A 110,683-nucleotide genomic window follows, 5' to 3' on the forward strand; every position below is an offset into this window, starting at 1 on the left:
CGCGCTGGCGCTGACCACCTTCGCCACCTGGCGGCCGGCGCGCATCCTGCTGGGGGCGTACCTGTTCGGCGGCGTGACGATGCTGCAGTTCCACCTGCAGGGCCAGGGCGTGCAGGTGCCCAGCCAGGTGCTGACGATGATGCCCTACCTGGCCACCATCGTGGTGCTGGCGCTGATCTCGCGCAACCCGACGTGGATCCGCGTCAACATGCCGGCCTCGCTGGGCAAGCCGTTCCACCCGGGGCGTGAGGCCGGCGCGGTGCCGGCACATTGCAGCTTTTCCTCTGATAGGTGAGTATATGCCTCTGGCGCTTTATTGATGGGCGCTGACGGGGTGGTATGCAGGGAGTATCTGCCCCAGCTGCGCCTCGGGGGCGCCCTCAGGCCACAGCCTTGCGGCTCACTGCTCCGGCACGCGGCATTCGGCGGCGGTGGCCAGCACGTACAGCATGGCTTCCACCGGGTGGATGGTCATGCCGCGCCGCTCGGCGCGCTGGCGCAGGTCGACGTGCGGCCGCTGCGGAATGATCTGCAGTTGCGTGCTCAGCACGCGGCTCTTCAGCACCATGCCGAACACCGAGGCCGGCGTGTTGCTGGCCACCCAGCCCTCGGCCGGGTGAAGGATGGCGCCGTTGAGCATGGTCACCATGACCTCGAACGGCTGCCCCGCGCGCAGGCGCTGCGCCACGTCGCGCAGGATGGGGTGGCTGGAGGGGTGCGGTGAGCTGACCAGCACGGCCTCGAACTCGTCCAGCGTCAGGGCGCCGTCGCTGATCTGCACGCTCTGGGCCGGCGGGGCGCTGGGCGCGGGTGCAGGCGGCGGCACGCTGACGCTCGGGGCGGCCACGGGTGCAGGTGCAGGTGCAGGTGCAGGTGCAGGTGCAGGTGCAGGTGGCGGTGGTGGTGGCGGTGGCGGTGGCAAGGGGCGGGTGCTTCGACCGGCGCGGGTTCCGCCCCGGCGACGCTGCCTGCAGCGTCGTCGGCAGCGCCTCGCGCACGTCGGCGGCATGAAACGGCCGCCGCACCACCGCCCAGCCCTGGCGCGCCCAATCGGCCGCCTGCTGTTCGGCCTGCTGCCGCAGATCATCGCGTTGCGACACGATGGGCGTCACGATGACGGCGGGCCGCCTGCCGACCAGGGCCGCCCAGTCGGCGCCCTGCTCGGCCTGCCAGCCCTCACTGTCCAGGATGACCAGCTAGGCCTCGGGCCAGGGCGCCTGGGCCGCCGGTGCGGCATCGCACGACCAGCCCGGATGGTCCTTGCGCACCATCAGGCTGATCGCGAACGCATCGCGGGACGGGAAGCCAACCAGTACCAGTTTCATACCGGAGGCAAAGTCTAAGCGACCAGGCCGCCGGCATCCCGTGCGGCAGCGCCGGCCGTGGCGGGTGCGCGACGTGGCCGAGCGCCGTTCAGTGCGGCAGCCGGCACTCGCCCATCTGGGCCAGCGCGAACAGCATGTCGTCGAGCGGGTGAACCGTCATGCCGCGTTGCTCGGCCCGCGCGCGGGCGTCGACGGTGGGTGCCAGGGCCGTGATCCGCACGTGCTCTCCCAGCGCCCGGCTGCGGCACACCATGCGCATGACGGACAGCGGCGTGTTGCTGGCCACCCAGGCCTGCGCGGGGTTGAAGATGATGCCGTTGATCAGCGTCACGCCCATCTCGAACGCCCCGGGCTGCGCCAGGCGGTCGCCCAGCTGGCGCAGGAAATGGCGGCAGGCCTCGTTCGGCGAGCTGTCCACGCAGGCGCGGAAGGCCTCGATCGACAGGGCCCCTCGCCCAGCGTGGGCGGCGGTGTGGCCTGCGCCACGCGCATCGGCTCGGCGGTCGAAAAGCCGAAGGCCGAGGTGCTGAAGAACACCTCGGCGGGCGCGGGCGCCACGTCAGCAGGCGCCGCCGTGGGCCGTGCGCGCGCGGTCCAGGCCTCTTCCAGCGCGCTGCGCATCGACTGCGCGCCATACGGCCGGGGCAGCACCACCCACGGTGCACCGTGCGCGGCCACCTGCGCCGGCACGTTGCCGACCAGCACGGCCGGCCGCTCGCCCACCAGCGCCGCCAGTTCGGCCCCGGCCTGCGCCCGCCCGTGGCGCGCCAGCCAGGCGTCCATGTCCACCACATACAGGTCGCCCGCCGGCACCGGGTGCGCCAGGTCTGCCGCGTCGCACTGCCAGCCCTCCAGCACCTTGCCGACGAACAGGGTCAGTGCGAAGGCATCACGCTCGGGAAGGGCGACGAGGACGGCTTTCATGATCGAGTCACAATTAAATAATTGGTTTGCATTATTCAAACTCTCCCTTTACAAAACCTGTCGCACGGGTCCGCGCGATTGATCTGGATCAAACAGTTTCCGGCTCACCCCACGAAGAGGGGCTGCCAGGCCGCCGCCGGCCCTCCCGCATAATCCGCGGTTTCAACTGCCGCCCTCGTAGCCGAAGGAACCACCATGACCGATCACCACAAGCGTTCGCTGTTGAAACTCGCCGCCCTGGCGGCCGCTGCCAGCGCCCTGGTGGCCTGCGGCAAGAAGGACGAGCCGGCACCCACCCCGGCCCCGGCGCCCGCCCCGGCGGCCGAGGCACCGGCGCCGGCCAAGGCCGACCCGCTGAAGATCGCCTTCGCCTACGTCGGCCCGGTGGGCGACGGCGGCTGGACCTTCGCGCACGACAACGCGCGCAAGGCGCTGGAGAAGGAGTTCGGCGATCGCATCGTCACCAGCTACGTCGAGAGCGTGCCCGAGAGCGCCGATGCCGAGCGCGTGATCCGCGACATGGCGGGCCAGGGCAACAAGCTGATCTTCGGCACCACCTTCGGCTACATGGAGCCGATGCTGAAAGTGGCCGCCGACCACCCTGACGTGAAGTTCGAGCACGCCACCGGCTACAAGACGGCCGAGAACATGCGCACCTACGACAGCCGCACCTACGAGGGCGCCTACATGGCGGGCGTGATCGCCGGCAAGATGACGCAGAGCAACACGCTGGGCGTGGTGGCGTCGATCCCGATCCCCGAGGTGGTGCGCAACATCAACAGCTTCACGCTGGGCGCGCAAAGCACCAACCCCAAGATCACCACCAAGGTGGTGTGGGTGAACGAGTGGTTCAACCCGCCCAAGGAGACCGAGGCCGCCACCGCGCTGATCAACGGCGGCGCCGACATCCTGTTCCAGAACACCGACTCGTCGGCCGTGCTGCAGACCGCCGAGAAGATGGGCAAGCGCGGCTTCGGCTGGGACAGCGACATGACCGCCTACGGCCCCAAGGCGCACCTGGGCTCGGCCATCATCGACTGGGCCCCGTACTACATCAAGGCCGTGGGCGAGGCGCTGGACGGCAAGTGGGCCACCGGCCAGACCTGGTGGGGCGTGAAGGAAGGCGCGATCGACCTCGTCTCGCTGGCCGCCGACGTGCCTGAAGATGCCAAGGCCAAGCTGGAGGAAGTGCGCAGCGGCCTGAAGGCCGGCACGTACAACATCTGGAAGGGCCCGATCAGCGACAACACCGGCAAGGAAGTGCTGGCCGAAGGCACCGTGGCCGACGACAAGTTTCTGGGTGGCATCAACTGGTACGTGAAGGGCGTGGAGGGCAAGGTGCCCGGAAAGAACTGAGGCGAATCCCCTGAGCGGCTGACGCCGCTTCCCCTCTCTCGCTGCGCTGCGCTTCGCGGGAAGGGGGACAACGCCAGCGGGCGGGCCACGCCCTTCCGCGGCGTTCGCCCGCATGGCCTGCTCCGCGGCCGCCTCAATGTGGGTAGCGGCGCCTTGGCAACGCTGAAGCGACAAGTGGGAGTATGTGGCGCCAGCGCCCGTCTGACGAGCGCTGTCGGCCGGCATATTGGGGAGTATATGGATCGACGCGCTGTCAACCTTCTTGCCTGCACCCTTTCACCATGATCGAACGCACCCTCTGGCATCCCGTCGCACTCGCCCACGCCGTGGGCGCGCAGCCCGTGGCCGCGGTGCTGCTCGGCGAAGAGCTGGTGCTGTGGCGCGACGGCGAAGGCGCCGCGCACGCCTGGGCCGACCAGTGCCCGCACCGGGGCGCGCGCTTCTCGCTGGGCCGCGTGACCGATGGGCAGCTGGAATGCCCCTACCACGGCTGGCGCTTTCAGGCCGGCGGGCAGTGCACGCACATCCCGGCCGTGCCCGGCTTCACGCCCGGCGCGCGCCACTGCGCCCGCACCTTCGACACGCGCGAGGCCCACGGCATGCTGTGGGTGCGCCTGGCCGCGCCCGAGGGCCGGCGCTGCCAATCCACGACCTGCCCGCCTTCGCCGCCGAGGCCGAGCCGCGCCTGCGCAAGACCACCAGCGGCCCCTACCTGGTGCAGGCCAGCGCGCCGCGCATCATCGAGAACTTCCTCGACATGGCGCACTTCGGCTACGTGCACGAAGGCTGGCTGGGCAGCCGCGAGCGGCCCGAAATCCCGCCGTATGAAGTCACCCCCACGCTGCACGGCGTGAAGGCCACCGGCTGCCGCGCCTGGCAGCCGCGCTCGTCGATCCATGCCGAAAGCGGCGCGCAGGTGGAATACACCTACGAAGTCACCGCGCCCTACGCGGCGGTGCTGACCAAGCAGCCCGAGCCGGGCAGCACGGCCATCGACGGGCTGTGGGAATCCATCGCCATGTTCGTCTGCCCCGTGACCGAGGAAACCAGCGTGGCCTGGACGCGCATGGCGATGAACGACTTCGATTCGCCCGACGCGCGGCTCATCGCGTTCCAGGACACCATCTTCGGGCAGGACCAGCCCATCCTCGAATCGCAACGCCCCAAGCGCCTGCCGCTGGCGCCCGACGCCGAGGCGCATTCCGCCGCCGACCGCCTGTCGGCCGCCTACCGGCGCTATCTGAAGCAGAGCGGCATCGGCTTCGGCGTGACCGCCTGACACGGGCGCCGGGCGCCTGGTAACACTACCAATGGGGGCGTTACCGATGGTATCGGTAACAGCTTGTCGCGCCCGTTGGCAACAGGTCTACTGCGGGCCAAGCCGCTGACGAACCCACGCACACGTCGGCGGCCCGTTGCCAACAAACTCCCGGAGGACCACCATCATGTTCAGCACTTCACCCGCCGGCTTCGTGGCCGTTGCCGCCATCGGCTTTGCCCCCATCGGCGCTGCCGGCCCCTGCGCGCCAAGCTGCCGCACACCAACCAGTTCCAGCTGGGCACGCTGGACAAGAAAGGCTGCTTCTGCCCCTGCAAACAGCCCGACGGCAAGAGCGACGCCAAGTGGACGGTGAACAACCCCGGCAACGGCAAGGCCGACATCGACCTGGGCAACTACAAGCTGCAGCTGGACGAGAAGAACTCGCAGATCAAGATCGTCAACAAGAACAACGGCGAAGTCACCAACATCTGGGGCGACCCGCACATCGACTGGAACAAGGACGGCAAGACCGACGCCAACTTCTGGGGCACCACCACCTTCCAGCTGGAAGACGGCACCAAGATCACCATCGACACCGAGCCGTTCAAGAACAACCCCAACGAATGCGTCTCCAGCGAAGTCACCGTGACCCGCGGCGACCACGCGCTGAAGATCACCGGCCTGAGCCAGAACAAGCTGGGCGACCTGCAGGTGGAATACGCCGACCGCGGCGGCCAGGCGCTGGACTGGGCCACGCAGGACGGCTTCGTGGTGCGCGAGAACCCCAACGGCGAAGGCTGGCTCAACGCCGACACCGGCAAGCTGGCCGGCCAGAAGGACTTCGACATCACCAAGCCGAACGCCGTGAAGCCCTACGAGTTCACGCAGCAGTTCGGCCAGGCGCTGGGCCTGTTCCTGATGACCGGCCTGATGGGCGGCATCTTCAGCCACATGGGCAGCCAGGCGTCCAGCTGGGAGCCGGGCCGCAGCAGCAGCGACACCCTCCGATGCGCAACAAGCCGCTGCTGGTGCCGCCGCGCGCCCGGGTCGAACAGCCCGACGCCCACACCGTCAACATCCACCACCGCAACGGCACCGTGGACACGCGCAGCGGCGGCTCGCTGGCCTGGCGCACCAACAACCCCGGCCTGCTGCCCTTCAACCCGGTCACGCGCCTGATGGGCGCCATCGGTGCGGTGGACGGCGTGGCGGTGTTCCGCAACGAAGACGCCGGCCGCAGCGCCCTGACCAGGCTGATGCTGGGCCAGCTGCGCTGAGCGCGACGCCATAAGAAAACGCAAGTCTCCCAAGCCTTTGAAACGGCCCGCCCTGCGGGTCGTTTTTTGGGCCGCACCGCACTGGCGTGCGCGTGCAGAATGCCCCGCATGACCGCGCCCGCCGACCTGATCGACCGAATCCCCGCCGACCACCTGCCCGCGCTGCTGGCCGCCATGCCGAAGGCGGAATTGCACATGCACATCGAAGGCTCGCTGGAGCCCGAGATGATCTTCGCGCTGGCGGCGCGCAACGGCGTGGCGCTGCCTTACGCCAGCGTGGATGCACTGCGCCGCGCCTACGCCTTCACCGACCTGCAGAGCTTTCTCGACATCTACTACCAAGGTGCCAGCGTGCTGCTGCACGAGCAGGATTTCTACGACACGGCGCAGGCGTATCTGGCGCGGGCAGCTACCGATAACGTCGTACACGCCGAGATCTTCTTCGACCCGCAGACGCACACGGCGCGCGGCGTGCCGATGGGCACGGTGATCCGCGGCCTGTCGCGCGCCTGCGCCGAGGCGCCGCAGAAGCACGGCCTTAGCGCCACGCTGATCCTGTGCTTTCTGCGCCACCTGAGCGAGCGCGAAGCCTTCGAGACGCTGGAGACGGCGCTACCTTTTCGAGAGCACTTCATCGGCGTCGGGCTCGATTCGAGCGAGGTGGGCCACCCGCCGGAGAAGTTCGCCCGCGTGTTCGCGCGCTGCCGCGAACTGGGCTTTCGCATCGTCGCGCACGCTGGTGAAGAAGGGCCGCCCGACTACATCTGGCAGGCGCTGGACGTGCTGAAGGCGGAGCGCATCGACCACGGCGTGCAGGCCGTGCACGACGCGGTTCTGATGCGCCGTCTGGGCGCCGGGCGCGTGCCGCTCACGGTGTGCCCGCTGTCGAACCAGAAGCTCCGCGTGTTCCCCGATCTGGCGGACCACAACCTGAAGGCGCTGCTCGACGCCGGCCTGTGCGCCACCGTCAACGCCGACGACCCGGCCTACTTCGGCGGCTACGTGAACGACAACCTGCGCGCCGTGGCCGCCGCCACCGGCCTGACGGCACGGCACGCGTACCAGCTGGCCGCCAACAGCTTCGAGGCCAGCTTTGCCGACGCGGCGGCCAAGGCGCGCTGGCGCGAGCAGCTGGACGCGTGCTTCGAGCGCTTCAACCGCTGATTCAGAGCGCCGCGCGCAGGCGCTGGGCATAGGCCTCCAGCGCGGCGGGGCCGGGCTCCTTGCGCGGCCAGGTGTAGTCGATGCCATCACCATCGTGCCGCGGCACCACGTGGATGTGAAAGTGCCCCACCGTCTGCCCCGCCACGGCGCCGTTGGCCTGCAGCAGCATCAGCCCGTCAGGATCGAACGCGGTGCGCGCGGCCAGCGCCACGCGCTGTGCCATGCGCATCACGGCGCCGGCTTCCTCGGGCGTCAGGTCGAACAGCGTGGCGGCGTGGCGCTTGCTGGCCACCAGCACATGGCCCGGGTTGACCTGGCCCAGGTCCATGAAGGCCAGCGCCAGATCGTCCTCGGCCACGCGGGCCGAAGGGATCTCGCCCGCCACCAGGCGGCAGAAGATGCACTGGCCGGGTGGCGAGGTGTCGATGAACATGGGCATGGCGAAGCTCCTTGACATGAAGGTGTACGGGAAAAGCCGCAGTGTAGGAAACGCGATCCTTCATCGCCCGCCTGTTGCAGGAGCGGCGGAAGCCGCGAACGGGTGTGGCGCGACAGAGGCGCTGCTTCGCGGCTTCCGCCGCTCCTACATCCATAGCTTCTGGCGCCTGTCACACCTTGATTTCATGTGTTTATCCTTTGAAATCATTGGATGACGGGCGCACCCCACTATCAAATTGATGGCGCCCCACGGCAGCCGCCAGCACGCGCGCACCCGCCGCCCTACAATCGCGCCCGCCATGCCGATGCCCCGGTGGCCTGGCGTTGTTTGTTTTCGGGGCCATGTAGAGGAACACCATGTACAAAAACCTCGCCGCCACACTCGTGGCCGCCTGTTGTTTGTCTCCCGCCTTCGCCCAGTCCAGTGCGCCGATCAGGGCGGCCTGGGTCTACGTCACCCCCTCACCGACGCCGGCTGGACGCAGCAGCACGACCAGGGCCGCCGCGCCGTCGAGAAGGCGCTGGGCGCGCAGGTGCAGACCACCTACGTCGAGAACGTGCCCGAGGGCGCCGACGCCGAGCGCGTGATCCGCGACCTGGCGGCGCAAGGGCACCAGATCATCTTCACGCCCAGCTTCGGCTACATGGAGCCGACGCTGAAGGTGGCGCGCGACTTCCCGGCCGTGAAGTTCGAATCCATCACCGGCTACAAGCAGGCGCCCAACGTGGCCACGGCCAACGCGCGCTATTACGAGGGACGCTACCTGGCCGGCATCGCCGCCGGGCGCCTGACGAAGTCGAACCAGGCGGGCTACGTGGCGGGCTTTCCGATCCCCGAGGTGCTGCAGGGCATCAACGCCTTCACGCTGGGCATGCGCAGCGTCAACCCGAAGGCCGAGGTGCGCGTGATCTGGCTGAACGAGTGGTTCAACCCGCCGCGCGAGCGCGACGCCGCCATGACGCTGATGAACCAGGGCGCCGACGTGCTGGCCTTCCACACCGGCTCCACAGCCGTCATGGCCGCCGCCGAGGAGCGCGGCGCACTGGCCGTGGCCTACCACTCCGACATGCGCAAGGTGGCGCCCACGGCGCAGATCGCCGCCGTGACGCACCAGTGGGGCGACTACTACACGCGCCGCGTGCAGGCCGTGCGCGATGACCGTTGGCAAAGCGGCAAGCTGTGGGGCGGCGTGAAGGAAGGCATGATCCGCGTCGAGGCCTTCGGCCCCAAGGTGCCGCAGGCGGTGCAGCGCGAAGTGCTGGCCCGGCAGCAGGACATCGCCGCCGGCCGCCTGCACCCGTTCAGCGGGCCGATCGCCGACAACGAAGGCCACGCGCGGGTTGGCAAGGGCCAGAAGCTCGATGATGCGCAGATCCTGCAGATGAACTGGCTGGTCGACGGCGTGCGCACGCCGCTGCCGCGCTGAGCACCGGCCCGGCTCGGCAGGTGTGCATGCATCCGCCGGGTTCGCGCGGAGCGCCAACACCGGCGCCCATCGAGGCGCCAGGCGCGGACGTCGCCCCCGCCGCTCAGGCCGCGAACTGCGCGGCCTGCTGCTGCAACTGCTCGGCCACGGTGTCGAACGGCGCCATGTCGCCGGCGGCGCGCGACAGCAGGATCGCGCCCTGCACCGCCGCCATCAGCAGCGTGGCAAAGCTGGCGGCCTGCGCCGGCGGCAGGCCGGCCGCCTTCAGCGCCGCTGCCAGCGTGCCCGTCCATTGCGCGAAGGCCTGGCGGCAGTCCTGCAGCAGGCGGCTGGAGTCGGCCGCCACGGTGACGGCCACCACGGGACAACCTGATTCGCAGTCGTCGCGCAGCAGCATGCCGCGCCACAGGGCCAGCGCCCCTTGCACCACCGCCTCGGCCGGCTGGCCATGCAGCGCCTGCAGCTGGTCGTCCAGCAAGGTGGTGAAATCCTCCAGCACGGCCTCGATCAGCTCGGCCTTGCCGCCCGGAAAGTGGTGGTAGATGGAGCCGCGCGACGTGCCCGTCAGCGCCAGCACTTCGGAAAACGCGGTCGCGTGCAAGCCCCGGCGCCGCAGCACCTGGGTTGCCCCTTCCACCATCTTCCGACGCACAGTTCCGCGCATGGTCGCCCGCCTCTCTTGACGATCCGGCCGCACCGCCCGGCCAGAGCATGGCAGCATAGCAACGAAGCCGCAGAATCACTATGTCATTCGACATGACGTGTGGCTGGCATTGCGCATCAAGCTATTATTTGGATAGCGATTTCCACATCGTGCGCGATGCCGGTGGCCCGGTCACGCCGGCCGGCGTGGGCACAATGGCCGCATGCAACAGGCTTGGCGTGCAGCCCTCCTCCGATTCGACGCCCACGGCCAGGCCGTGCACGACAGCGACGGCCTGCTGGTGACGCAGCGCGATGCCGCCGGCGTGCGGCGCGTGGTGGCCGCCGGCTCGCACGCGACGTTGGCACCGCAGTTCGCGCAGGTGCCCGTCACGCACCTGCCCGGCCGGCTGATCGCCCCCGGCTTCGTGGACATGCACGTCCACTACCCGCAACTCGACGTGATCGGCTCGCCCGCCGACGGCCTGCTGCCCTGGCTGGAGCACTACACCTTTCCGCACGAGGCGCGCTTTGCCGACCCGGCGCATGCGGCCGAGGTGGCCGCCTTCTTCTGCGGCGAGCTGGCGCGCCACGGCGTGACGACGGCGCTCACCTTCTGCACCTCGCACCCAGCGTCGGTCGATGCGCTGTTCACCGAAGCGCAGACACGCGGCCTGCGCCTGATCGCCGGCAAGTGCCTGCAGGATCGCCACAGCCCCGATGGCGTGCGCGACGAGACCGGGCAGAGCCTGATAGATACCGAAGCGCTGATCAAGAAGTGGCACGGCGTGGACCGCCTGGGCTACGCCATCACGCCGCGCTTTGCACCCACATCAACCGAGGCGCAACTGCGCGGCGCGGGTGCGCTGGCCGCGCAGTACCCCGCTGTGTGGATCCAGTCGCACGTGGCCGAGAACGTCGACGAGATCGCCTGGGCGCGCGCGCTGTTTCCCGATTCGCGCAGCTACCTCGCCATCTACGCCGACCACGGCCTGATGCGCCGCCGCGCCGTGTACGCGCACTGCATCCACTTCCACGACGACGACCGCGCGCTGATGCGCGATACCCACACCGCCGCCGCCGTGTGCCCCACCAGCAACCTCTTTTTGGGCAGCGGCTTCTTCGACTTCGCGGGGCCGAGCGCGTGCCCTTCGCCCACGGCCTGGCCAGCGACGTGGGCGGCGGCACCAGCTTCTCGCCCTTCGTGACGATGCGCGCGGCTTACTTCGCCGGCCGCGCGGCCAGCACGGGCGTGGAGCCCAAGCCGGGCATCAGCCTGTCGCCCGAGCGCTTGTGGTGGCTGCACACCGCCGGCGCGGCGCGCGCGCTGGATCTGCAAGGCGTGGTCGGCAACCTGCAGCCCGGCTGCGAGGCCGACTTCGTGGTGCTGAACCCCGGCGCCACGCCGCTGCTGGCGCGCCGCACCGCGCAGGCCGAGACGCTGGCCGAGCTGCTGTTCGCCCTCATCGTGCTGGGCGACGACCGCGTGGTCGAGCGCACCGTGATTTCTCAAGCAAAATAGCGGTCTGGCGCTTGAGGAGAAAGCGCGACCAGCTATCAAAAACAGAGTACCCTGACATGAGCATCAAGAGCGACAAGTGGATCCGCCGCATGGCCGAGCAGCACGGCATGATCGAGCCTTTCGAGCCGGGCCAGATCCGCGAGCGCGACGGCAAGAAGATCGTCAGCTACGGCACCAGCAGTTATGGCTACGACATCCGCTGCGCGCCCGAATTCAAGATCTTCACCAACATCCACAGCACGGTGGTTGATCCGAAGAATTTTGACGAGAAGAGCTTCGTCGACTTCCACGGCGATGTCTGCATCATCCCGCCCAACAGCTTTGCGCTGGCGCGCACGGTGGAGTACTTCCGCATCCCGCGCAACGTGCTGACCATTTGCCTGGGCAAGAGCACTTATGCGCGCTGCGGCATCATCGTCAACGTCACGCCCTTCGAGCCCGAGTGGGAAGGCTACGTGACGCTGGAGTTCAGCAACACCACGCCGCTGCCGGCCAAAATCTACGCGGGCGAAGGCTGCGCGCAGGTGCTGTTCTTCGAGAGCGACGAGGTGTGCGAAGTCAGCTACAAGGACCGTGGCGGCAAGTACCAGGGCCAGGTGGGCGTGACGCTGCCAAAGACCTGAGGCACGGCGCCGCATCGCCGTGCGGCGACGGCGCGCTTCGGTTTTTCCTACGCCAGCCACCGCCGCTGGCTGAATGGTCACGAGCGGCCACGTTCGTAGCATCCAACGCATGGCTACGAACACGCACACCCCCGACTTTCAGGACACGATTCCGGCTGCCTGCCGCGCAAACAAGGCGCGGCCGCCGCGCAGCCCGGCCGCCGATGCGGACGACCTGGTCACACTGCTTTCGCCCGAGCGCGTGGTGGTGGTGATCGGCCTGCTGACCATGGTCGTGCTGCTGCTGGCCTCGATCGCCGGTGTGGCGCAGGCACAGGTGCGCAAGGGCCACGACTTCCAGTTCGCGCAGTCACCGGCGCCGGCGCAGGCCGCCACGGTCTACAGCAGCCATGGCGGTGCCCGCGTGGACGACCTGGGGCCGGTGGCCGCGCTCTCGAATTAAGCGCTCAGCCCGTCGGCCGCGATTTCGCCGCCAGCCGCGCGGCGGCCAGGTCCCAGCCGGCCCAGCCGCAGCTCTTGAACAGCACCGGCCCGCGCGCGTCGCGGGCTTTTGGCTGGCCGGCCACGATGTCGGCCAGCGCCGGCATGGCGTCCACGTCGAGGCCCGCCTGCAGCAGGTCGCCCGCCTCATGGCCCGCGTCGCGCGAATCGACCACGATGCGGCCCTGCGCGGCGATGGCGCGGCACAGCTCGGGCGCCAGTTCCACCATCTGCGGCGTGAAGGCGCCGACGGCGGCGATGAAGGCATCGTCACGCGGCTGGCCGCGCAGCACCACGGCGCTGGCGGGCGTGCAGGTGGCGACCAGCGGGCAATCGGCCAGCGCGGCATCGGCGTCGTCGACCACTTCGGCCCGCAAACCCAGGCGGCGTGCGTGCGCGGCCAGCGCCTCGGCACTGGCGCGGCGGCGCGAGGCGATGCGGAACTGCTTCACGCCCAGTGCGGCGGCGAACACCTCGACGTGCGCCTGTCCCTGCACGCCGGCGCCGACGATCAGCATCGGCCCCGCCAGATTCGGCGCCAGCCAGCGCGCGCCGAGCGCCGACACGGCCGCCGTGCGCCGCCCCGTCACGGTGGGGCCATCCAGGATCAGCGTGCGCGCACCGCTGGCCACGTCGAACACCGCCACGTCGCCCTGGATGGTGGGCGTGGCCGTGCCCACGTTGGCGGGCGTGAAGGTGATGAGCTTGGTCATGGCCGTGCGCGCGTCGCAGCCGGGCATGGCGAACAGGAACGCGCCCGCCGCCATGGGCAGCACGGTGCGCGGCGGCACCTGCACCGTGGGGTCGGTCAGCAGGGCTTCGATTTCATCGACCAGCGGCGCCCAGGGCAGGCGCGCGGCGGTCTGGGCGGCGTCGAGCAGGATGTTCATGCGGGGATTCTGGCGCATGGGGGCGCGGGGGTTCGTCGCTTCCTGATTCGCAGCCAGTCTCAGACCGTGTTGTGGGAGCGGGCTTGCCCGCGATCAAGCGTTCATTGCGACGAGTCGCCTCATCGCGGGCAAGCCCGTTCCCACACAGCGGATGAGGGCCGCGCGTCATCCAAGACTTCTTGATAACCAAGCATCGCCTCACATACTCCCCATATGACACATCTATAGCGCCCGACCAATAAGCGCAAGAAACACATACTCCCCTGTTTTTCAGCGGGGCTGGTCGGCGCAACGCGCGGCCGCTGTACGGGGCGCTGCCGGCTTGGGCAGGCTTCAGTCCACCGCGCCAGCGCCCAGCCGCACATCGTGCTGCAGCGCCAGCGCGGTGCGGATGCCGATGCGCAGGCCTTCGACCATCCGGTCCAGCGGCAGGCTGGGTGCGCCCTGCTCGGGCAGCATGGGCACGTGGATGAAGCCGCCGCGCGTGCCCTTCAGCCCGCGCCCCGTGGCCAAGCGGTGCATCAGCCCGTAGAACACGTGGTTGCAGACGAAGGTGCCGGCGGTCTGCGAGACCTCGGCCGGGATGCCGGCCCAGTTCATCTCGGCCTGCATGGCCTTGATGGGCAGCGTGCTGAAGTAGGCGGCGGGCGCCCCGCGACCACGGGGGTGTCGATGGGTTGCGCACCGGCGTTGTCGGCGATGCGGGCGTCGTTCACGTTGATGGCGATGCGCTCCAGCGAGATCGCCGCGCGCGTGGCCGCCAGGCCCAGGCAGATCACCAGCGCCGGCCGGTGCGCGGCCAGCAGGGCGTTGAGGCGTTTCAGCGAATCACCGAACACCGTGGGCAGTTGCGCCGCCACCACGCGGTGGCCGCCGATCTGGCGCCGGTGCAGCGCCTGAGCGACCAGCCAGCTGGGGTTGAGCGCGTCGCCGCCGAAGGGGTCGAACCCCGTCACCAGAACGGGACGCGGCTTGTCGGGCTTGTCTGACGGGCGCGGGGTGCGGCGGGCGACTACCATTGCCACAATTTAGCGCAAGCAGTGCGCGAGGAGCATGCGATGAGATGGGAAGGCAACCGACAGTCAGACAACGTGGAAGACCGCCGCGCCGGTGGCGGGGGTGGCGGCTTCGGCTTTGGCGGCAAGAGCATCGGCATCGGCACCATCGTGATCGCGCTGCTGGCCTGGGGCGTGTTCGGCATCAACCCGCTGACGACCATCGGCGTGCTGGGTGGCGCGGGCAGCCAGGTGTCGCAGCCGGCGCCGGGCCAGGCACCACCGGCCAATGACCAGGCGGCGGCCTTCGTCTCCACCGTGCTGGCCTCGACCGAGGACGCGTGGACGCAGATCTTCCGCCAGGGCGGCGCGCAATACCGCGAGCCGCGCTTGGTGCTGTTCCGCGGTGCCACGCGCACGGCCTGCGGCATGGGGCAGTCGGCCATGGGGCCGTTCTACTGCCCGGCCGACCAGACGGTGTACCTGGACATGGAATTCTTCGAGACCCTGCAGCGCCAGCTGAACGCGCCGGGCGAGTTCGCCCGCGCCTACGTGATCGCGCACGAGGTGGGCCACCACGTGCAGACGCTGCTGGGCACCACCGGCAAGGTCGACAGCCTGCGCGGCCGCGTCAGCGAGCGCGAGAACAACGCGCTGTCGGTGCGCATGGAGTTGCAGGCCGACTGCTTTGCCGGCATCTGGGCAAACAAGTCGCAGCAGGCCAAGAACTGGCTGGAGCAGGGCGACCTTGAATCGGCCATGAACGCCGCCGCCCGGATCGGCGACGACCACCTGCAGCGCCAGCAGACCGGCATGGTGCGGCCCGACACCTTCACCCACGGCTCGAGCGCGCAGCGCCAGCGCTGGTTCGCGCAGGGCTTCAAGACGGGCAGCGTGCAGGCCTGCGATACCTTCAACGCCCAGTCGCTTTAAGCATCAAATCGGGCTTTTGCGCCGTGGATACGGCGCAAGCAGCTATTGATTGCATAGTGATCGCAACCCCTAATTCCGTCACGCACTTTTTTGCTGCGATGCGACAATTGGGGGTTAATGACACAACCCTATTCCTCTCTCCCGCTGGCCGAGCCGCTCCAGCGCGCCGTGGCCGAGATGGGCTACGAAAACATGACGCCCATCCAGGCGCAGGCCATTCCCGTGGTGCTGGCCGGCCAGGACGTCATGGGTGCCGCGCAGACCGGCACCGGCAAGACCGCCGCCTTCTCGCTGCCGCTGCTGCAGCGCCTGCTGAAGCACGAAACCGCATCCGTGTCGCCCGCGCGCCACCCGGTGCGCGCGCTGGTGCTGCTGCCCACGCGCGAGCTGGCCGACCAGGTGGCGGGCCAGGTGAAGCAGTACGCCAAATACACGCAGCTGCGCAGCGCCGTGGTGTTCGGCGGCATGGACATGAAGCCGCAGATCGAGGAGCTGCGCAAGGGCGTCGAGGTGCTGGTGGCCACGCCCGGCCGCCTGCTGGACCACATCGAGGCCAAGACCGCGGTGCTGAACCAGGTCGAATACGTGGTGCTCGACGAGGCCGACCGCATGCTGGACATCGGCTTCCTGCCCGATCTGCAGCGCATCCTGAACTACCTGCCCAGGCAGCGCACCACGCTGCTGTTCAGCGCCACCTTCTCGCCCGAGATCAAGCGCCTGGCCGCCAGCTACCTGCAGGACCCGGTGCTGATCGAGGTGGCGCGCCCCAACGCCACCGCCTCCACCGTCGAGCAGCACTTCTACCTGCTGGACGAGGACGACAAGCGCCGCGCCATCCGCCAAGTGCTGAAGGACAAGCAGCTCGGCCAGGCCTTCGTGTTCTGCAACAGCAAGCTGGGCACCGCCCGGCTGGCCCGCGCGCTGGAGCGCGACGGCCTGAAAACCACCGCCCTGCACGGTGACAAGAGCCAGGACGAGCGCCTGAAGTCGCTCGAAGCCTTCAAGCAGGGCGAGGTCGACCTGCTGGTGGCCACCGACGTGGCCGCGCGCGGGCTCGACATCAAGGACGTGCCGGCGGTCTTCAACTACGACGTGCCCTTCCACGCCGAGGACTACGTGCACCGTATCGGCCGCACGGGCCGGGCGGGCGCCTCGGGCGTGGCCGTCACCCTGGTCACCCGGCACGACCAGCGGCTGATGGGCGAGCTGGAGAAGCTGCTCAAGACCAAGATTGAGCTGGAGCACCTGCAGTTCGAGAACGAGCGCCCGCACGGCCGCCAGAACGATGGCCGCCGCCGCTGGCGTGACGACGAGACCGGCGATGCCCGCGACGAGGTGCGCCGCGAACGTGGCGAGCGCCGCCACCCCGAGCGCCGCACCCCGCCGCCGCGCCGGCCGATCCGTTCTTCAACCAACCCTACGAAGCGCCCGCCGAGCAGGACGAGGCGCCCGCGTGGGAGCAGAAAACCCGCCCTGCGCGCGCCGGCCTGTCGGCCAACATCAAGTCCAAGCGCAAGGTGGCGGCGCTGTTCAAGGCGCCGGAGAGCACGCCGGCCACTACGGATTGAGGAGCTGCTGGCGCCCGCTACATAAGGATTTCAGCATCATTTCGATCTGAAACCCTTTAACAGAAGGCGGAAGCAGCTATCTTTCTTGTAGTATCAGCCTTGGCCGCGATGAAGTGACAGCGCCGGGCGAACCGCCGCATCGCGGGCAAGCCCGCTCCCACAAGACCTCCCGCACGACTTACCGCCACGCATGCGTGGCCGTGTGAATCAGCAGCCCGACCAGCCCGCCCACCAGCGTGCCGTTGATGCGGATGAACTGCAGGTCGCGCCCGATGTGGCGCTCCAGCTCGTCGGTCATCTCGCGCGCGTCCCAGGCCTGCACACGCGCCACGATGTAGTGGCGGATGTCGTCGCGGTAGCGCTCGATCAGGCGCGGCGCGGCGGCCTGCAGTTCGCCATTGATCCAGCCGCGGATCTCGGCGTCGCCCGCCAGCCGCTCGCCCAGCGTCTGCGCGGCCTGGGTGATGGTGCGGCGGATGGATGAATCGCCCTGCCCCATGTCGGCCTGCAGCCAGGCCAGCAGTTCGCCCCACAGCTGGTTCACGTAGCTGCCCAGCGCGGGGTTGTCGATCAGCTCCTGCTTCAGCCGCTCGCCGCGCTGCTGCAGCGCCGCGTCGTCCTTCAGGCGGGTGACGAAGCCGTCCACCATGTCGTCAAAGCGCAGGCGCAGGCGGTGCGCCGGGTCGTCGGCCATGTCGATGATGGTCTTGGCGACGATCACCACCACCTTGCGCGTGGCCAGGCGTGCGGCCACCTGGTCGAGCCCCACGTATTTCAGCGCCTTCACCTCGCGCGCGATGGCTTCGGTGATGGTGTCCTGCACGCTGTCCTCGCCCAGCAGCCTGGCCAGTTGCACCAGCACGCCGTCCAGCAGCTCCTGGTGGCGGCGCTCGTGCGTCATGGCCTCCAGCACCTGGCCCGACAGGCGCGTGACTTCCATCTGCCGCAGCCCGCGCCGCGCCAAGTCGGCCACGAAGGCGCGCACGCGCTCGTCGTCCAGCGCGCCCACGGCCCAGCGGCCCACGTCCACCAGCCGCTCGCCCACGCGCGCGGCGTTTTGCGGCTGCGACAGCCAGGCGGCCACGCGGCCCGCGGCATCGAACTCGCGTACCTTGGCCAGCACCTGCTCGGTGGCCAGAAAATGCGTGGCGATGAACTGGCCCAGGTTGACGCCGATGCGGTCCTTGTTGGCCGGGATGATGGCGGTGTGCGGAATCGGCAGCCCCAGCGGATGGCGGAACAGCGCCACCACGGCAAACCAGTCGGCAATGGCGCCCACCATGCCGGCCTCGGCGAACGCGGCCACGTAGCCCCAGGCGGCGTGGCGCGCCTCCAATGTGGTGGCGATGGCGTAGACCACGGCCATGGTCAGCAGCAAGCCCAGCGCCAGGCGCTTCATGCCGGCGGCATCGCGCGCACGCGGGAGCAATGGGCTGGCGCTGTTCATGCGCCGCCGCCCGGCTTGCGCGCCTGCGGGCAGCGCACCTGGATCAGCTCGCGATCCCGCGCATCGGCGCCGATGCGCGCGGCACTCAGGCACCCGCCCCAGACGCAACCAGTGTCGAGCGAGATCAAATCCGGTCGCTCCAGCCAGCCCAGCGTGGACCAATGGCCGAAGGCGATCACGTCATCCGCCGTCTGCCGGCCCGGCACGTCGAACCAGGGCATGAAGCCGGGCGGCGCGCCGTCGGCGCCGCTGCTGTCCTTGGTGTCGAACTCCATGCGCCCATCGGCGGTGCACAGGCGCAGCCGCGTCAGCGCGTTGACGATCACGCGCAGCCGCGCCGTGCCCTGCAGGCCGTCGTGCCATTCGTCGGGCTGGTTGCCGTACATCTGGTGCATGAACACGTGCCAGTCGGCGCCGCGCAGCACGGTCTCCACCTCGGCGGCCAGTTGCATCGTGCGGGCCGCGCTCCACTGCGGCAGCACGCCCGCATGCACCATCAGCACGCCGCGCTCGTGCAGCGCCATGGGGCGGTGGCGCAGCCAGTCGAGCAGCGCATCGCGGTCGGGCGCGGCGAGGATGTCGCCCAGCGTGTCCGTGCGGTGCGGCCGGCGCACGCCCTGCGACACCACCAGCAGGTGCAGGTCGTGGTTGCCCAGCAGGCAGGCCGCCGCATCGCCCAGCGCCGCCATGCGCCGCAGCACGGCCAGCGATTCGGGACCGCGGTTGACCAGATCGCCCAGCAGCACCAGACGGTCACGACTGGGAGAGAAAGCGATTTCGTCGAGCAGCCGGCCCAGTGCGGTGTCGCAGCCCTGCACGTCGCCGATCAGATAAAGTGCCATGTCTTCATTTTCCACCGGCCTCGCGGCCGGCCTGCATGGACTTCCTGCTGATCGCTTTCCTGACCCTGCTCAACGGCGTGTTCGCCATGTCGGAACTGGCCATCGCCTCATCGCGCAAGGCACGGCTGGCAGCCATGGAGGAAAGCGGCGACAGCGGCGCCGGCGCGGCGATCCGGCTGATGGACCGGCCGACGCAGTTCCTCTCCACCGTGCAGGTGGGCATCACCTCCATCGGCATGCTCAACGGCATCGTCGGCGAGGCGGCCTTCAGCGGGCCGGTGGCCGAGTGGCTGGAAGGCTTCGGCATGAGCACGGGCGCGGCGTCGATCGCGGCCACCGCGCTGGTGGTGACGGTGATCACCTTCACCACCATCATCTTCGGCGAGTTGGTGCCCAAGCGCATCGGCCAGATGTTCCCCGAAACCGTGGCGCGCTGGATCGCCCAGCCCATGACCTGGCTGGCCACCGCGGCCAAGCCTTTCGTCGCCCTGCTGTCACTGTGTACGCAGGCGGTGCTGAAACTGCTGCGCATCGACGAATCGCACGGGCGTGCCGTGACCGAGGAGGAAATATCCGCCAGCCTGGAGGAAGGCGTGGATGCCGGCCTGATCGAGGAACACGAGCACCAGATGGTGCGCAACGTGTTTCACCTGGACGACCGCTCGCTGTCGTCGCTGATGGTGCCGCGCAGCGATATTGAATGGCTGGACGCGCGCGCCACCGTGGCCGAGGCGCTGGATTATGTGGCGACGCAGGGTGAGAAAGACGCGCATTCGTGGTATCCGGTATGTCGCGACGGCCTGGACGATGTGATCGGCATTATCTCGGTGGCCAAGCTGCTGGAATCGGGGCGCGAGGGCGACTCGTTGATCGGCGCCCATGTTTCGCAGGCGGCTTTCGTGCCCGAAACCCTCAGCGGCATGGAATTGCTGGAGCAATTGCGCGCCAAATCCGGCCACATGGTGTTCGTGGTGGACGAATATGGCGTGGTGCAGGGCCTGATGACGCCGCGCGATCTGCTGGAGGCGATTACCGGCGAATTGAAACCCGGCGCCCACATCGACGCCTGGGCCACGCCGCATGCCAACGGCAGCTGGCTGCTGGACGGCTTGATGCCGATCAATGAAATGAAAGCCCGGCTGGATATTGAAGACGACCTGCCACACGAGGACAAGGGCCGCTACAACACGGTGGCCGGCCTGCTGCTGGCCGAAATGGGCCGCTTGCCGGACGTGGGAGACGCGATCGAATGCGTGGGTTGGTCGTTCGTGGTGCAGGAACTGGATGGTCGACGGATCGACCTGGTGCTGGCACGCCCCCTGCTGGAAGAATCCGCGCCAACCAACTAATCACCTGCTGGATTATGTTTTTCACGCTTGAATAATGCTATATTCAGCGCACTTTCACTCGATCAATCGAACAAATCATGGCAACGTACAAGGAACTGCTCCAGCAGCAACAGGCACTGACACTGCAAATCGAAGAGGCACGCCAGCGTGAAATTGCCGATGCGGTGGCGCAGGTGCGCGGTCTGGTCAGCGAATATGGCTTGACGGCACAGGATGTATTTCCTTCCGGCCGCAGCAAATCCAGCGCAACGCGTGCGGGCGGCAAGGTGACGCCCAAATACCGCGATCCGGCCACCGGCCAGACCTGGACCGGCCGCGGCAAGGCGCCCAAGTGGATCGACGGCCAGGATCGGACCAAGTTTCTGATTGCCTGATTAACCGCCGCCGCCACATAAAGAAAAGACGCCGCAGGGCGTCTTTTTCGTTTCCAGCGTGGAACCCGGCGGCGGATCACCGATTCAGAGCGCCCATGGTGCGTCTTTGGCGTTACGTCTGGCCGCTGCCGTGGACCGTGGCAGGCCTGTTGGCCGCGTTGCTGGCCGGCCTTCTGGGCGCCCACTGGCAGCACCGGCTGGGCGCGCTGGAAGTGCACGGCGGTCTGCTGGCCGCCGTTTGCCGCCGGCTGCCGGCCTCGCTGCGCTTCGAGGCCATCACCCTGGGCCATGTGGTGCTGGGGCTGGACACGGCCTGCCTGGACGGTGCGCGGGCGCACGAGCAGGTGCATGTTCGCCAGTACGAACGCTGGGGCCCGCTGTTCGTGCCGCTTTACCTGGCCTCCAGCGGCTGGCAATGGCTGCGGGGCGGCTGCCCCTACCGCGACAACCATTTCGAGCGCGAGGCCTATGCGCTGGCGCCGGTCTGCCATCTCCTGCGGCGGCCAATGACAGGGCGATGGTGGAATAATCCGCGCATTGCAAATCAAGGAACAAGTCATGGATCAGAACACGCAACAACGCATTGACGATCTGGTGAAACAGAACGACGTCGTGCTGTTCATGAAGGGCAATGCGAGCTTTCCGATGTGCGGTTTTTCCGGCCGCGCCATCCAGATCCTGAAGGCGTGCGGCGTGGAGCCGAGGGCGCTGACGACGGTGAACGTGCTGGAAGACGAAGCCGTGCGCCAGGGCATCAAGGAATACAGCAACTGGCCCACCATTCCGCAGCTTTACGTGAAGGGCGAGTTCATCGGCGGCTCGGACATCATGATGGAGATGTACGAATCGGGCGAACTGCAGCAACTGGTGGCTGGCCAAGGCTGAAGCAGCCTATCGCCACAAAAAACGGACGCCGCGGCGTCCGTTTTTCATTGTCGACCGGGGCCGCGAGGCCCAGCGGTCTGCGGGACAGCTTACTTGCGCAGCACCACTTCGACGCGGCGCGACGCGGCATTGGTCGCCGCCGTGCCCGAGGTTTCAGCAGGCTTCTCGAGCACCGTGCGGTCTGCCGGAATGCCGGCTGCCACCAGGGCGGCCTGCACCGCCTGCGCGCGGTTCTTCGACAGTTCGGCATTGGCGGCAGCATTGCCGGTCGGATCGTTGAAGCCAGAGATGACGGCCTTGGTATCGGCGTTGGCTTTCATGTAGTTCACCAGATCGGCGGACTTGGCGGCGAAGTCGCTGTGCACGTCGGTCTTGCCGGAGTCGAAGTAGACCTTCAGCGCAGGCACGCTGCTGGCGTCCATCAGGCTGACGACGGCTGAGCCAGTGGGCTCGTCGGCGGCAGCGGCTGCACTGGCGGCAGAGGCCGCGCCAGCGGCAGGTTCGGACGCGGCTGGCGTGATCGGCGCAGTCGCAGGGGTGGTCGTCGGAGCACTGCCGCCGAACGCGGCCACCGGGGCATCACTTGCAGCTGGTGCCGGCACCGCTGCAGGTGCCGACGCCGGGGCTGCCGGCGTCACGGGCGCATCCGTCGGCGTGCGGCTCTTGCCGCAATACGACAGCCCGAACAGCACCGCGGCGGCCGCCACCACCCACGGTAGCCACTTCATCACCCCACCGCCCGCGGCCGGCGCCGCCACGGTGGCAGCGGCCGGTGCGGCCAGCAGGCTTTGCCCCGCCGCGGCGAAGCTTGCCACCTCGGGCGGCAGGTTCGCAGGCAGGCTGCCACCGGGCGTCAGCTTGCCGACGATGGCAGGCAGCAGGTAACCGATGGCGGACGTCACGTTGTCACGGTTCACGCCCAGGCGCGCCGTGATCATCGACAGCAGGCCGCCGCTGGCGCCCAGCACGGTTTCGACCTGGCTGTTGCTCACCGGTTGTGCGCTCGGGCCACCGCCCAGCCACGACTGGATGATGGGCCCCAGGCCCGCCGCCTTGAACTTTTCCAGGAAGCCGGCCAGGCCGCCCGTGTCCCTGTTGGTCATGTAGGCCAGCAGCATCTGCGCCACCGGCAAGGCCTTGTCGCCCAGGCCGAAGCGCGCACCGGCTTCGCGGATCAAAACGTCGAACATGATTTACCTTTCTGATTGTGATGAGGGGCGCGTGTCGCGGCAGGATTTGGGGATGCACGATAAGTGAGCGCCTGCCAACGCACTTAATTCGCACGCCCGAAAATTATAGGAAGCGATGTGGCCAAACGATGTCGGCACGCTCCTACACGCCGCTTTCCGCGTAAGCGCCTGTAAACTGCCCGGCAGCCCGACCCCGCGTCGCCGTGTCTTCATGGATTTCACACAAAGCCTGCTTCTCATCGCGCTGCTGATTGCAGCCAGCGCCTTTTTCTCCGTGGCCGAGATTTCGCTCGCCGCGTCGCGCCGACTGCGCCTGCGCCAGCTGGCGGACGAAGGCAATCCGCGCGCGCTGCAGGTGCTGCACGTGCAGGAACAGCCGGGCTACTACTTCACCACGGTGCAGATCGGCATGAACGCCATCGCCATTCTGGGCGGCATCGTGGGCGAGGGGCTGCTCAGCCCCTACCTCGAGGCGCTGCTCGGCCAGTGGCTGTCGCCGCGCACGGCCACCAGCCTGGCGTTTGCCGGCTCGGTGGCGGTGGTGACGTCGATGTTCGTCGTCTTTGCCGACCTGGTACCCAAGCGCCTGAGCATGGCCCAGCCCGAACGCGTGGCGATGTGGGTGGTTGGCCCCATGGGCAAGGTGTTGGTGGCCTTCAAGCCGCTGGTGTGGCTGTACACGCGCTGCACCGACGTCATCATGCGGCTGCTGGGCCTGCCCACGCAGCGCGACGAGCGCATCACGCCCGACGACATCCTGGCGCTGGCCGAGGCCGGCACGAAGGCCGGCGTCCTCGACCGGCCTGGGCAGTTGGTGATCGAAAACGTGTTCGAGCTGGACACCCGCACCGTGACCAGCGCCATGACGCCGCGCGACCAGATCGCCTGGCTGCGCCACGACGCCAGCGACGACGACATCCGTGCGCTGATCGCGGCCGAGCCGTTCTCGACCTACCCGGTGTGCGACGGCGAGCTGGACCAGGTGCTGGGCTATGTCGACGCCAAGGACCTGTTCCAGCGCGTGCTCAGCGGCCGCCCCATCGTGCTGACCGAGGGCGGCCTGCTGCACAAGCTGGTGGTGGTGCCGGATGCGCTGAGCTTGTCCGAGGTGCTGCACCAGTTCCGCCAGCAGCACGAGGACTTCGCGCTCATCGTCAACGAATACAGCACGGTGGTGGGCGTGGTGACGCTGAACGACGTGATGAGCACGGTGATGGGCGAGCTGGTGACGCCCGAGGACGAGGATCTGATCGTGCGGCGCGACGACGGCTCGTGGCTGATCGACGGCCACACGCCGATGCAGGACGTGCAGCGCGCGCTGGCGCTGGACGATCTGCCGAGCGCCGGCGATTACGACACGCTGGCGGGCTTTCTGATGGTGATGCTGCGCCGCGTGCCGCGCCGCACCGACCATGTGGTGTGGAGCGGCCACCGATTCGAGGTGATGGACGTGGACAACTACCGCATCGACCAGGTGCTGGTGACGCGCGAGGCGGCGGGTTGATCAAACTGCGTCGTCAAAAAACAATAGCTGCTTGCGCTTGTCACAAGCCAATTTCAGGTAGATTAATATCTGAAACGCTTATATATCAAGCGCAAGCAGCTACTTATTAGATAGCATTCAACGTGACGTCCAACGCCCTCAACCCGCGAACGTCCAGCGCTTCTGTGCCCCGAACACCGCGTTGGGATACGGCGACTTGCCGCGCGAGCCGTTGTAGCGGCCCAGCGCCATGAACAGGTCGCCGCGCTCGCGGTCCAGGTAGTGGCGCAGGATCACGCAGCCGAAGCGCAGGTTGGTCTGCATGTGAAACAGCTTGCCCGGGTCGCCGTCGCCGATCACGCGCGTCCAGAACGGCATCACCTGCATGTAGCCGCGCGCGCCCACGCTGGACACAGCGAACTTGCGGAACGCGCTTTCCACCTGGATCAGGCCCAGCACCAGCGAGGTGTCCAGCCCCGCGCGGCGCGTTTCGTACCACACCGTCTGCAAAAACTCGATGCGCGTGTTGAAGTCGCGCTTGCGGCTGTACAGCCGGTCGCTCATGGCCGACAGCCAGCGCAGGTACGACAGCCGCGCCTCGGTGGTCGCGAAGGTGGGCACTGGCGGTGCGCTGTTGGCGATGGCCGAGCTGAGCGCGCCACGCACCGAATCGGCCAGCGGCTCCTCCAACTGGCCGCCGGCCTGCGCGCGCTCTTGAAACGCAAGCGCCCCGGGCAGCACCAGCAAGCCCTGCAGGCACTTTCTTCGATCAACGCAGGCATCGCGCGCAGGCCGCGCCGCGGGCGCGGTCATGCCGCCAGCTTGCCCTTCACGAAGGCGGCGATCTCGCCCGCCGGCACCTTGGTGGCGGCTTCGTCGCGGCGGTGCTGGTATTCGATCTGGCCTTCCTTCAGCTCTTGTCGCCAATCGTCACGCGGTGCGGCACGCCGATCAGCTCCCAGTCGGCGAACATCGCGCCGGGGCGCTCGCCGCGGTCATCCAGCATCACGTCGACGCCGGCGGCCAGCAGGTCGGCGTACAGGCTTTCGGCAGCCTGCTTCACCGCCTCGCTGCGGTCCATGCCCACGGGGCAGATCACCACCGTGAACGGCGCGATCGCATCGGGCCAGATGATGCCCTTGGCATCGTGGTTCTGTTCGATCGCCGCCGCCGGCAGGCGCGTGATGCCGATGCCGTAGCAGCCCATCTCGAAGGGCTTGGGCTTGCCGTCCTCGTCGAGAAAGGTGGCGTTCATCGCCGCGCTGTACTTCGTGCCCAGGTAGAACACGTGGCCGATCTCGATGCCGCGCTCGATCGCCAGCTGGCCCTTGCCGTCGGGCGACGCATCGCCCGCCACCACGTTGCGCAGGTCGGCCACCTGGTCGGGCTCGGGCAGGTCGCGCCCCAGTTGACGCCGGTGATGTGGAAGTCCTCCTCGTTGGCACCGCAGACCCAGTCGGCCATCACGGCCACCTCGCGGTCGGCCACGATCTTCACGGGTTTCTTCAGGCCGATGGGGCCCAGGTAACCGGGCTTGGTGCCGAAGTGCTCCATGATTTCGGGCACGGTGGCGAACCGGAAGCCCTGGTCGAGCCCCGGCACCTTACCCACCTTGACCTCGTTCATGTCGTGGTCGCCGCGCAGCAGCAGCAGCCAGACCTGGGTCTTGGCCGCTTCGCCCGCTTCGTTCAGCTCGTCGGTGGCCAGCACCAGCGACTTGACGGTGGTGTTCAGCGGCAGCTTCAGCAACTCGGCCACGTCGGCGCATGTCGCCTTGCCGGGCGTCGGCGTCCTGGTCATGGGCTGCACGGCGGCGGGGCGCGGGCCGGCAGGCGCCAGCGCTTCGGCTTTCTCCATGTTGGCGGCGTAGTCGCTGCAGGTGGCGTAGACGATGGCGTCCTCGCCGGTCGCGGCAATGACCTGGAACTCCTCGCTCAGGTCGCCGCCGATGGCGCCCGAGTCGGCGGCCACGGCGCGATAGGTCAGGCCGAAGCGGTCGAAGATGGCGCGGTAGGCCTGCGCCATCACCTGGTAGCTCTTCTGGCACCGGCTTCGTCGCGGTCGAAGCTGTAGGCGTCCTTCATGATGAACTCGCGCCCGCGCATCAGGCCGAAGCGCGGCCGACGCTCGTCGCGGAACTTGGTCTGGATCTGGTACAGGTTCTTCGGCAACTGCTTGTAGCTGCGGAAGTCCTGGCGCGCGATGTCGGTCACCGCCTCCTCACTGGTTGGCTGGATGACGAAATCGCGCTCGTGCCGGTCTTTCACGCGCAGCAGTTCGGGCCCCATGGACTGGAAGCGGCCCGTCTCGCTCCACAGCTCGGCCGGCTGCACCACCGGCATGGTGCATTCGATGGCGCCGGCGCGGTTCATTTCCTCGCGCACGATGGCCTCGACCTTGCGGATCACGCGCAGACCCATGGGCATGTAGGTGTAGATGCCGGCGGACAGGCGCTTGATCATGCCGGCGCGCATCATCAACTGGTGGCTGACCACTTCAGCGTCGGCCGGCGCTTCTTTCAGCGTGGAGATAAGGAACTGGGAGGCTTTCATCGGGACAGCGGCGTGAAGGCCACGCCAAGCTTGGGGGTTTGTGCCCACTTGCCGCGCAGGGGGCGCCGTGCATAATGGACCCAACTTATCAAAATTTGGGGTTAGATTATGCTCGACCGGGAAGGCTTTCGCCCGAACGTCGGCATCATCCTGCTCAACCAGAAAAATCAGGTATTTTGGGGCAGGCGCATTCGCACCCATTCCTGGCAGTTCCCGCAAGGCGGCATCGATCGTGGCGAATCGCCCGAACAGGCCATGTACCGCGAACTGCACGAGGAAGTCGGCCTTCAGCCGGAGCACGTGCGCATCGTGGCCCGAACCCGCGACTGGTTGCGCTACGAGGTGCCAGACCGGTTCATCCGCCGTGACGCGCGCGGACACTACAAAGGCCAGAAACAGATCTGGTATCTGCTGCAACTGATGGCGCACGACTGGCAGCTCAACCTGCGCGCCACCAGCCACCCCGAGTTCGACGCCTGGCGCTGGAACGATTACTGGGTGCCGCTGGATGTCGTCGTCGAATTCAAACGTGGCGTGTACGAGATGGCGCTGACCGAACTGGCGCGTTTTCTGCCGCGCCAGGAGCACCGCAATCGCTACCTGCGCGGCGGCATGCGCCCACGCGATGGCGGCGACATGCCACCCATCCACACGCAGGAGCGCCACCACGAGCGACGCGGCCCGCCGCCCGTGGCATTGCCGCCGGGTGCGACGCTGGAAGCCGTGCCGCGAGCGCCCTTCGGCCCGCGCGAAGAATCATGAGTCGCCTGGCCAAACGTTGGCACGGGTGTGCATCCCCGCTCCTGGCGGCAATCGCCCTGCTCGTCAGCGCCGCCGCCCACGCCCAATATGCCGATCTGGATCGTGCGGACTGGAAGGAAGATGCCGCTCCGCCGCCACCCGTCTACAGCACGAGCCGGCTGATCGACATCGAGATGCCGCGCAGTGCCACGGTGCGCATGGGGATCGACCCGGAAACCATCACCATCAACCACGACACCGGCATCGTCCGCTACGTGGCGGTGGCACGCGGGCCGTCGGCCGTCAACGCCACGTACGAAGGTATTCGCTGTGCCACGGGCGAATACCGCGTCTACGCCCGCCAGGTGCAAGGCAACCCTGGACGCCCAGCGGCGAGAACGACTGGAAAAGCATGCGCGGCCAAACCAGCGTGATGGTGCAGCACCCCTACCGGCTGGCGCGCGACGGCATGTGCATCGGCACCGGCGTGCGCCAGACGGTGGCCGACATGGTGCGCGAGCTGAAATCGGGCAACCGCTCGCTGTACTACTGAGTCGGGGCGGCGGCGCGCTGACGCCGCATCAGCGCGACAGCACCATGTTGTCGCGGTGCACCATCTCCGGCTCGGCCATGTAACCCAGCAACGTGGGAATCTCTGCCGATGGCTTGCGGCACAGCAGGCGTGCTTCGGCGCTCGAATAATTGGCCAGCCCGCGCGCCACCTCTGCACCGGCCGCATCGCGGATCGCCACCACGTCACCGCGCGCGAACACGCCCTCCACCTGCGTCATGCCGATGGGCAGCAGGCTGGTGCCGGCGCTGCGCAGTTTGGCCACCGCACCATCGTCAACCACCAGCGCGCCGCGTAATTGCAGGTGATCGGCGATCCATTGCTTGCGTGCCTGCATCTTCTGCGTCGGTGCCACCAGCAGCGTGCCGATGCGCTCGCCCGCCGCCAGGCGCAGCAGGACGTCCGGCTCGCGCCCCCAGGCGATGACCGTGGAGGCGCCCGATCCCGCCGCCCGCTTGGCGGCCAGGATCTTGGTCAGCATGCCGCCCTTGCCGATGCTGGAGCCTGCGCCGCCGGCCATGCGCTCCAGCGCCAGATCGCCGGCACGCGCCTCGTGCACGAACTCGGCCCCGGGGTTGGCCCGCGGATCGGCCGTGTACAGCCCCTTCTGGTCGGTCAGGATGACCAGCAGATCAGCCTCGATCAGGTTGGCCACCAGCGCGCCCAGCGTGTCGTTGTCGCCCACCTTGATCTCGTCGGTGACGACGGTGTCGTTCTCGTTGATGACCGGCAGCACCTGGTATTCGAGCAGCGTGAGCAAGGTGGTGCGCGCGTTCAGGTAGCGCTCGCGATCAGCCAGGTCGGCGTGGGTGAGCAGCACCTGAGCGCTGCGCAGGCCCTGCTCGCGCAGTTTCGTCTCGTACATCTGCGCCAGGCCCATCTGGCCCACGGCGGCGGCGGCCTGCAGTTCGTTCACCTCTTTCGGGCGTTGCGCCCAGCCCAGGCGCTTCATGCCCTCAGCGATGGCGCCGCTGGACACCATCACGACCTCGCGGTGCGTGCCGGGCTCCCGCGCCAGCAGCGCCATCTGGCGACACCATTCGCCAATGGCCGCCTCGTCCAGACCGCGTCCCTCGTTGGTGACCAGGCTGGAGCCCACCTTGATGACGACACGGCGCGCCTCGCGCAACACGTCGGAAATGGATTTATTGGTCATTTCGGGCCTCAGCGCCTATGTAGAAAGCGCAGGCAGCTATTATTATTGAAGCAATCAATCATCGAAACGGGGATCGCGCGGCCCATCCGGCGCGCTGGCCACCTGCTCGCTTTGCACGTGGCGATAGATCGCCTGGACCAACGACTCGCACCCCTCGCGCGTCAGCGCCGATATCTCGAACACCGGGCCCTTCCAGCGCAGGCGCTTGATGAAGTCTTTCACGCGCGCGGCACGTTCGTACTCGGGCACCATGTCGAGCTTGTTCAGCACCAGCCAGCGTGGCTTGTCGTACAGTGCCTTGTCGTACTTCTTCAGTTCCGCGACGATGGCCTTGGCTTGCGCGACGGGGTCGACCCCTCGTCGAACGGTGCGATGTCGACGATGTGCAGCAGCAGCCGCGTGCGCTGCAGGTGGCGCAGGAACAGATGCCCCAGGCCGGCGCCTTCGGAGGCCCCTCGATCAGGCCGGGGATGTCGGCCACCACAAAGCTCTGTTCAGGCCCCACACGCACCACGCCCAGGTTGGGGTGCAGCGTCGTGAACGGATAGTCCGCAATCTTGGGCCGCGCATTGCTGACCGCTGCGATGAAAGTGGACTTGCCCGCATTGGGCATGCCCAGCAGGCCGACGTCGGCCAGCACCTTCAGCTCGAGCTTCAGGCTCTTCTTTTCGCCCGGCCAGCCGGGGTCTTCTGGCGCGGCGCGCGGTTGATCGAGCTCTTGAAACGCAGGTTGCCGAAACCGCCATCGCCGCCCTTGGCGATCATGATCTTCTCTCCCGGGTGCAGCAGTTCGTACAGCACCTCGCCCGTTTCGGCATCGGTGATGATGGTGCCGACCGGCATCTTCAGCGTGATGTCGTCGCCCGCGGCGCCGAACATGTCGGAACCCATGCCGTGCTGGCCGCGCTTGGCCTCGTGCCGGCGCGCGTAGCGAAAATCGACCAGGGTGTTGAGGTTCGGATCGGCCAGCGCGAACACGTGGCCGCCCCGACCACCATCGCCGCCGTTGGGACCGCCGAATTCCTTGTACTTCTCGTGGCGGAACGACACGCAGCCATTGCCGCCATCGCCAGCGGCGATGTCGATGAAGGCTTCGTCGACGAATTTCATGGTGCGTTCAGTGTAGTGGTCGACTCAGAAACAACGAAGCCCCGCGCGGGCGGGGCTTCTCGGGTCAAGCCGCCGGGCCCTTTCAGGCCGCAGCTGGGGTGACCTGCACCACGTGCTTGTTCAGCGCGCCCTTGGTGGCAAACGACACCTGGCCGTCGACCAGTGCGAACAGGGTGTGGTCCTTGCCCACGCCCACGTTGCTGCCGGCGTGGAACTTGGTGCCGCGCTGGCGCACGATGATGGATCCGGCGCTGACGGTCTGGCCGCCGAACACCTTCACGCCCAGCATCTTGGGCTTGGAATCGCGACCGTTTCGCGTGGAGCCGCCGCCTTTTTCTGTGCCATGGTGTGTTACTCCTTGGACTTGCCGGCGCCGTTGATGGTGCCGATCTCGAGTTCGGTATAGCCTTGGCGATGCCCTTGGCGCTTCTGGTAGTGCTTGCGGCGGCGCATCTTGAAGATGCGCACCTTGTCGTGCTTGCCGTGGCTGACCACCTTGGCAACGACGGAGGCACCGGACACCAGGGGCGCACCGATCGACAGGTCGCTGCCATTGCCGACAGCCAGAACCTCGTCGAAGGTGATTTCCTGGCCAACGTCCGCAGCAATCTGTTCTACTTTGATCTTCTCGCCGGCGGCCACGCGATACTGCTTGCCACCGGTTTTTATGACCGCGTACATAGTGAAATCCTTGTTCGGAAAATGTTCTGCCGAACGGATTTCCGGCAGAACCGCGCATTATAACGATCAGCCCGCGCGTTGGCAAACAAGCCCATCTCGCATCGGCAGCAGACCATGGCGAAACCTATAATCCTACAATCGCCCGCGCGCATGGATCGCCCAGGCGCCGTCCAGCCGCCTCTAGCTTTGACTCCTCTTGTCCTCTCCTAACACCCCCACCAACCGCGCCCTGGCCCTGGCCGCCGACGACATGCGCGAGGTCGACGCCACCATCGTGCGCCGACTTGACTCGGAAGTGCCCCTGGTAGGCCAGGTAGCGCACTACATCATTTCCTCAGGTGGCAAACGGCTGCGCCCTGTGTTGCTGGTACTGACCTGCAACGCCCTGGGTTGCCAGCACCCACAGCGCCACAACCTCGCTGCCGTGGTGGAGTTCATCCACACGGCCACCCTGCTGCACGACGATGTGGTGGACGAGTCGACGTTGCGGCGCGGTCGATCGACGGCCAATGAAGTGTTCGGCAACCCTGCCAGCGTCCTGGTGGGCGACTTCCTGTATTCGCGCGCCTTCCAGATGATGGTGGAAAGCCAGAACATGCGCATCATGCAGGTTCTGGCCAACGCCACCAACGTGATCGCCGAAGGCGAAGTGCTGCAGTTGATGAACATGCACGACGCTTCGCTCGACGAGGCGGGCTATCTGCGCGTGATCCGCTCCAAGACGGCCAAATTGTTCGAGGCCAGTTGCCGCATCGCCGCCATCCTGGCGGACAGCCCGCCTGATCTGGAAGAGGCCTGCGCTGAATACGGGCAGTCGCTGGGCACCGCCTTCCAGGTCATCGACGATGTGCTCGACTACGATGGCGACGCTGCCGAAATGGGCAAGAACCTCGGCGACGATCTGCGCGAGGGCAAGGCCACCCTGCCCCTGATTCTGGCGATGAAACTCGGCACGCCGGAAGAAGCCCAGGTGGTGCGCCAAGCCATCGAGACAGGCAGCACCACCGAATTGCCGCGCATCGTGGACATCGTGCGGCTTACCGGCGCTCTGGAACGCACCCGTGTTGCAGCCGCGGCACAGGCAGAACGCGCAGTCGCTGCGGCACGCGCGTTGCCCACCAATGAATTCACCAACAGTTTGATAGAATTGGCGGCTCAGCTATTGCAGCGGCGCTCGTGAAACCCATCAGGGTCGGGCACCATCGGGGTGTAGCTTAGCCTGGTAGAGCGCTACGTTCGGGACGTAGAGGCCGGAGGTTCGAATCCTCTCACCCCGACCAATCTGATGCTGCCGTCTGTTGCGGGAAGTTTGCGTTCACTGCCATCCCGCCCGATGTGTCGATTGATGCACACATTCGGAGCGCTCCGGCGTTTACATCTTTTCACTGATCGGCGATGATCGACCGGCTTGTCCTGCCCGTTTGACCATTCGTCCCATGGCCGTTGCCGATCCAGTTTCCAAGAACACCTTGCCCGTCGCCCTGCCGGGGTTGGCCGCGCCTTGGTCATGGCTGGCAAGATCACTCAGCAGACGGCGGACGAAGTCTTTCGAAAGGCCAAAGCCGCCAACCGCCACTTCATCACTGAACTGACGGAAACCGGCGCCATTTCCGCAGCGGAACTGGCCCACACCATGTCGCAGGCGTTCTCAGCGCCGCTGCTGGACATGGACGCGCTGGATGCCCAGCGCTTGCCGAAAGATCTGCTGGATCCCAAGCTTTCGGCCAGCTACCGCATCCTCGCGTTGAGCAAGCGCGGCGGACGATTGATCGTCGCCACGGCCGATCCTTCGGATCATGAGGCGGCCGAACGCGTGAAGTTCGCTACCCAGATGGGTGTTGAGTGGGTGATCGGCGAGTTCGACAAGCTGACCCGGCTCATCGAGGCCCACACCAAGAGCGCCACCGAGGCGATGGACAGCATCGTCGGCGGCGACTTCGAGTTCGACGAAGCGTCCTTGGGCGGTGATACACCGACTGAAGAGACCGAAGCGCCGCAGACGGATGTCGAAGACGCTCCCGTCGTCAAGTTTCTCCACAAGATGCTGGTCGACGCCTTCAACATGCGCGCCTCCGACCTGCACTTCGAGCCCTACGAGCACAACTACAGGGTGCGGTACCGCATCGACGGCGAGTTGCGCGAGATCGTGTCGCCGCCGGTGGCCATCAAGGAAAAGCTGGCTTCCCGCATCAAGGTGCTGTCGCGGCTCGACATTTCCGAAAAGCGCGTGCCGCAGGACGGCCGCATGAAGCTGAAGATCGGCCCCGACCGCGTGATCGACTTCCGGGTCAGCACCCTGCCCACGCTGTTCGGCGAGAAGATCGTGATCCGCATCCTTGATCCCAGCAGTGCCAAGCTCGGCATCGATGCCCTGGGTTACGAGCCGATCGAGAAAGAGCGCTTGCTCAAGGCCATCGAACGCCCCTACGGCATGATCCTCGTGACCGGCCCAACCGGCTCCGGCAAGACGGTATCGCTCTACACCTGCCTGAACCTGCTGAACAAGCCCGGCGTCAACATCGCCACGGCAGAGGACCCGTCGGAAATCAACTTGCCCGGCGTCAACCAGGTCAACGTCAACGAGAAAGCCGGCCTCACGTTTGCCGTGGCGCTGAAAGCCTTCCTGCGCCAGGACCCGGACATCATCATGGTGGGTGAGATCCGCGACCTGGAAACCGCCGACATCGCCATCAAGGCCGCTCAAACCGGTCACCTGGTGCTTTCCACGCTGCACACCAACGACGCGCCCACCACGCTGACGCGGATGCGGAACATGGGCATTGCCCCTTCAACATCGCGTCGAGTGTGATCCTGATCACGGCGCAGCGCCTGGCGCGCCGTCTGTGCGCGCAGTGCAAGGCGCCAGTCGACATCCCCGCGAAACGCTCATCGAGGCAGGGTTCGACGAACTCGAACTGGATGGCAGCTGGACTCCATACAAGCCTGTCGGCTGCAGCGCGTGCAACAACGGTTACAAAGGGCGCGTCGGCATCTACGAGGTGATGCCGATCAGCGAAGAACTGCAACGCATCATCTTGGCGGACGGCAGCGCGCTGGAGATTGCCCAACAGGCGCGAAGCGAGGGTGTGCGATCGCTGCGGCAATCGGGCCTGCACAAGGTCAGGATCGGCGTGACCTCACTGGAAGAAGTGCTGGCCGTCACCAACGAGTGACGCGCGCACCTCGTCACTAGGACTGGAAAGAACAAGCCATGGCAACTCGAGTCGCTGGCGCCAAGAGCGTCAAGGAATTCGTCTACGAATGGGAAGGCAAGGACCGCAACGGCAAGATCGTTCGCGGCGATACGCGTGCCAGCGGTGAAAACCAGGTCCAGGCCACGCTGCGCCGTCAGGGCATCTTCGTCACCAAGATCAAGAAGCGCCGGATGCGCGCCGGCAAGAAGATCAAGCCGAAAGACATCGCCATCTTCACACGCCAGCTGGCCACCATGATGAAGGCCGGCGTGCCTCTGCTGCAATCGTTCGACATCGTGGCTCGCGGCAACCCCAACCCGAGCGTGACCAAGCTGCTGAACGACATCCGCGCCGACATCGAGACCGGCACGTCCTTGTCCGCAGCGTTCCGCAAATATCCGCTCTACTTCAACAACCTGTACTGCAACCTGGTGGAAGCAGGTGAAGCCGCCGGTATCCTGGAAAGCCTGCTCGACCGTCTGGCCACGTACATGGAGAAGACGGAGGCCATCAAGTCCAAGATCAAGTCGGCACTCATGTACCCGATCGCCGTGATCGTGGTCGCGTTCGTGGTGGTGGCAGTCATCATGATCTTCGTGATCCCGGCGTTCAAGGAAGTCTTCTCCTCGTTCGGCGCCGACCTGCCGGCACCGACCATGTTCGTGATCGCGATGAGCGAGTTTTTCGTGCAGTGGTGGTGGCTGATCTTCGGCGGGCTGTTCTTCGGCACCTACTTCTTTTTCCAGGCCTGGAAGCGCAACGAGAAAATGCAGATGTTCATGGATCGTCTGCTGCTCAAGATCCCGATCTTCGGTGAGCTGATCGAGAAATCCGTCGTGGCGCGCTGGACACGCACCCTCTCCACCATGTTCGCTGCCGGTGTCCCGTTGGTGGAATCGCTCGACTCCGTCGGCGGCGCCTCTGGCAACTCGCTCTACAAACTGGCCACCGACAAGATCCAGCAGGAAGTCTCCACGGGTACCAGCCTGACGGCGGCCATGACCAACGCCAACATCTTCCCCAGCATGGTGCTGCAGATGACGGCGATCGGCGAGGAATCAGGCGCGCTGGACCACATGCTGGGCAAGGCGGCTGATTTCTACGAGGCAGAAGTCGACGAGATGGTGGCCGGGCTGTCCAGCCTGATGGAGCCGATCATCATCGTGGTGCTGGGCACCGTCATCGGTGGCATCGTGGTGTCGATGTACCTGCCGATCTTCAAGCTGGGCCAGGTGGTCTGATGCCCGAGGGGATCTGGCTGCAGGCCGCCCTGGGCGGCCTGTTCGGGCTGCTCATCGGCAGCTTTCTGAATGTGGTGATCTACCGTCTGCCCAAGATGATGGAGCGCCAGTGGGCGGCCGAATGCGCCGAGATGACGGGGCAAACACCTGCACCGCAGGAGCGCTTCAACCTCGTCGTGCCGCGCTCGCGCTGCCAGAAGTGCGGCCACCAGATCCGCTGGCTCGAGAACATCCCGGTGCTCAGCTATGTGTTCCTGCTCGGCAAATGCTCGGCCTGCGGCACGCCCATCAGCCTGCGCTACCCGATGGTCGAACTGGTCACCGGCCTGCTGTTCGCCTGGTGCGTGTGGCGCTGGGGCTGGACCTGGACGGCCGCCGCCTGGTGCGTTTTTTCCGCCGTGCTGGTGGCCCTGACCCTGATCGACTGGGACACCACGCTGCTGCCCGATGACCTCACCCTGCCCCTGCTGTGGCTGGGCCTGATCGCATCCGCCCTGGGCATCACCGGCGTGCGTCTGCCCGATGCCGTCTGGGGCGCTGTCGGCGGCTACATGTCGCTGTGGCTGGTCTACTGGGGCTTCAAGCTGGCCACCGGCAAGGAGGGCATGGGCTTTGGCGACTTCAAGCTGTTCGCCGCGCTGGGCGCCTGGTTCGGCTGGCAGGCGCTGGTGCCCATCATCCTGATGGCCTCGGTCATCGGCGCGCTGGTGGGCATCGGCATGAAGCTGGCCAGTTCGCTGCGCGAAGGCGGTGTGGTGCCGTTCGGCCCGTTCCTCGCCATGGGTGGCCTCACCGCCATGATCTTCGGCCCGCAGTCCATCTTGCGGGTGATCGGGCTCTAGAAGGTCCTTCGGGTGACATCCGCGCTGCTCATCGGGCTGACCGGCGGCATCGGCAGCGGCAAGAGCACGGTGGCCGGCATGCTGGCCGAGCGCGGTGCGGCAGTCATCGACGCCGACGCCATCTCGCGCGCCACCACGGCGCCCGGTGGCGCTGCCCTGCCGGCCATCGCACAAGTGTTTGGCCCCACCTTGATCGGCGCCGACGGTGCCCTCGATCGCGCAGCGATGCGTCAACTGGTCTTCCGCGATGCCAGCGCCCGCCAGCGCCTGGAGGCCATCATCCACCCTCTCGTCGGGCAGGAAACCGATCGCCAGGCACAGCAGGCGCTGGCCGCCGGCCACCCGATACTGGTGTTCGACGTGCCGCTGCTGGTCGAATCCGGCGCGCGCTGGCGCGGCAAGGTGGATCGCGTGTGGGTGGTCGACTGCGACCCGGCCACACAGATCGAGCGCGTGATGGCGCGCAACCAGCTGCCGCGCGAGCAGGTCGAGCAGATCCTGGCCGCCCAGTCGCCGCGCGCGCAGCGCCTGGCGGCGGCCGACACCGTGCTGTTCAACGGCGCCGACACCACGCTCGACACCCTGCGCCAGCAAGTGCAGCGGGCGGCCGCCACCTTCGGGCTATGATGCCGGCGTCCCTGAAAAGGCGCTTCGCGTGATCCTGTACGAGTACCCCTTCAACGAACGCATCCGCACCTACCTTCGGCTCGAACACCTGTTCGGCCGTCTGGGCCAGCTTCTGCCACGCGACAGCGCGCTCGACCACCATTACGCGCTGATCACCATCTTCGAGGTGATGGACGTCACCAGCCGCGCCGACCTGAAATCCGAGGTGCTGAAGGACCTCGACAAGCAGAAAGCGCACATGGGCGCGTTCCGCGGCAACCCGGCCATTTCCGAGGCGTCGCTCGACGCCTTTCTGGCGCAGCTGGACGACGCTTTCCAGCAGCTCAGCCAGCAGCACGGCAAACCCGGCCATGAGCTGACCGACAACGAATGGCTGATGAGCATCCGCAGCCGCGCCGTCATCCCAGGTGGCACCTGCGGGTTCGACCTGCCGGCCTACCACGCCTGGCAGCAGGGCCAGTCGGCCGCACGGCGCGCCGATCTGCAGACCTGGGCGGCCTCGCTGGCGCCCATGGCGCAGGCCGTCACGCTGCTGCTGCATATTCTGCGCGACTCCGGCAAGCCGCAGAAGGTGATGGCCAGCGCCGGGTATTTTCAGCAGACGCTGCCCCAGGGCCGCACCTTCCAGCTGCTGCGGCTGCGCATCGACGAGTCGCTGCAACTCATCCCCGAGACCAGCGGCAACCGCCTGATGGCCTCGGTGCGCCTGATGCGGCAGGACGCCGAGGGCAAGCTGCAGGTGGCGCGCGAAGACGCCGCGTTCGAACTGGCCTTGTGCGCATGAGCGACAACCCCACCTCCCCACCCCCTGCCGCCCAGCCACGCACCGTGCGCTGCCCGGCCTGCGGCGGCCCCAGCGTGTATGCGCCGGAAAACCGCTACCGCCCCTTCTGCAGCGAGCGCTGCAAGCTGCACGACCTCGGCGCCTGGGCCAGCGAAAGCTTTCGGGTGGAAGTGCAGGAGCACGACGGCGCCGACGAAGCGAACCAGCCGCCGCTGCAATGAAACACTATTGAAAAAGAGCTGCTTGCGCCCGTCACATAAGGATTTCAGATCGAATTAATGCTGAAATCCTTATGTGACGGGCGCAACAAGCTATATTTCTTGAAGTCCGCCTGGAGCCACGCCGCGCTCCGCCTGCAGCCATTCGAGCACCGGCAGCGCCCCGGCAACACCGGCGCGGCCTGCACCGGCAAGGTGTCCCACACAAAGGCCTGGCCCTCGCGCATCTGCAATTCGCCGCGCCAGTCGAACAGCTTGCAGAAATGCAGCCGCACCAGCGCATGCGGGTAGTCCACCAACTGCTCGCGCCAGCGCTGCACGTCAGCAGGGTCGATGTCCAGGCCCAGCTCTTCGTGCAGTTCGCGCGCCAGCGCCTGCTCCACACTCTCGCCCGCCTCCAGCTTGCCGCCCGGAAACTCCCAGTAGCCGGCGTACACCTTGCCCGCCGGCCGCGAGGTCAGCAGAAAGCGCCCGTCGGCCTGCAGCAGCACGCCCACGGCCACATCGACGATGGGCCGCTCGCCCGGCACGTCGCGCGCCAGGTGCGCGTCGGCTTTCAGGATGTCGGCCATGCCGCGCGGCTCAGGCCCGGCCGACGAAATCGCGCGCGAACTGGTAGGCCACGCGGCCCGATCGCGAACCGCGCTCCAGCGCCCACACCAGCGCCTCGGGCTTGGCCGCCTCGATCTGCGCCGCGCTGGCGCCCAGCGACGACAGCCACTGCGCCACGATGGCCAGGTACTCGTCCTGGCTGAAGGGGTAGAAGCTGACCCACAGGCCGAAGCGCTCGGACAGCGAAATTTTCTCCTCGATCACCTCGCCCGGGTGCACCTCGCCATCGTCGGTGTGCGTGTAGCTGAGGTTGTCCTTCATGTACTCGGGCAGCAGGTGGCGTCGGTTGCTGGTGGCGTAGACCAGCACGTTGGGCGTGCTGGCGGCCACGCTGCCGTCCAGGATGCTCTTCAGCGCCTTGTAGCCCGGCTCGCCATCCTCGAAGCTCAGGTCGTCGCAGTAGACGATGAACTTCTCCGGCCGGCCAGCCACCACCTCGACGATGTCGGGCAGGTCGGTGAGGTCGGTCTTGTCCACCTCGATCAGGCGCAGCCCTGCGGCGCGTAGGCGTTCAGGCAGGCCTTGATGAGCGAAGACTTGCCGGTGCCGCGCGCGCCCGTCAGCAGCACGTTGTTGGCCGGCTTGCCCTCGACGAACTGGCGCGTGTTGCGCTCGATCTTGTCTTTCTGCCCGTCGATCTCCTTCAGGTCGGCCAGCGCGATGCTGCCCACGTGGCGCACCGGCTCCAGCGCGCCGTGGCCGCTGGCGCGCTTGCGGTAGCGCCAGGCCACGGACTGCGACCAGTCAGGCTCGCTCAGGGGCTTCGGCAACACCGCCTCGATGCGCTCCATCAGGCGCTCGGCTTTTTCGATCAGACGGACAAGGTTATCGTTCATTTTGGTCACCGGCGCTTACTGCATAAGCGCAAGCAGCTATCAATTCAAAAGCAAAGACGCTGCGGAGCAGGCCATGCCAGCAAACGCCGCGAATAAGCCAAGCGCGCTCGCTCCCGTCGTCCCCCTTCGCGCAGCAGAAAGGGAGGCGCCGTCAGGCGCTCAGGAGGATGTCACGACCTGTAATCCGCGTTGATGCTGACGTAATCGTGGCTCAGGTCGCACGTCCACACCGTGTCGCTGGCGCTGCCGCGGCCCAGGTTCACGCGCACCGTGATCTCGGCCTGCTTCATCACGCGCTGGCCGTCTTCCTCGCGGTAGCTGGGATTGCGCCCGCCGTTCACGGCCACGTGCACGTCGTCCAGGTACAGGTCGATCCTGGTCTGATCCAGGTCGTCGATGCCCGCATAGCCCACGGCCGCCAGGATGCGGCCCAGGTTGGGGTCGCTGGCGAAGAACGCCGTCTTGACCAGCGGCGAGTGCGCGATGGCGTAGGCCACCTGGCGGCATTCGGCGGCCGTCTTGCCACCTTCGACCTGCACGGTGATGAACTTGGTGGCGCCCTCGCCGTCGCGCACGATGGCCTGCGCGAGCTGTCGTGCGACGCCCATCAGGGCTTCTTTCAGCGCCTGGCCGTCGGCCGAATCCAGCGCCGTGACAGGCGCGTTGGCTGCCTTGTTCGTGGCGATGACGATGAAGGAATCGTTGGTCGACGTGTCGCCATCGATGGTGACGCGGTTGAACGAGCCCTCGGCCAGTTCGAACGCCAGTTGCTTCATCACCGCCTGGTCGACCTTCGCGTCGGTGGCCAGAAAGCCCAGCATGGTCGCCATGTTGGGGCGGATCATGCCGGCGCCTTTGCTGATGCCGGTGATCGTCACTTCAACACCGCCCACCATGGCCTTGGCGCTGGCCGCCTTGGGCACGGTGTCGGTGGTCATGATGCCTTCGGCAGCGCGCGCCCAGTGGGCGGGCTGCGCGTCGGTAATGGCCGCGGGCAGGCCGGCGACGATGCGGTCGACCGGCAGCGGCTCCATGATGACGCCGGTGGAGAACGGCAGCACCTGATCGGGCTGGAGCCCGAGCTGCGCGGCCAGCGCCTCGCAGGTCTGGCGCGCACGCGCCAGGCCGTCCTCGCCCGTGCCGGCGTTGGCGTTGCCGGTGTTGACGACGATGGCGCGCACGGCGGCGCCCGCGTCCAGCCGCTCGCGGCAGATCTGCACCGGCGCGGCGCAGAAGCGGTTGCTGGTGAACACGCCGCCCACGCTGGCACCTTCATCCAGCAGGAACACCGTCAGGTCCTTGCGGTTGGCCTTGCGCACGCCCGCCTCGGCCACGCCGATGCGCACGCCCGCCACGGGGTGCAGGCTGGAGGCGACGGGAGCGGTCAGGTTCACGGGCATGGCGGGATCCTCAGGACGGTTTGGATTTCAAGCGATTTTGGGCTCTGGCGCTTGATGGGCAAGCGCCGAAAGCTATATTTAATATAGCAATCCGAGTGGCAATGAAACGACTACCTCAGCTCAGCGCCCCATGGCAGTGCTTGTACTTCTTGCCGCTGCCGCAGGGGCAGGGGTCGTTGCGGCCCACGCGCGGCACGGCGCCAGCCGCTGCCGCGCCGGCCAGCGCGGCACCCGCGCGTGCCTGCGATTCGGGCAGCGTTTCGGCCTCGCCGGTCTCGGTGGGCGCGGTGTAGGTCACGTTGCTGAACTGCTCGCCGCGCTGCTCCAGGTCTTCGGCCGCCTGCTCGATCTGTTCCCCGATTCGATGCGCACGTTCATCAGCGTGCGGGTGACCTCGTTCTTCACCACGTCCAGCAGCTGGCCGAACAGCTCGAACGCCTCGCGCTTGTATTCCTGCTTGGGCTGCTTCTGCGCATAGCCGCGCAGGTGGATGCCCTGGCGCAGGTAGTCGAGCGCCGACAGGTGCTCGCGCCAGTGCGTGTCGATGGCCTGCAGCAGCACGGCGCGCTCGAAGGGGCGGAAGTTCTCGGGGCCGACCAGGGCCAGCTTGGCCGCGTAGGCCTCGTTGGCAGCGTTCACCACCTTCTCGACGATGTCGTCGTCGCCGATGGCGCTGGAGGCCTCGACTTCCTGCTGCAGCGGCAGCTCGATCTGCCACTCGTCGGCCAGCACTTTCTGCAGCGTCGGAATATCCCACTGCTCCTCGACCGACTCGGCCGGCACGTACTGGCGCACCAGGTCGGTGAAGCAGCTCTCGCGCAGCCCGGCGATCTGGCCGGCCAAGTCTTCGGCGTCGAGGATCTCGTTGCGCTGCTGGTAGATCACCTTGCGCTGGTCGTTCGACACGTCGTCGTACTCCAGCAGCTGCTTGCGGATGTCGAAGTTGCGCGCCTCGACCTTGCGCTGCGCGCTCTCGATGCTGCGGGTGACGATGCCGGCCTCGATGGCCTCGCCCTCGGGCATCTTCAGCTTGTCCATGATGGCGCGCACGCGGTCGCCGGCGAAGATGCGCATCAGCGCGTCGTCCAGCTCAGGTAGAAGCGCGACGAACCCGGATCGCCCTGGCGGCCCGAGCGGCCACGCAGCTGGTTGTCGATGCGGCGGCTTTCATGCCGCTCGGTGGCGATGATGCGCAGGCCGCCCAGCGCCTTGACCGCCTCGTGGTCCTTCTGCCATTGCGCCCGCAGCGCGTCGATGCGTGCCCGGCGCGTGGTGTCGTCCAGCGATTCGTCGGCCTCCAGCGCCTCGACCGCCTTCTCGACGTTGCCGCCCAGCACGATGTCGGTGCCACGGCCCGCCATGTTGGTGGCGATGGTGATCATCTTCGGCCGCCCGGCCTGCGCCACGATGTCGGCCTCGCGCGCGTGCTGCTTGGCGTTCAGCACCTGGTGCGGCAGCTTCTCCTTGGTCAGCAGCTCGGCGATGATCTCGGAGTTCTCGATCGAGGTGGTGCCCACCAGCACCGGCTGGCCGCGCTCGTAGCATTCGCGGATGTCGGCGATCGCGGCGTCGTACTTTTCCTTGGTGGTCTTGTAGACGCGGTCCAGCTGGTCGTCGCGCTTGCTCGGCTTGTTGGGCGGGATGACCACGGTCTCCAGACCGTAGATTTCCTGGAACTCGTAGGCCTCGGTGTCGGCCGTGCCGGTCATGCCGGCCAGCTTGTTGTAGAGGCGGAAGTAGTTCTGGAAGGTGATCGAGGCCAGGGTCTGGTTCTCGGCCTGGATCGGCACGCCTTCCTTGGCTTCCACCGCCTGGTGCAGGCCATCGCTCCAGCGGCGGCCGCTCATCAGGCGGCCGGTGAACTCGTCCACGATGACGATCTCGGGGCCGCTGTCGGTCTGCTGCACCACGTAATGCTGGTCGCGGTGGTACATGTGGTGCGCGCGCAGGGCGGCATTCAGATGGTGCATCAGCGAGATGTTGGCCGGGTCGTACAGGCTGGTGCCCACGGGGATCAGGCCCTGCTGGGCCAGGATGCGCTCGGCCGTTTCGTGACCCTGCTCGGTCAGGTAGATCTGGTGCGACTTCTCGTCGGCGGTGAAGTCGCCCGGCTTCATCACGCCCAGGCCGGTGCGCGGGTCGGCCTCGCCCTCCTGCCGAGTCAGCTGCGGCACCACCTGGTTGATGGCCAGGTACAGCGCCGTGTGGTCCTCGGCCTGGCCGCTGATGATGAGCGGCGTGCGCGCCTCGTCGATCAGGATCGAGTCCACCTCGTCGACGATCGCATAGTTGAGCTTGCGCTGCACGCGGTCCTGGGTCTCGTAGACCATGTTGTCGCGCAGGTAGTCGAAGCCGAACTCGTTGTTCGTACCGTAGGTGATGTCGGACTGATAGGCGGCCTGCTTGTCCTCGCGCGGCATCTGCGGCAGGTTCACGCCGACGCTGAGGCCCAGGAAGTTGTACAGCCGGCCCATCCACTGCGCGTCGCGGTTGGCCAGGTAGTCGTTCACCGTCACCACGTGCACGCCCTTGCCCGTCAGCGCGTTCAGGTACACCGGCAGCGTGGCCGTCAGCGTCTTGCCCTCGCCGGTGCGCATTTCGGCGATCTTGCCTTCGTGCAGCGCCATGCCACCCATCAGCTGCACGTCGAAGTGGCGCATCTTCATCACGCGCTTGGAGCCCTCACGCACCACGGCAAAGGCCTCGGGTAGCAACTTGTCCAGACTCTCGCCGTTGGCCAGCCGGCCCTTGAACTCCTGGGTCTTGGCCCGCAGCTCGTCGTCGCTCAGCTTTTCCAGCGCCGGCTCCAGCGCATTGATGCTGGCCGCAACCTTGCGGTATTGCTTGAGCAGACGATCATTGCGGCTGCCGAAAATCTTGGTGAGTAAGTTGGAGGTGGCCATGCGTGAGCGGTCACCGCGACGCCTTGCGTGCGCACCGGACGGTGATCCGAAAAGTTCAAAAGTGACGCGAAGTGGGGGCGCCTGGCCCGCATGCAAGCGCCTGCGAACCGCAGCACCCACAATCCGCGGGGCAACTGGGCATTTTAACTGGCCCGTGCCGGCCGATAATCCACGCCATCAAACCATGTCCCGCACCGTGACTTCCTCGACCCGCACTGCCCTGACGCTGCAACAGGCCGTGGCCCAGGCCCCCACCCTGGCGCGGCTCAGCGAGCTGGCAGCCGAGTCGGCCGCGCGACTCGCCATCGTCCGCCCCTTGCTGCCGCCCGCCCTGCGCACGCTGGTGCAGGCAGGCGCACCCGATGCGGATGGCTGGACGCTGCTCGCCCCCACAACGCGGCGGCCGCCAAGCTGCGCCAGTTGGCGCCAGCACTGCTTGCAGCCCTTGACGGCGCAGGCCACCCGGTGAACGCCATCCGGGTGAAAGTGCTGCGCAGCACCCCGTGAAAGAAACCCGCGCCACCTTGCGGTGGCGCGGGTTGAAGCAATGCTTTGATGGTGCCGGCTGTCGGATTCGAACTGACGACCTACCGCTTACAAGGCGGGTGCTCTACCAACTGAGCTAAGCCGGCGAAAACACGCGGATTCTAGCCACCTCCTGCCGATGATCTTGTCATTTGACGCGCTTGAGCGCCGGGCGCTTGCGCGCGGGCGGGGATGGCGGCGGATCGTCGCTGGATGACCCGTCCTCGTCTGCCGCTTCCGTGCTGGGCACCAGCTGGATGCCACCGCGTGGGACCGCGTCCTCGGTTGCAGCCGGGGCGCCCGCCTGCTGCGCATCAACGGCTGGCTCCACGCCATCGTCGGAGACTGTCGGCACAGGCACGGGAAACGCCATGCCCTGGCCGTTCTCGCGCGCATAGATGGCGATGACACGGTCCATGGGCACGATGATCTCGCGCGGGACACCGCCGAAGCGCGCCTTGAACTCGACGAACTCGTTGCCCAGCTTCAGGCCGCTGGTGGCGTCGAAACTGATGTTGAGCACGATCTCGCCGTTCTGCACGTACTCGCGCGGCACCTGCACCGTGTCGTCGGCCAGCACGGCGATGTACGGCGTGAGCGCATGGTCGGTGCACCACTCGTACAGGGCCCGGATCAGGTACGGACGGGTGGAGGCGGATTCAAGCGCATTCATCATGCCCACGCCTTACTTGCGCATCACCTTCTCGGACGGCGTCAGCGCCTCGATGTAGGCGGGGCGCGAGAAGATGCGCTCGGCGTACTTCAACAGCGGCGCGGCGTTCTTCGACAGGTCGATGCCGTAGTAGTCCAGGCGCCACAGCAGCGGCGCCAGGGCCACGTCCAGCATGGAGAAGTTGTCGCCCAGGATGAACTTGTTCTTGAGGAACACGGGCGCCATCTGCGTCAGGCGGTCGCGGATGTTGGCGCGCGCCTTTTCCAGGGCCTTCTCGTTGCTCTTGGTGGCACGGTTCTCCAGCGTGGACACGTGCGAGAACAGTTCCTTCTCGAAGTTGAGCAGGAACAGGCGCACGCGCGCGCGGTCGACCGGGTCGCCCGGCATCAGCTGGGGGTGCGGGAAGCGCTCGTCGATGTACTCGTTGATGATGTTCGACTCGTACAGGATCAGGTCGCGCTCGACCAGGATCGGCACCTGTCCGTAGGGGTTCATCACGCCGATGTCTTCGGGCTTGTTGTAGAGATCGACATCGCGGATCTCGAAGTCCATGCCTTTCTCGAACAGCACGAAGCGGCAACGGTGAGAGAAAGGGCAGGTCGTACCGGAATACAGCACCATCATGTGAGGAGGCTCCTTAAAACCGAAGGAGTGGGGCGGCGCCTGGCCGGCACCGCCCCACTCCACCGCCCCGGCCAGGCGCCGGGGGCAACTTGAAAGCGAAGATTACTTGACGTCTTTCCAGTACGCCGCGTTGAGGCGCCACGCCAGGAAAGTGAAGAACAGCAGGAACAGCAGAACCCAGACGCCGATGGACACCCGCTTGTTCTGCGCCGGCTCGCCCATCCACTGCAGGAAGTTGACCAGATCGCCCACCGTCTTGTCGTACTCCTGCTGGCTCATGGTGCCGGGTGTCACCTGCTCCCAGCGGCCGGTGAAATGCTGGACTTCATGGCCATGCTGCTGGCTGACCTCGAAGATGGGCTTGCGCTCGCCCTGCAGTTCCCACAGCGGGTGCGGCATGGCGATGTTGGGGAAGGTGAGGTTGTCCCAGCCCGTGGGCTTGATCGGATCGCGGTAGTAGGTGCGGAACAGCGTGTAGATGTAGTCCGCGCCCGAGCCGCCGGCACCGGCACGCGAGCGGGCGATCAGCGTCAGGTCGGGCGGGTTGACGCCGAACCAGGCCTTGGCTTGGGCCGGGTTGATGGCCGACTTCATCATGTCGCCGACCTTCTCGGACGTGAACAGCAGATTGTCCTGAATCTGCTGATCAGTCAGGCCGATGTCCCTCAGGCGGTTGTAGCGCATGAAGGTGGCGGAGTGGCAGTTGAGGCAGTAGTTGACGAAGATCTTCGCGCCGTTCTGCAGCGAGCCCTGGTCGTTCACCTTGCCAGGCGCCTTGTCCCAGGCGGCGCCACCGGCCGCGGCTTGGGCACCCGTGATCAGGCCGAGCGCCAGCGCAGCGCCAAGGGCCAGTTTCTTCCAGACGTTCATGTTGTTATCTCCAGCGGTCTTCAGTGCGGCTTGAAGGTGACGCGGTCGGGCACAGGCTTGGGCGTACCCAGTTGGCTCCACCAGGGCATCAGCAGGAAGAAGCCGAAGTAGAACAGCGTACCGATCATGGCAACCAGTTCGTTGGTGAGCCACGGCAGCGCCGGATGCAGCGGACCCGGCACCATGATGCCCAGCACCGTCAGGATCAGGAACCAGATCACGAACACGGCGTAGACCCACTTGTGCCAGTTCGGGCGGTAGCGGATGGAGCGCGCCGGGCTGTGATCCAGCCAGGGCAGGAAGAACAGGATGACGACGGCACCACCCATCACCACCACGCCCCAGAACTTGGCGTCGAAGGTCTTCAGCAGCGCGATGGCCACCAGGCCGGCGACGGCCATGCCGATTTTCAGCGCCATCGAGCACTTGCACTTCAGGAAGGCCAGCACCACACCCAGGGCGATGATGGCGACCAGCACGTTGACCATCACGTCGGTGGTGGCGCGCAGCATCGAGTAGAAGGGCGTGAAGTACCACACCGGCGCAATGTGCAGCGGCGTGACCAGCGGGTCGGCCGGCACGAAGTTGTTGTACTCAGGAAGTAGCCACCCATCTCCGGCGCGAAGAACACCACGGCGAAGAAGATCATCAGAAACACGCCCACGCCCATGATGTCGTGGATGGTGTAGTACGGATGGAACGGGATGCCGTCGGCCGGTGCATCGGGCGACCAGCGGTTGCCCTTGGGGCCGGCCTTGATCTCGATGCCGTCCGGGTTGTTCGAGCCCACGTCGTGCAGCGCCAGCAGGTGGGCCACCACCAGGCCGATCAGCACCAGCGGCACGGCGATGACGTGGAAGCTGAAGAAGCGGTTCAGTGTCGCGTCGCCCACCACGTAGTCACCGCGGATCAGCAGCGCCAGGTCGGGGCCGATGAAGGGAATGGCGGAGAACAGGTTCACGATCACCTGCGCGCCCCAGTAGGACATCTGGCCCCAAGGCAGCAGATAGCCCATGAAGGCCTCGGCCATCAGCGCCAGGAAGATGGCGCAGCCGAAGATCCAGACCAACTCGCGCGGCTTGCGATACGAGCCGTACAGCAGCCCGCGGAACATGTGCAGGTAGACCACCACGAAGAACGCCGACGCGCCGGTGGAGTGCATGTAGCGGATGAACCAGCCACCCGGCACCTCGCGCATGATGTATTCAACCGAGGCGAAGGCGATGGGCGGCGCGCCCAGGATGCCACCCACCGGGCCGGCATCGGGCTTGTAGTGCATGACCAGGAAGATGCCGGTGACGATCTGGATCACCAGCACCAGCATGGCCAGCGAGCCGAAGAAGTACCAGAAGTTGAAGTTCTTCGGCGCGTAGTACTCCGACATGTGCTTGCGGTATTCCGCAAACGCGGTCGGAAACCGGTTCTCGAACCAGTTGGTCACTTTGGCGCCCAGCGGCGCGTTGGGGGAGATTTCCTTGAACTCTGCCATGACCGCCTCTTATGCCTTCTTGTCTTCGCCGATCAACAGCTTGTTGTCGGACAGGTACATGTGCGGCGGCACCTCCAGGTTGTCGGGCGCCGGCTTGTTCTTGAACACGCGGCCCGCCAGGTCGAAGGTGGAGCCGTGGCACGCGCAGAAGAAGCCACCCGGCCAGTTGTCGGGCAGCGAGGGCTGCGCGCCGGGGGTGAACTTGTCGCCGGGCGAGCAGCCCAGGTGGGTGCAGATGCCGATCGCCACCAGCACCTCGGGCTTGATGGAACGGGTCTGGTTCTTGGCGTACTCGGGCGTGGGGAAGGCGGTGCGGTCGGAATTGGGGTCGGCCAGTTCGCCCTCGACCTGCTTGAGGGTCTCGAGCTGCTCGGGCGTGCGGCGCATGATCCACACCGGCTTGCCGCGCCACTCGACGGTGATCTTCTCACCGGGCTTCACCGCGGCGATGTCCACCTCGACGGCGGCACCGGCCGCCTTGGCCCGCTCGGAGGGCGCGAAGCTGGCGACGAAGGGGTTGCCAAGGCCGCGGCACCGGCAGCGCCAGCGCAACTCGAGGCGATGAGCCAGGTTCGCTTGCTGCTGTCCATGGGCGCTGGGGTGAATTTGCTTGTGGGGGCGTCACTCATGGCTGTCCTCTGGCGATTTCTTGTGTCCGGATCAACGGGGATTGTAGCGGAGCGCAACATCGCCCCCGGCGGGCCGAGCGCACGGGATTGACAACCATCAAGCGGTCGCAATACTGGCGCCGTCTTCAACAACCCGCTGAGGGAAACAACATGGGAATGATGCAAGAGTTCAGGAATTTGCCGTCAAGGGCAACGCCATTGATCTGGCCGTGGGCGTGATCATCGGCGGCGCCTTCGGCAAGATCGTCGACTCGATCGTGGGCGACCTGATCATGCCGATCGTCGGCCGGCTGTTCGGCGGGCTGGACTTCTCCAGCTACTACATCCCGCTGGCGGGCCAGGCCAGCGGCCTGGCGCTGGAAGAGGCCAAGAAGGCCGGCGCCGTGTTCGCCTACGGCAACTTCATCACCATCCTGGTGAACTTCATCCTGCTGGCCTTCATCATCTTCATGATGGTCAAGCAGATCAACCGCCTGAAGCGCGAAGAGCCGGCCCCCGCCCCCGAGGCGCCGCCGGAAGAGGTGCAGCTGCTGCGCGAAATCCGCGACAGCCTGAAGCGCTGATCAGATCAAGCGAAAACGCTACACAAACCGTAGCTCAAGACGCCCGTTCGCCCTGCGCGACGGGCGTTTTGTTTGCGCCATGCGGCGTGCCATGCGCACCGCCGCCAGCAGGCTGGCCGCGTCGGCGCGGCCGCTGCCGGCGAGGTCGAAGGCGGTGCCGTGGTCGGGGCTGGTGCGCACGAGGGGCAGGCCCAGCGTGACGTTCACGCCCTGCTCCACGCCGAGGTACTTCACCGGGATCAGCCCCTGGTCGTGGTACATCGCCACCACCACGTCGAACTCGGCGAAGCCGCGCGCGCGCATGAACACGGTGTCGGGCGCGAAGGGGCCTTGGGCGTCGATGCCTTCGGCGCGCGCCTGGGCGATGGCGGGGGCGATCGCCTCGATCTCCTCGCGCCCGAACAACCCGCCTTCGCCCGCATGCGGGTTGAGCCCGGCCACCGCGATGCGGGGCTGCCGCTGTAGCGCCGCCCCAACAGAAGTGTGCGCGATGCGCAACGTCTGCAGGATGTTGCCCACTGTTACCTTTTCGATAGCATCGCGCAAAGACAGGTGAATGCTCACCAGCACGGTGCGCAGTTCGCCGTTGGCCAGCATCATGCGCACCGGCAGCTCGGCCACGGGTTTGCCCAGGTGTTCAGCGGCGACAGCCTGTAGCAGCTCGGTGTGGCCGGGGTAGCGCGCATACGGGGCGCCGGCGGCCGACAGCGCCTCCTTGTGCAGCGGCGCGGTGACCAGGCCCGCGATGTCGCCGCGCAGCGCGCGCGCGCGGCCCAGTCCACGGCATCGCCCGCCATGCGGCCGGCCACGGCGCTGATGCGCCCCAGCGGCACCGGCACGGCCGGCGGCTCGACCACCTGCAGCACCGGCACGCAGCGCGGCGGCACGGCCAGCGCATCGGCGGGGCGCTCGATCAGCGCCACCGGCAGCGGCACGCCCGCGCCCTGCACGATGGCGGCGGCGCGGCGCAGCGTGGCCACATCGCCAGCGACGAAGCAGCCGCGCAGCGCCTCGGGCGCGTCGCGAAAGGCCTTGGCGATGATTTCGGGGCCGATGCCGGCCGCATCGCCCATGGTGATGGCGAGAGGAAGGGTCATGGGTGAAGACGAAGAAGGTGCAGGAAGGAGGGGGACTTCCAAGATTTTTTGATTAATTAAAAATGCTTTTGGCGCTTGATTAGCGGGCGCAAGCAGCTCATATTTTCATACTCATGAATGGCGTCAAACCGCTATCGCCTGTTTAAGCACCTGTGCCGCCCCGTCGAGCCCCGCGCGCCGGCCCTCCGCCGCTCACGCCGGGTTGTCGATCTCAATGAACTGGTGCGCGATGCCCAGCTGCGCCGCCACGTGCGCCGCGAAGGCCGGCGCGCCGTAGCGCTCGGTGGCGTGGTGGCCGCAGGCGTAGAAGACCACGCCGCATTCGCGCGCCAGGTGCACCTGCGGCTCGGAGATTTCGCCGGTGATGAAGGCCTGCGCCCCGGCGGCGATGGCGGATTCGAAATAACCCTGCGCGCCGCCGCTGCACCAAGCTATTATTTCAATAGCATCCGGCGCTTGCCCCACCTGCGTCACAGGCCGGTTCAGCACATGCTCCAGCTGCCAGGCCAGCACGTCGGCATCGGCAAAGGCTTCGCCGTCGGCGCGCTGGCCGATGAAGCCCAGCTCCTGCTCGCCAAAGCGCCCGGTGGCCACCAGCCCCAGCCGCTGGCCCAACTGCGCGTTGTTGCCGAGCGTGGGGTGCGCGTCCAGCGGCAGGTGGTAGGCCAGCAGGTTGATGTCGTGCGCCAGCAGGCGCTTGAGGCGCTCTTTCATCCAGCCCGTCACCGTGCCGTCCTGCCCGCGCCAGAACAGGCCGTGGTGCACCAGGATGGCATCGGCCCCGGCGTCGATGGCGGCGTCGATCAGCGCGCGGCTGGCCGTCACACCGCTCACCAGCTTGCCGATGTGCGGCTTGCCCTCCACCTGCAGGCCGTTGGGGCCGTAGTCCTTGAACAGGGCCGGCTGCAGCTCGGCGTTGCAGGCCGCCAGCAGGGCGGCGCGGTCGATGGAGGGCGGTGCAGACATGCGGCGCATTGTCGACCATCGCCCTTTGCCTGACGCAGATCAAACCCGTTTACCCGTGCTTCACAAGAGTTCAGAAGCACTTCAGGCCGCCCGCTTAAGCTGAATCTTGCTCAACACAACAAGATTGGAGGTCAAGCCATGAAGCGCATCGCCTGGGTTTTCTGGGGCTTTCTGGCCCTGCTCACCGGCCTGTGGCTGATGGCCGATACGCTGCTGCCCGCGCAGCGCGGCTACTTCGACTTCCGCACCGTGTGGGTGCAGTACACGGGCGTCATCGCCATGGGCGTGATGTCGCTGGCCGTGGTGCTGGCCGTGCGGCCGGTGTGGCTGGAGCGGCACCTCGACGGCCTGGACAAGATGTACCGCCTGCACAAGTGGCTGGGCATCGGCGCGCTGGTGGTGGGCACGGTGCACTGGCTGTGGGCCAAGGGCACCAAGTGGGCCGTCGGCTGGGGCTGGCTGACCAAGCCGGCGCGCGGTGCGGGCGGCGGCGCGGCGGAGTTGGGCGCCATCGAAGCCGCGCTGCGCGGCTGGCGCGGCACGGCCGAGACGATGGGCGAATGGGCCTTCTACGGCGCCGTGCTGCTGATCGTGCTGGCGCTCGTCAAGCGCTTCCCCTACCGCCTCTTCGCCAAGACGCACAAGCTGCTGGCCGTGGCCTACCTGGTGCTGGTGTTCCACACCGTTGTGCTGACCAAGATCGACTACTGGGCGCAGCCGGTGGGCTCGGTGCAGGCGGTGCTGCTGGTGGCGGGCACGGTGTCGGCGGTGATCGTGCTGCTGGGCCGCATCGGTGCGCGGCGCACCGCGCACGGCACCATCGAGTCGCTGGAGCGCTTTCCCGCCCTGCACATGCTGGAGACCACGCTGCTGCTGGATGAGCGCTGGGCCGGCCACCAGCCGGGGCAGTTCGCCTTTCTCACCTCCAGCGCGTCGGAGGGCGCGCACCCCTACACCATCGCCTCGGCCTGGAACCCGCAGGACCGGCGCATCAGCTTCGTCACCAAGGCGCTGGGCGACCACACCGGCACGCTGCACGAGCGCCTGCGCGTGGGCGACCGCGTGAAGATCGAAGGCCCCTACGGCCACTTCACCTTCGAAGGCGATGCGCCGCAGCAGATCTGGATCGGCGCCGGCATCGGCATCACGCCCTTCATCGCCCGCATGAAGCACCTGGCGCAGGCCGGCGCGCGCGGCCCGACGGTGGTCGACCTGTTCCACCCCACCGCCGCCATCGACCCCGCTGCGCTGCAGAAGCTGCAAGCCAACGCCCGGGCCGCCGGCGTGCGCCTGCACCTGTTGGTCGACGGCCAGGACGAGCGCCTGACAGGCGAACGCCTGCGCCAGATGGTGCCCGGCTGGAAGAACGCCAGCGTGTGGTTCTGCGGCCCCGCAGGCTTTGGCCAGGCGCTGCGTGCCGACCTGACCGCGCAGGGCTTGCCGGACGATGCCTTCCACCAGGAGCTGTTCCAGATGCGGTGAACGACGGCCGCGCCAGTCCCTTGCGCCCGGAGCGCGTGGCCACCCAACGCCCTCCTCCCTCTGTGGGAGCGGGCTGGCCCGCGATGACGGCCTCGCCATAACGCAGGCGCCCATCGCGGGCCAGCCCGCTCCCACAACACACCGATACCCTCACGCCGCGCGCGGGTGCCGCACGGCTTGAAGTCGCGCCCCGCGGCCTACAATTTCGGCCCTGCGCGCGCAGAGCGCCTTCGCCCCCGAAAGCGCCGCGCCGCCCGACTTCTGGATCCCCATGAAACGCCTCTGGCTCGTCTTTGCCCAAGCCGTCACCGTGCTGCTGGCCGCCTACTTCGTGGTCGGCACACTGAAACCCGAGTGGCTGCAGCGCGGTGGCCCGGTGCCCGGCAGCACCGGCACCATCTCGATCCTGGAGGCGCCCGCCCCTGCCCCGCAGACCGCGCCCGGCAGCCTGAGCGGCGCCGTGCGCAAGGCCGCGCCGGCGGTGGTCAGCATCAACACCAGCGCCAGCCACCCGCTGGCCAACGACCCGTGGTTCCGCTTCTTCTTCGGCGACCGCAGCGACATGCAGCAACAGCAGACCGGCCTGGGCTCGGGCGTCATCGTCAGCCCCGACGGCTACGTGCTGACCAACAACCACGTGGTCGAGGGCGCCGACGCCATCGAGGTGGTGCTGCAGGACGCGCGCCGCACCACCGCGCAGGTGATCGGCACCGACCCCGAGAGCGACCTGGCGGTGCTCAAGCTCACGCTCGACAAGCTGCCGGTGATGACGCTGGGCAATTCCGACGCGCTGCAGGTGGGCGACCAGGTGCTGGCCATCGGCAACCCCTTCGGTGTCGGCCAGACGGTGACCAGCGGCATCGTCAGCGCGCTGGGGCGCAACCAGCTGGGCATCAACACCTTCGAGAACTTCATCCAGACCGACGCCGCCATCAACCCCGGCAACTCGGGCGGCGCGCTGACCGACATCAACGGCAACCTGATGGGCATCAACACCGCCATCTACTCGCGCTCGGGCGGCAGCATGGGCATCGGCTTCGCCATTCCCGTCAGCACCGCCAAGCACGTGATGGAAAGCATCGTGAAGAACGGCCGCGTGGTGCGCGGCTGGATCGGCGTGGAGCCGAACGAGCTGACGCCCGAACTGGCGCAGACCTTCGGCATCCAGACCGCGCAGGGCGTGATCGTGACCGGCGTGCTGAACACCGGCCCGGCCGCCGCCGCCGGCATGCGCCCCGGCGACGTGATCACGCAGGTGGACGGCCAGCCGGTGCGCACGGTGTCGGAGCTGCTGACGCGCATCGCCGCGCTCACGCCCGGCCAGCCCGCGCCCTTCACGCTGCAGCGGCGCGGCGACACGGTGCAGGTCAGCGTGACGCCGGCGCAGCGCCCGCAGCCGCAGCGCGGGCAGCGCATGCCGCGCTGATACGTACTTGCTTTCAAGGATGACGAATGACCAATGACTTCGCTGCGCTTCAATGACAAAGAAGACATTTGCCGTTTGTCATGCGGCGCCAGCCGCGGTCATTGGTCATCGCTTGAACCGCGACACGGCATGAGGCGCTCGGCCCGCGCAGAGGGCACAGAGGGCACATATACCCCCACCATGCCGGCCGCCAGCGCCCGTCAACAGGGCGCTAGAGGCACATACTCCCTTATATTTTCATCCGGGCGCTGAAACGCCCGCGCTGCCGGCGCTCAGGTCTTGGCGGCCGGTTCGGCCTCGTCCTCGGGCCGCTTGGTGTGCTTGATGAACAGCCGCGCCGCCCAGATGCCGACCTCGTACAAGAGGCACATGGGAATGGCCAGCGCCAGCTGCGACACCACGTCGGGCGGCGTGACGATGGCGGCGATGACGAAGGCCAGCACGATGAAGTAGCCGCGGAAGCTCTTGAGCTGCTCGATGCTCACCACGCCCAGGCGCGCCAGCACCACCACGGCGATCGGCACCTCGAACGCCATGCCGAAGGCCAGGAACATGGTCAGCACGAAGCTGAGATAGGCCTCGATGTCCGGCGCCGCCGTCACGCTTTGCGGCGCGAACTTCTGGATGGTCGAGAACACCGTGCCGAACACGAAGTAATAGCTGAACGCCACGCCGACGAAGAACAGGATGGTGCTGGACACCACCAGCGGCAGCACCAGCTTCTTCTCGTGCGAATACAGCCCCGGCGCCACGAAGGCCCACACCTGGTACAGCACCACCGGCAGCGCGATCAGGAAGGCGGCCATCAGCAGCACCTTGATCGGCACCATGAAGGGCGAGATGACCGAGGTGGCGATCACCGTCGCCCCTTGGGCAGGTGCGCCACCAGCGGCGCGGCCAGCAGGTCGTACAGCGAGTTCGCGCCCGGGTAGATCGCCAGCACCACCGCCACCACGCCGATGGCCACGACGGAGCGGATCAGCCGATCGCGCAGCTCCATGAGGTGCGTGACGAAGGGCTGCTCGGTGCCGGCCAGTTCGTCTTCGGGGTCGGTCTTGGGCTTGGGATCGGTCATGGAACAGCGATTGTCGCCTGTGTGGCGATGACAAGATGACTTGGCCTTTGGCGCGGCCTCGATGACGGAATGACTTGCGCTGCCCGAGCCCGAGGTGCCGTCACCGAAGGCCGCGGGCCGGGGTCATGTCGTCATTTGGGCTTCGGGCGATAGCGGGCCACCCGTGCCGCACCCGACTGCACCTGCCGGCGCACGCCGTGGCGCGCCTTGTACCACTGCGGCGTGGCGCCGCGCTTGAGGCGCCAGTTCTTGTTGGGGCGGCGGTATTCGGGCGGCGGCGGCTCCCAGGTGGAGGACGTGGTGCTGCCGTCGCTGCTGCTGCCCGCGCCTTCCAGGCCCGCGGTGACGTCGGACCAGTCCTTCTCGAAGTCGGCCTTGGTGGAGTAGATGCCTTTTTCAACCTCGCGGCCGGCTTCTTCCACCGATTCCTTCATCTTCTTGAGTTCGTCCAGGTCCATGGCGCGGTTGACCTCGGCCTTGACGTCGGACACGTAGCGCTGCGCCTTGCCCAGCAGCGTGCCCACCGTGCGGGCCACGCGCGGCAGCTTCTCGGGGCCGATGACGATCAGCGCCACGGCGCCGATCAGCGCCATCTTGGAAATGCCAAGGTCAAGCATGGATGGGAATCTCTAACCCGCAGCGGCACCGCGCTCGCGCGGCAACTGCTCGATTCGGCCGCAGACCGAATCGAGGGTGCGTCAGGATTTTTCCTTGGCCTGCACGTCGATGGTTTCCTTGGCCGCGGCGGCGTTGGTCACCTGGCCGGCGGGCGGCTGGTTGGCATCGGCCTCGGCGGCGCCGTCCTTCATGCCGTCCTTGAAGCCCTTGACGGCGCCGCCCAGGTCGGAGCCGATGTTCTTGAGTTTCTTGGTGCCGAAGATCATGACCACGATCAGCAGAACGATCAGCCAGTGCCAGATGGAAAAGGTACCCATGGTGTTGCTCCTTGCGCCGGTGAAAGATTTGGCGCGGTTGATTCGATTTTAGACGGTGGGGGTGCTCGGGGTTCCTTGCGGCCTCAGGGTCAACCCTTCAGCCACGGGCGCGGGCCGCCCATCACGTGCATGTGCAGGTGGTGCACCTCCTGCCCGCCCTGGGCGCCGGTGTTCACCACGATGCGGAAGCCGCCATCCGGATAGGGCTCGCAGCCCCGCTCCAGCGCCAATTTGGGCGCCAGCGCCATGATGCGGCCCAGCAGCGCCTCGTGCTCAGGGCCCACGTGCGCCATCGACGCGATGTGCGCCTTGGGCACGATCAGAAAGTGCACCGGCGCCCAGGGGTTGATGTCGTGGAAGGCGTACAGCTCATCGTCCTCGTACACCTTTTTCGACGGAATCTGTCCGGCAACGATCTTGCAGAAGATGCAGGCCGGGTCTTGTGGGTGGGTGGTCATGCGGCAAAGCTTGGGTGAAGGGGTCAGCCCCGAGTATGGCGGACTTCCTCGACACTGGAGCACACGCCGATGTCGTCGTAATGCTGCGCCAGCCAGTACTGCCCGGCACCGCGCCCCAGCTCGAACAGGCGGCGCAGAAAGGCCATGTCGGCGCGCGCCTTGCTGGCCGCGCCGTGCTCGGCCAGCGCCGCGCCGCCGTCCACGCGGTGCAGCAGCACGTTCTTGTAGCGCTCGGGGTCCAGCCGGCCTTCGGCCAGCAGGCGCGAGACGAAGGCCATGGCGCGCATCTCGGCCAGCAGCGGCGCGTTGAAGGTGATCTCGTTCACGCGCTCCATGATGTCGGCCGCGCTGGCGCCGGGGGTGTGGCTCGATTCGATGGGGTTGATCTGCACCAGAATCACGTCGGCGCTCTTGGTCTCGTAGATCAGCGGGTAAATGGCGGGGTTGCCCGAATATCCGCCGTCCCAGTAGTACTCGCCCTCCACCTGCACCGCCTGGAACAGGGTGGGCAGGCAGGCCGAGGCCATCACCGCGTCAACCGACAGGCGTTTGCCGCTGAAAATTTCACCACGCCCGGTGCGCACGTTGGTGGCGGCCACGAAGACCTTCATGCTCCGCGTGCGCGGCGGGCGCGCCAGCAGCTCGAAATCAACCTCGCGCTTGAGCAGGTCGCGCAACGGGTTGAGCCCAAAGGGGTTGGCCTGGTAGGGCGAAAACCATTGCGCGAACCACGAGCCCATGGCCTGCGTCGCGGCCAGCGGCAGGCCGCTGGTGAAGGCGCCCATCACGCCCACGCCGTCCCAAAGCGCGACAGCGCCGCGCGCGCGGCCTCGTTCACGTCCTGGCCGCGCTGGCCGTCGGCGCGGGCACGCGCCAGCGCGTGCGCCAGCACCACGGCGTTCATGGCGCCGGCGCTGGTGCCGCTGGCGGCCTCGAAGCGCACGCGCCCGTCTTCCAGCAGCGCGTCGAGCACGCCCCAGGTGAAGGCGCCGTGCGAGCCACCGCCCTGCAGGGCCAGGTTCACGGTCTTGTGGGCCGCAGGGCGGCCATTGCCATTCTTTGCCATGTTCTTGTTCGGTGCTTGAAGCGTCGCCGGCGGCCCTTGTGAACCGTGGCCGCCGGCGAGCGAGGGGACAGGGCCGCCGACGCGGCCCGAGGGAAAGGTTTACGCGATCACCGCGCGGCCGGCGTTCATGCGCACCATGCCCTTGACGATGCGGTAGAGGAACCAGATCGAAATGACGATCCAGGCCGGGTTGAACAGGAACAGGCCCAGCAGGAAGAACGGAAAGGTGACCAGGTACAGCACGCCGGCCCACAGCACCGAGCGGATGCGCCACTTGAAATGGCTCTCCTGCCAGGTGCCGGCGGCGTCGTCCTTCTTCACCAGGTCCATCACCAGCGCGATGATGAGCAGCGCGATGCTGACCTGCGCGCCGGGCACCACGGCGGCCACGGCCACGATCAGGTGCAGGACGTAGCTGACCCAGCCCCAGGTCTTGAACGAATCGGCGGCCCGGCCGCCACCGCGGTGCCGCGGCCGTTGATGGGTTCCACGTCAATGATGTCGTTGTTGCGCATGAGCCAGCTCCTTTCAGTGCGGTTCATTCAGCCTCGCGCTCGCGCACCTTGCGCAGCGCTTTTTCTTCTATGCCTGAGAGTCCCTCGCGGCGCGCCAGTTCCGCCACCACGTCGGCGGCGGACAGGCCGTAATGCGCCAGCGCCACCATGCCGTGGAACCACAGGTCGGCCATCTCGGCGACGATCTTCTCGCGCGGGCCGCCGTGGTCGGCGTCCTTGGCGGCCATCACCACCTCGGTGGCTTCCTCGCCGATCTTCTTCAGGAAAGCGTCCGGCCCCTTGTGCAGCAGGCGCGCGACGTAGCTCTTGTCGGGGTCGCCGCCAGCGGAAGGCTTGCGGCTGTCGATGACGGCCGTGAGGCGCGCCAGGGTGTCGTCAGAGGACATAGGTCGTTATTTGTAGATCGACTCGGGATCTTTCAAGACCGGCTCCACCGCCTGCCAGGCGCCGTCCTTCAGCACGCTGAAGAAGCAGCTGTGGCGCCCCGTGTGGCAGGCGATGCCGGGCTCGTGCCCGAGCTGCGTCACCTTCAGCAGCACCACGTCGGCATCGCAGTCGATGCGGACTTCGTGCACCGTCTGCACGTGGCCCGACTCCTCGCCCTTGAACCAGAGCTTGCCGCGCGAGCGGCTGTAGTACACGGCGCGGCCCAGCTCGGCGGTCTTCTGCAGCGCCTCGCGGTTCATCCAGGCGAACATCAGCACGTCGCCCGTGCCCTGCTCCTGCGCGATCACGGGCACCAGGCCCTGCGCGTCCCACTTCACTTCGTCGAGCCAGTTCATGTCCGCATTGTCGGTGATTCAGATGACGCGGCCGGCAAGCCGCGGCAGCGCCGCGGTCAGGTTGCCAGCAGGCAGTGCGCGCAGGCACACATCAAACATGGGGAGTATGCAGCGTTAGCGACCGTCTACTGGGCGCTGGCAGCCGCTATACAGGGGAGTATATGGCCACATGGCCGTCCAGAGTGTGCCCGCAGACGCACGGCATCGGGTGCCATCCGTCGGAATCGCTGCGCGGTTCCGACCTACCCGGCTTGCTGAATCCATCGGGATCGAATGGCCGCGGAGCAGGCCACGCCAGCGATCGCCATGGCCGGGCTTGCACCGGCCATCGGCGATGCCCCTCGAGGGGGTGGCGAAACAACGCGAAGCGTGTGCAGCCTGGGGGTGGGCTACAGCACGCCCTGCGCCAGCATGGCGTCGGCGATCTTCACGAAGCCGGCGATGTTGGCGCCTTCCACGTAATTCACCGTGCCGTCGCTGCGCTCGCCGTGGCGAACGCAGTTGCCGTGGATGTCCTTCATGATCTCGTGCAGGCGCAGGTCGACCTCGCTGTGCGTCCACGACAGGCGCATGGCGTTCTGGCTCATCTCCAGGCCCGAAGTGGCCACGCCGCCGGCGTTGCTGGCCTTGCCGGGTGCGTACAGCGTGCCGGCCTCGAGGAAGCAGTCCACCGCCTCCAGCGTGCTGGGCATGTTGGCGCCCTCGGCCACGCACACCACGCCGTTGGCGATCAAATGCCTGGCGTCTTCGGCGTCCAGCTCGTTCTGCGTGGCGCAGGGCAGCGCGATATCGACCGGCACGTGCCAGGGGCGCTTGCCGGCCTCGAACTTCAGCTTGTGCTGCTTGGCAAAATCCTTCAGGCGGCCGCGCTGCACGTTCTTGAAATCCATCACGTCCTGCAGCATGCCTTCGCTCAGGCCGCCCTCGCACACCAGGGTGCCATCGGAGTCGGACAGGGTGACGACCTTGGCGCCCAGCTCCATCGCCTTGGCGGCGGCGTACTGCGCCACGTTGCCCGAGCCGGAGATGCTCACGGCCCGGTCCTCGAAGCCCATCTGCTTGCGCCGCAGCATCTCCTGCGCGAAGTACACCGTGCCGTAGCCAGTGGCCTCGGGCCGCATCAGGCTGCCGCCGTAGGCGATGCCCTTGCCGGTGAACACGCTGCCGGCATCGTTGCTCAGCTTCTTCATCATGCCGGCCATGAAGCCGACCTCGCGCGCGCCCACGCCGATGTCGCCGGCGGGCACGTCGGTGTCGGCGCCCAGGTGGCGGTACAGCTCGGCCATCAGCGCCTGGCAGAAGCGCATCACCTCGCCGTCGCTCTTGCCCTTGGGATCGAAGTCGGAGCCGCCCTTGCCGCCGCCCATGGGCAGCGTGGTCAGCGCGTTCTTGAAGGTCTGCTCGAAAGCCAGAAACTTGAGGATCGACTGGTTCACGCTGGGGTGAAAGCGCATGCCGCCCTTGTAGGGGCCGATGGCCATGCTGTGCTGCACGCGGAAGGCGCGGTTGACCTGCGTCTTGCCCTTGTCGTCGACCCAGGCGACGCGGAACTGGATCACGCGGTCGGGCTCGCACAGGCGCTCCAGCAGGCCGTGTTCGCGGTACCTGGGGTGCTTCTCCAGAAACGGCCACAGCGACATCATCACTTCACGCACCGCCTGCAGGAACTCTGGCTGAAGGGGTCGCGCTGCTCGATCTGGCGCAGGAATTCATTCATGCTGGCGGATGTCTTCAATGGGGGCTCCTTCGATGGGTTCGGCATGGCCATCGGCTCAGCAGACGATCATGCACCAAGTCCTCCCTGCGTTTCCTGACGGAAGACAAAGGGCGGACGCTTTGTTTTTGATAGCGACCGGCGCTGTCTGGCGGTTGGCCAGGGGCTTATTTTGACGCAAAAAGCAGCAGCACCAGCCGCCGCGCTACAGGCGCACCGCGATGCCGCGCGCGGCCATGTGCTGCTTGGCCTGCGCAATCGTGTATTCGCCGTAGTGGAAGATGCTGGCCGCCAGCACCGCGTCGGCGCCGCCGATCTGCACGCCATCGGCCAGGTGGTCGAGGTTGCCCACGCCGCCCGAGGCGATCACCGGCACCGGCACGGCGTCGGCCACGGCGCGGGTCAGCGCCAGGTCGAAGCCGCTCCTGGTGCCATCCTTGTCCATGCTGGTCAGCAGGATCTCGCCGGCGCCGTGCTCGGCCATCTTCTTCGCCCACTCGACGGCATCCAGCCCGGTGTTCTGGCGCCCGCCGTGGCTGTACACGTCCCAGCCCTCGCCGCGCGCCGCCACCTCGTCGCCCACGCGGCGCTTGGCGTCGATGGCGACCACGATGCACTGCGCGCCGTACTTGGCCGAGGCATCGCGGATCACCTGCGGGGTGGCGATGGCGGCCGAGTTGAAGCTGGTCTTGTCGGCACCGGCGTTCAGCAGGCGCCGCACGTCGTCCACCGTGCGCACGCCGCCACCCACGGTGAGCGGGATGAACACCTGGGAAGCCACGGCCTCGATGATGGGCAGGATCAGGTCGCGCCCGTCGCTGGTGGCGGTGATGTCGAGAAAGGTCAGTTCGTCCGCGCCCTGTTCGTTGTAGCGCGCGGCGATTTCCACCGGGTCGCCCGCGTCGCGCAGTTCGACGAAATTGACGCCCTTGACGACGCGGCCGCCGTTGACGTCGAGGCAGGGAATGATGCGTTTGGCGAGCATGGTGTGGTTCAGGCGGGGTCGCCGTTCAGTTCGTCGGCGCGGGCCTGCGCGGCGGCGAAGTCGAGGTCGCCGGTGTAGATGGCGCGGCCGGCGATGACGCCCTCGACGCCCTCGTCTTCCACCGCGCACAGCGCGTCGATGTCGGCCATGTTCGACAGGCCGCCCGAGGCGATGACCGGAATGGTGGAGGCCTGCGCCAGCTTCACGGTGGCATCGATGTTGATGCCGGACAGCATGCCGTCGCGGCCGATGTCGGTGTAGATGATACTGTCGACGCCCCAGTCCTCGAACTTCTTCGCCAGGTCGCCCACCTCGTGGCCGGTCATCTTGCTCCAGCCGTCGGTGGCCACCTTGCCGTCCTTGGCGTCGAGGCCGACGATGATGTGGCCGCCGAAAGCGGTGCAGGCGTCCTTCAGAAAGCCTGGGTTCTTCACCGCCGCCGTGCCGATGATGACGTAGCGCAGGCCGGCGTCGATGTACTTCTCGATCGTGTCCAGGTCGCGGATGCCGCCGCCCAGCTGCACCGGAATCTCGTCGCCCACGGCCTTCAGGATCGCCTTGATGGCCGCCAGGTTCTGCGGCTTGCCGGCGAAGGCGCCGTTCAAATCCACCAGGTGCAGGCGGCGCGCGCCCTGCGCCAGCCAGTGCGCGGCCATGTCGGCCGGGCTTTCGCTGAAGGTGGTGACCTGGTCCATGTCGCCCTGTTTCAGGCGCACGCAATGCCCGTCTTTCAAGTCGATGGCGGGAATGATCAGCATGGTGAAATGTGGATGAATTGAGGCTCAGAGGCCGTGGATATTGCGCCAGCAGCTACTGATGTTGCAGCGATCGAGGGTGGTCGATCAGGGGTTCCAATGCAGGAAGTTGCGGTACAGCGCCAAGCCCTGGTCGGCGCTCTTTCAGGGTGGAACTGGGTGGCAAAAATATTATCGCGTGCCACCGCCGAGGTAAAGCGCGCGCCGTACTCGGTTTCGCCCACGCTGTGACGTGGATCAAGCGGACGGGCGTAGAAGCTGTGCACGAAGTAGAACCATTCGCCGTCGGGCACGCCGCCCCACACCGGGTGCGGGCGGCGTTGGTGCACGCGGTTCCAGCCCATCTGCGGCACCTTGTAGCGGCTGCCGTCGGGCGCGAGCTGGCCGGCCAGGTCGAACCGGATCACCTCGCCGGCGATCAGCCCCAGGCCCGGCGTGCCGGCGGCGGTGCGGCCTTCGGCGCTGTGGTCCAGCAGCATCTGCATGCCGACGCAGACGCCGAACAGCGGCTTGGTGGCCGCGGCCTCCAGCACCGATTCGAGCAGGCCGGATTCGCGCAGTTCGCGCATGCAGTCGGCCATGGCGCCCTGCCCTGGCAGCACCACGCGGTGGGCGTCGCGCACCTGCTGCGGGCTGCTGGTGATGACGGCGTTGACGTGCGTGTCGGTGGTCGCATGGATCACCGCCTGCGCCACCGAGCGCAGGTTGCCCATGCCGTAATCGACCACGGCCACCGTCTGGTTTACTACTGAATTCATAGCTGATCGCGCTTGATGGATAAGCGCTGGAGGCCTATTTGACTTATAAAACGCCCTTGGTCGAGGGCACGGTGCCGGCCATGCGCGGGTCGGGCGTGAGCGCCATGCGCAGCGCGCGGCCGAAGGCCTTGAAGATGGTCTCGGCCTGGTGGTGGGCGTTGATGCCCTTCAGGTTGTCGATGTGCAGCGTGACGTGGGCGTGGTTGACGAAGCCCTGGAAGAACTCGTGGATCAACTGCGTGTCGAGCTGGCCGATCATGCCGGCGGTGAACTGGGCGTTCAGCGCCAAGCCGGGGCGGCCGGAGAAGTCCACCACCACGCGCGACAGCGCCTCGTCCAGCGGCACGTAGCTGTGGCCGTAGCGGGTCAGCCCCTTCTTGTCGCCCACGGCCTGGCGCACGGCCTGGCCGATGCAGATGCCCACGTCTTCCACGGTGTGGTGGCCGTCGATGTGCAGGTCGCCCTTGCACTGCACGTCGAGGTCGATCAGGCCGTGGCGCGCGATCTGGTCCAGCATGTGGTCGAAAAAGCCGATCCCGGTGGCCAGCTTCGACTGTCCGGTGCCGTCCAGGTTGAGGGTGACGGTGATCTTGGTCTCGGCAGTATCGCGCGAAACGGTGGCGGTGCGTGCTTCAATGGTCATAGCGAGGCTTCAAGCGCGGCCAGCATCTGCGCGTTCTCGTCGGCGGTGCCCACCGTGAGACGCACGCAGTTGGCCAGCAGCGGGTGCATTTTAGAAACGTTCTTGATCAGGACGCGGCGCGCCTTCATGCCGTCGAACGCCTTCACGGCATCAGGCACGCGCACCAGCAGCATGTTGCCTTCGCTGGGGAAGGGCATCACCCCGGGCAGCCTGGCCAGCGCGTCGATCAGCCGGGCGCGCTCGGCGCGGATGTCGGCCGCCTGCGCCGCGAACACGTCGGCGTGCTCGATGGCGAACAGCGCGCATTCGGCGTTCAACACGCTGATGTTGTAGGGCGGGCGCACCTTGTCGATTTCGGCGATCAGGCCCGCATCGCCCAGCATGTAGCCGATGCGCACGCCCGCCAGGCCGAACTTGCTGAGGGTGCGCATGACAAGCACGTGGCGGTGCTTTTCCGGCGCGGCGCGTGCGTTCTCGATCCAGCTGCGCGCGGCGAAGGGCTGGTAGGCCTCGTCCATCACCACCAGGCCGCCCTGTGCGCCCTGCGCGGCGATCAGGCGCTCGATCACGCCCGCGTCCCACAGCGTGCCCGTGGGGTTGTTGGGGTAGGCCAGGTACAGGATGGCAGGCTTGTGCTGGGCGATGGCGGCGAGCATCGCCGCCTCATCCAGCGCGAAGTCGGCCGTGAGCGGCACGCCGTGGAAGGCCAGGCCCTGCAGTTGCGCGCTCATCGGGTACATCACGAAGCCCGGCACCGGCGCCACGATGCTGGCGCCCGGAATGTCGCAGGCCATGGCCAGCAGGCTGATGAGCTCGTCCGAGCCGTTGCCCAGCATCAGCGACCAGCCTTCGGGCGGCTGCGCCCAGGCGTGCAGCGCGGCCTTCAGCTCGTCGACGCGCGCGCCGGGGTAGCGGTTGATGGCGACCTCGCCGAGGCGCCGGCCCAGTTCCGCCTGCAGTTCGGGCGGCAGACGATGGGGTTCTCCATCGCGTCCATCTTCAGCATGCCGGTCGAGTCCTGTACCGCGTAGGCGTGCATGGATTGCACGTCCTGGCGGATGCGGGCGAGGGGTTGGGGGCGGTGGTTTCAGTCATCTGGCGTGGCGGGCAGTTGGTCGGGGCCGACAAGGTAGGGGTTGAGCACCTGCACGGTTTCGAAGCGCTGCTGGTGCGGCAGGTCTTCGCTCAGCAGGTAGCGGCAGCCCTGCTGCTGGGCCGAGGACACGATCAGCGCGTCCCAGTAGCCCAGCGCGTGGCGGTCCTGCAGCGCCCAGGCGCCGTCGATCACGTAGGTGTCGAGGTGCGGCGGCTGCCACTGGCGCAGGTTGCGCACCTGGGCGCGCGCCTGCTGCACCGGCATCACGCTGCGAAAGCGCGTGATGGCGTTGTGGTACAGCTCGTTCAGCACCTGGGTGCTGATGCGGCCGGCGCGCTGCGTCCAGCACCAGCGCAGCCATTCGCGCGCACGCGCCTGGCGGTCCGGGTCGCGGTCGTCGGCGGTGCGCAGCAGCACCGGGGTGTCGACGAAGACCAAGGGCGCGGTCATTGGATCTCACTCAGCCGCAGGTAGGGGCCGTCGCTGGCGCCCCAGGATTCGAAGCGCAGCGCGCTGCGCATGGCCTGCGCGTAGGCGTCTTCCTGGCGCATCTTCTCGGCCAGCATCTCGCCCACCAGGCGCGACACGCTGCTGCCGCGCTTGGCGGCTTCGACACGCACCCATTCGAGTACGCTGTCCTCGACCGTGATGGTGACGTTCTTCATGGGGCGCGAGTTTACACGAAATTCGTGTTGCACGAATTTCGTGTTCTCACTTGTGGTGCATGACCGCTTGATGACGAAGCCCCTGGTATCGACCCCAGCTGGGGCGCTTACCAGCTCGTAACGCGCCGGATGGCGGGCGCGCGCTGGCTGCGCTGCAATACACGTCAAGGCTTCGCACCGGCGGGGCACGGATCCAAAAGCCATGTCGATCAACCCCACCTCCATCGGGCGCGGCGGCGCGCTGGCTGGGCACGCGGCCCAGGCGCTGTCGCCCGCCGCCCGGCAGGCGCTGGACGGCGCCACCACGCTCGGCGTCGTCAACCCCGCCCAACTGGCGCAGCAGCTGAAGCGCGCACCCGACGGCGCACGCCAGCAGCTGCTGAACGAGCTGGCCCCGCACCTGTCGCCGCGCGATCTGGATGACGTAAGCCGCCAGATCGGCCAGCCGCCGCGCGCCAAGCCCGGCATCGACGCCGACCTGGCGCTGGACCTGACGCAGATCGGTCTCGACATCGCCGGCTTCTTCGACCCCACGCCGATCTCGGACGGCGCCAACACGCTGATCTCCCTCGGCCGGGGCGACTGGCTGGGCGCGGGCCTGAGCGCGATCAGCATGGTCCCCTACATCGGCGATGCGGCCAAGCTGGGCAAGCTCGGCAAATACGCGCAGACCATGGCCAAGGCCATCGACGCCGCGCGCGCCAACCCGGCCCTGCGCGAGGCGCTGGCGCCCGCCGTCAAGGGCATTGCCGACGCCATCGCCAAGCTGCCGCTGGACAAGCTGCCCGACAGCGCGCGCAAGCAGATCGCCACGCTGAAAGAGCTGACCGGCATCTTCGCCAAAGAGTCCGACGCCGCCGCGCGCCAGGCCCTGAAGGCCGCCGACGACGTGCCCGCCAGCGCCACCACCCGCGCCGCCGCAGCCGCCAGCCGTGTCGGCGCGCAGCCGGCCTGGGGCAAGTACATCGACGACATCAAGGCGCAGACCGGCATGGCCGTCGGCGCCAAGCAGCAGAAGCTGATCGACGCCGCGCTGGACAAGAAGGACTACACACGCCTGTCCACCGCCGATTCGAAGGCGCACCGCGCCCAGTTCAACAAGGTCAAGAACGACCTGATCGCCCAGTGGGAAACGCAAACCGGCAAGAGCTGGCCGCGCTACACCGAAGACCTGTACTCGAAGAACGGCACGCTGGTGCGCCGCGCGGGCCAACCTTATGATGCGCACCACATCATCGAGAGCAGCTACGGCGGCCCCAACGAGTGGTGGAACATGCACCCGGCGCGCTTTCCCGACCAGCACCAGCAGGGCATCCACCGCGCGGGCGGGCCCGGCAGCCAAGTTTTCCCCTGACCCATGAGCCAGTTCGACGACCTTGCAGCCGACCAGGGGCAGCCGCCCCTGGACAAGCTCACGCCTCTGCCCTCCGACGCGCTGGCGCGCCTGCGCGCGGCGCACCCGCAGGCGCCCGAGGGCTATATCGACTTTCTCACCACGCTGGGCTTTGGCGAGCTGGGCGAGGCTTCGTTCATGCTCTACGGCGGCCTGCTGGCGCCCGACGAGGTGTTCGGCGAAACGCCCGACGGCCTGCAGGGCGTGTGGCTGTTCGGCGACGACTTCGCCGGCACCAACTGCGGCTTCGACAGCGCCGACGGCTGGCGCATCGTCGAGATCGACCCCACCAACTTCAGCAAGGACGTGGTTGGCGAGGACTTCGCCGCCTTCATCCGCATCCGCATCGCCGCGGCAAGCTGAGCGGCCAGGCGGGCGCCGGCAGCCATGGCCCGCAAGCAGATACAGGGAGTATGCCTTGCCAGCGCCCGTCAGACGGGAGCTGGCGGCCTGTATGATGGGGAGTATGTGCTGCGTGCCGCCTCGTGAAGCGGCTTCAGATCACACACTGCTCCTGCAGCGGCCGGTTCTCCAGCACGCGCGCCCAGCCCAGCGGCGACAAATCCAGCGTGCGGTAGCCGCCGTGCGCAATCCACTCGGCCACGCCGCACCCCACGGCGGGCGACTGCTGCAGGCCGTGGCCCGAGAAGCCGTTGGCGAAGATCAGGTTGTCGCACGCCGGGTGCGGGCCGACGATGGCGTTGTGGTCGAACCCGTTCATCTCGTAATAGCCGGCCCAGGCGCGGTGCAGCCGCAGCGCCTCGAAGGCCGGGATGCGCGCGGCCAGCGTGGGCCAGACGAAGGCCTCGAACGCCGCATGGTCGGGCTCGTCCAGCGGCAGGTCGTCGCCGTCCTGATCGGGCGGCGGCGCAAAGCCGGTGATGAAGCCCGCGCCCTCGGGCCGCAGCCAGATGCCGGAAGGATCGATCAGCAGCGGGCAGCGTGGCAGCGGCACGGGGCAGCTGACGTGGAACACCGTGCGCCGCCGCGCCACCACCGGCAGCGCGATGCCGGCCCACGCCGCCACGTGGCGCGCCCAGGGGCCGGCCGCGTTGACCACCACGCTGGCGTCGACATGCTCTCCATTCGATAGCTGCACGCGCCCGATGGACGGGCGCGAGCCCCGGCTTGCCATCTCGAAGCCCACCGCCTCGGCGGGCACGTAGCGAGCGCCCTGCGCCCGCGCCTGGGCGCGAAAGGCCTGCAGCAGGCTGTAGCCGTCGAACCAGCCCTCGCCCGACAGGCCGAGCGAGCCGAGCGCGATGCCCTCGGTGGCGAGCCACGGAAAGCGCGCCTGCAGCTCGGCCGGCGACAGCAGCGCCACATCGGCCCCGCTGGCGCGCTGCCGCGCGTGGTTGTCGCGCAGCACGCCCTCGCCCGCCGGCGTGGCCAGGTACAGGTAGCCGCCTTCGTGCAGGCCGATCTGCGGCGGCGGCTCGCCCGGCACGGCCAGCTCGCGCGCCGCATCGCGCAGCACGCCGATGCCGTAGGCCGAGATGGCCATGTTGATCGCGGTGGAGAACTGCTGCCGGATCGACGACGCCGACAGCGCCGACGAGGCGCGCGCGTAGCTGAAGTCGCGCTCCAGCACCGTCACGCGGCAGGGGCGCGCGGCCTGGCTGGCGGGCCGCGTCAGGTAGCGCGCAATGCTGCTGCCGACGGCGCCGCCGCCGATGATCACCACATGGTCGTCGCTCATGGGTGCTATTCTGGGGGCATCATGTAACTATGTTATTGATAGCTTCCTGCAAAGACAGGGCGGGCGCTGAGGGCCGATTGGGCTGACAACCCCAGGGCGTTGCGCCGGCCCCACCTGCACCGCCCGCCTCCCCCAAGGGGAGTATGTTGCGGCCTGCACCTACACCCACGGCGCGGCGGCGCGGCTATGCTGGCGCCCCAGATGAGACTGAGATCACTCGCATTGCTCGGCGCTGGCGGCTGGGCCCTGTACCGGCTGACCCAGCAACTGGGCCGGCCGGCCGGTGTCGAGCCCGTGCGCCCGTTCAGCCTGACGCGCTACCTCGGCCGCTGGTACGAGATCGCGCGCATCGAGCACTCCTACGAGCACGGCCTGACCAACACCAGCGCCGACTACCGGCCGCTGCCGGGCGGGCGCGTGCAGGTCGTCAACCGCGGCTACCACCCGGCCAGCGGCCGCTGGCGCGAGGCCCGCGCCACGGCCAGCCCGGTCACCGGTGCCGCCGGCGCGGCGCAGCTGCAGGTCAGCTTCTTCTGGCCGGTGCGCGCCAGCTACATCGTGTTCGCGCTGGACGACGATTACCAGCACGCCCTGGTCAGCGGCCCCACGCACGACTACCTGTGGCTGCTGTCGCGCACGCCGCAAATCCGCCCCAGCGTGCGCGCCACGCTGCTGGAGCAGGCGCGCGCCGCCGGCTTCGACACCGGCCGCCTGCTGTGGGTGGACCAGCGGCGCAACACCGCCGGCCTGCGGGGCGATCTGCCGCGCCGCAAACTGCCGCGCTGAGCGGCGCCCCACCGCAGGCAAGCCGGCACGCCTGCAGGGCCTTGGGTGCGGGGGCAGAATCGGCCGCATGACCAACAACACCCCTCACCCGTCCGTCTGGGACCAGAACTACCGCGCCACCGCCGACTTCAAGTACGGCGAGCAGCCCAATGCCTTCCTCGTCGCGCAGGCCGCGCGCCTGGCACCCGCCTCGCGCATCCTGCTGCCGGGCGACGGCGAAGGCCGCAACGGCGTGTGGCTGGCCGAGCGCGGCCACGCCGCATTCAGCATCGACGGCTCGGCCGTCGGCCTGAACGCGCGCAGGACCTGGCGCGCCGCCGCGGCGTGACGCTGCACACCACCCACGCCGACCTGGGCGCGTGGCAGCCCGAGCCGGCCAGCTTCGACGCCGTGGTCGCCATCTACCTGCACCTGCCGCCGGCGCTGCGCGCGCCGGTGCACCGCAAGCTGGTGCAGGCGTTGGCCCGGCGGGCTGCTGATCCTCGAAGCCTTCCACCCCGATCAACTGCCCTTGAGCAGCGGCGGCCCCAAGGACGTGGCCATGCTCTACACGCTGGCCATGCTGCGCGCCGACTTCGCCGACATGACCGAACTGCTGGCGGAAGAGACCGACGCCGTGCTCGACGAAGGCTCGGGCCACCAGGGGCCGGCCAAGGTCACGCGCTGGATCGGCCAGCGCTGAGGCTGAACAAGGGGGCCGCCGTGAAAACCCTGCTCATCGTTTACCACTCGATGACCGGCGGCACCGAGCAGCTGGCGCACGCCGCCGCGCGCGGCGCGCAGAGCGAGGCCGGCGTGCACGTGCGCCTGCTGACCGCACCGCAGGCCGGGCCGGACGACGTGCTGGCGGCCGACGCCTACCTGTTCGCCTGCCCCGAGAACCTGGCCGCCATCGCCGGGCTGATGAAGGACTTCTTCGACCGCTGCTACTACCCGGTGTTGGGGCGCATCGAAGGCCGCCCCTATGCCACGCTGATCTGCGCCGGCAGCGACGGCAGCAACGCCGCACGGCAGATCGAACGCATCGCCACCGGCTGGCGCCTGAAGCCCGCCGCACCGCCACTCATCGTCTGCACCCACGCGCAGACGCCGGAGGCGATCCTGGCGCCGAAGCGCATTCCGCCGGAGGAACTGCAACGCACGGAGGAGCTGGGTGCAGCGCTGGCGGCGGGGGTGGCGATGGGGGTGTTTTGAACATACTCCCCTCATACCCATCCGCCAGCGCCTGACCATCAAGCGCTGACGGCATATACCCCTATCTTGATCGCAGGTCGGAACCCCGAAGGGATTCCGACGCGGCTCGCGCGCCCCGGCTCAACGCAAGCGCATCTCCGCCGCCCGCGCATGCGCCTGCAGGCCCTCGCCATGCGCCAGCACGCTGGCGATGCGGCCCAGTTGCTGCGCGCCGGCTTCGCTGACCTCGATCAGGCTGGTGCGCTTCTGGAAGTCGTACACGCTCAAGGGGCCTGAGAAGCGCGCTGTGCCGCTGGTGGGCAGCACGTGGTTGGGGCCGGCGCAGTAGTCGCCCAGGCTTTCGCTGGTGTAGGCGCCGAGGAAGATGGCGCCGGCGTGGCGCAGCAGCGGCTCCCACTGGTGCGGGTCGCGGCTGCTCACCTCCAGGTGTTCGGGCGCGATGCGGTTGCTGATGTCGCAGGCTTCTTCCATGCTGCGCGTGTGGATCAGCGCGCCGCGGCCGTTCAGGCTCTTGGCGATGATCTCGGCGCGCGGCAGGGTGGGCAGCAGGCGGTCGATTTCGCGCTGCACGGCGTCGATGTAGGCGGCGTCGGGGCACAGCAGGATGGACTGCGCCAGCTCATCGTGCTCGGCCTGGCTGAACAGGTCCATCGCCACCCACTCGGGCGGCGTGCTGCCGTCGGCCAGCACCAGGATTTCGCTGGGGCCGGCGATCATGTCGATGCCCACGGTGCCGAACACGTGCTTCTTGGCGCTGGCCACGTAGGCGTTGCCGGGGCCGGTGATCTTGTCCACCTTCGGCACCGTCTGCGTGCCGTAGGCCAGCGCGCCGATCGCCTGAGCACCGCCGAGGGTGAAGGCGCGGCTGACGCCCGCCACGTGCGCGGCGGCCAGCACCAGCGGGTTCTTCTCACCTTTCGGCGTCGGCACCACCATGATGATCTCGCCCACGCCCGCCACGTGCGCCGGGATGGCGTTCATCAGCACGCTGCTCGGGTAGGCCGCCTTGCCGCCGGGCACGTAGATGCCCACGCGGTCCAGCGGCGTGACCTTCTGGCCCAGCAACGTGCCGTCTTCGTCGCGGTAGGTGGCGGTCTCGCCGCCCTGGGTTTTCTGCCACTCGTGGTAGCGGCGGATGCGCGCGGCGGCCTGCTGCAGCGCGCCGCGCTGTTCGGCGGGCAGGCTGTCGAAGGCGGCCTTCAGTTCGGCGGCGGTCAGTTCCAGCTCGGCCATCGACGCAGCGGCCAGCCCGTCAAAGCGCGCCGTGTATTCCAGCACCGCCGCATCGCCGCGCGTGCGCACGTCGGCCAGGATGTCCTTCACGCGCTGCTCGATGGCATCGTCCTGCTCGGCGCTCCAGTGCAGGCGGGCGGTGAACTGCGCCTCGAAGTCAGGCTGCGTGGTGGAAAGGCGAAGAGGCTTGGCGGAGAGGGACATGGTCATCATGGCGCCACGGCGGGCGGCTACAGTCAACAGCGCCCGCCGTGTGCTGCGGGCCAGCGGGTTATTGTCTCACCCGGGATTCCTGAGCGGGCGCGCCAGCAGGGCCTGCGTGGCACACTCGTCGTCATGGACGATGGTGACATCATCTGGATCGAGCCTCGCAGCGCGGCACTGGCTTTCCGGTCTCGGCTGCTGAACTCTGCCCCCAAGCCGTTGCAGGCTCTGGTCGCCTGTGGTGAAGATGCGCAAACCCTGCTGTGGCAGCTCGATTGAGCGCAGTTGGCTGCCGACGAACGCACCTGGCTCGAAGGTGGGGAATATCTGCCAGCGCTGGCCTTCGACTGGCTTGATCGTGCCGCGGCACTGATGCGCCTGTGTGATCAGCAAAGACAATCGGCAGCGCTGCTTGAGGTGCCCTCGCGCCGCCTGACCCAGCTCTCGATCAGCGACCTCATGCACGCCATGGGGAGCGACGTTTGGCTTGACGACGCTCAGGTGGCGCTGGTCTGGGGCTTTGCGCACGACGCACTGATGCACCCGCAGACGATCCGCTGGCCCCTGCCGTGCCGCGGCGCCGTCATCCCCACGGCGACGGACTCAGCGTGGGCTGGTGGGCGCCATCGGCGGACATCGCGTTGCTCGGCTCCATCCGACACTGAAAGCCGGTCCGGTTTCGACATCGTGATGCGGCAAGATGATGGCCTTGACGCATCACCCGCCGCGCGCCAACGCCATGCTCGACTGGCTGAAAAAGCTCACCCCAAGACGCACCCCAGCCCCGGCAGACGCACCGCCCGACCTGAAGGCCGTGTTCCGCCTGGCCCTGGCCCATTACCCCGCCCACGTGCCGCCGCATCGTGGCCTGGGCGGGCATATCACGCCCGAGCAGGCGCAGCACAACCTGGACTGGTTTCGGCGCTCGGTGCCCGAGCGGCTGCACGCCCTGCGCGCGCTGGCGGCCGACACCGGGCTGGCGCTGCCGGCCGACCTGCAGCGGCCGGTTGCTTCGCTGGACGAGGCCAAGGAATTGGTGGCGCGGCTGATCGCGTGGACACGCGCCTGCTGGCCTGATCGGCCCTACCGGCCCGAGCATCTGAGCGACAGCCACTGGGCCATGAGCGCCCGCACCGGCGACGACGCGATCTTCAGCGTGGTGCTGGACGTGGCCACGCTGCTGGGCCAGGTGGCGATGACCGGGCGCAGCGAATGGCGCTGGGGCCTGGACATGGCGCGCGCCAGCCGGGGCCGCAGCCCATGTTCTCGGCGCGGCGCGTGGTGCTGTTCACGCCGCCGCTCGGCGAGCAGCGCGCACCCTGCATGATGGACATGGAAGCGCTGGTGCTGGAGCGCTACCGCCGCCCGAAGGACTTCAGGTTCAACCAGACGCTGGAATACGACCCGTGGATGGAATACGTGCGCGATGGCTACACGGGACGCGTGATCGATCTGATGGCGGGTCGGTGAAGGCCGCGCCGGCGCTGATCAGCGGTCAATCCATAAGGGGAGTATATGCCTTCAGCGCCCGTCAGCCGGGCGCTGGCGAACAGGATAAAGGGAGTATCTTGATATCCCCGCCTTTTTAGCGCCATCCACGCGCGCTCACGCCGGCTGGTGCATCGCCTGCGCGAAGGCGTCGATGATCGTGCGGATGGCCGCCGTCTTGAGCTTGAGCGCCGCCTGGTTGACCACCAGGCGCGAGCTGATGTCCATGATGTGCTCGACCTCGACCAGGTTGTTGGCCTTCAGCGTCTTGCCGGTGCTGACCAGATCGACGATGGCGTCGGCCATGCCGGTGAGCGGGGCCAGCTCCATGCTGCCGTAGAGCTTGATCAGGTCGACGTGCACGCCCTTCTCGGCAAAGAAGTTGCGCGCAATCGTCGTGTACTTGGTGGCCACGGTGATGCGGCTGCCCTGGCGCACGGCCTTCTGGTAATCAAAGCCGGCGGGCGCGGCCACGGCCATGTGGCACTGGGCGATCTGCAGGTCCAGCGGCTGGTACAGGCCGGCGCCGCCGTGCTCGATCAGCACGTCCTTGCCGGTCACGCCGATGTCGGCGCCGCCGTATTCGACGTAGGTGGGCACGTCGGTGGCGCGCACCAGCACCACGCGCACGCCCTCCTGGTTGGTGGGCAGGATGAGCTTGCGCGACTTCTCGGGGTCTTCCAGCACCTCGATGCCCGCCGCGGCCAGCAGCGGCAGGGTCTCGTCGAAGATGCGGCCTTTGGACAAAGCCAGGGTGATCACGATGGGTTTCCTTCTAGCGAACTTGTCGTCGTCGATGCCCACTATTGTCGCGCCGGTCCGTGCAAGCGCGGCGCCCAGTCTTCGGCGGCGCCCTGTTCCAGCCGGCGCTCGAACAGCTTGCGCCACGAGGGCGGCAACGGCAGAGCCAGCACGGCGTGCAGCGTGGCGGGTTCGCACACGCGCTGGCGGATCAGGGTGGCCACGCGGTCCAGCGGCCAGTCGGGGTGCGGGCGGGTGATCAACACCACAGGATCGTCCGCCTGCAGGCTGCCCTGCGCCAGCACGCGCAGGTACCAGCCGGTGCGGCCAGTGTCCTGCACCCGGCGCGCCATGTGGGGCTCGCCAAAGCGGTCGTTCAGCTTCCAGCACGGCTGGCGGCCTTGGCTGACGGCGAAGCGTGCGCTGCCGATCTGCCATTCGTCGCCCAGGCACACGCTCTGCTCATCCAGGCCATCGACGCTCAGGTTCTCGCCGAAGGCGCCGGGCGCGGCCAGCAGCGGCCGGTCGCCCAGCTCGCTGCGCCAGATCGCGTAATGCGCCCATGGGTAGACGTGCACCGCCTTGTCGGGCCCGCCGTGCACGCGGCGGTCGCCCTGTTCGTCGCCGGCCAGCGATTCGGCCCCCACGGCGACGGGGCCGCTCACGGACTGCTTGTCGATGGCGCTGAAGGTGCCTGGCCGCGTGTAGGGCACGGCGCGCCCGGTCAGCACGGCGCGCACCTGGCCGATGACGGGGGCTGCGCTGCGTGCCGTCACCGCCGTCAGCGCACGCGCTCGATGTCGGCGCCGATGGCGCGCAGTTTCTCTTCCATCTGGTCGTAGCCGCGGTCCAGGTGGTAGATGCGGTCGACCAGCGTCTCGCCGTCGGCCACCAAGCCGGCGATGACCAGCGAGGCCGAGGCACGCAGGTCGGTGGCCATCACGGTGGCGCCGCTGAGCTGCTGCACGCCGTCAATCATGGCCGTGCGGCCGTCAACGTGGATACTGGCGCCCAGGCGCACCAGTTCGTTGACGTGCATGAAGCGGTTCTCGAAGATGGTCTCGGTGACCATGCTGGAGCCCGAGGCCACGCAGTTGAGCGCCATGAACTGCGCCTGCATGTCGGTGGGAAAGCCCGGGTATTCGGTGGTGCGAAAGCTCTGCCCCTTGAGCGCGCGGCCGCCCAGGCTGCGCACGTGGATGGCGTGCGCCTTGGGGCCGCCCTGGCAGTCGGGGCCGCCGATGGCCTCGATCTCGGCACCGGCGTCGCGCAGCTTCTCGACCACGGCGTCGAGGTGGTGCGCGCAGGCGTGCTGCAGCGTCACGTCGCCGCCGCAGGCCGCCACGGCGCACAGGAAGGTGCCGGCCTCGATGCGGTCGGCCACCACCTCGTGCTCGCAGCCGCGCAGGCGCTCCACGCCCTGGATGCGAATGCGGCTGCTGCCGTGGCCTTCGATCTGCGCGCCCATCTTGATGAGCATCTCGGCCAGGTCGACGATCTCGGGCTCTTGCGCGGCGTTCTCCAGCACCGTCTCGCCCTCGGCCAGGCAGGCGGCCATAAGAAAGTTCTCGGTGCCGGTCACCGTGACCATGTCGGTGGTGATGCGCGCGCCCTTCAGGCGCGTGGCGCCGTCGGGCAGGCGCGCGACCATGTAGCCGTGCTCCACGTCGATCAGGGCGCCCATGGCCTGCAGGCCCTTGATGTGCTGGTCGACCGGGCGCGAGCCGATGGCGCAGCCGCCGGGCAGCGACACCTTGGCACGGCCAAAGCGCGCCAGCAGCGGCCCCAGCACCAGCACCGCCGCGCGCATGGTCTTGACCAGCTCGTAGGGCGCCTCGGGCGTGATCGGCTCGGCGGCGTGAAAGCTCATGCCGCCGCGCTCGCCGTGCGTCTCGGTCTGCACGCCCATGTTGTCGAGCAGCTTGCGCATGGTGCGCACGTCCTGCAGGCGCGGCACGTTGGTCAGCTTGACCGGCTCGTCGGTCAGCAGCGTGGCGCACATCTCGGGCAGCGCGGCGTTCTTGGCGCCGGAGATGGTGACTTCGCCGCGCAACGGGCGGCCACCGCGGATCAGGAGTTTGTCCATGGCTGGATTGAAAAGGCTCGGTGGATATCGAGAGGCCGCAGCGCAGGCCAGGCGCGAGCACCCGTGGCCGGACCTGCGCCGGCCACTGGTGCGTCCCCCTGCGGGGCGACTCAGGGGATTTCATTTGGCTGCCCATTCGGCAGGGGTCAGCGTCTTCATCGACAGCGCATGCACCTCGTCGGTTTTCAGGCGCTCGCCCAGCGTGGCGTACACGCGCTGGTGGCGCGCGATGGGGCGCTTGCCCTCGAACTCGGGCGAGACGATGGTGGCGAACCAGTGGCGGCCGTCGCCTTCGACTTCGAGGTGCTCGCAGGCCATGCCGGCGGCGATGAGGGCTTTGAGTTGGTCAGCGGTCATGTCGGGGGTTATCAAAATAATAGCTGCTTGCGCTTGTCAATCAATGGTTTCAAATGTTTTTCGCTTGAAACAACCAACTGGCGGGCGCAAGCCACTCTCAATTCATGAGCACCGGCTTGCTTGCGCCCGGCACCCACGACCTTAGCCGCGCAGCTTGTAGCCGGTCTTCAGCAGGTACAGCGTCAGCGCCGACACCAGCGCCACCGCCGAGCCAGCCACGCCCAGGCTGAGCCAGGGCGACACGTCGCTGACGCCGAAGAAGCCGTAGCGGAAGCCGTCGATCATGTAGAAGAACGGGTTGAAGTGGCTGATCGTCTGCCAGAAGCCGGGCAGCGAATGGATGGAATAGAACACGCCGGCGAGGAAGGTCATGGGCATGACGATGAAGTTCTGGAACACGGCCATCTGGTCGAACTTGTCGGCCCACAGCCCGGCCAGCAGGCCCAGCACGCCCATCAGCCCCGCGCCCAGCAGCGCGAACACCAGCACCCAGGGCAGCGAGGCGGCGCGCGGCGGCGCATACAGCAGCGTGACGAGGTACACGCCCAGCCCCACCAGCAGCCCGCGCAGCACGGCGGCGCCCACGTAGGCCACAAACCAGTGCCAGGCCGACAGCGGCGTGAGCAGCGTGAACACCAGGTTGCCCATGATCTTGCTCTGCACCAGGCTGGAGGCGCTGTTGGCAAACGCGTTCTGCAGCACGCTCATCATCACCAAGCCGGGCACCAGAAAGGCGACGTAGCTGACGCCGGGGTACACCTGCACGCGGTCGCTGAGCACGTGGCCGAAGATCAGCAGGTACAGCACGGCGGTGAGCACCGGCGCGGCGATGGTCTGGAAGGCCACGCGCCAGAAGCGCAGCACCTCCTTCTTCAGCAGCATCTTCCAGCCGTCGTTGGGCGCCGGCAGGGCCTGCAGGTGCGTGGTGCGCATCACCGATTCGTTCATGACAGCACTCCTGCGGTGGTGGTTGGCGGCGGCGTGGCGATGGCGGGCGCGTTCATCAACTGGATGAACACGTCCTCCAGGTCGGCCTTGCGGATTTCCAGGTCTTCGACCGCCACGCCGGCCTGGCGCAGCGCGGCCAGGTGGGCCTCGATCTCGGCCGGGCCGCTGGCCGGCAACTCGACGATGCGGCCGGTGGTGCGCGCCTGCGCGGCCAGCTCGGGCGGCAGGGCGTTGTCGGTCTTGAAATACAGCACGTTGGCGGTGGCGTTGTTCAGCAGCGTGCTGGTGCGCTCCAGCGCGATGACCTGGCCCTTCTTGAGCATGGCCAGGCGCTGGCACAGGGCCTCGGCCTCTTCCAGGTAGTGCGTGGTCAGCAGCACGGTGTGGCCCTTGCGGTTGAGCGCGGCGACGAACTGCCACAGCGTCTGGCGCAGTTCCACGTCGACGCCGGCGGTGGGCTCGTCGAGCACGATGACGGGCGGCTTGTGCACCAGCGCCTGCGCCACCAGCACGCGGCGCTTCATACCGCCAGAGAGCTGGCGCATGTTGGCCCTGGCCTTGTCGGCCAGGCCCAGGCCGGACAGCAGCTCGTCGATCCAGTCGTCGTTGCGGTGCAGGCCGAAGTAGCCGGACTGGAAGCGCAGCGCCTCGCGCACGGTGAAGAAGGGGTCGAACACCAGCTCCTGCGGCACGATGCCGAGGTGGCGGCGCGCCTGCATGAAGTCCTGCTGCACGTCGTAGCCATGCACCTTGACGGTGCCGGCCGTGGCGCGCGCCAGGCCGGCCAGGATGGAGATCAGCGTCGTCTTGCCCGCGCCGTTGGGGCCGAGCAGGCCGAAGAATTCGCCTTCTTCGATGTCGAAGCTGACGTTGTCGAGGGCTTTCAGGGGAGCGGCGCCGGATTTGCCCGCGGCCGGATAGACCTTGGACACCGACTGAAAGGAGATGGCAGGCATAGGCAACCGGCCATTTTACGATTTTGGGCCGTTCCGCGTGGTGCGCAACCGGCCCAGCCCCTGGGGGCGCAGGCTCTTTCAGGCCGCGGTGTCCTCGGGCAGGGCGGGATCGGGTAGCAGGGCCGAGATGCCGTACAGCCCGGCCAGCTCACGCAGCCGCGGCGCCAGGCCGCGCACGGCAAAGCGCTTGCCGTCCTGCAGGCATTCGCGCCGGCACTCCAGCAGCACCGCCAGGGCGGACGAATCGAAACGCGTCAGCGCCGTGGCGTCGACCAGCACCTGCGGCTCGCTCTCGGCCCGCGCGGCCTTCAGCAGCATGTTCAGGCAGGTGGGCGCCTGGGCGTGCGTCAGTTCGGCGGGCAGCACCAGCATGGCGGTCAGGTCTTGCCGCTGGCGGCGTTGCTCTGGTTGCGCTCGGACAGCGACCTGATCAGCGCATCGACGCCGCCGGCATTGATCTGCTGCGCGAACTGCGGGCGGTAGTTGTCGACCAGCCACACGCCGACCACGTTCAGGTCGTAGATCTTCCAGCCTGCGCCCTGGCCGGGCGTCTTCTCCATGCGGTAGTCGACCTGCACCGGGTCGCCCTGGCCGCGGATGAGGGTGCGCACCACCACTTCCTTGTCGGTCGGCGCGCCGCGCAGCGGCAGTACCTCGACGCTCTGGTTCTTCACCTGGCGCAGCGCGCCCGCGTAGGTGTGCACCAGCAAGGTCTTGAACTCGCTCTGCAGGCGCTGGCGCTGCTCGGGCGTGGCCTTGCGCCAGGCCGGGCCGGTGGCCGAGGCGGTCATGCGCGTGAAGTTCACGTAGGGCATGACCTTGGAATCCACCACGGACATGATGCGGTTGATGTCGCCACCCTGCAGCGCCGCGTCGCCCTTGATCAGTTCCAGCACCTCGTTGCTGACGCGGGTCATCATGGCGTTGGGGGCCTCGTCGGCCGCCTGCGCCCACGGCGCGGCACCCGCCATGGCCAGCGCGCCCAGCGCACCGGCGGTGAAACGGACAAAGGAACGGCGATCGGCAATCTTCATCGGTCTGTCTTTCTCGGGACGGCGCACCCCGGCGCCCTTGGCATTTTGAATCTGCCGCGCCCCAGGGTTCCCCAGCGCTGTTACAAGTTGTGCTAGCGGGCCGGCTGCGGGGCGGCATCAGAGCCAGCGGGTGCCGGCGCGGCCCCGCCCTCTTCTTCCAGGTCGTAGCGCTCCTCGTCCTGCGGCGGGTTGCCGTCGTGGATCTCGTTGCGGCGCTTCTGCAGGAAGGCGTCGCGCTGGAAGCTGTACTTGTCGAGCGCGGCGGATTCAAGAAAGTCGGTCGTCGTCAGCAGGCTGGCGCGGGTCTGGATGACGTTCACACCGATCAGCGAATTGCGCACCGACACATCGTTGACGTGGCCGACCGCGCTGCCGTACGCATCGACCGGCAGCGCCGCGGCGTCGCGCAGCGTCGACGGTCCGAACAGCGGCAGCACGAAATACGGCCCCGCCGGCACGCCCCAGTAGCCCAGGGTCTGGCCGAAGTCCTCACGGTGGCGCTGCAGTCGCATCTCGGTCGCCGGATCCAGCACGCCGCCCAGCCCCATGGTGCTGTTGATGACGACGCGCCAGAACGAGTGCAGCGCGCCCTCGGGCTTGGCCTGCAGGATGTTGTTCACGAAGGACCAGGCATCGCCCAGGTTGCCGAAGAAGTTGCTCACCCCCGTGCGCACCGGTTGCGGCAGCACGTCGCGGTAGGCCGTGGCCACGGGCTTGAGCACGGCCGTGTCCACCGCCTCGTTGAAGCTGTACATGCTGCGGTTGTAGCGCTCCCACGGGTCGCGCGGATCGGCGCCGGGGCACTGGCGCAGCCGGCCAGCAACACCAGCGCCACGGCACCAGCCAGACCTTGCACGCGCTGCCTGGCGCCCATGCTTTGCTTGCTCATTGAAATACCCCTGTTGCTTTCGCGGTGTCGCTGGCTGCTTGCGGCGCGCCAGCGCTGGCTGGCGGCCTGCGGCTGCCGAAGGCGTGATTGAACCCCACCGGCGGCCTACTTTCCACCCTTGTCGGGGATGCGGCATTGGCCGCGCTGTTGAAGAGAAACTGGCTGATCAGGTTCTCCAGCACCACGGCCGACTGCGTGCTGGTCACATTATCGCCGGCGGCCAGGTTGTCCTCGGCCGCGCCGGCCTCCACGCCGATGTACTGCTCGCCCAGCAGGCCGCTGGTGAGGATCTTGAGCGAGCTGTCCTTCGGAAACTTGAAGCGCGCGTCCATGTCCAGGTCGATCCGGGCCTGGTAGCGCTCGTCGTCGAAGCTGATGCCCGCCACGCGCCCCACCACCACGCCGCCGCTGCGCACCGCCGCCTTGGGCTTCAGGCCGCCGATGTTGTCGAACTGCGCCGTGATGCGGTAGGTGGACTGGAAGTTCAGCGACAGCAGGTTGGCCGCCTGCAGCGCCAGAAACACCAGCGCCGCCAGCCCGATCATCACGAACAGGCCGACCCAGAGATCATTCTTGGAGCGTTCCATCTAGCTCGCCCTCACATCAATAGGAAAACATCAGCGCCGTGAGCAGGAAGTCCAGCCCCAGCACCATCAAGGACGCCATCACCACCGTGCGAGTGGTGGCGCGCGCCACGCCGTCGGCCGTGGGCTTGGCCATGTAGCCTTGCAGCAGGGCCACGAAGGTCACGGTGATGCCGAAGGCCACGCTCTTGATCACCCCGTTGCCCAGGTCGGAGAAGATGTCCACGCCGCCCTGCATCTGGCTCCAGAAGGCACCGGGGTCGACGCCGATCATCGGCACGCTGACGATCCAGCCACCCAGCACGCCCACCGCGTTGAACACCGCCGTCAACAGCGGCATGACGATGATGCCGGCCCAGAAGCGCGGCGCGATGATGCGCTGCACCGGGTCCACCGCCATCATCTCCATGGCGCTGAACTGCTCGCCCGACTTCATCAGGCCGATCTCGGCCGTCAGCGACGTGCCTGCGCGCCCGGCAAACAGCAGCGCGGTGACCACCGGCCCCAGTTCGCGCAGCAGCGACAGCGCCACCATCAGCCCCACCGCCTCGGCCGAGCCGTAGCGCTGCAGGATGTTGTAGCCCTGCAGCGCCAGCACGAAGCCGACGAACAGCCCCGACACCGCGATGATGGCCAGCGAATAGTTGCCCAGGAAGTGGATCTGGTCGCGCACCAGCGAGAAGCGCCGCAGCGTCGGCCCCAGCAGCGCGACCAGGCGCCAGAAGAAGCGCGCGGCGTAGCCCACATCGGCCAGCGCGCGGCGCGTGGCGAAGCCGACGTCGGACGGGCGCCACCAGCTCATCGGGCCACCTCGATGCCAAAGTCCTGCTCCACCGTGGGGCCGGGGTAATGAAACTCCACCGGGCCCTCCATGTCCATGCCGACGAACTGGCGGATCAGCGGGTCGCTGCTGGCGCGCACCTCGTCCGGCGTGCCCTGCGCGGCCACCTTGCCGTCGGCCAGGATGATCACCTGGTCGGCGATGAGGAAAGTCTCCTGCACGTCGTGCGACACCACGATGCTGGTGATGCCCAGCGCGTCGTTGAGCTGGCGGATCAACTTGGCCGCGGTGCCAAGCGAGATCGGATCCAGCCCGGCGAACGGCTCGTCGTACATCACCAGTTCAGGGTCCAGTGCGATGGCCCGCGCCAGCGCCACACGCCGCGCCATGCCGCCGGAGATCTGCCCCGGCATCAGATCGCGCGCGCCGCGCAGGCCCACGGCGTCCAGCTTCATCAGCACGATGTCGCGGATCAGCGCCTCGGGCAGTTTGGTGTGCTCGCGCAGCGGAAAGGCCACGTTCTCGAACACGCTCAGGTCGGTGAACAGCGCGCCGAACTGGAACAGCATGCCCATGCGCCGGCGCGCGGCGTACAGCTGGGCCTCGTCCATCGGGCCGATGTCCTTGCCGTCGAACAGCACCTGCCCCTGCTGCGCGCGCTGCTGCCCGCCGATCAGGCGCAGCACCGTCGTCTTGCCGCCGCCCGAGGCGCCCATCAGCGCCGTCACCTTGCCGCGCGGCACCGCCAGCGACAGCCCGCTCAGCACCGGGCGCGTGCCATAACCAAAGGTCACGTCGCGCAGCTCGACCAGGGCGTCGGTCGATGCGGCACCCGACGCCGGAACAGAGGGCACTGCGATGGAAGAAGGCGATGACATCGTCAAAAAGACAGAGCCGGCATGACAACCGGCTCGGCCCGCCATCATAAGGGATTTCAGCAACGTTGGCCGCGCGCCACCTCAGCCTCGAATCGGCACGAAACCCCTTGCCAGCATGCGCAAGTCGCTACATTTATCGAAGCAAGCCAGCTGGGTTGGCGCCGCCTGGGCCTCGCGTTCGACGGCGCCGGGCCGTGCGGGCGAAGGGCTGGTGGTTCAGTGCAGCGCCGCTGCGTCGCGCGGCGTGCCGTCTTGCGCCCTCTCCCGCCGGCGGGAGAGGGTTGGGGTGAGGGTAACGCAGGTTGAATATTCATAGCTGCTCGCGCCCGCCACACAACGATTTCAGACACTTTTATTTTGAAATCAAGCCCCAACAAGCGCAAGCCACTATTTATTCAGTAGCATCCACCTTCTCGCGCACCACTGCGCCCACCGGCGGCACGCCATCCCGCGCGCCGCAGCCGCCGCGCCCCAGCCCCGCCGCCAGCAGGCAGCCATGTCCTGTCGATGAAACTTGCTACTGGACGCAAGCGCGGCCAAGCGTAGCCGAGCCATGGTCGTTGGCATGTCGCCATTTCTGGCGACATGACGGCGCCGGCCAAATGGCGGCAAGATGCGCGCATGACGCCCACATCGCCCGCTGCCAGTGCCATCGACGTCGCCGTGGTGGAGGACGACGCGGCCTGCCGCATCGCGCTGGTGGCGGCGCCGAACGCGGCGCCGGACATGCGGCTGCTTTGGGCCGCGGCGACCCGGGCCGAGGCGCTGGCGGCGCTGGGCGACCGGATGGCGCAGGCGCCCGATGTGCTGCTGGTGGACCTGGGCCTGCCGGACGGCAGCGGGCTGGACGTGATCGCCGCGGCGCGCACGCGCTGGCCGGGCGTGGCGCCGATGGTGAGCACGATCTTCGGCGACGAGGAACACGTGCTGGCGGCGATCGAGGCCGGGGCCATGGGCTATCTGCTGAAGGACGCGACGCCGGAGGCGGTGATCGGCGAGGTGCGCAGCCTGCACGCCGGCGGCAGCCCGATCAACCCGCTGGTGGCGCGCAAGCTGCTGCTGCATGCGCAGCGCGGCGGCGCGCCGGCCGCCGACGTTGCCGAGGCCATCGAGGCCGCCGCGGGCGACGAGCTGCCCAGCCTGTCGGCGCGCGAGCTGGAGGTGCTGCGCCTGGTGTCGCGCGGGCACACGCTGGCCGAGGTGGCGCAGGCGCTGGTGGTGTCGCCGCACACGGCGCGCACCTTCGTGCGGCGCATCTACGCCAAGCTGCAGGTGAAGTCGCGCGGCGAGGCGGTGCGCGTGGCGGCGCATCAGGGGTTGCTGGATGGCGGTTGATGGTTTTGAAAGGAAAAGACCTATATCCCGCGCCAGACAAGCGCGGGAAGCTATTGTTTTTGCATTCATCAGCTGGCTGCTGGCGCTGGCGCAGCCGGTGTGCGCGGCGGCGCCGCCGGCCCTGCACCTGACGCAGGCCGAGCTGTGGCACTCGCCTTCGGGCAGCTGGGCGCCGCCGGACACGCTGACGCACAGCGACGACGCCGTGCTGGAGGCCGCCACGCCGTGGCAGACGGTGGCGCTGCCGCACGTGCGGCCGCGCGCGGTGGCCACCCGGCGAAGGCGGCGCAGGCGCCGCCGCAGGTGGCCTGGTACCGGCTGCAGGTGCCGGCGGCGGCACTGGCGGCGTCGCCGCAGGGGCCGCGCGTGTACATCCCGCGCTGGCAGACTTCGGGCACGGTGGCGGTGTACGCCAACGACCGGCTGCTGTGGCAGACGCGCGGCAGCCGCACCTGGAACAGCACCAACCGGCCGGTGTGGATCGACCTGGGCGGCGCGACGCCGGCCGACACCACGCTGACGCTGCACGTGCGCATGGCCAGCCAGCAGGGCGTGGGCGGCGCGCTGTCCACGCTGTGGGTGGGCCCGGCCGAGGCGCTGCTGGCGTCGTGGCGTGCGCGCACGCTGCTGCAGGCGGACGGGGTGGCGTTCTCGCGCGGCTCGTACCTGGTGATCGGCCTGTTCGCACTGCTGCTTTGGCTGGCACGGCGGCGGCGCGGCGAGGGGCTGTACCTGCTGTTCTTCGTGATGTCGGTGTTCCAGGTGCTGTCGATGCTGCACTACATGGTGGACAGCGAGGGCTTCGGCCTGCCGGACGAGTGGTTCGCCTGGCTGGCCTACGTGGCCGGCTCCATGGGGTCGGCGCTGTGCTCGTTCCTGTTCCTGTGCGTCATCAACCAGCTGCGCCTGCCGCGCCTGAAGGCCGCCATGCTGCTGTACGTGGGCGCGGCGTGCCTGATCACGCTGCCGCCGCTGGGGCTGCTGGAGCTGAACACCGCGCTGCCGGCGCTGCGGCTGGCGCTGATTCCGCCGGGGCTGGTGATGATCGGCGTGGGGGTGTGGGGCGCCATCCAGCGGCGCACCTGGGGCAGCGCGCTGCTGGCGCTGTGGCTGCTGCTGTCGCTGCCGATCGGCTTTCACGACCTGGGGCTGCAAAGCTACCGCGGCGACATCGAGTCGATCTACCTCACGCCCTACGTCTACGTGGGGCTGTTCACCATGTTCCTGCTGATCGCCTACACGCGCTACGTGCGCGCGCTTGACGTGGCGGCCCAGGCCAATGCGACGCTGGAGCGCCGCCTGGCCGAGCGAGAGGCGGAACTGGCCGCCAGCCACGAGCGCCTGCGCCAGGTGGAGCGCGAGCAGACGCTGATGACCGAGCGCCAGCGCCTGATGCGCGAGATGCACGACGGCATGGGCTCGTCGCTGATGACGGCGCTGCGCGTGATCGAGCACGGCGAGCGCGACCGCGTGGACGTGGCGCAGGTGCTGAAGGAGTGCATCGACGACCTGAAGATCTCGATCGACTCGCTGGAGCCGCTGGACGCCGACCTGCTGGCGCTGCTGGCGACGCTGCGCTTCCGGCTTGGCCCGCGCCTGGAGGGCGCCGGCCTGGCGCTGCACTGGGCGGTGCAGGACGTGCCGCCCCTGCCCTGGCTGGACGCGCAGAGCGCCCTGCACGTGCTGCGCATCCTGCAGGAGGTGCTGACCAACATCGTCAAGCACAGTGGGGCGCGCGAGATCACGGTGTCGACCGCCGAACAGGCGCAGGGCGGCGTGCCCGGCGTGGTGGTGCGCATCGCCGACGATGGCCGGCCCTTCAGCCCGCCGCCGCCCGAGGCGCTGCCGCCCGGCCGCCGCGGGCTGGGCAATATCCGCAGCCGGGTGGCGCTGCTGGGCGGCGACTGTGCCTGGGCGCCCGGTGGCGAGCGCGGCACGGTGTTCACGCTGTGGCTGCCGCTGCGGCGGGGCTGATGCATGACTCGCAAGAAAGCAACTTGAAAAACCCTTGAACGCGAAAATCGCCAAGGCAGCGCAGAAGACGCAGAAGACGCAGAAGAATCATCTGCCGTTCATCAGGGAAGCTTGAAGTCTCAGACCCTGGTGTGGGAGCGGGCTTGCCCGCGATGAGGCGCCTCGTCGCCACCAACGCTTGATCGCGGGCAAGCCCGCTCCCACACGGGGATGCGGTCGCTGCGTCATCTGACGCCTCTTGATCATCAAGCAAGGAAGATAGCCACCATCGCTTGTGAAAGCTGAAGTCACGCAAGGTTTTCACCATCTTGTTCTGCGCCTTTTGCGAAGTCCTGGCGTTCTCTGGACTCAAGAATTCAGCGCACCTTCAAGTCGGTGGCTTGACCATCCATCATGCCCTTGCCGCTCTGGATGACCGGATGGCTGGGTGACCGCGCTGGCCTGCCCCTGCGTCATTCCGGCGCAAGCCGGAATCCACTTGGCCTCCAGCCACCCATCGGTGTGCGCAAGCGCTCTGGATTCCGGCTTGCGCCGGAATGACGGGGTTGGGAGGTGCTGGTTCGGCGCCAGTGCCGGCAGATATGCAGATGCCCAGGGCGGACAGGCACAGCGCCGCCCATCGCCCCTTGGCGCCGCCTACAGCTGCTCGGCGCGCAGCTGCTCGGCGCTGTGCGGCGACAGCAGGCCGGGCGCCACGTCGAACACGGTCTTGGCGCCGTACTGGCCTTGGCCGTGCAGGCGGTGCACGGCGCGCGCATAGGCCACCAGCACGGCCGAGGTGAACTCGGGGTTGCTGTCGAGCTTCAGGCCGTACTCGATCACCTGCGTGGTGCCGGCGCTGGTGCTGCCGCTGCGGATGACGAAGCCGCCGTGCGGCATGGCGCCGTGGTCGCGGCGCAGTTCGTCGGCGCTGATGAAGGTGACGGTGGTGTCGTACTCGTCGAAGTAGTGCGGCATGGTGACGATGGCGCGCCGCACCGTGTCGGCATCGGCGCCATCGGCCAGCACCACGAAGCATTCGCGCGTGTGCTTCTGCCGCGTGGTGAGTTGCGGGCGGGTGCCGCTGCGCACCTGCTCCACCGCGGCGGGCACCGGCACGGTGTACTGCACGCCGCCGGCCACGCCGGGCACGCGGCGGATGGCGTCGGAGTGGCCCTGGCTGAGGCCCTTGCCCCAGAAGGTGTAGGTGGCGCCTTCGGGCAGCAGCGCCTCGCCGATGACGCGGTTGATGGAGAACATGCCGGGGTCCCAGCCGGCGGAGATGAGCGCGGTCTTGTGGTTGGCACGCGCCGGCGCGTCGACGGCGGCGAAGTATTCGGGGATGCGGGCGTGGGTGTCGAAGCTGTCGACGGTGTTGAACAGTGCGGCCAGTTGCGGGCCCTGCTCGGGCAGGTCCTGCTTGGAGCCGCCGCACAGGATCAGCACGTCGATCTGCCCGGTGTGGCCGGCCAGCGCGTCCATGCCGTGCACCGGCACGCCGGCGGTGAGCGGCTGCAGTTGCGCGGGCGGGCGGCGGGTGTAGATGCCGACGAGCTGCATGTCGGGGCTGCGGGCGACGGCGGCCTCGACGCCGCGGCCCAGGTTGCCGTGGCCGGCAATGGCGATGCGAATGGGAGATGTCATGGGGAATGCTGGTTGCGTGCGGGGCCGGGGCGGCCGGGTCATCAATGGCAGGCTGGCGCGCGGGGCGCCGGCGGGCCGCTGGATTATGTCTGAGCGGGGGTGGGGTGCGGGCCGGAAGCCGGCGCCGCGGGCGGCCTGGCGGGCGGGTTGGGCGGTGGTGGACACGGCTTGGGCCGTGATCAGGCACCGCGCGGGCGGTGCGCCGCCATCGCGGCCAAGGCCGCTCCCACAGGGGCTGGGCGGTGGCCGCTGGGGGCCTGAACAAGCGATAACGGATTGGTGCGGCGAACTGGTTTGAAAAGAATAGCTGCTTGCGCCTGATGGACGGGCGCAAAAGCAAATTATTGATTGGCAAAAAATTTCGGAAGTCCCCCGTTTGCCGCACCGATGAGGCGGGTCGCTGACATCCGTCAGCAATTCATCGGCGGCGCGCGCTGCCTGGCGACCTTCTTGCCACGCACGCGGTCAGCGTGCAGGTCGTCATGCCGCCCGCCGGGCGATCAGGAGGGCCGCACCCTAACGCCTCAACGCGGCAGGTCGCTTGAACCCATCAGGAACTCATCCACCGCACGCGCGGCCTGGCGGCCCTTCCCTGCACGCGGTCAGCGTGCAGGTTGTCACGCCGCCCGCCGGGCGATCAGGAGGGCCGCGCCCCGACGCCTCAACGCGGCAGGTCGCTCGATCCCATCAGGAACTCATCGACGGCGCGTGCTGCCTGGCGGCCTTCCTGATCGCCCACACGACCAGCGACTGCCCACGCCGCATGTCGCCGGCCGCGAACACCTTCTTCACGTTGGTGGCGTAGCCGCCGGCGGCCTCGGTCGTGGCCTTGGCGTTGCCGCGCGCGTCCTTGTCGACGCCGAAGGCTTCGAGCACGCTGGCGACCGGGTTGGTGAAGCCCATGGCCAGCAGCACCAGGTCGGCCGGCCATTCCTTCTCGGTGCCGGGCACTTCGGTCAGCTTGCCGTCCTTGAACTGGACCTGCGCGGTGCGGAGCGCCTTGACCTTGCCACTCTTGCCATCTTTTCCATCGCCGACGAACTCCTTGGTGGAAATGGCGAACTCGCGCGCCGCGCCCTCCTCGTGGCTCGACGAGGTGCGCAGCTTGATCGGCCAGTAGGGCCACACCAGCGGCTTGTTCTCGTGCTCGGGTGGCATGGGCATGACCTCGAACTGCGTCACGCTCTTGGCGCCGTGGCGGTTGCTGGTGCCCACGCAGTCGCTGCCGGTGTCGCCGCCGCCGATGACGATGACGTGCTTGCCCTTGGCGTTGATGGCGTCCTTCAGCTTGTCGCCGGCGTTGGCGCGGTTCTGCTGCAGCAACAGCTCCATGGCGAAGTGCACGCCGTCCAGCTCGCGCCCCGGTACCGGCAGGTCGCGCGACTGCTCGGCGCCGCCGGTCAGCAGCACGGCGTCGAAGTCCTGCATCAGCTGCGCAGCCGACACGGTTTCCTTGGCCAGGTTGGTGACCTTGGCGCCGGGGCCTTCGCCCGGCATGCCGCCCACCAGCACGCCGGTGCGGAAGGTCACGCCCTCGGCCTCCATCTGCGCCACGCGCTTGTCGATGTGCGCCTTGTCGAGCTTGAAGTCGGGGATGCCGTAGCGCAGCAGGCCGCCGATGCGGTCGTTCTTCTCGAACAGGGTCACGGCGTGGCCGGCGCGCGCCAGCTGCTGCGCTGCCGCCAGGCCGGCCGGGCCGGCGCCGACCACGGCGACTTTCTTGCCGGTCTTACGCAGCGCCGGGCGCGGCACCACCCAGCCCTCGGCCCAGGCGCGGTCGATGATGGCGTGCTCGATCGACTTGATGCCCACCGGGTCGTTGTTGATGTTCAGCACGCAGGCCGCCTCGCACGGCGCCGGGCAGATGCGGCCGGTGAACTCGGGGAAGTTGTTGGTCGAGTCAAGCACCGCGAAGGCGTTCTTCCAGTCGCCCCGGTACACCAGGTCATTGAAGTCCGGAATGATGTTGTTGACCGGGCAGCCGTGGTTGCAGAACGGCGTGCCGCAGTCCATGCAGCGCGCGCCCTGTTGCCGGGCCTGCGCGTCATCGAGGGTGATGACGAATTCCTTGTAGTGCTTCACGCGCTCGGCCACGGGCGCGTAGCCCTCGTCGATGCGCTCGAATTCCATGAAGCCGGTGACTTTTCCCATGATGTTTCTCTCTTCAATGTTCTTTCAGCCCGCGACCACGCGCGGCTCGCAGCGCACGTCGGTCTTGACGGAGTTGGCGATGAAGCATTCCTCGTGCGCTTCGTGGTGCATGGCGGCGATGTCGCCCGCGTTCGGCAGGCGCTCGCCCGAGAACCACACGGCCGGCCGCAGCGTGACCACGGTCATCGCCATGCGGCGCTCGGCGTTGCGCGCCATCACGCCCTCGGCGGCGTCCTCGTAGCGGTCGACGCAGAAACCGCGCTGGGCCGCGATGGACAGGAACCACAGCATGTGGCAGCTGGCCAGGGCGGCGACAAAGGCCTCCTCGGGGTCGACCGCCGACGCGTCCGACCACGGCAGCGGCACCACGTGTGGCGACGAGGAGCCGGGCAGTTCCACCCCCATCGAAGCGGATCAGGTGGCGGCGGCTGTAGCGGTTGGACAGGAAATCCTGCCCCTCTCGCTCCCACGTCAGTTCAGCGTTGTAGCTTGCCATCGCGCACCCTCACTTTGCCGGGGTTGCTTCTTTTTGGTAGCTTTCAGCGCTTTTCCAGCCTGCGCTGCAGCCTGTTTTCGCGCATGAATCTCGCCCAGCGCGCGCTTGTACTCGGTGGGGAACACCTTCACGAACTTGTCGCGCGCGGTGGCCCACTGGTCGAGCAGTTCGCGGGCGCGGCGGCTGCCGGTCCAGCGCAGGTGGTCGTCGAGCAACTGCTTCAGTTGCTCCTCGTCGGTCTGGCCACGGTGCCAGATGCCGGCGTCGACATTCGCCTTCTGCTCGGCGGCGGGCAGCACTTTCTCCAGCGTGACCATCGACAGGTTGCAGCGCTTGGCGAACTGGCCATCCTCGTCGTAGACGTAGGCCACGCCGCCCGACATGCCGGCGGCGAAGTTGCGGCCCGTCTTGCCCAGCACCACCACGGTGCCGCCCGTCATGTATTCGCAGCCGTGGTCGCCCGTGCCCTCTACGACCGCCGTGGCGCCCGACAGGCGCACGCCGAAGCGCTCGCCCGCCACGCCGCTGAAGAACGCCTCGCCCGTGGTGGCGCCGTACATCACGGTGTTGCCAACGATGATGTTGTCGTGCGCGTTGCCGCGGAAATCCAGGCTGGGGCGGATGGCGATGCGCCCGCCCGACAGGCCCTTGCCGGTGTAGTCGTTCGCATCGCCGATCAGCTGCAGCGTGATGCCCTTGCACAGGAAGGCGCCGAACGACTGGCCGCCCGTGCCCTCGAGCTGAATGCGGATGGTGTCGTCGGGCAGGCCTTCGGGGTGCACCTTGGTCACCGCGCCCGACAGCATGGCGCCGACCGAGCGGTTGACGTTGCGCGCCGTGTCCATGATCTTGACAGCCTCGCCCTGGTCGATGGCGGGGCGGGACTTCTCGATCAGGCGGTTGTCGAGCGATTTCTCCAACCCGTGGTCCTGCGTGGCGACGTGGAAGCGCGGCACATCGGCCGGCACGTCCGGCTGCGCGAACAGGCGGCTGAAGTCCAGGCCCCTGGCCTTCCAGTGCGCGATGCCCTGCTTCATGTCGAGCAGGTCGCTGCGGCCGATCAGGTCGTCGAACTTGCGGATGCCCAATTGCGCCATGATCTGGCGCACCTCTTCAGCGACGAAGAAGAAGTAGTTGACCACGTGTTCGGGCTTGCCGGTGAACTTGGCGCGCAGCACCGGATCCTGCGTGGCCACGCCGACCGGGCAGGTGTTGAGGTGGCACTTGCGCATCATGATGCAGCCTTCGACCACCAGCGGCGCGGTGGCGAAGCCGAATTCGTCGGCGCCCAGCAGCGCGCCGATGGCGACGTCGCGGCCGGTCTTCATCTGGCCGTCGGCCTGCACGCGGATGCGGCCACGCAGGCGGTTCAGCACCAGCGTCTGCTGCGTTTCGGCCAGGCCGATTTCCCACGGCGAGCCGGCGTGCTTGATCGACGACCAAGGCGACGCGCCCGTGCCGCCGTCGTGCCCGGCGATCACCACGTGGTCGCTCTTGCACTTGGCCACGCCGGCGGCGATGGTGCCGACCCCGACCTCGGACACCAGCTTGACGCTGATGTCGCTGTGCGGCGCCACGTTCTTCAGGTCGTGGATCAGCTGCGCCAGGTCCTCGATCGAATAGATGTCGTGGTGCGGCGGCGGGCTGATGAGCCCCACGCCCGGCACGCTGTGGCGCAGGCGTCCGATGTAGTCGCTGACCTTGCCACCCGGCAGCTGGCCGCCCTCGCCGGGCTTGGCGCCTTGCGCCATCTTGATCTGGATCTGGTCGGCGCTGGCCAGGTATTCGGCCGTGACGCCGAAGCGGCCCGAGGCCACCTGCTTGATGCGGCTGCGCAGGCTGTCGCCTTCGGCCAGCGGCAGGTCGACCTCGACCACGTCCTCGCCGATCACCGACGCCAGCGTGGCGCCCTGCTTGATCGGGATGCCCTTCAGTTCCTGCCGATAGCGCGCCGCGTCCTCGCCGCCCTCGCCGGTGTTGCTCTTGCCGCCGATGCGGTTCATGGCGACGGCCAGCGTAGCGTGGGCTTCCGTTGAAATGGAGCCGAGCGACATGGCGCCGGTGGCGAAGCGCTTGACGATTTCCTTGGCCGGCTCTACCTCGTCGACCGGAATCGCCTTGGCCGGGTCGACCTTGAACTCGAACAGGCCGCGCAGCGTCATGTGGCGCTTGCTCTGGTCGTTGATGAGCTGGGCGTATTCCTTGTAGGTGCTCCAGTTGTTGGCGCGCGTGCTGTGCTGCAGCTTGGCGATGGCGTCGGGGCTCCACATGTGCTCTTCGCCGCGGGTGCGCCAGGCGTATTCGCCACCGGCGTCGAGCATGTCGGTCATGATCGGATCGCTGCCGAAGGCACCGCGGTGGCGGCGCAGGGCTTCTTCGGCAATCTCGAACACGCCGATGCCCTCGACCCGGCTGGCGGTGCCGGTGAAGTACTTCTGCACCGTGGCGCTGTTGATGCCGATGGCCTCGAACAGCTGGGCGCCGCAGTAGCTCATGTAGGTGCTCACGCCCATCTTGGACATGATCTTCGACAGGCCCTTGCCGATCGCCTTGACGTAGTTGTAGATCGCCTTCTCGGCGCTCAGATCGCCCGGCAGATCCTTGTGGATGGCGGCCAGCGTCTCCATGGCCAGCCAGGGATGCACGGCCTCGGCGCCATAGCCCGCCAGCACGGCGAAGTGGTGCACTTCGCGTGCGCTGCCCGTTTCCACCACCAGGCCGGCGGCGGTGCGCAGGCCCTCGCGGATCAGGTGCTGGTGGATGGCCGACAGCGCCAGCAGCGCCGGAATGGCCACACGCTCCGGCCCCACGGCCTTGTCGCTGATGATGAGGATGTTGTGGCCGCTCTTGATGGCATCCACCGCGTGCGCGCACAGGCTGGCCAGGCGCGCTTCCACGCCCTCGGGGCCCCAGCCCAGCGGGTAGGTGATGTCGAGCACGCTGCTTTCGAACTTGCCCTGCGTGTGCCGGCCGATGTTGCGCAGCTTGACCATGTCGGCCGCATCCAGAATCGGCTGGCTCACTTCCAGCCGCATCGGCGGGTTGACCTGGTTGATGTCCAGCAGGTTGGGCTTGGGGCCGATGAAGCTGACCAGGCTCATCACGATGGCCTCGCGGATCGGGTCGATCGGCGGGTTGGTGACCTGCGCGAACAGCTGCTTGAAGTAGTTGTACAGCGGCTTGTTCTTGTCGGACAGCACGGCCAGCGGGCTGTCGTTGCCCATCGAGCCGATGCCCTCTTCGCCATTCACGGCCATCGGGCTCATCAGGAACTTGATGTCCTCCTGCGTGTAGCCGAAAGCCTGCTGCAGATCGAGCATGGCGGGCGGCGTGCTTTCGACGCCGGAGGACTGCGGCTCGGTGTCGGCGATCGGCAGCTCCTCGGCATCGAGGCCCGCCACGGGCTTGACCACGTCGTCGAGGCGGATGCGCAGGTCCTCGATCCAGCGCTTGTAGGGCTTGGCGTTGGCCAGGCTGGCCTTGACCTCCTCGTCGTCGATCATGCGGCCCTGCTCCAGGTCGATCAGGAACATCTTGCCGGGCTGCAGGCGCCATTTCTTGACGATCTTGTGCTCGGGCACCGGCAGCACGCCGGATTCGGAGCCCATGATGACGATGTCGTCATCGGTCACGCAGTAGCGCGCCGGGCGCAGGCCGTTGCGGTCGAGCGTGGCGCCGATCTGACGGCCATCGGTGAACACGATGGAAGCCGGGCCGTCCCAGGGCTCCAGCATCGACGCGTGGTATTCGTAGAACGCGCGGCGGCGCTCGTCCATCGTGGTGTGCTGCTCCCACGGCTCGGGAATCATCATCATTGCCGCCTGTGCCAGCGGGTAGCCGGCCATGGTGAGCAGTTCGATGCAGTTGTCGAAGGTGGCGGTGTCGGACTGGTCGGGAAGCTGATGGGATACAGCTTCTTCAGGTCGGCCCCCAGCACCGGAGAGGACATCACGCCCTCGCGCGCCCGCATCCAGTTGTAGTTGCCCTTGACGGTGTTGATCTCGCCGTTGTGCGCGACGTAGCGGTACGGGTGGGCCAGTGGCCACTCGGGGAAGGTGTTGGTGGAAAAGCGCTGGTGCACCAGGCCCAGCGCGGAAACGCAGCGCTCGTCCTTGAGGTCGAGGTAGTACTCGCCCACCTGGTCAGCCAGCAGCAGGCCCTTGTAGATGACGGTGCGCGAGCTCATGCTCGGCACGTAGTACTCCTTGCTGTGCTTGAGCTTCAGCGCCTGGATGTGCGCGCTGGCGGTTTTGCGAATCACGTACAGCTTGCGCTCCAGCGAATCCTGCACGATCACGTCGTGGCCGCGGCCGATGAACACCTGGCGGATGACCGGCTCCTTGGCGCGCACGGTGGGCGACATCGGCATGTCGCGGTTCACCGGCACATCGCGCCATCCCAGCAGCACCTGGCCTTCGGCCTTGATGGCGCGCTCCAGTTCTTCCTCGCACGCTAGGCGGCTGGCATGTTCCTTGGGCAGGAAGATCATGCCGACGCCGTATTCGCCGGGCGGCGGCAGCTTGACGCCCTGTTTGGCCATCTCCGCGCGGTACAGCGCGTCGGGCATCTGGATCAGGATGCCGGCGCCGTCGCCCATCAGCGCATCGGCCCCCACGGCGCCACGGTGGTCGAGGTTCTCGAGGATCTTCAGCGCGTTGGTGATGATGGCGTGGCTCTTCTCGCCCTTCAGGTGCGCCACGAAGCCCACGCCGCAGGCGTCGTGCTCCTGGGCCGGGTCGTACAGGCCTTGTTGTTGCAACTGCTGTTGTTCGGCACGCGTGCTCATCGCTCTATTCCATCCATCAGATCAATTCCGGAAGCGCGAGCATAGTGCACTGCAACATCGTCGCCAAGTTTTTAATTGGGGTCAGATCAAAATTAAATTGCCAGATTGAATGAATCAGAATAATAAGGGACATATCAAATAACGTAGCGCCAAGTGAAACACTGACGAGCCTCAATGCCCCGTTTGAATCAGTTTTCCGCCGGCTTGGGCGGCCGCCCTGCGGCGGCACGCGCGACCCGGCGTTCGGTGCGGCGCTGCAGCTCGGCGATGAAATCCGCCCCGCCCAACGCCCAGCCGCTGTGGGCAGCGCGCGTCAATGCGGTCATCTGGTCCGGGTTCAGGCCGGCGCCCACCATCTCGGCATAGGCGCGCTCGCGCGCGAACGGCGTGTTGCCCAGTTGCCAGTACAGCGGATGGGGCGTGATGAGCGGGTCCGTCCGCAGGCCGATGTGGTGCCCATGACTCGACCAGGGATAGTCCTGCGGCCGCGCCACCATGCCGGCGCGCACGGGGTTCAGGTCGATGTAGGCCATGCAGGCCAGCAGATGGCGCTCGGCCTCAATCACGGTGCTGCGGTAGCGCCCTTCCCACATCGTGCCGCTGCGGCCATGCCGGCGGTTGAACCAGCGCACGTAGCCGCGACCCACGCCCTGCATCATCAAGGGCAGGCTGTCGCCGGCCTCGGGCGTGACCAGCAGGTGCAGGTGGTTGCTCATCAGCACATAGGCGTGCACCGCCACCCCATGTGCGCGGGCGTGCTCGGCCAGGTCGTCCAGCAGGCGCTGGCGGTCGGCGTCGTCGACCACGATGGGCTGCCGGTTGTTGCCACGCTGGATGACGTGGTGCGGGTAGCCGGGAACCGTGAGGCGGGGCAGGCGGGACATGGCAAATCTTAAGCCAGCCTCGGTTTGTCGCGCGCTTTCATGCGCAGACCCGTGTTTTCCCGCATACCCCACACCGTCTGGCCCAGCGTGACAAAGTTGTGAGGCGCATCGCCCGCAAGCCGGTAGAGTCGGCGCCACTTGCTTTCAGCATCCCTTGAACCATCCGCGCGCCGTTGCGGCCGCGCCTGGGAGAACTCGACATGAAGAAACTGTGGTATTGGGCCGCGTCGGCCCTGCTGGCGCTGCCCCTGCACATGGCCCATGCGCAGGACGTGGTGGTGGCGCACGTGGGCCCCATGTCCGGGCCGCTGGCGGGCAACGGCATCGCCAACTACGAAGGGGCCAAGGCCTACTTCGACCAGGTCAACGCCCAGGGCGGCATCAACGGCCAGAAGGTCCGCCTGGTGCGCGAGGACGACCAGTACAAGGCCGACGAAACCATCCGCCTGGTGCAGGAGGTGGCCAAGCGCGACCGCCCCGTGGCCTTCATCAACCTGCTGGGTTCGGCCAACGTCACGGCGATGTTCAAGGACAAGACGTTCGACAAGGTCGCCACGCCCTTCGTCGGCATCACCCCCGGCGCCGAGGCGCTGCGCAACCCCGGCAGCCCCTGGATGTTCCACGTGCAGGCCGGTGACCGCGCGCAGCTGCGCCGCGTGCTGACGCACCTGTCCACCATTGGGCTGAACAAGATCGCCGTGGTGTACCAGGACATCCCCTTCGGCAAGTCGGGCCTGGGCTTCGTCGACGAGATGGCGCCGGGCCTGAAGGTGGAGATTGCGGCGCGCATTGCCGCGCCCTCCGCGTCGGAGGACTTCAAGGCCGTGGCGCAGCAGCTCAAGGCCGCCAACGCCAAGACCTACCTGATGATCCTGACGCCCAACAGCGGCGCGGCCATGGTGCGCGACCTGCGCGCCGCGGGCGACCGCACGCCGATCTACAGCATGTCCTACGTACCGGCCAGCGCCATTCTGGAGAAGGCGCCGCTGAAGGACGCAGTGGGCATCGCGCTGGCGCAGGTCACGCCCAACCCCGACGTGCCGCACACCCCGCTGAGCCGCGACTTCCGCGCCGCGATGGACAAGTTCCTGCCCGAGGTGAAGGCGCGCTCGTCGATGCAGATGATCGGCTACGTCAACGCCCGCATCGCCGGCGAGGCCATCCGCCGCGCCGGCCCCAACCCCACGCCCGACAAGGTGGCCGCCGCGCTGCGCCAGCTGCGCGTCGATCTGGGCGGCTACCTGGTCGACTTCCCGGCCAACGGCAAGAACGTCGGTGCCGAGTTCGTCGACATCGGCGTGGTCGACAGCCGCGGCAAGCTGATGTATTGATCTGAGTGCAACCCTGCACCGGCCTGCGGCCGGCCAGGGCGCCCACGGGCCACAGCCGCGTGACGAAAGTCACGCCCGGTGGCCGCTGTCATGCGGCCCCGCACCCAGGCATGGAACAGTCGCGCCGACCCGTTCATTCATCGACCGAGGGAGGCGCTCATGAACACGCAGGACATCTGGAACTTCATCACCACGCAGGGCGTGGATTTCGGCATCAAGCTGCTGACGGCCATCGTCGCCTGGATCGTCGGCCGCTGGCTGATCAACCTGGCCGTGGGCCTGATCGGCAAGGCCTTCGAGCGCGGCGGCAAGATCGACGCCACGCTGGCCAACTACCTGAAGTCGATCATCGCCATCGTGCTGAACATCGTCCTGATCCTGGCGATCCTGGACATCTTCGGCGTGCGCACCACCTCGTTCGCGGCGCTGCTGGCCGGCGCGGGCCTGGCCATCGGCGCGGCCTGGAGCGGCATGCTGGGCAACTTCGCCGCCGGCGTGTTCATGCAGGTGCTGCGCCCCTACAAGGTGGGCGACTTCATCCAGGCCGGCGGCGTGACCGGCACGGTGAAGGAGCTGGGCCTGTTCGGCACCACCATCGTCACCATGGACAACGTGACCACCATCGTCGGCAACGGCAAGGTGTTCGGCGACAACATCCAGAACTACAGCGCCCTGCCCGTGCGCCGCGTGGACTGCGTGGCCAAGGTGGCCAACAGCGTGAACCCGATGGACGCCATCGCGCGGCTGCGCCCCGTCATTGCCGCCATCCCCAACGTGGCGCAAGACCCGGCACCCGACATCGAGATCCTCGAGTTCACGCCCGAAGGCCCCAAGCTGTGCGTGCGCCCCTACACGCACACCGACCACTACTGGCAGGTCTATTTCGACACCCACAAGGCCATCGTCGAAACCTTCGGTGCCGCCGGCTACCCGGTGCCCGAATTGCCGGTGGCGCACCGCACGGTGACGTCGGCCTGAGCGGGCGGGGCCGGCTGCGGCGCCGAAAGCTGGCCCGTCAGCGCAGGCACGTCACGTTCTCGATGGGGAGTATGTGACTCCAGCGCTTACCCAATAAGCGCTACCGTGGTGCATACAAGGGAGTATCTGATCCCTTCGGCTGTAGGAGCGGGCTTGCCCGCGATGAAGCGCCACAGTGCGCGGGCCGCCGCCATCGCGGGCAAGCCCGCTCCCACGCAGCCGCCACTCCTCGTCACGGCCGGGGCATTCATGGGGAGTATCGTCTTCCAGATCCCTACAGTTGGGCGCCAGCGGCATGATTACCAGGGAGTATCCACGGCACCCAGCCCTGGCAACCCGCTCTGACCACGACCGGCCCACCCCGCTGCCCGCGCCCACGGCCGAAGATTCAAGCCGGATCAAGCTCCGGCACCAGCAGCGCCCGATTCCGCAGCGCCCGGCCGCAGCCTCGTCCCTGCCACCGGCACGACACCCCCGCGCGCAGGCCGCTCCCATAATCGGCCCATGCCCCGCCCCAGCCAACTCCTGCATCCGCAGCGCGATCCCGCGCCGCTGCGCCCGCCGCCACCGTGCTGCTGCTGCGCGACACGCCCGCCGGCATCGAGGTGCTGATGACGCGCCGCTCGCTCACCGCCAGCTTCGCGCCCGGCGCCTACGTGTTCCCCGGCGGCGGCATCGACGCGGCCGACGCTGCCGCACACGCCCACGCCACGCGCCGCCCCACGCAAAGCGACGAACACCTGACGCAGGCCATCGCCGCCATCCGCGAGAGCTTCGAGGAACTGGGCGTGCTGCTGGCGCGCCATGCCGACGGCACGGCGGCCACGGCCGACGACATCGCCGCGCTCGACCGCCACGCGCCCTTCGTGCCGCAGTGCAGCGCGCGCGGCCTCACGCTGGCCGCCGCCGACGTGTACGTGCTGGCGCACTGGATCACCGACCGTGACCTGCCGCGCCGCTTCGACGTGCCCTTCCTCGTCGCCCGCATGCCCGAGGGCCAGACACCCGTGGCCGACGAGGCCGAGCAGTTCGAGCCCGTGTGGGTGCGCCCCGCCGATGCGCTGACGCGACACGAAGCGGGCCAGTTCTTCATCATCTACCCCACCATCCGCACCCTGCAGCGCCTGACCGTGCACCCCACCGTGGACGCGGTGCTGGCCGCCTGCGCCGGCGAGCACCCGCTGTGGACCAGTTGCCCGCGAGCCGGCTGGCTGGCCGGCAAGGAAGCGCGCTACATGGAGCACGAGCCGCCCTTTGGCGAGCTGGAGCTGGTCAGCCCCGACGGGCAACTGCTGCACCAGCTCGACTGGCAGACCGACCAGCCCGTGCCGCTGCTGAAGAACGTGCAGCGCCTCACCGCGCCCAACCCCGGCTTCATGACCGGCCCCGGCACCAACAGCTACCTGGTGGGCGACCCGCGCACCGGCTACATCGCCATCGACCCCGGCCCGGCCGATGCGGCGCACATCGAGCGGCTGTGGCGCGCCGCCGGCGGCAACATCAAACTCATCGTCTGCACCCATTCGCACGCCGACCATTCGCCCGGCGCCAAGCCGCTGCAGGCGCTGTGCAACGGCACGCCGCCGCCCATCCTGGGCCTGCCCTCGCAGCCCACGGCCCGCGCCAACAGCGCCTTCACGCCTGATCGTTTGCTACAGGATGGAGAGCGACTCACGCTGACTGGCAAAGGCCCAGAGGGCGAAATCACCCACACCCTGCGCGCCATCCACACGCCCGGCCACGCCGCCAACCACCTGTGCCTGCTGCTCGAGGAAGATGGCCTGCTGTTCAGCGGCGACCACATCCTGAACGGCAGCACCACCGTCATCGACCCGCCCGATGGCGAGATGACGGCCTACCTGGATTCGCTCGACAAGCTCGACGCCGCCTGCGCCGCGCACGACGCGCGCTTCATCCTGCCCGCCCACGGCCACGTGCTGGGCAGCGCGCGCGACACCATCGCCCACCTGAAAAAGCACCGCCTGGCGCGCGAGGCCAAGGTGCTGGCCGTGATGCAGGCCGACCCCGACGGCACCATGGACGACTGGGTCGCCAAGGCCTACGACGACGTGCCGCCGCGCGTGTGGCCCGTGGCCAAGCGCTCGCTGCTGGCGCATGTGGAGCGCATCCAGGCCATGCAGCCGGGGAACGACTGAGGCCCCCAGCACCCATGCAGGAGCGGCGGAAGCCGCGAATAGGCGAGCCTGAGGCCAGGAGAACTCGATTCGCGGCTTCTGCCGCTCCTACACGCCTTGGCGCCGTTTGTTCGTATCACGTCCGCAGTGGCCGGAACACCGTCGCGTCGTCGTAGAACGCCGCGTCTTCATTCGCCGCCCACCAGCCGGGCACGCCCAGCAGCGGCAGCGGCGCGAACGGCTTGGGCACCAGGCGCTCGGCGCTCAGCCAACTGGCCAGCCAGGCATCCGCCTCTTCTATCGTTTCGATAGCTGTCGGCGCTTGCATGACGTGCGCCGTGATCGATTTGTACGGTGACACCAGCTTCTCCAGCGCCGCGTGCCCGAACACCCACAGCCGTGCCTCGGCCCACAGCGGGCGCAGCGGCCCGAACAGCACGGCCCAGCGGCGCGCGCGCAGCGCCGCCCACAGCGCCTCGGGCGCGGCCAGCAGCGCACCGTTCTCGTCGAACACCGTCACCGCGTCGCGCACCGGCCCGCGCGTGGCGCGCACGCCATCGCGCGCGATCTCGGCGTGCTGCAATTCGTTCAGGCGCTGCTTGGCGCGCGAAAACGCGCACCAGATCAGGCCGTTGAAGAAGTCGTGCAGGTTGTCGCGCGTGGGCACGGCACGCTGCGCAAAGATGAACTGCTCGTAGGCCACGCCCTCGGGCAGCGCGTGCTGCGGCACGAAGCGCACCGGAGCGGCGCCCAGCGCGTTCAGCACATCGGCCGCCGACGCGCCCGCGCGCCAGACGGCCTCGGCCGGCTCGCCCCAGCGGCGCGTGGACGCGTTCCACGGCCGCGCCCAGTCGATGGCGGGCTCAACCACCGCGCCGGGCGGCGCGCTTGTCGCGCACCGCCACGCGCGAGGTGCCCTCGTCGCGGAACTCGAACGCATCCACGGCCCCCAGCAGCTTGCTGAGCGTGGCGTAGCCGTAGTTGCGCGGGTCGAAGCTGGCCTTGTTGCTGATCTGCGTACCGACCTCGCCCACGCGCGCCCAGCCCGCTTCGTCCTGCACCGCATGCACGGCGTCGCGCAGCAGGTTCATCAGCGCCGTGTCCTGCCGCAGTTGCGAGGTCGGCACGCGCACGCGGTGCGCCGCCGGTGCGGGTGCGGACGCGGGTGCGCCCGCACCGTCGGGCTTCGGTTTGCCTTCGGCCGCGGCGGTGGGCAGCCCCGCCCTGTCGCCCTCGGCTTCGGCGTGCGCCTCGGCCAGTGCCTCCAGGTACAGGAAACGCGAGCACGCGTTGACGAACGGCTTGGGCGTCTGCGCCGCGCCGAAGCCGTACACGGCCGCGCCCTTGGCGCGCAAGTGCATCACGAGCGGCGTGAAGTCGGCGTCGGACGAAACGATGCCGAACGCATCGGGCCGCTCGGTGTAGAGCAACTCCATCGCATCCACCGTCATCGCCATATCGCTGGCGTTCTTGCGCTTGGAATAGTCGAACTGCTGCATCGGCCGGATGGCGAACTCCAGCAACCGCTCCTGCCAGCCGTTCAGCCCCGACTTGGTCCAGTTGCCATACGCGCGGCGGATGTTGATCACGCCCAGCGTCGACAGCTCGGTCAGGATCTCGTCGATCAGATCGGCCGGCGCGTTGTCGGCGTCGATGAGGAGGGCGATGCGGGGTTGGGTGTTCGGGTTGGCGCTCATGACAGGCAGTTCAGACGGTAGGTCGGAACCGCCGCAGGCGATTCCGACGCATGGCGTCAATCATCGTAAGCCATGTCGATGTCGCCACCGGCGGCCCAATTCCGGGTGTAATGCCTCTTCTCCACATGCTGCAGAAAACTGGAATGCGGCCAGTTTGCCGGCGCAGCACACCAGCCATGCTTGACGGGGTTGAAGTGGATGTAGTCCATGTGCCGTGCCAAGTCTTCTTGGTCTCGAATCTGATGCTCCCAGAACCGCCGCTGCCAGATGCCGCGCTCACCTTTGGCCAAGCGCACCGGCGAGCGGTACTCGGTGGCGGGCAATCCTTTCGAGAAAGCGGTCTTGATGCGCCGCCTGCGGGTAGAAAAATCCGCATCGTCCGCAGGCAGTCGCCACAACCAGTGCATGTGCTCCGGCAGCACGACCCAGGCCAAAATCTGGAACGGTCGGCGGGCCTTTTCCTCCGCCACGCATTGCCGAAGCCGGTCGATGTGCCGCACCAGCAAATCGTTCCCCTGTCGTTGCAGCAGGTTCACGGTGAAGAACCACGTCGCGCCCGGCGTCTTGGAACGAATGTAGTTGGGCATCGCGCCATCGTATGGCGGCACCGCCGCAGGCGATTCCGCCATCCGGGTTGATGTGTCGCCGTGCGTCGGAATCGCCTGCGGCGGTTCCGACCTACGCGCCTACATCAGCTTCCAATGGACAAGCTCGCCACCCCTCAACGGCTTCACCACCGCCTCGCCAAACGCCACTTCGTCGGGAATCGTCCACGTTTCTTTCCGCAGCGTGACGCGCCCGCTGTTCCTCGGCAAACCGTAGAAATCGGCCCCGAAGAACGACGCGAAGCCCTCCAGCTTGTCCAGCGCGCCCGCGGCCTCGAAGGCTTCGGCGTACAGCTCCAGCGCCGTCAGCGCGGTGTAGCAGCCGGCGCAGCCGCACGGGTGTTCCTTCAGGTGTGCGGGGTGCGGCGCCGAGTCGGTGCCGAGGAAGAACTTGGGGCTGCCGCTGGTGGCGGCCTGCACCAGCGCCTGGCGGTGCACTTCGCGCTTGAGCACGGGCAGGCAGTAGTAGTGCGGGCGGATGCCGCCGAGGAAGATGGCGTTACGGTTGTAGAGCAGGTGGTGCGCGGTGATGGTGGCCGCCGTGTGCGCGTCGGCATCCGCCACGTACTGCGCGGCCTCCTTCGTGGTGATGTGCTCGAACACGACCTTCAGTTCCGGGAAGTCCTTGCGCAGCGGCGTCATCACGCGGTCGATGAACACGGCCTCGCGGTCGAACAGATCGATGTCGGGGTCTGTCACCTCGCCGTGCACCAGCAGCTTCAGGCCGGCGCGCTGCATGGCTTCCAGCGTCTTGTAGGTCTTGCGGATGTCGGTGACACCGGCGTCGCTGTTGGTGGTGGCGCCGGCGGGGTAAAGCTTGAGGGCGACGATACCGGCCTCGGCCGCGCGGGCGATTTCATCCGGCGGCGTGACGTCGGTCAGGTACAGCGTCATCAAGGGCTCAAACGCCATTGCTGCAGGCACCGCCTGCGCAATGCGCTCTTTATACGATAGCGCCTGCACCGTGGTGGTGACCGGCGGGCGCAGGTTCGGCATGATGATGGCGCGGCCGAACTGGGCGGCCGTGTGCGGCACCACCGAGGCCAGCGCAGCGCCGTCGCGCACATGCAGATGCCAGTCGTCGGGGCGGGTGATGGTGAGGGTTTCGGAGGCAGAAGCGGTCATGCACCAATTGTCCCACCGGTGCCTCCACCAACAGAAAAGGCCATCGCTGCAGGACGATGGCCTTTCTTGTGTTCGCGTGGCCGCGGAGCAGGCCCTCCTGGAACGCCGTGGCCGGACCTGAGCCGGCCACCAGCGTTGTCCCTCTCAGGGGAAGGCGCGCCAGCGCCACAGGGGAGGGTCAGTTTCTCCAGGCGCCCGGCGTCCACACCCAGGTGTTGCTGGAGGTGTTGTAGGCCCAGTAGCCCGGCACCCAGTACGCCGTGGCATGGGGCGCATTGCCCATGGTCTCGGCCTGCGGGGCCGGGATGGCGGGTGCCGCACCCTGGATCCAGCGGCCCGGCTGCCACACCCAGCGCACGCCGTCCCAGGCCCAGTAGCCGGTCAGCCAGCTGTAGCCCGCGCCGGGCGACACGCCGCGCTGCTCGTTGATGGGGCCGGGCATGGTGCGCACGTTGGCCGGTGCGGCGGCCACGGGCTGCTGCACCACCACGGCGGGCGCGGTGGGGCGCTCGACGACGACTTCGCGCGTGCGGGTCACGCAGCCGGTCAGCGCGGCCAGGGTGACGATGGCGCCCAGGGCGGCAACGCCTTTGACGGACACGGGTTGGTTGCTCTTCAACATTTTTCGCTCCTTGTCTTGGATGGCGCGGCCGCCGAAAAAGCGAAGCCGCTGAAGCGATATTGAAAGCGCCGGCTGCACCGCCGTTGCGGGCAGCCTTCCTTGCGCCGTGAAGGACGGCACCTTCACGCCACGTAGCACAACAGGCCGGCACGCCGACCGATGTGAGCGATTGCTTACGGCTCCGCGCAAGGCCGCTCGGCACAGCGCGGCTTTGACAACCTCAGGCCGTGTAGTCGCCGCTGGCCTCGGGCTGGAACTCGATGGCGCGCACTTCCAGCGCCCCTCCTTGCCGTCGATGCCGCGCCAGCGCGCCACCTCGCCGGCGCGCAGGCCCAGCAGCGCCGTGCCCAGGGGCGACAGCACCGAGATCATGCCCTGCGCGGCATCGGCGTCGGCCGGGTAGACCAGGGTCACGCTGCGCTCGGCACCGCCCGCCGCGTCGGCCACGCGCAGCTTGGAATACATGGTGACGATGTCGCCGGCGATCTCCTGCGGGCGCACCACCTCGGCAGCGTCGATCAGGTCCGACAGTTCCTCGGCCTGCGCCGCGGCGGCGGCGTCGGCCGACTGGCGGCGCAGCATGTTGAAGATGCGCACGTGGTCCAGGTCGGTGATGGTGCGGTTGAAATCGTTGGCGGTCATGGCAGTCTCCTGCGAAAAAGGGGTTGTCTGTGCGGTGCTGGCCGGCGGGCGGGGCAGCCGCCACGGCGTGGAATCAAGCGGATGCGCGGCGCGCCGGTGCGGTGCCCGACGATCCGGGCAGCGCTCAATCAGAGGTCGGGGGATCGTCGGGCTCAGGAGAGTGCGGCCAGCAGGCCGGCACGGCGGGCGTGGTGCGCCCGCGCTGGCGTTCGACGGATCGTGCGCGCGCACGCCGTGGCCCCGGCCGTGGGGGCCGATGTGGCGCGCGACAGGACGCGCGTGGGGCAGGCAGGGATGGCGTGCATGGGCCGGATGATACCGCCCCGGCACCGAAAAGGCCAATGGCCGCCGCGGCGCCGGGCCGGATCGCCCGGGCGGCAGGCGCGGCGCGGCTTTCAGGGTTTCCATGCACCCGGCGGCGTCAGGCGGCGCGCCCGCCGGGGTGCGGGGCGCTTAAGATAGCGGGCGCGGCTGCACAGGCCGCGTTTTTTGTTGCCGCGTTCGCTCCGAGCCGTTTCCCTCATGTCTTCCCCCACATACCCGATCAGCCCGCCGCCCCGGCACCGGCTGACGCCCCGACACGCGTGCCGCTGGCCATCGAGGACTGGCTGACGGTGATCATCATGGCGCTGCTGGCGCTGATTACCTTCGCCAACGTGCTGGTGCGCTATTTCACCAATGTATCGTTCGCGTGGACGGAAGAGGTGTCGGTGTTCCTGATGATCGTGCTGGCCATGGTGGCCGGTTCGGCCGCGGTGGCGCGCAACCGGCACATCCGCATCGAATTCTTTGCCGACAGCGGCCCCGAGCGGCGCCAGCGCACGCTGGCCCAGTTCGGCGCCGGGCTGGTGGCGCTGCTGTTCGCGCTGCTGGCCGTGCTGTCGGCGCGCGTGCTGTGGGACGACGTGCAGTACGGCGAAACCTCGCCCGGCATCGGCGTGCCGCAGTGGTGGTACACGATGTGGCTGCCGATCCTCAGCGTGGCCATCATGGGCCGCGCCATCGGCCTGATGCTGCGCGGCGGCCGCGCCGCGGCCGACAGCGTCGATCTGCCCACCTCGCCCGAGGTGCGTGCCGAGGAGCATGCGCCATGATCGCCACGCTGCTCTTTGCGCTTTTCATCATCACCATGCTGATGGGCGTGCCCATCGGTGCCTCGCTGGGCCTGGCCGGCGCGGCGGCCATTGCGCTGGCGAATGCCCAGGCGCCGTGGTTCGGCCTGCTGGCGGTGCCGCAGAACTTCTACGCCGGCCTGGGCAAGTACCCGCTGCTGGCCATCCCGATGTTCGTGCTGGTCGGCTCGATCTTCGACCGCTCGGGCGTGGCGCTGCGGCTGGTCAACTTCGCCATCGCGCTGGTGGGGCGCGGGCCGGGCATGCTGCCGCTGGTGGCGATCGCGGTCGCGATGTTCCTGGGCGGCATCTCGGGCTCCGGCCCGGCCAACGCGGCGGCCGTGGGCGGCGTGATGATCGCCGCCATGCACCGCGCCGGCTATCCGGCGCCCTATTCGGCCAGCGTGGTGGGCGCGGCGGCGGCCACCGACATCCTGATCCCGCCCTCGGTGGCGTTCATCGTGTATTCGGTGCTGGTACCGGGCGCGTCGGTGCCGGCGCTGTTCGCCGCCGGCATGGTGCCGGGCGTGCTGGCCGGGCTGGCGCTGATCATTCCGGCCGTGTGGATGGCGCGCCGCCACGGCATGGGACACCTCGAATCGGGCCTGCCGCGCCCGCCGCTGCTCAAGAGCTTCGTCGAAGCCATCTGGGGCCTGGCCGCGCCGGTGCTGATTCTGGGCGGCATGCGGATGGGCTGGTTCACGCCCACCGAGGCGGCCGTGGTGGCCGTGTTCTACGGCCTGTTCGTCGGCATGTTCGTGCACCGCACGATGACGCTGCGCGATCTGTTCCCGATCCTCAAGGAATCGGGCGAGCTGTCGGCCGTGATCCTGCTGGTGGTGTCGCTGGCGGGCATCTTCGCGTTCTCGCTCTCCACGCTGGGCGTGATCGACCCAATCACCAACGCCATCATCCACTCGGGCCTGGGCGAATACGGCGTGCTGGCGCTGCTGATGGTGATGCTGATCACGCTGGGCATGTTCCTCGACGGCATCTCGATCTTCCTGATCTTCGTGCCGATCCTGTGGCCCATCATGCAGCACTACCAGTGGGACCCGGTGTGGTTCGGCGTGCTGCTGACGCTGAAAGTGGCGCTGGGCCAGTTCACGCCGCCGCTGGCGGTCAACCTGATGGTGTCGTGCCGCATTGCCAATGTGCGCATGGAAGAAACCATCCGCTGGGTCTGGCCGATGCTGTTGGCCATGGGGCTGGTGATGGTGGCCGTCATCATCTGGCCGCAGCTGGCGCTGTGGCTGCCGCGCGTGCTGGGGTATTGATTTTCAAGTGTTTTCGGCCTGTAGCGCCCATCTGGCGGGCGCAAGCAGCTCTTTTTCATAGTGAACCGCAAGGAGACTGAACCCATGAAACTTCGCCGCACTCTGCTCACCCTGGCTGCTGCCGCCACCGCGCTGGCCGCCACCACCTTCTCGCTGCCGGCCGCCGCGCAGAACTACAAGTCCGAATACCGCATGTCGCTGGTCGTCGGCCCGGCCTTCCCGTGGGGCAAGGGCGGCGAGATCTGGGCCAACAAGGTCAAGGAAAAGACCAACGGCCGCATCAACATCAAGCTGTATCCCGGCGTGTCGCTGATCCAGGGCGACCAGACGCGCGAGTTCAGCGCGCTGCGCCAGGGCGTGATCGACATGGCCGTGGGCTCCACCATCAACTGGTCGCCGCAGGTGCGCCAGCTCAACCTGTTCTCGCTGCCCTTCCTGATGCCGGACTACGCCGCCATCGACGCGCTGACCACGGGCGACGTCGGCAAGCAGATGTTCACCATCCTCGAGAAGGCCGGCGTGGTGCCCTGGCCTGGGGCCTGAACGGCTACCGCGAGCTGAGCAACTCCAAGCACCCCATCAAGTCGCCCGCCGACCTGAAGGGCCTGAAGATCCGCGTCGTCGGCTCGCCGCTGTTCCTCGAGACCTTCACCGCCCTGGGCGCCAACCCGACGCAGATGAGCTGGGCCGACGCCCAGCCCGCGCTGGCCAGCGGTGCCGTGGACGGGCAGGAAAACCCCATGAGCATCTTCACCGCCGCCAAGCTGCACACCGTGGGCCAGAAGCACCTGACGATGTGGGGCTACATCGCCGACCCGCTGGTGTTCGTGGTGAACAAGCAGGTGTGGGAGTCGTGGACGCCGGCCGACCGCGAGCTGGTGCGCCAGGCCGCCATCGAGGCCGGCCAGGAGCAGATCGCCATTGCGCGCAAGGGCCTCATCGAGCCCGGCCAGCCGCTGCTGAAGGACATCGCCGCCATGGGCGTGCAGATCACGCACCTGAGCCCGGCCGAGCGCGACGCCTTCGTCAAGGCCACGCGCCCGGTGTACGACAAGTGGAAGAACCAGATCGGCGCCGACCTGGTGAACCAGGCCGAGAAGGCTATCGCGGCGCGCAAGAAGTAAGGCCCGCGCCAGCGCCGCACGAAGCCCCGCGATGCGGGGCTTTTTGGTTCCGGCGCCAGTCGCCATGGTCGCCATTGCCTCATATACTCCCCGCATTTCAGGCTGCTAGCGCCATATCGGCGGGCGCTGACGGAACATACTCCCTGCATCATGAAAAAGACGGCCGAGGCCGTCTTGTGCGCGGTGTGCGGGCGCCGCCGCTCAGTGCTGCAGGATCTTGCTGAGGAAATCCTTGGTGCGCGGCTGGCGGCCTTCGGGGTTGCCGAAGAACTCGTCCTTGCTGCAGTCTTCCAGCACCTTGCCGCCGACGTCGATGAACACCACGCGGTTGGCCACCTTGCGGGCAAAGCCCATCTCGTGCGTGACCACCAAAGAACGGCATTCTACGGACGTGCGGCCACAGGATAAACCCTTGGTCGCGCCGCCGGGCACTTTGCTTTTCATAGCTGCTTGCGCATGTTTGCAAACGATTTCAGATGCAAATGCCTTGAATATCGCCGTGCAGCAGGCGCCAGCAGCTATTGTTTTTGCTTGATGACCAAGAAGTCTCACATGACACGCGGACCGCATCCGCTGTGTGGGAGCCTTGTTGCCAATCAAGTGTCCTGATTGTCCGCACTCTGCTGCAGCGCCCACATGCGCGCATAGCGCCCGTGCGCGGCCAGCAGCGCGAAGTGCGTGCCGCGCTCGATGATGCGGCCGGCCTCCATCACCAGGATTTCGTGCGCATCGACCACGGTGGACAGCCGGTGCGCGATGACCAGCGTGGTCTTGCCGCGCGCGGCGCTGCGGATCTCGGCCTGGATGGCGCGCTCGTTGGCCGAATCGAGCGCACTGGTGGCCTCGTCGAAGATCAGCACCGGCGGGTCCTTCAGCAGCGTGCGGGCGATGGCCACGCGCTGCTTCTCGCCGCCGGAGAGCTTCAGGCCGCGCTCGCCCACCATCGTCGCGTAGCCCCTGGGCGTGCTCATGATGAAGTCGTGGATGTGCGCGGCGCGCGCGGCCTGCTCCACCTCGGCATCGGTGGCGTCGGGCCGGCCGTAGCGGATGTTGTAGGCCACCGTGTCGTTGAACAGTACCGTGTCCTGCGGCACGATGCCGATGGCGCGGCGCACGCTGGCCTGCGTGACGCTGCGGATGTCCTGGCCGGCGATGAGGATGCGACCGCCGCCGATGCCGGGCCGCCCCAAGTCGGCGGCAGCCCACTCGGGGGCAGCGCAGCATGCGAAGCAGCGGAGCGTGGGGGCGCGTTACCGACGTCGTAAAAGCGATAGAGCAGTCGCGCCAAGGTGGACTTGCCCGAGCCAGACGGCCCCACCACCGCCACCGTCTTGCCGGCTGGAATCTCGAAGCTCACGTCGTGCAGGATTTGGCGCGCCGGCTCGTAGGCGAAATCGACATGCTCGAAGCGCACGTCCACCGGGCCGTTGGTGTGCAGTGCCTCGGCGCCGGGCGCGTCAGCCACCTCGCGCTCGCGGTCCATCAGCGTGAACATCTTGTCCAGGCCGGTCAGGTTCTGCTTGATCTCGCGGTAGATCACGCCCAGGAAGTTGAGCGGGATGTAGAGCTGGATCATGAAGGCGTTGACCATCACCAGGTCGCCCAGCGTCAGCCGCCCATCCACCACGCCCTGCGTGGCGCGCCACAGCATGGCCACCAGGCCGATGGCGATGATGAGCTGCTGCCCGGTGTTCAGCACCGACAGCGAGGTTTGCGCCTTCAGGCGCGAGCGGCGCAGCTGCTCCAGGCTTTCGTCGTAGCGGCGCGCCTCGAACTCCTCGTTGTTGAAGTACTTGACGGTCTCGTAGTTCAGCAGCGAATCGATGGCCTTGGTGTGCGCGGCCGAGTCGTACAGGTTGGCCTCGCGCCGGAACTTGGTGC

Annotated in this window: 98 protein-coding genes, 2 tRNA genes and 27 pseudogenes (2 of these 127 cut by a window edge); 51 read left to right on the forward strand and 76 right to left on the reverse strand. The window is 67.8% G+C overall.

What is annotated here, in order from left to right:
* Window positions 1-295, forward strand: partial view of an ABC transporter permease gene (locus H0I39_RS05710; RefSeq protein WP_180549866.1) — the final stretch only. The gene continues 671 nt to the left of window position 1, outside the view; 295 of the gene's 966 nt are visible here — the last part of the coding sequence; its start codon lies beyond the left edge, outside the window; its stop codon occupies window positions 293-295.
* 105 nt (window positions 296-400) lie between these two features.
* Here H0I39_RS05710 and H0I39_RS05715 read toward each other — a convergent pair whose 3' ends face one another.
* Entirely contained in the window at window positions 401-847 is a 447-nt protein-coding gene (locus tag H0I39_RS05715; RefSeq protein WP_180549867.1) for a hypothetical protein, read from the reverse strand.
* A 2-nt stretch (window positions 848-849) separates the two neighbouring features.
* On the opposite strand from H0I39_RS05715, the gene H0I39_RS05720 reads away from it, so the two are divergent.
* Window positions 850-1,011, forward strand: a complete 162-nt coding sequence (locus H0I39_RS05720; RefSeq protein ID WP_180549868.1) for a hypothetical protein — start codon at window positions 850-852, stop codon at window positions 1,009-1,011.
* 185 nt (window positions 1,012-1,196) lie between these two features.
* Here the strand turns inward: H0I39_RS05720 and H0I39_RS21710 are convergent, their stop codons facing one another.
* The 3 genes from H0I39_RS21710 to H0I39_RS05730 form a co-directional block, all read right to left on the reverse strand.
* Window positions 1,197-1,325: a hypothetical protein gene (locus H0I39_RS21710; RefSeq protein WP_257645641.1), complete on the reverse strand. Its 129-nt coding sequence runs from the start codon at window positions 1,323-1,325 to the stop codon at window positions 1,197-1,199.
* Between the two features lie 88 nt (window positions 1,326-1,413).
* Window positions 1,414-1,656 carry a hypothetical protein gene (locus H0I39_RS05725; RefSeq protein ID WP_180549869.1) on the reverse strand — a complete coding sequence of 81 codons (243 nt, stop codon included), beginning with the start codon at window positions 1,654-1,656 and terminating at the stop codon, window positions 1,414-1,416.
* Window positions 1,653-2,249 carry a hypothetical protein gene (locus H0I39_RS05730; protein ID WP_180549870.1) on the reverse strand — a complete coding sequence of 199 codons (597 nt, stop codon included), beginning with the start codon at window positions 2,247-2,249 and terminating at the stop codon, window positions 1,653-1,655. The genes H0I39_RS05725 and H0I39_RS05730 overlap by 4 nt, the downstream gene beginning before the upstream one ends.
* Window positions 2,250-2,444: 195 nt before the next feature.
* Here H0I39_RS05730 and H0I39_RS05735 point away from each other — a divergent pair, with 195 nt between their 5' ends.
* The 5 genes and pseudogenes from H0I39_RS05735 to H0I39_RS05755 all read left to right on the forward strand — a co-directional run bounded on the left by H0I39_RS05735 (window position 2,445) and on the right by H0I39_RS05755 (window position 7,307).
* A complete protein-coding gene (locus H0I39_RS05735) occupies window positions 2,445-3,605 on the forward strand; it encodes a BMP family ABC transporter substrate-binding protein (RefSeq protein WP_180549871.1) in 1,161 nt (386 codons plus the stop codon).
* 281 nt (window positions 3,606-3,886) lie between these two features.
* Window positions 3,887-4,884 (forward strand): annotated as a pseudogene (locus H0I39_RS23960) (aromatic ring-hydroxylating dioxygenase subunit alpha).
* Window positions 4,885-4,947: 63 nt separating this feature from the next.
* Window positions 4,948-6,045 carry a DUF1521 domain-containing protein gene (locus H0I39_RS05745; protein ID WP_180549872.1) on the forward strand — a complete coding sequence of 366 codons (1,098 nt, stop codon included), beginning with the start codon at window positions 4,948-4,950 and terminating at the stop codon, window positions 6,043-6,045.
* Entirely contained in the window at window positions 5,964-6,143 is a 180-nt protein-coding gene (locus tag H0I39_RS05750) for a hypothetical protein (protein ID WP_180549873.1), read from the forward strand. The genes H0I39_RS05745 and H0I39_RS05750 overlap by 82 nt, the downstream gene beginning before the upstream one ends.
* 108 nt (window positions 6,144-6,251) lie before the next feature.
* Window positions 6,252-7,307 (forward strand): adenosine deaminase, encoded by a 1,056-nt coding sequence (locus H0I39_RS05755; RefSeq protein ID WP_180549874.1) that lies wholly within the window; start codon window positions 6,252-6,254, stop codon window positions 7,305-7,307.
* A gap of 1 nt (window position 7,308) precedes the next feature.
* Here the strand turns inward: H0I39_RS05755 and H0I39_RS05760 are convergent, their stop codons facing one another.
* Complete coding sequence (locus tag H0I39_RS05760; RefSeq protein WP_180549875.1) at window positions 7,309-7,746, reverse strand: HIT family protein; 438 nt, start codon at window positions 7,744-7,746, stop codon at window positions 7,309-7,311.
* Between H0I39_RS05760 and H0I39_RS05765 the strand changes: the two genes are divergently transcribed.
* Together H0I39_RS05765 and H0I39_RS05770 are read left to right on the forward strand one after the other, a co-directional pair.
* A complete protein-coding gene (locus H0I39_RS05765; protein WP_180549876.1) occupies window positions 7,733-7,960 on the forward strand; it encodes a hypothetical protein in 228 nt (75 codons plus the stop codon). The genes H0I39_RS05760 and H0I39_RS05765 overlap by 14 nt on opposite strands.
* A gap of 142 nt (window positions 7,961-8,102) precedes the next feature.
* Window positions 8,103-9,172, forward strand: a pseudogene (locus H0I39_RS05770) (BMP family ABC transporter substrate-binding protein).
* A 103-nt stretch (window positions 9,173-9,275) separates the two neighbouring features.
* On the opposite strand, the gene H0I39_RS05775 reads toward H0I39_RS05770, so the two are convergent.
* Window positions 9,276-9,812, reverse strand: a complete 537-nt coding sequence (locus H0I39_RS05775; RefSeq protein WP_257645643.1) for a TetR/AcrR family transcriptional regulator — start codon at window positions 9,810-9,812, stop codon at window positions 9,276-9,278.
* 226 nt (window positions 9,813-10,038) lie between these two features.
* Here H0I39_RS05775 and guaD point away from each other — a divergent pair.
* The 3 genes and pseudogenes from guaD to H0I39_RS05790 all read left to right on the forward strand — a co-directional run bounded on the left by guaD (window position 10,039) and on the right by H0I39_RS05790 (window position 12,401).
* Window positions 10,039-11,336: pseudogene (gene guaD, locus H0I39_RS05780) on the forward strand (guanine deaminase).
* Window positions 11,337-11,392: 56 nt separating this feature from the next.
* The gene (dcd, locus tag H0I39_RS05785) at window positions 11,393-11,959 is read left to right on the forward strand and encodes a dCTP deaminase (protein ID WP_180549878.1); all 567 of its coding nucleotides are present in this window, start codon (window positions 11,393-11,395) and stop codon (window positions 11,957-11,959) included.
* A 109-nt stretch (window positions 11,960-12,068) separates the two neighbouring features.
* Entirely contained in the window at window positions 12,069-12,401 is a 333-nt protein-coding gene (locus H0I39_RS05790) for a hypothetical protein (RefSeq protein ID WP_180549879.1), read from the forward strand.
* 4 nt (window positions 12,402-12,405) lie between these two features.
* On the opposite strand, the gene H0I39_RS05795 is transcribed toward H0I39_RS05790, so the two are convergent.
* The gene (locus H0I39_RS05795) at window positions 12,406-13,347 is read right to left on the reverse strand and encodes a delta(1)-pyrroline-2-carboxylate reductase family protein (RefSeq protein WP_257645644.1); all 942 of its coding nucleotides are present in this window, start codon (window positions 13,345-13,347) and stop codon (window positions 12,406-12,408) included.
* Window positions 13,348-13,662: 315 nt separating this feature from the next.
* Window positions 13,663-14,348: pseudogene (gene pcp / locus H0I39_RS05800) on the reverse strand (pyroglutamyl-peptidase I).
* Window positions 14,349-14,387: 39 nt separating this feature from the next.
* Between pcp and ypfJ the strand changes: the two are divergent.
* Window positions 14,388-15,257 (forward strand): KPN_02809 family neutral zinc metallopeptidase, encoded by an 870-nt coding sequence (gene ypfJ, locus H0I39_RS05805; RefSeq protein WP_180549880.1) that lies wholly within the window; start codon window positions 14,388-14,390, stop codon window positions 15,255-15,257.
* A 117-nt stretch (window positions 15,258-15,374) separates the two neighbouring features.
* A pseudogene (locus H0I39_RS05810) lies at window positions 15,375-16,825 on the forward strand (DEAD/DEAH box helicase).
* 178 nt (window positions 16,826-17,003) lie between these two features.
* Here H0I39_RS05810 and H0I39_RS05815 read toward each other — a convergent pair.
* Both H0I39_RS05815 and H0I39_RS05820 read right to left on the reverse strand, forming a co-directional pair.
* A complete protein-coding gene (locus tag H0I39_RS05815) occupies window positions 17,004-18,272 on the reverse strand; it encodes a DUF445 domain-containing protein (RefSeq protein WP_257645645.1) in 1,269 nt (422 codons plus the stop codon).
* Window positions 18,269-19,114 carry a symmetrical bis(5'-nucleosyl)-tetraphosphatase gene (locus tag H0I39_RS05820; RefSeq protein ID WP_180549881.1) on the reverse strand — a complete coding sequence of 282 codons (846 nt, stop codon included), beginning with the start codon at window positions 19,112-19,114 and terminating at the stop codon, window positions 18,269-18,271. Before H0I39_RS05820 ends, H0I39_RS05815 begins: the two co-directional genes overlap by 4 nt.
* Window positions 19,115-19,149: 35 nt before the next feature.
* Here H0I39_RS05820 and H0I39_RS05825 point away from each other — a divergent pair, with 35 nt between their 5' ends.
* The 4 genes from H0I39_RS05825 (at window position 19,150) to grxD (ending at window position 21,722) form a co-directional block, all read left to right on the forward strand.
* A complete protein-coding gene (locus H0I39_RS05825; RefSeq protein ID WP_180549882.1) occupies window positions 19,150-20,463 on the forward strand; it encodes a hemolysin family protein in 1,314 nt (437 codons plus the stop codon).
* Window positions 20,464-20,540: 77 nt separating this feature from the next.
* Complete coding sequence (locus H0I39_RS05830; protein WP_180549883.1) at window positions 20,541-20,837, forward strand: H-NS histone family protein; 297 nt, start codon at window positions 20,541-20,543, stop codon at window positions 20,835-20,837.
* A gap of 95 nt (window positions 20,838-20,932) precedes the next feature.
* Window positions 20,933-21,424: a hypothetical protein gene (locus H0I39_RS05835; protein WP_180549884.1), complete on the forward strand. Its 492-nt coding sequence runs from the start codon at window positions 20,933-20,935 to the stop codon at window positions 21,422-21,424.
* On the forward strand, window positions 21,396-21,722 hold the full coding sequence (gene grxD, locus H0I39_RS05840; protein ID WP_180549885.1) for a Grx4 family monothiol glutaredoxin: 327 nt from the start codon (window positions 21,396-21,398) through the stop codon (window positions 21,720-21,722). The genes H0I39_RS05835 and grxD overlap by 29 nt, the downstream gene beginning before the upstream one ends.
* Window positions 21,723-21,811: 89 nt before the next feature.
* On the opposite strand, the gene H0I39_RS05845 is transcribed toward grxD, so the two are convergent.
* Window positions 21,812-22,912 (reverse strand): YidB family protein, encoded by a 1,101-nt coding sequence (locus tag H0I39_RS05845; protein ID WP_180549886.1) that lies wholly within the window; start codon window positions 22,910-22,912, stop codon window positions 21,812-21,814.
* Window positions 22,913-23,123: 211 nt separating this feature from the next.
* Here H0I39_RS05845 and paeA point away from each other — a divergent pair, with 211 nt between their 5' ends.
* Window positions 23,124-24,416 (forward strand): polyamine export protein PaeA, encoded by a 1,293-nt coding sequence (gene paeA, locus H0I39_RS05850; protein ID WP_180549887.1) that lies wholly within the window; start codon window positions 23,124-23,126, stop codon window positions 24,414-24,416.
* A gap of 138 nt (window positions 24,417-24,554) precedes the next feature.
* Here the strand turns inward: paeA and H0I39_RS05855 are convergent, their stop codons facing one another.
* Together H0I39_RS05855 and H0I39_RS05860 are read right to left on the reverse strand one after the other, a co-directional pair.
* Window positions 24,555-25,208: a lytic transglycosylase domain-containing protein gene (locus H0I39_RS05855; protein ID WP_180549888.1), complete on the reverse strand. Its 654-nt coding sequence runs from the start codon at window positions 25,206-25,208 to the stop codon at window positions 24,555-24,557.
* A pseudogene (locus tag H0I39_RS05860) lies at window positions 25,205-26,947 on the reverse strand (proline--tRNA ligase). Before H0I39_RS05860 ends, H0I39_RS05855 begins: the two are co-directional and overlap by 4 nt.
* Window positions 26,948-27,055: 108 nt before the next feature.
* Between H0I39_RS05860 and H0I39_RS05865 the strand changes: the two are divergent.
* Genes H0I39_RS05865 through H0I39_RS05875 form a run of 3 tightly spaced genes read left to right on the forward strand, consistent with a single transcriptional unit; the run spans window position 27,056 to window position 28,241 of the window.
* Window positions 27,056-27,709: an RNA pyrophosphohydrolase gene (locus H0I39_RS05865; protein WP_180549889.1), complete on the forward strand. Its 654-nt coding sequence runs from the start codon at window positions 27,056-27,058 to the stop codon at window positions 27,707-27,709.
* The gene (locus H0I39_RS05870; protein ID WP_180549890.1) at window positions 27,706-28,122 is read left to right on the forward strand and encodes a CNP1-like family protein; all 417 of its coding nucleotides are present in this window, start codon (window positions 27,706-27,708) and stop codon (window positions 28,120-28,122) included. Before H0I39_RS05865 ends, H0I39_RS05870 begins: the two co-directional genes overlap by 4 nt.
* A complete protein-coding gene (locus H0I39_RS05875; protein WP_180549891.1) occupies window positions 28,101-28,241 on the forward strand; it encodes a hypothetical protein in 141 nt (46 codons plus the stop codon). The genes H0I39_RS05870 and H0I39_RS05875 overlap by 22 nt, the downstream gene beginning before the upstream one ends.
* Before the next feature lie 28 nt (window positions 28,242-28,269).
* Here H0I39_RS05875 and proB read toward each other — a convergent pair whose 3' ends face one another.
* From proB to rplU, 6 genes and pseudogenes are all read right to left on the reverse strand, one after another.
* A complete protein-coding gene (gene proB / locus H0I39_RS05880) occupies window positions 28,270-29,415 on the reverse strand; it encodes a glutamate 5-kinase (RefSeq protein ID WP_180549892.1) in 1,146 nt (381 codons plus the stop codon).
* A 54-nt stretch (window positions 29,416-29,469) separates the two neighbouring features.
* A complete protein-coding gene (locus H0I39_RS21720) occupies window positions 29,470-29,667 on the reverse strand; it encodes a hypothetical protein (protein ID WP_257646269.1) in 198 nt (65 codons plus the stop codon).
* 262 nt (window positions 29,668-29,929) lie between these two features.
* Window positions 29,930-30,028: pseudogene (locus tag H0I39_RS21725) on the reverse strand (GTPase); the annotation flags it as partial.
* A gap of 41 nt (window positions 30,029-30,069) precedes the next feature.
* Window positions 30,070-30,525: an Obg family GTPase gene (locus H0I39_RS21730; RefSeq protein ID WP_257645646.1), complete on the reverse strand. Its 456-nt coding sequence runs from the start codon at window positions 30,523-30,525 to the stop codon at window positions 30,070-30,072.
* Between the two features lie 82 nt (window positions 30,526-30,607).
* A pseudogene (gene rpmA / locus H0I39_RS05890) lies at window positions 30,608-30,862 on the reverse strand (50S ribosomal protein L27); the annotation flags it as partial.
* Window positions 30,863-30,876: 14 nt separating this feature from the next.
* A complete protein-coding gene (gene rplU / locus H0I39_RS05895; protein ID WP_180549893.1) occupies window positions 30,877-31,206 on the reverse strand; it encodes a 50S ribosomal protein L21 in 330 nt (109 codons plus the stop codon).
* Between the two features lie 250 nt (window positions 31,207-31,456).
* On the opposite strand from rplU, the gene H0I39_RS05900 reads away from it, so the two are divergent.
* From H0I39_RS05900 to H0I39_RS05935, 8 genes and pseudogenes are all read left to right on the forward strand, one after another.
* The gene (locus tag H0I39_RS05900; protein ID WP_180549894.1) at window positions 31,457-32,386 is read left to right on the forward strand and encodes a polyprenyl synthetase family protein; all 930 of its coding nucleotides are present in this window, start codon (window positions 31,457-31,459) and stop codon (window positions 32,384-32,386) included.
* Window positions 32,387-32,409: 23 nt separating this feature from the next.
* Window positions 32,410-32,486: transfer RNA gene (locus H0I39_RS05905), tRNA-Pro, on the forward strand.
* Window positions 32,487-32,642: 156 nt separating this feature from the next.
* A pseudogene (gene pilB, locus H0I39_RS05910) lies at window positions 32,643-34,379 on the forward strand (type IV-A pilus assembly ATPase PilB).
* A 38-nt stretch (window positions 34,380-34,417) separates the two neighbouring features.
* A complete protein-coding gene (locus H0I39_RS05915; RefSeq protein ID WP_180549895.1) occupies window positions 34,418-35,641 on the forward strand; it encodes a type II secretion system F family protein in 1,224 nt (407 codons plus the stop codon).
* Entirely contained in the window at window positions 35,641-36,483 is an 843-nt protein-coding gene (locus H0I39_RS05920) for a prepilin peptidase (RefSeq protein WP_180549896.1), read from the forward strand. Before H0I39_RS05915 ends, H0I39_RS05920 begins: the two co-directional genes overlap by 1 nt.
* A gap of 12 nt (window positions 36,484-36,495) precedes the next feature.
* The gene (gene coaE / locus H0I39_RS05925; protein ID WP_180549897.1) at window positions 36,496-37,110 is read left to right on the forward strand and encodes a dephospho-CoA kinase; all 615 of its coding nucleotides are present in this window, start codon (window positions 36,496-36,498) and stop codon (window positions 37,108-37,110) included.
* A gap of 28 nt (window positions 37,111-37,138) precedes the next feature.
* Complete coding sequence (zapD, locus tag H0I39_RS05930; protein ID WP_180549898.1) at window positions 37,139-37,894, forward strand: cell division protein ZapD; 756 nt, start codon at window positions 37,139-37,141, stop codon at window positions 37,892-37,894.
* Window positions 37,891-38,115: a DNA gyrase inhibitor YacG gene (locus tag H0I39_RS05935; protein WP_180549899.1), complete on the forward strand. Its 225-nt coding sequence runs from the start codon at window positions 37,891-37,893 to the stop codon at window positions 38,113-38,115. The genes zapD and H0I39_RS05935 overlap by 4 nt, the downstream gene beginning before the upstream one ends.
* Before the next feature lie 90 nt (window positions 38,116-38,205).
* Here H0I39_RS05935 and H0I39_RS05940 read toward each other — a convergent pair.
* The 4 genes and pseudogenes from H0I39_RS05940 to secA form a co-directional block, all read right to left on the reverse strand.
* Window positions 38,206-38,684: pseudogene (locus H0I39_RS05940) on the reverse strand (NUDIX domain-containing protein).
* Between the two features lie 10 nt (window positions 38,685-38,694).
* Window positions 38,695-39,560 (reverse strand): annotated as a pseudogene (locus H0I39_RS05945) (ATP-binding protein).
* 170 nt (window positions 39,561-39,730) lie between these two features.
* The gene (argJ, locus tag H0I39_RS05950; RefSeq protein WP_180549901.1) at window positions 39,731-40,960 is read right to left on the reverse strand and encodes a bifunctional glutamate N-acetyltransferase/amino-acid acetyltransferase ArgJ; all 1,230 of its coding nucleotides are present in this window, start codon (window positions 40,958-40,960) and stop codon (window positions 39,731-39,733) included.
* Window positions 40,961-41,075: 115 nt separating this feature from the next.
* Window positions 41,076-43,863 (reverse strand): annotated as a pseudogene (gene secA, locus H0I39_RS05955) (preprotein translocase subunit SecA).
* Between the two features lie 184 nt (window positions 43,864-44,047).
* Between secA and H0I39_RS05960 the strand changes: the two are divergent.
* Window positions 44,048-44,332, forward strand: a complete 285-nt coding sequence (locus tag H0I39_RS05960) for a hypothetical protein (protein ID WP_307776780.1) — start codon at window positions 44,048-44,050, stop codon at window positions 44,330-44,332.
* An 87-nt stretch (window positions 44,333-44,419) separates the two neighbouring features.
* Here the strand turns inward: H0I39_RS05960 and H0I39_RS05965 are convergent.
* The 6 genes and pseudogenes from H0I39_RS05965 to petA all read right to left on the reverse strand — a co-directional run bounded on the left by H0I39_RS05965 (window position 44,420) and on the right by petA (window position 48,673).
* Window positions 44,420-44,495 (reverse strand) — tRNA-Thr (locus tag H0I39_RS05965).
* A 41-nt stretch (window positions 44,496-44,536) separates the two neighbouring features.
* On the reverse strand, window positions 44,537-45,061 hold the full coding sequence (locus H0I39_RS05970; protein ID WP_180551701.1) for a ClpXP protease specificity-enhancing factor: 525 nt from the start codon (window positions 45,059-45,061) through the stop codon (window positions 44,537-44,539).
* Between the two features lie 12 nt (window positions 45,062-45,073).
* Window positions 45,074-45,685 carry a glutathione S-transferase N-terminal domain-containing protein gene (locus H0I39_RS05975; protein WP_180549902.1) on the reverse strand — a complete coding sequence of 204 codons (612 nt, stop codon included), beginning with the start codon at window positions 45,683-45,685 and terminating at the stop codon, window positions 45,074-45,076.
* Window positions 45,686-45,787: 102 nt separating this feature from the next.
* Entirely contained in the window at window positions 45,788-46,555 is a 768-nt protein-coding gene (locus tag H0I39_RS05980) for a cytochrome c1 (RefSeq protein ID WP_180549903.1), read from the reverse strand.
* Window positions 46,556-46,575: 20 nt separating this feature from the next.
* Window positions 46,576-48,044, reverse strand: a pseudogene (locus tag H0I39_RS05985) (cytochrome b).
* A 9-nt stretch (window positions 48,045-48,053) separates the two neighbouring features.
* A pseudogene (gene petA, locus H0I39_RS05990) lies at window positions 48,054-48,673 on the reverse strand (ubiquinol-cytochrome c reductase iron-sulfur subunit).
* A 209-nt stretch (window positions 48,674-48,882) separates the two neighbouring features.
* On the opposite strand from petA, the gene mscL reads away from it, so the two are divergent.
* The gene (gene mscL / locus H0I39_RS05995; protein WP_308645783.1) at window positions 48,883-49,236 is read left to right on the forward strand and encodes a large conductance mechanosensitive channel protein MscL; all 354 of its coding nucleotides are present in this window, start codon (window positions 48,883-48,885) and stop codon (window positions 49,234-49,236) included.
* A gap of 18 nt (window positions 49,237-49,254) precedes the next feature.
* Here mscL and pdxA read toward each other — a convergent pair.
* Window positions 49,255-50,333 (reverse strand): annotated as a pseudogene (gene pdxA / locus H0I39_RS06000) (4-hydroxythreonine-4-phosphate dehydrogenase PdxA).
* 192 nt (window positions 50,334-50,525) lie between these two features.
* On the reverse strand, window positions 50,526-51,299 hold the full coding sequence (locus H0I39_RS06005) for a Nif3-like dinuclear metal center hexameric protein (RefSeq protein WP_257645647.1): 774 nt from the start codon (window positions 51,297-51,299) through the stop codon (window positions 50,526-50,528).
* A 138-nt stretch (window positions 51,300-51,437) separates the two neighbouring features.
* On the opposite strand from H0I39_RS06005, the gene H0I39_RS06010 reads away from it, so the two are divergent.
* Window positions 51,438-52,781 carry a ferredoxin reductase family protein gene (locus tag H0I39_RS06010; protein WP_180549905.1) on the forward strand — a complete coding sequence of 448 codons (1,344 nt, stop codon included), beginning with the start codon at window positions 51,438-51,440 and terminating at the stop codon, window positions 52,779-52,781.
* A 271-nt stretch (window positions 52,782-53,052) separates the two neighbouring features.
* On the forward strand, window positions 53,053-54,207 hold the full coding sequence (locus H0I39_RS06015; RefSeq protein ID WP_180549906.1) for a S1C family serine protease: 1,155 nt from the start codon (window positions 53,053-53,055) through the stop codon (window positions 54,205-54,207).
* A gap of 272 nt (window positions 54,208-54,479) precedes the next feature.
* On the opposite strand, the pseudogene tatC reads toward H0I39_RS06015, so the two are convergent.
* The 16 genes and pseudogenes from tatC to H0I39_RS06095 all read right to left on the reverse strand — a co-directional run bounded on the left by tatC (window position 54,480) and on the right by H0I39_RS06095 (window position 65,654).
* A pseudogene (gene tatC, locus H0I39_RS06020) lies at window positions 54,480-55,282 on the reverse strand (twin-arginine translocase subunit TatC).
* Window positions 55,283-55,413: 131 nt separating this feature from the next.
* The gene (tatB, locus tag H0I39_RS06025; RefSeq protein WP_180549907.1) at window positions 55,414-55,899 is read right to left on the reverse strand and encodes a Sec-independent protein translocase protein TatB; all 486 of its coding nucleotides are present in this window, start codon (window positions 55,897-55,899) and stop codon (window positions 55,414-55,416) included.
* 81 nt (window positions 55,900-55,980) lie between these two features.
* The gene (tatA, locus tag H0I39_RS06030) at window positions 55,981-56,217 is read right to left on the reverse strand and encodes a Sec-independent protein translocase subunit TatA (protein ID WP_180549908.1); all 237 of its coding nucleotides are present in this window, start codon (window positions 56,215-56,217) and stop codon (window positions 55,981-55,983) included.
* 89 nt (window positions 56,218-56,306) lie between these two features.
* Window positions 56,307-56,675, reverse strand: coding sequence for a histidine triad nucleotide-binding protein (locus H0I39_RS06035; protein WP_180549909.1), 369 nt, complete (start codon window positions 56,673-56,675; stop codon window positions 56,307-56,309).
* Between the two features lie 23 nt (window positions 56,676-56,698).
* Window positions 56,699-57,741 (reverse strand): annotated as a pseudogene (locus tag H0I39_RS06040) (patatin-like phospholipase family protein).
* Between the two features lie 99 nt (window positions 57,742-57,840).
* Window positions 57,841-58,256 (reverse strand): annotated as a pseudogene (locus H0I39_RS06045) (DUF4870 family protein).
* Between the two features lie 23 nt (window positions 58,257-58,279).
* Entirely contained in the window at window positions 58,280-58,642 is a 363-nt protein-coding gene (locus tag H0I39_RS06050; protein ID WP_180549910.1) for a phosphoribosyl-ATP diphosphatase, read from the reverse strand.
* 6 nt (window positions 58,643-58,648) lie between these two features.
* Window positions 58,649-59,038: a phosphoribosyl-AMP cyclohydrolase gene (gene hisI, locus H0I39_RS06055; RefSeq protein WP_180549911.1), complete on the reverse strand. Its 390-nt coding sequence runs from the start codon at window positions 59,036-59,038 to the stop codon at window positions 58,649-58,651.
* A gap of 389 nt (window positions 59,039-59,427) precedes the next feature.
* A pseudogene (gene gdhA / locus H0I39_RS06060) lies at window positions 59,428-60,755 on the reverse strand (NADP-specific glutamate dehydrogenase).
* A 202-nt stretch (window positions 60,756-60,957) separates the two neighbouring features.
* Window positions 60,958-61,737 (reverse strand): imidazole glycerol phosphate synthase subunit HisF, encoded by a 780-nt coding sequence (hisF, locus tag H0I39_RS06065; RefSeq protein ID WP_180549912.1) that lies wholly within the window; start codon window positions 61,735-61,737, stop codon window positions 60,958-60,960.
* An 8-nt stretch (window positions 61,738-61,745) separates the two neighbouring features.
* Window positions 61,746-62,495 carry a 1-(5-phosphoribosyl)-5-[(5-phosphoribosylamino)methylideneamino]imidazole-4-carboxamide isomerase gene (gene hisA / locus H0I39_RS06070; RefSeq protein WP_180549913.1) on the reverse strand — a complete coding sequence of 250 codons (750 nt, stop codon included), beginning with the start codon at window positions 62,493-62,495 and terminating at the stop codon, window positions 61,746-61,748.
* A gap of 84 nt (window positions 62,496-62,579) precedes the next feature.
* Window positions 62,580-63,250 (reverse strand): annotated as a pseudogene (gene hisH / locus H0I39_RS06075) (imidazole glycerol phosphate synthase subunit HisH).
* A 43-nt stretch (window positions 63,251-63,293) separates the two neighbouring features.
* On the reverse strand, window positions 63,294-63,893 hold the full coding sequence (gene hisB, locus H0I39_RS06080; RefSeq protein ID WP_180549914.1) for an imidazoleglycerol-phosphate dehydratase HisB: 600 nt from the start codon (window positions 63,891-63,893) through the stop codon (window positions 63,294-63,296).
* Window positions 63,890-64,932: pseudogene (gene hisC / locus H0I39_RS06085) on the reverse strand (histidinol-phosphate transaminase). The gene hisB and the pseudogene hisC overlap by 4 nt, the downstream one beginning before the upstream one ends.
* A gap of 48 nt (window positions 64,933-64,980) precedes the next feature.
* The gene (locus H0I39_RS06090) at window positions 64,981-65,439 is read right to left on the reverse strand and encodes a PIN domain-containing protein (protein WP_180549915.1); all 459 of its coding nucleotides are present in this window, start codon (window positions 65,437-65,439) and stop codon (window positions 64,981-64,983) included.
* Window positions 65,436-65,654, reverse strand: coding sequence for a CopG family transcriptional regulator (locus H0I39_RS06095; RefSeq protein ID WP_180549916.1), 219 nt, complete (start codon window positions 65,652-65,654; stop codon window positions 65,436-65,438). The genes H0I39_RS06090 and H0I39_RS06095 overlap by 4 nt, the downstream gene beginning before the upstream one ends.
* Before the next feature lie 202 nt (window positions 65,655-65,856).
* On the opposite strand from H0I39_RS06095, the gene H0I39_RS06100 reads away from it, so the two are divergent.
* Window positions 65,857-67,008: a hypothetical protein gene (locus H0I39_RS06100; protein WP_180549917.1), complete on the forward strand. Its 1,152-nt coding sequence runs from the start codon at window positions 65,857-65,859 to the stop codon at window positions 67,006-67,008.
* 3 nt (window positions 67,009-67,011) lie between these two features.
* Complete coding sequence (locus H0I39_RS06105) at window positions 67,012-67,410, forward strand: hypothetical protein (RefSeq protein WP_180549918.1); 399 nt, start codon at window positions 67,012-67,014, stop codon at window positions 67,408-67,410.
* 133 nt (window positions 67,411-67,543) lie between these two features.
* On the opposite strand, the gene H0I39_RS06110 is transcribed toward H0I39_RS06105, so the two are convergent.
* Window positions 67,544-68,746 carry an NAD(P)/FAD-dependent oxidoreductase gene (locus H0I39_RS06110; protein WP_180549919.1) on the reverse strand — a complete coding sequence of 401 codons (1,203 nt, stop codon included), beginning with the start codon at window positions 68,744-68,746 and terminating at the stop codon, window positions 67,544-67,546.
* Window positions 68,747-68,947: 201 nt separating this feature from the next.
* On the opposite strand from H0I39_RS06110, the gene H0I39_RS06115 reads away from it, so the two are divergent.
* From H0I39_RS06115 to H0I39_RS06125, 4 genes are all read left to right on the forward strand, one after another.
* On the forward strand, window positions 68,948-69,532 hold the full coding sequence (locus H0I39_RS06115; protein ID WP_180549920.1) for a lipocalin family protein: 585 nt from the start codon (window positions 68,948-68,950) through the stop codon (window positions 69,530-69,532).
* Window positions 69,533-69,599: 67 nt separating this feature from the next.
* Window positions 69,600-69,860 carry a class I SAM-dependent methyltransferase gene (locus H0I39_RS21735; RefSeq protein ID WP_257645648.1) on the forward strand — a complete coding sequence of 87 codons (261 nt, stop codon included), beginning with the start codon at window positions 69,600-69,602 and terminating at the stop codon, window positions 69,858-69,860.
* A gap of 183 nt (window positions 69,861-70,043) precedes the next feature.
* On the forward strand, window positions 70,044-70,214 hold the full coding sequence (locus tag H0I39_RS21740) for a hypothetical protein (protein ID WP_257645649.1): 171 nt from the start codon (window positions 70,044-70,046) through the stop codon (window positions 70,212-70,214).
* Between the two features lie 20 nt (window positions 70,215-70,234).
* Window positions 70,235-70,726, forward strand: a complete 492-nt coding sequence (locus tag H0I39_RS06125; RefSeq protein ID WP_180549921.1) for a flavodoxin family protein — start codon at window positions 70,235-70,237, stop codon at window positions 70,724-70,726.
* 120 nt (window positions 70,727-70,846) lie between these two features.
* Here H0I39_RS06125 and hisD read toward each other — a convergent pair whose 3' ends face one another.
* Together hisD and H0I39_RS06135 are read right to left on the reverse strand one after the other, a co-directional pair.
* Window positions 70,847-72,163, reverse strand: coding sequence for a histidinol dehydrogenase (hisD, locus tag H0I39_RS06130; RefSeq protein WP_180549922.1), 1,317 nt, complete (start codon window positions 72,161-72,163; stop codon window positions 70,847-70,849).
* A gap of 75 nt (window positions 72,164-72,238) precedes the next feature.
* Complete coding sequence (locus H0I39_RS06135; RefSeq protein WP_180549923.1) at window positions 72,239-72,691, reverse strand: hypothetical protein; 453 nt, start codon at window positions 72,689-72,691, stop codon at window positions 72,239-72,241.
* A gap of 181 nt (window positions 72,692-72,872) precedes the next feature.
* On the opposite strand from H0I39_RS06135, the gene H0I39_RS06140 reads away from it, so the two are divergent.
* Together H0I39_RS06140 and H0I39_RS06145 are read left to right on the forward strand one after the other, a co-directional pair.
* A complete protein-coding gene (locus H0I39_RS06140) occupies window positions 72,873-73,490 on the forward strand; it encodes a hypothetical protein (RefSeq protein WP_180549924.1) in 618 nt (205 codons plus the stop codon).
* Window positions 73,487-73,633 carry a hypothetical protein gene (locus tag H0I39_RS06145; RefSeq protein ID WP_180549925.1) on the forward strand — a complete coding sequence of 49 codons (147 nt, stop codon included), beginning with the start codon at window positions 73,487-73,489 and terminating at the stop codon, window positions 73,631-73,633. The genes H0I39_RS06140 and H0I39_RS06145 overlap by 4 nt, the downstream gene beginning before the upstream one ends.
* Window positions 73,634-73,768: 135 nt before the next feature.
* Here the strand turns inward: H0I39_RS06145 and hisG are convergent, their stop codons facing one another.
* The 12 genes from hisG to H0I39_RS06205 form a co-directional block, all read right to left on the reverse strand.
* Window positions 73,769-74,413: an ATP phosphoribosyltransferase gene (gene hisG / locus H0I39_RS06150; RefSeq protein WP_180549926.1), complete on the reverse strand. Its 645-nt coding sequence runs from the start codon at window positions 74,411-74,413 to the stop codon at window positions 73,769-73,771.
* Window positions 74,414-74,454: 41 nt separating this feature from the next.
* On the reverse strand, window positions 74,455-75,168 hold the full coding sequence (locus H0I39_RS06155; RefSeq protein WP_308645784.1) for an MOSC domain-containing protein: 714 nt from the start codon (window positions 75,166-75,168) through the stop codon (window positions 74,455-74,457).
* A gap of 5 nt (window positions 75,169-75,173) precedes the next feature.
* Entirely contained in the window at window positions 75,174-76,478 is a 1,305-nt protein-coding gene (gene murA, locus H0I39_RS06160) for a UDP-N-acetylglucosamine 1-carboxyvinyltransferase (RefSeq protein WP_180549927.1), read from the reverse strand.
* A 120-nt stretch (window positions 76,479-76,598) separates the two neighbouring features.
* Window positions 76,599-76,835: a BolA family protein gene (locus H0I39_RS06165; RefSeq protein ID WP_180549928.1), complete on the reverse strand. Its 237-nt coding sequence runs from the start codon at window positions 76,833-76,835 to the stop codon at window positions 76,599-76,601.
* Between the two features lie 141 nt (window positions 76,836-76,976).
* A complete protein-coding gene (locus tag H0I39_RS06170) occupies window positions 76,977-77,783 on the reverse strand; it encodes an ABC transporter permease (protein ID WP_257645650.1) in 807 nt (268 codons plus the stop codon).
* Window positions 77,780-78,739: an ABC transporter ATP-binding protein gene (locus tag H0I39_RS06175; RefSeq protein WP_180549929.1), complete on the reverse strand. Its 960-nt coding sequence runs from the start codon at window positions 78,737-78,739 to the stop codon at window positions 77,780-77,782. The genes H0I39_RS06170 and H0I39_RS06175 overlap by 4 nt, the downstream gene beginning before the upstream one ends.
* A gap of 78 nt (window positions 78,740-78,817) precedes the next feature.
* Window positions 78,818-79,111 carry an STAS domain-containing protein gene (locus tag H0I39_RS06180; protein ID WP_180549930.1) on the reverse strand — a complete coding sequence of 98 codons (294 nt, stop codon included), beginning with the start codon at window positions 79,109-79,111 and terminating at the stop codon, window positions 78,818-78,820.
* Between the two features lie 5 nt (window positions 79,112-79,116).
* Complete coding sequence (locus H0I39_RS06185) at window positions 79,117-79,767, reverse strand: MlaC/ttg2D family ABC transporter substrate-binding protein (RefSeq protein WP_373368332.1); 651 nt, start codon at window positions 79,765-79,767, stop codon at window positions 79,117-79,119.
* 98 nt (window positions 79,768-79,865) lie between these two features.
* The gene (locus H0I39_RS06190) at window positions 79,866-80,528 is read right to left on the reverse strand and encodes an MlaA family lipoprotein (protein ID WP_307776781.1); all 663 of its coding nucleotides are present in this window, start codon (window positions 80,526-80,528) and stop codon (window positions 79,866-79,868) included.
* Between the two features lie 130 nt (window positions 80,529-80,658).
* A complete protein-coding gene (gene mlaD, locus H0I39_RS06195; protein ID WP_180549932.1) occupies window positions 80,659-81,249 on the reverse strand; it encodes an outer membrane lipid asymmetry maintenance protein MlaD in 591 nt (196 codons plus the stop codon).
* A 16-nt stretch (window positions 81,250-81,265) separates the two neighbouring features.
* On the reverse strand, window positions 81,266-82,048 hold the full coding sequence (gene mlaE / locus H0I39_RS06200; protein ID WP_180549933.1) for a lipid asymmetry maintenance ABC transporter permease subunit MlaE: 783 nt from the start codon (window positions 82,046-82,048) through the stop codon (window positions 81,266-81,268).
* Window positions 82,045-82,905, reverse strand: a complete 861-nt coding sequence (locus H0I39_RS06205; RefSeq protein ID WP_180549934.1) for an ABC transporter ATP-binding protein — start codon at window positions 82,903-82,905, stop codon at window positions 82,045-82,047. The genes mlaE and H0I39_RS06205 overlap by 4 nt, the downstream gene beginning before the upstream one ends.
* A 621-nt stretch (window positions 82,906-83,526) precedes the next feature.
* Between H0I39_RS06205 and H0I39_RS06210 the strand changes: the two genes are divergently transcribed.
* Together H0I39_RS06210 and H0I39_RS06215 are read left to right on the forward strand one after the other, a co-directional pair.
* Complete coding sequence (locus H0I39_RS06210; RefSeq protein WP_180551705.1) at window positions 83,527-84,240, forward strand: LuxR C-terminal-related transcriptional regulator; 714 nt, start codon at window positions 83,527-83,529, stop codon at window positions 84,238-84,240.
* Window positions 84,241-84,465: 225 nt separating this feature from the next.
* A complete protein-coding gene (locus tag H0I39_RS06215) occupies window positions 84,466-86,214 on the forward strand; it encodes a sensor histidine kinase (protein WP_257645651.1) in 1,749 nt (582 codons plus the stop codon).
* 636 nt (window positions 86,215-86,850) lie between these two features.
* On the opposite strand, the gene H0I39_RS06220 is transcribed toward H0I39_RS06215, so the two are convergent.
* From H0I39_RS06220 to H0I39_RS06240, 6 genes and pseudogenes are all read right to left on the reverse strand, one after another.
* Window positions 86,851-87,837 (reverse strand): diaminopimelate dehydrogenase, encoded by a 987-nt coding sequence (locus H0I39_RS06220; protein WP_180549935.1) that lies wholly within the window; start codon window positions 87,835-87,837, stop codon window positions 86,851-86,853.
* A 661-nt stretch (window positions 87,838-88,498) separates the two neighbouring features.
* Window positions 88,499-89,988, reverse strand: a pseudogene (locus H0I39_RS06225) (glutamate synthase subunit beta).
* A 24-nt stretch (window positions 89,989-90,012) separates the two neighbouring features.
* A pseudogene (locus tag H0I39_RS06230) lies at window positions 90,013-90,484 on the reverse strand (OsmC family protein).
* Window positions 90,460-94,329, reverse strand: coding sequence for a glutamate synthase-related protein (locus H0I39_RS06235; RefSeq protein ID WP_373368258.1), 3,870 nt, complete (start codon window positions 94,327-94,329; stop codon window positions 90,460-90,462). The pseudogene H0I39_RS06230 and the gene H0I39_RS06235 overlap by 25 nt, the downstream one beginning before the upstream one ends.
* Window positions 94,296-95,270, reverse strand: a complete 975-nt coding sequence (locus H0I39_RS23965) for a hypothetical protein (protein WP_373368259.1) — start codon at window positions 95,268-95,270, stop codon at window positions 94,296-94,298. Before H0I39_RS23965 ends, H0I39_RS06235 begins: the two co-directional genes overlap by 34 nt.
* 188 nt (window positions 95,271-95,458) lie before the next feature.
* Window positions 95,459-96,154: an REP-associated tyrosine transposase gene (locus H0I39_RS06240; RefSeq protein WP_180549936.1), complete on the reverse strand. Its 696-nt coding sequence runs from the start codon at window positions 96,152-96,154 to the stop codon at window positions 95,459-95,461.
* A gap of 200 nt (window positions 96,155-96,354) precedes the next feature.
* Here H0I39_RS06240 and H0I39_RS06245 point away from each other — a divergent pair, with 200 nt between their 5' ends.
* The 3 genes and pseudogenes from H0I39_RS06245 to H0I39_RS06255 all read left to right on the forward strand — a co-directional run bounded on the left by H0I39_RS06245 (window position 96,355) and on the right by H0I39_RS06255 (window position 100,619).
* Window positions 96,355-97,485 carry an ABC transporter substrate-binding protein gene (locus tag H0I39_RS06245; protein WP_180549937.1) on the forward strand — a complete coding sequence of 377 codons (1,131 nt, stop codon included), beginning with the start codon at window positions 96,355-96,357 and terminating at the stop codon, window positions 97,483-97,485.
* A 159-nt stretch (window positions 97,486-97,644) separates the two neighbouring features.
* Complete coding sequence (locus tag H0I39_RS06250) at window positions 97,645-98,463, forward strand: mechanosensitive ion channel family protein (RefSeq protein WP_180549938.1); 819 nt, start codon at window positions 97,645-97,647, stop codon at window positions 98,461-98,463.
* A 504-nt stretch (window positions 98,464-98,967) separates the two neighbouring features.
* Window positions 98,968-100,619, forward strand: a pseudogene (locus H0I39_RS06255) (MBL fold metallo-hydrolase).
* 115 nt (window positions 100,620-100,734) lie between these two features.
* Here H0I39_RS06255 and H0I39_RS06260 read toward each other — a convergent pair.
* The 6 genes from H0I39_RS06260 to H0I39_RS06285 all read right to left on the reverse strand — a co-directional run bounded on the left by H0I39_RS06260 (window position 100,735) and on the right by H0I39_RS06285 (window position 105,594).
* A complete protein-coding gene (locus tag H0I39_RS06260; RefSeq protein ID WP_308645785.1) occupies window positions 100,735-101,469 on the reverse strand; it encodes a DUF3025 domain-containing protein in 735 nt (244 codons plus the stop codon).
* Window positions 101,462-102,295 (reverse strand): NYN domain-containing protein, encoded by an 834-nt coding sequence (locus H0I39_RS06265; RefSeq protein WP_180549940.1) that lies wholly within the window; start codon window positions 102,293-102,295, stop codon window positions 101,462-101,464. The genes H0I39_RS06260 and H0I39_RS06265 overlap by 8 nt, the downstream gene beginning before the upstream one ends.
* A 56-nt stretch (window positions 102,296-102,351) precedes the next feature.
* Window positions 102,352-102,924 (reverse strand): REP-associated tyrosine transposase, encoded by a 573-nt coding sequence (locus H0I39_RS06270; protein WP_257645652.1) that lies wholly within the window; start codon window positions 102,922-102,924, stop codon window positions 102,352-102,354.
* A 57-nt stretch (window positions 102,925-102,981) separates the two neighbouring features.
* The gene (gene pyrC / locus H0I39_RS06275) at window positions 102,982-104,025 is read right to left on the reverse strand and encodes a dihydroorotase (protein ID WP_180549941.1); all 1,044 of its coding nucleotides are present in this window, start codon (window positions 104,023-104,025) and stop codon (window positions 102,982-102,984) included.
* Between the two features lie 178 nt (window positions 104,026-104,203).
* Window positions 104,204-105,289 carry a GreA/GreB family elongation factor gene (locus H0I39_RS06280; protein WP_180549942.1) on the reverse strand — a complete coding sequence of 362 codons (1,086 nt, stop codon included), beginning with the start codon at window positions 105,287-105,289 and terminating at the stop codon, window positions 104,204-104,206.
* A gap of 152 nt (window positions 105,290-105,441) precedes the next feature.
* Window positions 105,442-105,594 (reverse strand): hypothetical protein, encoded by a 153-nt coding sequence (locus tag H0I39_RS06285; protein ID WP_180549943.1) that lies wholly within the window; start codon window positions 105,592-105,594, stop codon window positions 105,442-105,444.
* A 279-nt stretch (window positions 105,595-105,873) separates the two neighbouring features.
* Here H0I39_RS06285 and H0I39_RS06290 point away from each other — a divergent pair, with 279 nt between their 5' ends.
* The 3 genes and pseudogenes from H0I39_RS06290 to H0I39_RS06300 all read left to right on the forward strand — a co-directional run bounded on the left by H0I39_RS06290 (window position 105,874) and on the right by H0I39_RS06300 (window position 108,802).
* Window positions 105,874-106,383, forward strand: a complete 510-nt coding sequence (locus tag H0I39_RS06290) for a TRAP transporter small permease (RefSeq protein WP_373368261.1) — start codon at window positions 105,874-105,876, stop codon at window positions 106,381-106,383.
* Window positions 106,380-107,678, forward strand: a complete 1,299-nt coding sequence (locus H0I39_RS06295; RefSeq protein ID WP_180549944.1) for a TRAP transporter large permease — start codon at window positions 106,380-106,382, stop codon at window positions 107,676-107,678. The genes H0I39_RS06290 and H0I39_RS06295 overlap by 4 nt, the downstream gene beginning before the upstream one ends.
* Window positions 107,679-107,762: 84 nt before the next feature.
* Window positions 107,763-108,802: pseudogene (locus tag H0I39_RS06300) on the forward strand (DctP family TRAP transporter solute-binding subunit).
* 201 nt (window positions 108,803-109,003) lie between these two features.
* On the opposite strand, the pseudogene H0I39_RS06305 reads toward H0I39_RS06300, so the two are convergent.
* Window positions 109,004-109,174 (reverse strand): annotated as a pseudogene (locus tag H0I39_RS06305) (amino acid ABC transporter ATP-binding protein); the annotation flags it as partial.
* On the opposite strand from H0I39_RS06305, the gene H0I39_RS06310 reads away from it, so the two are divergent.
* Window positions 109,164-109,337, forward strand: coding sequence for a hypothetical protein (locus tag H0I39_RS06310; protein ID WP_180549945.1), 174 nt, complete (start codon window positions 109,164-109,166; stop codon window positions 109,335-109,337). The pseudogene H0I39_RS06305 and the gene H0I39_RS06310 overlap by 11 nt on opposite strands.
* 79 nt (window positions 109,338-109,416) lie before the next feature.
* Here the strand turns inward: H0I39_RS06310 and H0I39_RS23970 are convergent.
* Window positions 109,417-110,683, reverse strand: a pseudogene (locus tag H0I39_RS23970) (ABCB family ABC transporter ATP-binding protein/permease); its annotated part runs 625 nt beyond the window's last position; the annotation flags it as partial.

The organism is Ottowia beijingensis (assembly GCF_013423955.1).
Taxonomy (GTDB): Bacteria; Pseudomonadota; Gammaproteobacteria; order Burkholderiales; family Burkholderiaceae_C; genus Ottowia; species Ottowia beijingensis.

Bases quoted from the DNA above. Each gene is read 5' to 3' on its own strand.
- H0I39_RS05790 (WP_180549879.1), top strand. From the start codon at position 12,069: ATGGCTACGAACACGCACACCCCCGACTTTCAGGACACGATTCCGGCT.
- H0I39_RS05900 (WP_180549894.1), top strand. From the start codon at position 31,457: ATGCGCGAGGTCGACGCCACCATCGTGCGCCGACTTGACTCGGAAGTG.
- H0I39_RS06110 (WP_180549919.1), bottom strand. From the start codon at position 68,746: ATGAGCGACGACCATGTGGTGATCATCGGCGGCGGCGCCGTCGGCAGC.
- H0I39_RS05915 (WP_180549895.1), top strand. From the start codon at position 34,418: ATGGCAACTCGAGTCGCTGGCGCCAAGAGCGTCAAGGAATTCGTCTAC.
- mlaE (WP_180549933.1), bottom strand. From the start codon at position 82,048: ATGAGCTGGTGGCGCCCGTCCGACGTCGGCTTCGCCACGCGCCGCGCG.
- grxD (WP_180549885.1), top strand. From the start codon at position 21,396: ATGGATCAGAACACGCAACAACGCATTGACGATCTGGTGAAACAGAAC.
- H0I39_RS21720 (WP_257646269.1), bottom strand. From the start codon at position 29,667: ATGGTGCCCGAGTACGAACGTGCCGCGCGCGTGAAAGACTTCATCAAG.
- dcd (WP_180549878.1), top strand. From the start codon at position 11,393: ATGAGCATCAAGAGCGACAAGTGGATCCGCCGCATGGCCGAGCAGCAC.
- H0I39_RS05730 (WP_180549870.1), bottom strand. From the start codon at position 2,249: ATGAAAGCCGTCCTCGTCGCCCTTCCCGAGCGTGATGCCTTCGCACTG.
- H0I39_RS06035 (WP_180549909.1), bottom strand. From the start codon at position 56,675: ATGACCACCCACCCACAAGACCCGGCCTGCATCTTCTGCAAGATCGTT.
- H0I39_RS05975 (WP_180549902.1), bottom strand. From the start codon at position 45,685: ATGATGGTGCTGTATTCCGGTACGACCTGCCCTTTCTCTCACCGTTGC.
- H0I39_RS06050 (WP_180549910.1), bottom strand. From the start codon at position 58,642: ATGTCCTCTGACGACACCCTGGCGCGCCTCACGGCCGTCATCGACAGC.
- H0I39_RS06095 (WP_180549916.1), bottom strand. From the start codon at position 65,654: ATGAAGAACGTCACCATCACGGTCGAGGACAGCGTACTCGAATGGGTG.
- tatB (WP_180549907.1), bottom strand. From the start codon at position 55,899: ATGCTTGACCTTGGCATTTCCAAGATGGCGCTGATCGGCGCCGTGGCG.
- mlaD (WP_180549932.1), bottom strand. From the start codon at position 81,249: ATGGAACGCTCCAAGAATGATCTCTGGGTCGGCCTGTTCGTGATGATC.
- H0I39_RS06170 (WP_257645650.1), bottom strand. From the start codon at position 77,783: ATGAACGAATCGGTGATGCGCACCACGCACCTGCAGGCCCTGCCGGCG.
- H0I39_RS06235 (WP_373368258.1), bottom strand. From the start codon at position 94,329: ATGGCCGGCTACCCGCTGGCACAGGCGGCAATGATGATGATTCCCGAG.
- H0I39_RS05865 (WP_180549889.1), top strand. From the start codon at position 27,056: ATGCTCGACCGGGAAGGCTTTCGCCCGAACGTCGGCATCATCCTGCTC.
- H0I39_RS05760 (WP_180549875.1), bottom strand. From the start codon at position 7,746: ATGCCCATGTTCATCGACACCTCGCCACCCGGCCAGTGCATCTTCTGC.
- H0I39_RS06245 (WP_180549937.1), top strand. From the start codon at position 96,355: ATGAAGAAACTGTGGTATTGGGCCGCGTCGGCCCTGCTGGCGCTGCCC.
- H0I39_RS05815 (WP_257645645.1), bottom strand. From the start codon at position 18,272: ATGAACAGCGCCAGCCCATTGCTCCCGCGTGCGCGCGATGCCGCCGGC.
- H0I39_RS06105 (WP_180549918.1), top strand. From the start codon at position 67,012: ATGAGCCAGTTCGACGACCTTGCAGCCGACCAGGGGCAGCCGCCCCTG.
- pyrC (WP_180549941.1), bottom strand. From the start codon at position 104,025: ATGACCGCTTCTGCCTCCGAAACCCTCACCATCACCCGCCCCGACGAC.
- tatA (WP_180549908.1), bottom strand. From the start codon at position 56,217: ATGGGTACCTTTTCCATCTGGCACTGGCTGATCGTTCTGCTGATCGTG.
- H0I39_RS06090 (WP_180549915.1), bottom strand. From the start codon at position 65,439: ATGACCGCGCCCTTGGTCTTCGTCGACACCCCGGTGCTGCTGCGCACC.
- H0I39_RS05755 (WP_180549874.1), top strand. From the start codon at position 6,252: ATGACCGCGCCCGCCGACCTGATCGACCGAATCCCCGCCGACCACCTG.
- hisD (WP_180549922.1), bottom strand. From the start codon at position 72,163: ATGTCCCTCTCCGCCAAGCCTCTTCGCCTTTCCACCACGCAGCCTGAC.
- rplU (WP_180549893.1), bottom strand. From the start codon at position 31,206: ATGTACGCGGTCATAAAAACCGGTGGCAAGCAGTATCGCGTGGCCGCC.
- H0I39_RS05765 (WP_180549876.1), top strand. From the start codon at position 7,733: ATGAACATGGGCATGGCGAAGCTCCTTGACATGAAGGTGTACGGGAAA.
- H0I39_RS06295 (WP_180549944.1), top strand. From the start codon at position 106,380: ATGATCGCCACGCTGCTCTTTGCGCTTTTCATCATCACCATGCTGATG.
- H0I39_RS06010 (WP_180549905.1), top strand. From the start codon at position 51,438: ATGAAGCGCATCGCCTGGGTTTTCTGGGGCTTTCTGGCCCTGCTCACC.
- H0I39_RS06210 (WP_180551705.1), top strand. From the start codon at position 83,527: ATGACGCCCACATCGCCCGCTGCCAGTGCCATCGACGTCGCCGTGGTG.
- H0I39_RS06250 (WP_180549938.1), top strand. From the start codon at position 97,645: ATGAACACGCAGGACATCTGGAACTTCATCACCACGCAGGGCGTGGAT.
- H0I39_RS06270 (WP_257645652.1), bottom strand. From the start codon at position 102,924: ATGGCGGAATCGCCTGCGGCGGTGCCGCCATACGATGGCGCGATGCCC.
- H0I39_RS05875 (WP_180549891.1), top strand. From the start codon at position 28,101: ATGCGCGGCCAAACCAGCGTGATGGTGCAGCACCCCTACCGGCTGGCG.
- H0I39_RS23965 (WP_373368259.1), bottom strand. From the start codon at position 95,270: ATGAGCACGCGTGCCGAACAACAGCAGTTGCAACAACAAGGCCTGTAC.
- H0I39_RS05835 (WP_180549884.1), top strand. From the start codon at position 20,933: ATGGTGCGTCTTTGGCGTTACGTCTGGCCGCTGCCGTGGACCGTGGCA.
- H0I39_RS05980 (WP_180549903.1), bottom strand. From the start codon at position 46,555: ATGAACGTCTGGAAGAAACTGGCCCTTGGCGCTGCGCTGGCGCTCGGC.
- H0I39_RS06240 (WP_180549936.1), bottom strand. From the start codon at position 96,154: ATGTCCCGCCTGCCCCGCCTCACGGTTCCCGGCTACCCGCACCACGTC.
- hisI (WP_180549911.1), bottom strand. From the start codon at position 59,038: ATGAACTGGCTCGACGAAGTGAAGTGGGACGCGCAGGGCCTGGTGCCC.
- H0I39_RS06285 (WP_180549943.1), bottom strand. From the start codon at position 105,594: ATGCACGCCATCCCTGCCTGCCCCACGCGCGTCCTGTCGCGCGCCACA.
- H0I39_RS06175 (WP_180549929.1), bottom strand. From the start codon at position 78,739: ATGCCTGCCATCTCCTTTCAGTCGGTGTCCAAGGTCTATCCGGCCGCG.
- H0I39_RS06220 (WP_180549935.1), bottom strand. From the start codon at position 87,837: ATGACATCTCCCATTCGCATCGCCATTGCCGGCCACGGCAACCTGGGC.
- H0I39_RS06205 (WP_180549934.1), bottom strand. From the start codon at position 82,905: ATGTCATCGCCTTCTTCCATCGCAGTGCCCTCTGTTCCGGCGTCGGGT.
- argJ (WP_180549901.1), bottom strand. From the start codon at position 40,960: ATGCCCGTGAACCTGACCGCTCCCGTCGCCTCCAGCCTGCACCCCGTG.
- proB (WP_180549892.1), bottom strand. From the start codon at position 29,415: ATGACCAATAAATCCATTTCCGACGTGTTGCGCGAGGCGCGCCGTGTC.
- H0I39_RS21730 (WP_257645646.1), bottom strand. From the start codon at position 30,525: ATGAAATTCGTCGACGAAGCCTTCATCGACATCGCCGCTGGCGATGGC.
- H0I39_RS05920 (WP_180549896.1), top strand. From the start codon at position 35,641: ATGCCCGAGGGGATCTGGCTGCAGGCCGCCCTGGGCGGCCTGTTCGGG.
- H0I39_RS06265 (WP_180549940.1), bottom strand. From the start codon at position 102,295: ATGAGCGCCAACCCGAACACCCAACCCCGCATCGCCCTCCTCATCGAC.
- H0I39_RS06145 (WP_180549925.1), top strand. From the start codon at position 73,487: ATGATGGACATGGAAGCGCTGGTGCTGGAGCGCTACCGCCGCCCGAAG.
- H0I39_RS06100 (WP_180549917.1), top strand. From the start codon at position 65,857: ATGTCGATCAACCCCACCTCCATCGGGCGCGGCGGCGCGCTGGCTGGG.
- H0I39_RS06115 (WP_180549920.1), top strand. From the start codon at position 68,948: ATGAGACTGAGATCACTCGCATTGCTCGGCGCTGGCGGCTGGGCCCTG.
- H0I39_RS05830 (WP_180549883.1), top strand. From the start codon at position 20,541: ATGGCAACGTACAAGGAACTGCTCCAGCAGCAACAGGCACTGACACTG.
- H0I39_RS06165 (WP_180549928.1), bottom strand. From the start codon at position 76,835: ATGACCGCTGACCAACTCAAAGCCCTCATCGCCGCCGGCATGGCCTGC.
- H0I39_RS05825 (WP_180549882.1), top strand. From the start codon at position 19,150: ATGGACTTCCTGCTGATCGCTTTCCTGACCCTGCTCAACGGCGTGTTC.
- ypfJ (WP_180549880.1), top strand. From the start codon at position 14,388: ATGAGATGGGAAGGCAACCGACAGTCAGACAACGTGGAAGACCGCCGC.
- H0I39_RS05845 (WP_180549886.1), bottom strand. From the start codon at position 22,912: ATGTTCGACGTTTTGATCCGCGAAGCCGGTGCGCGCTTCGGCCTGGGC.
- H0I39_RS05775 (WP_257645643.1), bottom strand. From the start codon at position 9,812: ATGGTGGAAGGGGCAACCCAGGTGCTGCGGCGCCGGGGCTTGCACGCG.
- H0I39_RS05795 (WP_257645644.1), bottom strand. From the start codon at position 13,347: ATGCGCCAGAATCCCCGCATGAACATCCTGCTCGACGCCGCCCAGACC.
- H0I39_RS21710 (WP_257645641.1), bottom strand. From the start codon at position 1,325: ATGAAACTGGTACTGGTTGGCTTCCCGTCCCGCGATGCGTTCGCGATC.
- hisB (WP_180549914.1), bottom strand. From the start codon at position 63,893: ATGACCATTGAAGCACGCACCGCCACCGTTTCGCGCGATACTGCCGAG.
- H0I39_RS06180 (WP_180549930.1), bottom strand. From the start codon at position 79,111: ATGCTGGTGCTGCCCGCCGAACTGACGCACGCCCAGGCGCCCACCTGC.
- H0I39_RS05820 (WP_180549881.1), bottom strand. From the start codon at position 19,114: ATGGCACTTTATCTGATCGGCGACGTGCAGGGCTGCGACACCGCACTG.
- H0I39_RS06280 (WP_180549942.1), bottom strand. From the start codon at position 105,289: ATGACCGCCAACGATTTCAACCGCACCATCACCGACCTGGACCACGTG.
- H0I39_RS05870 (WP_180549890.1), top strand. From the start codon at position 27,706: ATGAGTCGCCTGGCCAAACGTTGGCACGGGTGTGCATCCCCGCTCCTG.
- H0I39_RS21735 (WP_257645648.1), top strand. From the start codon at position 69,600: ATGACCAACAACACCCCTCACCCGTCCGTCTGGGACCAGAACTACCGC.
- H0I39_RS06190 (WP_307776781.1), bottom strand. From the start codon at position 80,528: ATGTACAGCTTCAACGAGGCGGTGGACACGGCCGTGCTCAAGCCCGTG.
- H0I39_RS05735 (WP_180549871.1), top strand. From the start codon at position 2,445: ATGACCGATCACCACAAGCGTTCGCTGTTGAAACTCGCCGCCCTGGCG.
- H0I39_RS05970 (WP_180551701.1), bottom strand. From the start codon at position 45,061: ATGAATGCGCTTGAATCCGCCTCCACCCGTCCGTACCTGATCCGGGCC.
- paeA (WP_180549887.1), top strand. From the start codon at position 23,124: ATGGATTTCACACAAAGCCTGCTTCTCATCGCGCTGCTGATTGCAGCC.
- murA (WP_180549927.1), bottom strand. From the start codon at position 76,478: ATGGACAAACTCCTGATCCGCGGTGGCCGCCCGTTGCGCGGCGAAGTC.
- hisF (WP_180549912.1), bottom strand. From the start codon at position 61,737: ATGCTCGCCAAACGCATCATTCCCTGCCTCGACGTCAACGGCGGCCGC.
- H0I39_RS06015 (WP_180549906.1), top strand. From the start codon at position 53,053: ATGAAACGCCTCTGGCTCGTCTTTGCCCAAGCCGTCACCGTGCTGCTG.
- hisA (WP_180549913.1), bottom strand. From the start codon at position 62,495: ATGCTGATCATTCCCGCCATCGACTTGAAAGACGGGCATTGCGTGCGC.
- H0I39_RS05855 (WP_180549888.1), bottom strand. From the start codon at position 25,208: ATGACCGCGCCCGCGGCGCGGCCTGCGCGCGATGCCTGCGTTGATCGA.
- H0I39_RS06005 (WP_257645647.1), bottom strand. From the start codon at position 51,299: ATGTCTGCACCGCCCTCCATCGACCGCGCCGCCCTGCTGGCGGCCTGC.
- H0I39_RS05935 (WP_180549899.1), top strand. From the start codon at position 37,891: ATGAGCGACAACCCCACCTCCCCACCCCCTGCCGCCCAGCCACGCACC.
- H0I39_RS05960 (WP_307776780.1), top strand. From the start codon at position 44,048: ATGTCCCGCACCGTGACTTCCTCGACCCGCACTGCCCTGACGCTGCAA.